Origin of the sequence: Arthrobacter sp. UNC362MFTsu5.1 (assembly GCF_000685965.1) — a bacterium.
Taxonomy (GTDB): domain Bacteria; phylum Actinomycetota; class Actinomycetes; order Actinomycetales; family Micrococcaceae; genus Arthrobacter.
In genome coordinates this window covers 1-112,987 of record NZ_JMLE01000009.1, presented here as the reverse complement: position 1 = coordinate 112,987, position 112,987 = coordinate 1, and the positions used below count along the sequence as shown (strand labels likewise).

Here is a 112,987-nt window from a genome sequence, read left to right as displayed (position 1 = left end):
GTCCCGGCGATCAGTTCGTACGCGGCCAGCCAGTGGGCCATCTTGGGGCGGTCGATGGAGCGCCAGTAGAGCTCCTCGATCCTGGCGCCGAGTTCCACCACGACGTCGGCAACTTCGTCCCAGTCGATGCTGAGCTTGCTGTCGGTCCAGTGCAGGACGCGGTGCTGGTGCATCCAGGCGAACAGCAGCTGTCCGCCGAGGCCGTCGTAGTTGCGTACGCGGCTGCCGGTGATGGCGAAGCGGAAAATCCGGTCGAAGATGACGGCGTACTGGACCAGCTTGGCGTGCCGGCGTGCTTCCGGGTCCGCCTCCTCGTCCTTTTCGATCTTCACCGATTCGCGGAAGGCCGTCAGGTCGCAGCGGAGTTCCTCCAGTGAGTACAGGAAGTACGGCATGCGCTGTTTGATCATGAAGGGATCGAAGGGGAGGTCGCCGCGCATGTGGGTGCGGTCGTGGATCAGGTCCCACATCACGAACGTTTCCTGGGTGAGCTTTTGGTTCTCCAGGAGCTCGGCGGCTTCGGCGGGGAGCTCCAGGCGGGTGATGTCGGCAGCAGCTCCGAGGACCCGGCGGAAGCGGGCTGCTTCCCGGTCCGCGAAGATGGCACCCCAGGTGAACGTCGGGGTTTCCCGGACCGCCACGGTTTCCGGGAACAGCACGGCCGAGTTGGTGTTGTAGCCGGGGGTGAAGTCCAGGAAGCGGATGGGAACGAAGAGCTTGTTGGAATACTCGCCCTCCTCGAGTCCGGCGATGAACTCCGGCCAGATGACCTCGATCAGGACTGCTTCCACAAGGCGGCTGCTGCTGCCGTTCTGGGTGTACATGGGGAAGACCACCAGGTGCTGCAGCCCGTCGATGCGGTGCTGCTGCGGCTGGAAGGCGAGCAGCGAGTCGAGGAAGTCCGGCACCCCGAAGCCGTTGGAGGCCCAGCGGCCGAAGTCGCTCACCAGGAGCTCGAGGTACCGGGAGTCGTGCGCAAAGGACGGAGCCAGCGCTTCCACGGCCGCGCAGATGGTGCCGACGTGCGCGGCAGCGGCTTCGTGGTCAGCGGCGTCCGGGACCGAGCCGTCCTGGGCCTGCAGGGCCTGGATTGCCGTCGCGGCAGCTTTGAGCCTCACCCACTCGGGGTGGTTTGCGGTGAGCGGAGCGTGTGCGGTGAGAGCGGTCGTGGTCATCGTCGGCGATCGCCTTTCTGGGTTGCTTGGAGCTTCTACGGCGAGCGTAGCAAGCAATCAGAGCTCCTAATGCAAAATTAGCCCGAGCATAAGAAAGACTGGTGCAAGTGGTTGAGCAGACCCGCCCCAGCCATAGCGGGGGCGGGTCCTTGCAGAGACGTCTGGCGGCGCTTACTTTTCGGCGTCGTCCGCTGAAACGAGCGTCAGCGAGACGGAGTTGATGCAGAAGCGTTGGTCCGTGGGTGTGCCGTAGCCCTCGCCCTCGAACACGTGGCCCAGGTGCGAATCGCAGCTTGCGCAGCGGACCTCCACACGGTCCATGCCCATGGTGCGGTCATGGATGTAGCGGACGGTTCCGTCTGCGAGCGGTGCCCAGAAGGACGGCCAGCCGCAGTGCGAATCGAACTTCTCATTGCTGGTAAACAGTTCGGCTCCGCAGGCGCGGCAGTTGTAGACACCTGCCGTGTGGGTATCCGTGTACTTGCCGGTGTAGGGGCGCTCGGTCCCCGCCTGCCGGAGCACCCGGTACTCCTCCGGTGTCAGCTCCTGCCGCCATTGCTCATCTGTCTTTTCAATCCGCGGAGTGCTGTTTTCCGCGGCGGATCCGTCGCCGGGAACCTGGACGGGCGCGACTTTTGGCTTGTTGCTAAAGATGCTCATGGTTTCAACAACGCTCAGGAGTCGCCGATAAATCCCGAACCGGCATACAGGTGCAGCACGGGAAGTCCCAGCTGGTCCTGGGCCTTGTTGGCCCAGTCGGTATGGAAGGTGTCCGCGATGGCATGGGGGCGTGTGATGACGACCGCCTGGCCGGCGCCGACTTCCTTGACCTTGGCCACCAGTCCTTGCACGGCCCCGCCCTCCACCACTTCGCCGGTGACGCCGCCGCCGATTCCGGCCAGCGCGTTAAGCGATACCGCCAGCGTTTCGGCGGCGGCAGCGCGTTCGGTGGCGGGATCCGGGGCATGGGAAGTCAGCTCCCGGAAAGCTTTGGCGACGTCCAGGAGGGACAGGTTTTCGAGGAAGTCCACCAGCAGGTGCCGTTCCGTGTTGGCCGGCACCAGCACCAGGAGGGGCGCGTCACCCCCGTCCACCAGGCGTTCGATGTTCACGCGGTCGTCCGCACCCAGCGGCTCTTCTGTCAAAATGACGATTGGATCGCTCATGACCCCAGCCTAGTCCCGGCCTGACCTTCCCGCACGGATTTCGTCCGGGCCTCCGGCCGCCGGCGGTGTGCCCGAATATGATCGGAGGGCCGGCAGCAGTAAGAATGGATCCATGGCATCAATTCCGGGGCTGCGCCCGGCCACTCCGACGAATCCGCCCCGTGCCTTGGACCGGGTCCAGGGCACCCCCGAGGCGGGCATGTCCGCCAGCGCCAAATGGGCCGTGGGCGGCGTAATCGCCGGAGGTGCCGCCGCGGGACTGCTGGGTGCAGGGTCCTCTGCCCTCGCCCTCTATTTCGCCCGGCGGGTCATCACGCCCGTGCGGGTCCGGGATGAGAACCAGGAAGTGCTGGCTGTCATCCGGGCCGCGGACGGACTCCAGGTCATCCTTGCCGCCACCGAAGACACCACGGTTGAGGGCACCTACGGGCTGATCTTCGACGGCGGCCGCGGGCACGCACGGATTGGCAGGATCCTTTCGTACTCACCCGCGGAACGCACCGTCCTGCGCGAGGTCGAAGCAGTCTATTCCGGCGACCTCACCACCGCCCGCCGCGGCTACTGGAGCGGGGCTTCCTACCCGGACCCGGCGTCCATCGGGCTGCCGGTCGAGGACGTTGAAGTCGACGTCGAGGGCGGTGTTGCGCCGGCGTGGCTGGTGCGCGCGCCGGCGCCGTCGGACATCTGGGCCATCATGGTCCACGGACGCGGTGCAAGCCGGCAGGAATGCCTACGGGCGCTCCGGCCGGCACAGGTTCTCGGCATGACCAGCCTGGTGATTTCCTACCGCAACGACGGCCTGGCGCCTTCGGCCCCGGACGGGCGCTACGGCCTCGGGTCCACCGAATGGCGCGACGTCGAGGCAGCCATCACTTTCGCCGTCGCCAACGGCGCCAGGGAAGTGGTGCTGTTTGGCTGGTCCATGGGCGGCGCGATCTGCCTGCAGACGGCCGACCTCTCACGGCACCACCACCTGATCCGGGCGATGGTGCTCGATGCGCCGGTCATCGACTGGGTGAACGTGCTGGCGCACCATGCGCAGCTGAACCGCATCCCGTCCGCCGTCGGGCGGTACGGGCAGCTGATGATGGGCCACCGCCTGGGCCGGCGGCTGACGGGACTGGCGGCGCCCGTGGACCTGAAATCGATGGACTGGGTCTCCCGCGCCGTGGAACTCAGGACTCCCACACTGATCCTGCACAGCGTTGACGACGAATATGTGCCCTACGGGCCATCGGCCACCATTGCAGAAAAAAACCCGGAGATGGTCACGTTCGAGTCGTTCCAGGACGCCCGCCATACCAAGGAGTGGAACGTCGATCCGGAGCGCTGGGAAGGCCTGGTCACCGCCTGGCTGCGGCGTCAGTTGGCCCCGCGGGCCAACCCGGGCTCCCGCCCCCGGAAGTCCGTGCCGTCCGGAACGGACGCTAATATGACAGACGCTAGCGGTCCGGAGTAGCTTTCGGGCCTGTGCCGATGCGGGCGGTGATGGCGCCGGTGAGCCGGACTAGGTGGTCCGGGTCCAGTTCGATGTCCAGCCCGCGCCGGCCGCCGGAGACCAGAATGCTTTCCTGGCCCAGGGCGCTCTCGTCCAGGACGGTGGGCGAGGGCTGGCGCTGCCCCAGCGGTGATATTCCGCCCAGTACGTACCCGGTCCTGCGCTGCGCCGTGGCAGGATCCGCCATGGCGGCCTTCTTGGCGCCCAGTGCAGCCGCGATTGCCTTCAGGTCCAGGTTGCCGTGCACCGGGACTATCCCCACCGCGAGCCTGCCGTCGACGTCCACCATGAGCGTCTTGAAGACTTTTGCGGGATCCACGCCCAGCACTTCCGCCGCTTCCATCCCGTAGCTGGCAGCCGAGGGATCGTGGCTGTACGGATGCAGCACGAAAGGAACGCCGGCCGCAGCAAGTGCTGCTGTAGCCGGCGTTCCCTGTGAAGCCTGTTTGCGCGCCATATGGTGCCCGGGCCTTCCGGCCTAGGCCTTCAGTGCGGCGGAGGCAGCCACCTTGCGCTTGATGCGTCCCAGCATGGCCGTCATTCCCCGCATCCGCAGGGGAGTGATGGCGCGGGTGAGCCCCAGCAACTCGGGCATGTCATCCGGCACCGAGAGGATCTCCGGCGCCGTGAGGCCGTTGAGTCCTTCATAGAGGACACCGGCGAATCCGCGGGTGGTGGGTGCTTCCGGCGGCGCCTTGAAGTACAGGCGCACACTGTCCGGGGAACCGGCGTCGTGCTTTTCCGTCTCAATGGTCAGGAACAGCGGCGACTGGCACTCAACTACCTGCTCTAGAAGCTCCGGGTGGTCCTTCAACCGGTCCGGAAGCTCGGGGAGACCCTGGGAGAACTCCAGTAGCAGTTGCAGCCGCTCGGGTTCGGTCAGGGCCTGGAAGTCGTCAACTATTTCCGCCAGCGCGGCGGGAAGGGCTTGGGTATTCATCAAGTCCAGTTTACGCCGGTACCGTGCCGCGTTCGGTTCCCTTGGTGATGGGCACGCGGACGGCGTTGCCCCATTCGGTCCAGGAACCGTCGTAGTTGCGCACGGTCTCGAAGCCCAGCAAGTACTTCAGGGCGAACCAGGTGTGGCTGGAACGCTCGCCGATGCGGCAGTATGCCACGACGTCGTCGCCCTCCTTGAGGCCGGCCTCGCCCAGGTACAGGGTCTCGAGCTCGGCCCGGTTGCGGTACGTGCCGTCGCCGGCTGCCGCGCGTGCCCAGGGGATCGAGGCGGCCGTGGGGATGTGGCCGCCGCGCAGGGCGCCTTCCTCAGGGTAGGCCGGCATGTGGGTGCGCTGGCCGCTGTATTCCTCGGGGGAGCGGACGTCGATCAGCGGCTTGCCGAAGTGCGCCAGCACGTCTTCCTTGAAGGCTCGGATGGGGGCATCGTTGCGCTCCACCTCCGGGTATTCGGCGGGGGAGGGGACGGTGACGTCGGTGGTCAGCTTGTGGCCTTCGGCGATCCATTTGTCTCGGCCGCCGTCAAGCAGGCGGACGTCTTCGTGGCCGAAGAGGGTGAAGACCCACAGGGCATAGGCGGCCCACCAGTTGGACTTGTCGCCGTAGATGACCACGGTGGAATCGCGGGAGATGCCCTTGGCGGCGGCCAGGGCGGCAAACGCTTTGCCGTCGACGTAGTCGCGGGTGACCTCATCGTTCAGGTCGGTGTGCCAGTCGATCTTGACGGCGCCCGGGATGTGGCCGGTTTCGTAGAGCAGGACATCCTCATCGGACTCCACCACTACGAGCTTGCCGTCGGCGACGGCGCCGTTTTCAATGGCCTCTGCGAGCCATTCGGTGGACACAAGGCGTTCCGGGTTCGCGTACTCGGCGAACTTTTCGTTCTGTTCAACGGGGTAGGACACAGGGATGGCCTTTCACTGAAACGGTCAGGGGACCCATGCCACCGGGAAGCGTCGCTGCGGCCGGGCCAGTTCCAACACTAGCCACGGGCCGGCACTTATGCGCCCCTGCGTTCACAGAGGGAAATATGGCCTTGGTCACGTGTGCGCACCGCGTAATGGGGCCGGTGCCCCATTGCCGGTATCCTTTCTGGGGACACGAGACCAGCAGAACGGACCACCTTGGTACAGATCGAACAGCTCTCCGCGCGGACACCGTCGGTTTCCGTGGATGAACTCCTCAAGGGTTTTTATCCCTCCCCGCGGTTCGGAGAGGTTTCCTTCGCAAGCTACCGGCCCGATCCGTCGCAGCCGAGCCAGTCCGGGGCGGTCACGGCGCTGCAGTCCTTCGCCACCGGCGTTGGCGCCAACGGAAGCTCCGGACTCTTCAAGAAGCTGTTTGGCAAGAAGGACAAGGACAGTTCCCGCGCCGGCATCTACCTGGACGGCGGTTTCGGCGTGGGCAAGACCCACCTGCTGGCCTCGCTGTGGCACGCGGCTCCCGGCCCCAAGGCCTTCGGCACCTTCGTCGAATACACCAACCTGGTGGGCGCGCTGTCCTTCCGCAAGACCGTTGAGGCGCTCAGCAGCTACAAGCTCGTGTGCATCGACGAGTTCGAACTCGACGACCCGGGGGACACCGTCCTGATGTCCCGCCTGATGCGCGAACTGGCCGATGCCGGCGTCAAACTGGCGGCGACGTCGAACACCCTTCCGGGTTCGCTGGGTGACGGACGGTTCGCCGCCGTCGATTTCCAGCGTGAAATCCAGGTGCTGGCAGACCAGTTCGACGTCGTCAGGATCGACGGCGAGGACTTCCGCCACCGCGGCCTCCCGGCAGCGCCGGCTCCGCTGAAGAACGCAGACCTGACGCACCACATGCAGGCGGAGTTCCATGGCAAGACGGTGGCCCGGGATGATTTCAAGACCCTCATCAACCACCTGGCGGGCGTCCACCCCAGCCGGTACCGGCAGCTCCTGGCCGGCATCGAGGGTGTTGTGTGGCGTGATGTGGAAACCATCACTGAGCAGGCAGTCGCCCTTCGGTTCGTGGTGCTCGCGGACCGGCTCTATGACAAGGACGTTCCGATCCTCGCCAGCGGGGTTCCGTTCGACCAGCTCTTTACCGAGGAAATGATGACCGGCGGCTACACCAAGAAGTACTTCCGTGCGGTGTCGCGTCTGACGGCCCTCGCCCGGGAAGGGCAAAACCACGAACCGTCATAGCCTTAAACGTTGCCCTTAAACGCTGCGCTTAAACGCCAAAGGTGCCGGCGCCGCCTCACGGCGGGACCGGCACCTCGCTGACGTTCCTGGGTTAGAGGCCCTGCTGCCGGGGTTCACCGGTTACAGGGGGCTCTCCGGCGACGGGAGGTTCTTCGACCGGAGCCGGGTGCGGCTTCGGGTCGACCTTGTCCACGAGGCCGGCTGCGCCTTTCTGGACGGTATCGATCTTATCGGCGTACTTTCCGCCGGTCTTTGAGTCGATGAAATCACCGGCTTTGCCGATGCCGTCCTTGATGGCCTGTTCATTGCCACCAACCAGTCGCTGAGCCTTGCCCTTTAGATCGTCAAGAATACCCACGGGCACCTCCCTTCTGTCGCGGAGCCAGATCGCTCCTCCGCTTTCGATCCTAGCCCGGGACCCCGGGTGTGCCAAGGGCACGCGCCGCGACCTGTCTAGGGTCCTGATGCCCTATTTGGGTGCCCACGACATTTTTGGCCCCGGAATCCGGGCAAGAAAAAAGCAGCTCCGGAGAGCTGCTTTGTGGTGGGCGATACTGGGATCGAACCAGTGACCTCTTCCGTGTCAGGGAAGCGCGCTACCGCTGCGCCAATCGCCCGCACCGGAAGGATCCGGAGTGGAATTGTAAATAACAGAGCGGACGACGAGATTCGAACTCGCGACATCCACCTTGGCAAGGTGGTGCTCTACCAGCTGAGCTACGTCCGCATTTAGTCCATGCCGGCTGGGCCGGTGGTACTGGATCAAGCAAGTTTCCTTGCTTTGGTGGGCGATACTGGGATCGAACCAGTGACCTCTTCCGTGTCAGGGAAGCGCGCTACCGCTGCGCCAATCGCCCAAATGTTCTCCGGGATGAACCGGATACCAAGGTTTTCACCGAGGTGGGTACGGGATTCGAACCCGTGTATACGGCTTTGCAGGCCGCTGCCTCGCCTCTCGGCCAACCCACCGTGTAAGCCAGGTTCCTGGGAACCTTTGCCATGACAGTGTCCTGCGAGCGGACGACGAGATTCGAACTCGCGACATCCACCTTGGCAAGGTGGTGCTCTACCAGCTGAGCTACGTCCGCATTATTGTCAGCATTTCCGTGCCGCATTCGGCATTTCCTCGCGTTCCAACGAGTAAGAACTCTATAGGAGGTTCGGGGAACTTACAAATCGGCGCCTTGTCCTCGGCGCCCGATGCCCTTTTTTCCTTGGAATCTAGGGGATAAAGCTAATGACAGCCGTGTAATTCGACGGTTCGTTTCGGCGTCGAGGGGCTCGATTTCCAAATGCCGCCAGGGTGGGCTAGCATTCAATGGCATTGGGGCGATTGGCGCAGTGGTAGCGCGCTTCGTTCACACCGAAGAGGTCACTGGTTCGAACCCAGTATCGCCCACCAATGAATGGCCCGTTCCGCTGAATCAGCGGGGCGGGCCATTTCGCTTTCCGGCCACGTCTCCTGCCGCCGGGTAATCCTGTCAGCCCTTCATGAAAGAGTGTTTGCATGACTGATCCACTCCTTGCCCACGCCACGGACTACGGGCGGATGTATGCACGCTCGACCTCCGAGTCGTTTTCCGTGCCGTCCATTACCACCGTCATCGGCCAGCAGCCGCACGGCCTCGACGGCTGGTTCGGGTACATGGGGGCAAACAGCTTGGCCAGCGATCCGCTGCTTCCCGGGATCCTGGGGAGCCCCGCAAAGGTCCGCCAGGCGGTCAGCCGCGCTGCCAAGGCAGCGGAAACCTACCGTGACGATGCTGCCCGGCGAGGCGACCGGGTGCACAACTACTGTGAACAGGTTGCGCTCAGGGCCCTCGGGCGGCCGCATCAGATGAAGGAAACGCGGGAGGCGCTGGCAGCCAACGGCGAGGAAGGCTTTGCGGCGCGGTTCGATGAGTGGTGGGAACTGTTTGGCGTGGAGCCCGTCGCACCCGAAGTCACCGTCTGGAATAAGACGGTGGGCTATGCGGGCACCCTGGACCTTGTAGCCAGGATCAACGGCAGGACCTGCATCATTGATTACAAGACCAAGGGCACATCCCGGGACGGCACGGTCAAGCCGCTGGACGACAAAGTGGTGATGCAGCTGGTGGCCGGAATGAAGGCCGAGGAAAGCCTTGTTGATCCTGTCGCCGGGGAGTGGGAGCCCTGGCAGCACGGCGAATCCCCGATCCTGCTGGCGGTCGCCATCGGGGAGACGGAGGTCCGGCCGATGCGTGCCAACCCGGAGGTGCTCAAGCACCATTGGTGGAAGTTCTGCGCCCTCCGGCGCGTCTGGGAGATGTCGGCTGACACCGTCAGCGCCGGAACAGCCCTGCTCCCGCTGGCGCCGCCGCCGTTGCCTGTGGCAGCGCCCGCACTGCAGGCTGTGCCCGGCAGGTAGCCGGCCAACTAAACTGGACTGGATCCCGTACAGCTCACCCAGCACCACCGAAGGACAGATTGCACATGGCCATTTTGAGTATCCGCATCATCGGCGACCCTGTGCTGCGCACAGTTGCCGATCCCGTGACGGAATTCGGGCCGGAACTCGCAAAGCTCGTCGCCGACATGACCGAAACCATGGAAGACGTGGACGGTGCAGGACTGGCCGCACCCCAGATCGGCGTCAGCAAGAGGGTCTTCACCTACCGGATCGGCGGAGTGGAAGGCCACATCATCAACCCGGTGCTGGAGAACAGCGACGACTTCCAGCCCGATGAAGTGGAAGGCTGCCTCTCCATACCTGGCCTCGGTTTCCCGGTCCGCCGGCACCGCGCCACCCGGGTTACCGGCGTCGACCTGCACGGAAACCCCGTCACGGTGGACGGCGAGGGCATGCTGGCCCGCTGCTTCCAGCACGAAACGGACCACCTGGACGGCATCCTGTTCACGGACAGGCTCGAGGGCGAAGACCGCAAGGCCGCCCTGCGTTCCATCCGCAACGCCAACTACGACGCCATTACCGAGCGGACGACGTCGAAGCGGGCCAAGACTGTCGGCTCCAGTTTTGGCGGCGGCAGCTTCGGCGGCGGCAGTTTCGGCGCCGCCGAGTGAGGGTCCTGTTCGCCGGGACGCCCGCTGTCGCGGTCCCCTCCCTGGACGCTTTGGTGCAGGCCGGCTTTGACGTCGTCGCCGTCCTGACCCGTCCGGACGCTCCGATCGGACGCAAACGCGTGCTCACGCCGTCGCCCGTTGCCGCCCGCGCCGCCGAACTCGGCATCGAGGTGATCCATGCGGCGAAGGTGGACGCGGACGTGACGGCAAGGATTGCCGCCACGGCACCGGATGCCGCGGCCATCGTCGCCTATGGCGGCCTCATTCCGCGCGCCGCGCTGGACGTTCCGCGGCACGGCTGGATCAACCTGCACTTCTCCCTGCTCCCCGCCTGGCGCGGCGCCGCGCCCGTGCAGCGCGCGGTCATTGCCGGCGACGACATCACCGGCGCCGTCACGTTCCTGCTCGAGGAGGGGCTGGACACCGGCCCGGTCTTCGGCACCCTGACCGAAGCTGTCCGTCCTGACGACACCTCCGGGGCACTCCTGGAACGGCTTTCCCATAGCGGCGCCGTGTTGCTCGCCCAGACTCTTTCGGCGATCGAGGCCGGACGGGCGGTTGCTGTTCCGCAGTCGGGGGACGTGTCCCTGGCGCCAAAACTGGGCATCGACGACGGCCGGATCGACTGGCACCAGCCCGCCCTTGCCATCGGGCGCCGGACCCGCGGGGTCACGCCCGAACCAGGGGCGTGGACCACACTGGAGGGGCAGCGGGTCAAACTCGACCCCGTTGTACTCAGGGCCGGGGCGCCGGCGCAGAAGCCGGGACAGGTGCTGCTCGACGGCAAGAGCGTTTTGGTGGGGACAGGTTCCCATCCCGTTGAGTTGACGCGGATCCAGCCTTCGGGCAAAAAGATGATGGCCGCCGCCGACTGGGCGCGCGGACAGGCAGCACTGGAAGGCGTGGTATTCGAATGAGTGAGTCCGGAACGGGCGGCAGCAGCCGCGGCAGGACCCCCCGTCAGGGGCGAACAGGCGGCGGCGGGCAATCCGGCGGATCCGGCAACAGCCGCAGCGGCAGCCAGCGGGATGCCCAGGGCAGGGAACGCAACCGTGGCCCCAAGCGGAACTTCACCGAGAATGCCCCTTCGCAGCGCACCCGGCGTGCCGACCCGGCCCGGCTGGTGGCGTTTGAAGTGCTGCGTGCGGTCGCGGCGGAAGACGCCTATGCCAACCTGGTCCTGCCGGCCCGGATCCGCCACCACGGCCTGGACAAGCGTGACGCCGGGTTTGCCACCGAGCTGAGCTACGGGGCGCTTCGCGGCCAGGGAACCTATGACGCCGTCCTGGCCCGCTGCGTCGACCGGCCGCTGGACCAGCTGGATCCGGCCATCCTGGACGCCCTTCGGATCGGCGCCCACCAGCTGCTGGCCATGCGCGTACCTGCCCACGCTGCCCTGGACCAGACCGTGGGACTGGCGCGCGCGGTCATCGGGGCCGGCCCGTCGGCCCTGATCAATGCCGTCCTGCGCAAAGTCTCAGCCCACACCCTGGACGAGTGGCTGGAGCTTCTCCTCAGCGACGAGCAGGACGAAACCCGGGTGGCGTCCATCCGCTACGCCCACCCCGAGTGGATTGTCCGCGCCCTGCGGCAGTCCCTGGTGGCACACGGACGCCCGGTCACCGAAATCAACGAACTCCTTGAGGCGGACAACGCCGCACCGGTGGTCAACCTCGTCGCCCTGCCCGGGCTGGGAAGCCTTGACGAAGCACTGGAAGGCGGAGCCACTGCCGGCGAGCTGGTGGAAGGCTCGGCCCTGTCCAGTGGCGGCGACCTCGGCCGGCTGGCATCGGTGCGGGAAGGCAGCACCAGGGTCCAGGACGTCGGCTCGCAGCTGGTTGCCCGCGCCATGGCAGCCGTGGACCTGGCGCCGGCTCCGGAGGCACAGTCCGCCGGCGAAGGCGGCGAGAAATGGCTGGACCTCTGCGCCGGACCGGGCGGCAAGGCGGCCCTGCTGGGTGCCCTCGCACGGCAGCAGGGTGCCACCCTGCTGGCCAACGAACCCGCCCCGCACCGTGCCAAGCTGGTACGGCAGGCCCTGGCCGCCGTCCCGCATGAGGTGTGGCATGTCCGCACCGGCGACGGCCGCGACGTAGGTACTGAAATGGCGGGTACCTTCGACCGCGTGCTCGTCGACGTTCCCTGCAGCGGACTCGGCGCCCTCCGGCGCAGGCCCGAATCGCGGTGGCGACGCACGCCCAAGGACCTCGCGGATCTGGGCCCGCTGCAGCGCGAACTGCTGAAGTCGGCACTGGACGCTGTCCGGCCCGGCGGCGTGGTGGCGTACGTGACCTGCTCGCCGCACCCCGCCGAGACCACCGCGGTCGTAACCGATGCGCTGCGCAAGCGCGACGACCTGGAACTGCTCGACGCCGGTGCTGCCCTGGACAAGGTGAGCCTGTCCGGCCACCTGGAGGCCGGCCATGACCTGACCGCCCAGCTGTGGCCGCATGTCCACCGCACGGACGCCATGTTCCTGGCACTCATCCACAAAAAACCCTGATCCCTCAGCCTTCAGTGAAAGGAGCCGACATGGCTCAGTGCTGCATCAACCCCAGCATTCTCTCCGCCGACTTCGTCAACCTTGAGGCAGAGCTGCGCAGAATCAGCAACGCGGATGCCGTCCACGTTGACGTCATGGACAACCACTTTGTGCCGAACCTGACCCTTGGCCTGCCCGTGGTGCAGCGCATCCAGGCCGTGAGTCCGGTGCCGCTGGACGCGCACCTGATGATCGCCGACGCCGACCGCTGGGCGCCCGCTTACGCGGACGCGGGACTCGCGTCAGTAACGTTCCATGTTGAAGCGTCGATCGCCCCCATCAAACTGGCCCGGGAACTGCGCGCGCGCGGGGCCAAGGCCGGAATGGCGCTGCGCCCCGGGACGCCGGTGGAGCCCTACCTGGACATGCTGTCGGAACTGGACCTCCTGCTGATCATGACCGTGGAACCCGGTTTTGGCGGCCAGTCCTTCCTCGACCTGACGCTCCCGAAGATCAGGCGTGCCCGCGCAGCGATCGACGGCTCCGGCACCGGGGTAGCGCTGCAGGTGGATGGAGGCATCACCGAGGAGACCATTGTCCGGGCAGCCGAAGCCGGCGCCAACGTGTTTGTTGCAGGCTCCGCGGTGTACGGCGCGGAGGACCCCGCGACGGCGATTGACCGCCTTCGGGCAGCCGGCTCGCGCCCGGTTTCAGCCGGCTCCGGCTCTGTTTCGCAATCATGACGGAGTCTGACGGGAATACACGGACCAGTCACTCAGTTGTGACAGAATAACAACACACACTACGTGCTCCGGGGTCGGTGTAAGTCCGAACCGGCGGTGACAGTCCGCGACCCGCGAGCCGGCACAGATCCTTTTGGGGAACTGGTCCGGCGGACGGTTGAACCGGTGAAATTCCGGTACCGACAGTTAAAGTCTGGATGAGAGAAGCACGTACAGCTGTTACTGCACTGCCCTTTCGGCGGTGCGGTATTGCGCTGTCGTATACCCCCGGAGCCAACTCGGTTTCGAGGGAAGGAACGACGAACGCTTTGACGCCGCAGACAACAGCGCCGCAGACTACGGACCAGTTCAGTGCTGCCGAGATCGACGCCATGGAGGCTGCCCTCGCCGCAGCGCTCCACGGTCCCCGCGGGGCAAACCCGCTCGTGGGCGCCGTCGTCATCGGATCCGATGGACGGCAACTGGTGACCGGTTACCACCGTGGCGCCGGTACGGCGCACGCGGAGGCCGATGCCATTGCCCAGGCCGGCATGAAGGGCATCGACCTGGCAGGATCCACCATGGTGGTCACCCTGGAGCCCTGCAACCACTGCGGACGGACCGGGCCATGCGCCCAGGCAATTATTGACGCCGGCATCGCTTCAGTGGTGTACGCCGTGGACGACCCCCACGATCCTGCCGCCGGCGGAGCCGCAACGCTGCGCGCCGCGGGCGTCCGCGTCCGTTCCGGCCTCTCCGCCCGCGCCGCCTACGAGCTGAACCGCCGCTGGTTTGAAGCCGTGTTCGGCCAGCGCCCCTTCGTCACCCTCCACATTGCCCAGACCCTGGACAGCCGCATCGCGGCGGCTGACGGCACCAGCCAGTGGATCTCCAGCCCCGAATCCCTCGCCGACAACCACGGACTCCGCAGCCGGGTTGATGCCATCCTGGTAGGCACGCAGACGCTCCTGGTGGACAACCCGCGGCTCACCGCCCGGGATTCGTCCGGCCGGCCGGCCGGCAGCCAGCCGCTGCGCGCCGTCATGGGCCTCCGGGGAATTCCCGACGACGCCGCCATCCACGGGGATGACGGCCGTGTGCTGCACCTGCCCACCCGGGACCCGCACGAAGCCCTGGCCCGGCTGTTCGCCGCCGGGGTCCGCCACGTCATGGTGGAAGGCGGGTCCAGCATCCTGAGCGCCTTCCTCGCCGCCGGACTCGTGGACGAACTGATCGTCTACCTCGCGCCCACCCTCCTCGGGTCCGGCACGGCAGCCCTCGGCGACCTCGGCATCAGCACCCTCGCAGAGGCCCAGGCCTGGGACTGGGACCAGGCATCAGGGGGAGCCGTTCAGACCCTCGGCCGGGACCTGCGGCTCCACCTCTTCCCGGGCGACACCGTAGCTGCGCACACAGTATCCGCGCATACCGAGCATGCGCCTGCCGAACAGGCAGCCGCCCCGGAACTGATTTCATCCCTCACCAGCTCACCCGAATCCTTACCGCACCGCACCGGCGCGGGCACCGCCACAGGAGGCAACTGATGTTTACCGGAATTATTGCCGAACAGGGCAGGGTCCTGTCCGTAGAACGCGACGGCGCCGTCAGTGCCACGGTGCGCCTCCATGCGCCCACCAGCACAGAGGGATTGGCCCTGGGAGGCTCGGTGGCCGTCAACGGAGTATGCCTGACCGCTACGGACATCGACGGCAAGGACTTCAGCGTCGACGTCATGGGTGAGACCCTGGTCCGCAGCACCATCGGCGAGCTGAAGGCGGGCGACACCGTCAACCTGGAGCGCTGCGTTCCTGCCGGCGGGCGCCTCGACGGACACGTTGTCCAGGGCCACGTGGACGGGGTGGGCGAGCTCCTCGAGCGCGAAGCACTGGGCAACTGGGACCGCCTGCGGTTCGGCGTGCCCGTGCGCCTTGCCCGCTACATCGCCGAAAAGGGCTCCATCGCCGTCGACGGCGTCTCCCTCACGGTCACTGCCGTCAGCGATGCGTCGGAACCTGCCCCGTGGTTCGAAGTGGGCCTCATTCCCACCACCCTGGCAGACACGGGCCTGGGGGCGAAGAAGTCCGGCAGCAAGGTGAACCTCGAAGTCGATGTCCTGGCCAAGTACACGGAACGGCTGCTCGCCTTTGCCGGGGGCGCCGCCACCGGCGCTGACGCCGCCGCTGCTGCAGCCGGAGCGGGGGAGTCCAAGTGAGCCAGCTCAAGAACACGCCCCGACCCGGTGCCACTGCGGATGTCCTGTCAGGCAACACGCTCCTTGACCCGATCGAGGACGCCGTCCGCGCCATGGCGGCCGGCCTTCCGGTGCTGGTGGTGGACAATGAGGACCGCGAAAATGAAGGCGACATCATTTTCGCTGCCCAGCACGCCACTCCCGAGCTGATGGGCTGGACCGTCCGCTACAGCTCCGGGGTCATCTGCGTACCGCTCGACGGAGCCCGGGCTGATGCCCTGCTCCTGCCGCCCATGGTCGAGGTCAACGAAGACTCCAAGGGCACGGCCTACACGGTGTCCTGCGATGCCGCCCTTGGCGTCAGCACGGGAATTTCCGCGACGGACCGTGCACTCACCGCCCGCGTACTGGCAGATCCCGCCAGCCGGCCGGAATCGATCACCCGTCCCGGGCATGTTTTCCCGCTGCGGGCCGTTAACGGTGGAGTGCGTGAACGCCCGGGCCACACCGAAGCGGCCGTGGACCTGTGCCGGCTTGCCGGCCTGGAGCCGGTGGGCGTGATCGCCGAGGTGGTGTACGACAACGGAGAAATGATGCGCCTGGACGGACTTCGCGGCTTCGCTGCTGAGCACGGGTGCCCGCTGATCTCGATCGAGGATCTGGTGGCATACCTGGAAACAGCAGAGCCGGGCGGACCGGTGGCAGCGCCGGCAGGGAACGAGGAGATGCGATGACGGCTTCAGAGGCACGAAAAGACGTTAAGGCGGGGCGCCGGCCGCACCCGGTCAGCGGCGGACCCGTGGTCCAGCTGCCCAGCGAATTCGGGGTCTTCGTGGCCCAGGCCTGGACCGACCTGGTGACAGGAATCGAGCACCTCGCCGTCAGTTCGCCCATTCCGCCCGTGGACGGCAAGGCGCCGCTGGTGCGGCTGCACTCGGAATGCCTCACCGGCGACGTTTTCGGTTCGTACCGCTGCGACTGCGGCGAACAGCTGGCGTACGCCCTTGAGAAGATCAGCGAGGAAGGCGGCACGCTGCTGTACCTGCGCGGACAGGAAGGCCGCGGCATCGGCCTTGCCAACAAGATCAAGGCGTACGCCCTGCAGGAAGCCGGCTTCGACACCGTTGAAGCCAACGAGCAGCTGGGCCTGCCTGTGGATGCCCGCTGCTACAACGCCGCCGCGCAGATCCTGGCCGAGCTCGGACTGCACGAAGTGCGCCTGCTGAGCAACAACCCGGACAAGCAGAACCGGCTGGCGGACGCCGGCGTCACCGTCGTCGAAATGGTTCCCACCGAGGTGCCCTCGCGCGAGCAGAACATCCGTTACCTGCAGACCAAAAAGGACCGGATGGACCACCGGCTCGTCCTGGACAGCCAGGACGCTGAACCGGTGGCCGCGTCGCCGTCGGCCGGCCAGGCGCCATACCAGCACGAACAAGACTGACTCAAGCACCAAGACCGATTTCAGCACCAAGACCGACCCCAAAAGAACGAACCAGGAGACTTTTAGATGAGTGGACACGGCGCGCCGGAGATTGACCTCACCACCCTTAACCCGGCGGAGACGTCGCAACTGAAGCTGGCCATCGTGGCCGCGAGCTGGCACACCCAGATCATGGACGGGCTGCTGGACGGCGCGCTCCGGGCCGCAAAGGACGCCGGAATCAGCGAGCCCACCGTCCTGCGGGTGCCGGGCAGCTTCGAGCTCCCCGTGGCAGCAGCCCGGCTCGCCAAGCACTTCGACGCCGTCGTGGCGCTCGGCGTCGTGATCCGCGGCGGAACACCGCACTTCGAGTACGTCTGCGAGGCGGCCACCATGGGACTGACCGACGTCAGCGTCAACACCGGCGTCCCGGTTGGCTTCGGCGTGCTCACCTGCGACACCGAGCAGCAGGGCCTGGACCGCGCGGGCCTGCCGGGCTCGAAGGAAGACAAGGGCCATGAGGCTGTCACCGCCGCGCTGGCCACTGCGGTGACCCTGAAGCAGTACAGCTAGCCGTTCCACTGCCTGCTCCGGACCTGTGCATTACCTCACATCGGCGCCGTCATGGAACGGCCCGACAGGCGGGGTCAGGCCCGGAGCAAGTAGGCTGGAGGGCGTGAAGAATTTCGAGACGCTGTTCGCAGAACTGAGTGAGAAGGCAGCCACCCGTCCGGCAGGCTCCCGCACCGTCGCAGAATTGGAGTCCGGAGTCCACGGCATCGGCAAGAAGGTCGTGGAGGAAGCCGCCGAAGTGTGGATGGCTGCCGAATACGAATCCGATGAGGCCGCCGCCGAGGAGATCTCCCAGCTCCTGTACCACCTGCAGGTTCTGATGCTCGCCAAAGGCCTGACCCTGGAAGACGTCTACAAGCATCTGTAGCCATGCTGAGCGTGGCCGATTGCCTGTAACCAAGACTTCCTAACCCCAGAAAGACCCCCATGCTGCGTGTTGCCGTCCCCAACAAGGGATCCCTGTCCGAAGCGGCTTCGGCCATGCTGTCCGAAGCCGGCTACCGCCAGCGCCGCGATACCCGCGAGCTGGTCATGGTGGACCCGGACAACGACATTGAATTCTTCTTCCTGCGCCCGCGGGACATCGCTGTTTACGTCGGACGCGGAACGCTCGACGTCGGCATCACCGGCCGCGACCTGCTCCTGGACGCCGAGGTGGAGGCTGAGGAACTGCTGCCCCTGGGCTTTGCCGCCTCAACGTTCCGCTTCGCCGGCCCGGTAGGCGACTTCAGCAAGGTCGAAGAGCTCGAAGGCAAACGCCTCGCCACAAGCTATGACGGCCTCCTGCGCGGCTACCTCGCCGAGCGCGGCGTCAACGCCAAGGTGGTCCGCCTGGACGGTGCCGTCGAATCGTCGGTGCGGCTCGGCGTCGCGGACGCGATTGCCGACGTCGTCGAAACCGGGAACACGCTCAAGGCCGCCGGAATGGAAATCTTCGGCGAACCGATCCTGAAGTCCGAGGCCGTGCTGATCCGCCGCACCGGCCAGGAAGGCTCCGCAAACGGCACGGCCAAGGAAATCGAAGTCCTGATCCGTCGCCTGCAGGGCGTGCTCGTAGCCCGGCAGTACGTCCTGATGGACTACGACATCCGCAAGGAACTCGTCGAGCAGGCTGCGGCCCTCACGCCGGGCCTGGAATCACCCACCGTCTCGCCGCTGCGTGATTCGGAGTGGGTTGCCGTCCGCTCGATGGTTCCCAAGAAGGAAACCAACAGGATCATGGACGAGCTCTACGACCTCGGTGCCCGGGCCATCCTGGTCAGCAGCATCCACGCCTGCCGGATCTGAGCCGGCCCGTCACAGTGCGGTCCGTTTCCAACGGACGGGCACCGCATCTCCCAACAGCGAATCACCAGGAGAAATCATGGCTGTAGCAGTGCGCGTAATTCCGTGCCTGGACGTTGACGCCGGCCGCGTGGTCAAAGGCATCAACTTCGAGGGCCTCCGGGACGCCGGCGACCCCGTGGAGCTTGCGCACCGCTACGACAACGGCGGGGCGGACGAACTGACGTTCCTGGATGTGACGGCCTCATCGGGAAACCGCGAGACCACCTTCGATGTGGTCCGCCGCACCGCCGAGGAAGTCTTCATCCCGCTCACCGTCGGCGGCGGCGTCCGCGGCGTGGCCGAGGTGGACAAGCTCCTGCGCTTCGGGGCGGACAAAGCGTCCATCAACACTGCCGCCGTCGCCCGGCCGGACGTCATCGACGAAATCACCCGGCACTTCGGGTCCCAGGTCCTGGTGCTGTCCCTGGATGCCCGGCGCACCCGCCCCGGTTCCGAGCCCACTGCGTCCGGCTTTGAAGTCACCACGCACGGCGGCCGGCAGGGTACCGGGATTGACGCCATCGAGTGGGCACGCGAAGCCGCGGACCGCGGCGTAGGCGAAATCCTGCTCAACTCCATCGATGCTGACGGCACCAAGGACGGCTTCGACATCGAACTCATCCGCCTGGTGCGTGCGGCGGTCAAGGTGCCGATCATCGCGTCCGGCGGTGCCGGCCGGCCCGATCACTTCCCGCCCGCCGTGGCGGCCGGTGCGGACGCCGTCCTGGCGGCGTCGATCTTCCACTTCGGGCCGGTGGACATGATTTCGCAGGTCAAGACGGCGATCCGCGAAGCAGGCTTCGAAGTCCGCTAGTCCCTACAGTCCGACTTCGGCTGACTGCAGGAGCGCGACGGCGTCCGGCTGGCCTTCGAACGTCACCAGCGCATGGCGGGTGCGGCCGTGGGCGTGCATCAGCAGTTCGCCCGGTTCGCCCACGATGGCCACCGATACGGGAGCACGTTTGGCCACATGCCGCGGACCGGAAGGACGCACCAGCACGATGCCCAGGTCCACGCCGCGGTACAGGATGGCTGCCCGCTTGACGAGTTCATCCCACAGGGCATCGGAGTATTCCTCGTCCAGTGCCCGGGGAGCCCACCGGTCCACGGCGCGCCGGACGTCCTCGGTGTGCACGAAGTACTCGATCAGGTTGGAGCTCTCGGCCAGGGCCCTGATCCTCAGCGGCGACAGGGCCGGGGGACCGGCACGGAAGGCGTTGACCAGCCGGGTGTAGTCCTCGGAGGTCTTGAGTTTGGCGGCCAGCTTCGCAGTGGCCTCGTCGGAGGCTCTTGCGAGGCTTTTGATAATGAGGCCGAGCCCCACACCGGCCTTGCGTTCGCGCAGGTAGAGGTGCGCGGCGAGGTCGCGTGTGCGCCAGCCCCTGCAGAGCGTGGGGGAGTCAGGACCGGCCGCCAGCAGGGTTTCGGCCAGGACTTCTCGGGACGGGTCGACGAAATGCATCACTTGTGAAACTAGCACGAGAGGCCGCGAGTTGCGCAGTGGAAGTGCCGCCGATTTTGACCCTGATCGTCACACTGCGGTGAGGCACTAGACTTGGTCTGATGTCTGAGCAGCCCGCCCCCGCCCCCGTGCCCGCCCTTCCCGCTGAAGTGGCGGACGCCCTCAAGCGCGACAGCGCAGGCCTCGTGGCCGCCGTCGTGCAGCAGTTCGACACCAACGAAGTGCTCATGCTGGGCTGGATGGACGACGAGGCGCTGCGCCGGACGATGACCACCGGGAGGGTGACCTTCTACTCCCGCTCCCGCCAGGAGTACTGGCGCAAGGGCGACACCTCCGGCCACGTGCAATGGGTGAAGTCCGTTGCGCTGGACTGCGACGGCGACGCCCTGCTGGTCCGCGTCGACCAGGTTGGCGCAGCCTGCCACACCGGCACGCGGACCTGCTTCGACGGCCGCGGGCTGGCCGTCGTTGCCGGTGACGCCAGCAGCGCAGGGACCGCCGGCTAGCACCGACCAGGCAGGTCTCCGGCGCAGGCGCCGGGCACCCCACCACACGATTCAGGCACCACTTAAGAACAGGCGGAAAACCATAGCCATGCAGGACCTTGGAATCATCAGCCCGGGCCTCGAGGAATTCCGGGAGCTCGCCAGCCACAGCCGTGTCATCCCGGTCCGGCTGAAGGTACTGGCCGACGCCGAGACGCCCATCGGGCTCTACCGCAAGTTGGCCAACGGCCAGCCCGGCACGTTCCTGATGGAGTCCGCGGCCGTGGGCGGCGCCTGGTCGCGCTATTCCTTCATCGGCGCCAAGTCGCGCGCCACCCTGACCACCAAGGACGGGCAGGCGCACTGGCTGGGCGAGCCGCCGGCCGGCGTGCCCGTGGACGGGAACCCGGTGGATGCCATCAGGGATACCGTCGAGGCCCTGCGCACCGACCGCTTCGACGGCCTGCCGCCGTTCACTTCGGGCCTGGTCGGTTTCCTCGGCTGGGAAACCGTGCGGCACTGGGAGAAACTCACCAGCCCGCCCGAAGACGACCTGGAACTGCCGGAACTGGCCCTGAACCTGGTCACCGACATGGCAGTGCACGACAACATGGACGGCACCGTCCTGCTCATCGCCAACGCCATCAACTTCGACAACAGCTCGGAGCGGGTGGACGAGGCATGGCACGACGCCGTGGCCAGGGTCAAGGCCCTCCTTGCCAAGGTCAGCACGCCCGTGGAACAGCCCATTTCCGTGCTGGAACCCGCCGCACTGGACTTTGCCTCCAGCGTCCAGGAACGCTGGAACGAGCCCGACTACCTCGCCGCCCTGGACCGCGGCAAGGAAGCCATCGTGGACGGCGAAGTGTTCCAGGTGGTCATTTCCCGCCGCTTCGAAATGGAGTGCGGCGCCGACCCGCTGGATGTCTACCGGGTGCTTCGGAACACCAACCCCAGCCCGTACATGTACATCTTCAGCCTCGAAGACGCCGCCGGCCGGCAGTACTCGATCGTCGGCTCCTCCCCGGAAGCCCTCGTGACCGTCACGGGCGAGGAAGTCATCACCCACCCGATTGCCGGCTCGCGTCCCCGGGGGAAGACCGTGGAAGCGGACAAGGCCTTCGCCGAGGAACTCCTGGCCGACCAGAAGGAACGCGCCGAACACCTCATGCTGGTGGACCTGTCTCGCAACGACCTCTCCAAGGTCTGCGTTGCGGGCACAGTGGACGTCACCCAGTTCATGGAGGTGGAGCGCTTCAGCCACATCATGCACCTGGTTTCCACCGTGGTGGGCAAGCTCGCCCCCGCGGCCAAGGCGTACGACGTCCTGAAGGCAACCTTCCCCGCAGGGACGCTGTCCGGGGCCCCCAAGCCTCGCGCACTGCGGCTCCTCGACGAATTGGAACCGCACCGCCGCGGCATCTACGGCGGCGTGGTGGGTTACCTCGACTTCGCCGGCGACATGGACATGGCCATCGCCATCCGTTCCGCGCTGCTCCGTGAAGGCCGGGCCTACGTCCAGGCCGGCGGCGGCATCGTCGCCGACTCGGTCAACCCGACCGAAGCCCTTGAGACGGTCAACAAGGCTGCCGCGCCGCTGCGCGCCGTGCACACGGCCGGGTCCCTGCACAACATCACGGCCGAGTCTGTGCCGGACGCGGCGGACGCTACCCGCATGGATGCCGCCAGCCCGGATGCCGCCGGTCCCGCTGTCGCCGGTCCCGCCGCGGCGGGCAGCTGATGGGTGTCATGGAAGACGGCATCACCGACGACGGTGTCACGGCTGGCAAGACCGGCCGGCCGGCAACCAAGCGCCCCGGCGCTCCGGTGTGGGCACGGAAGTCCACGCTGGTGCTGATCATTGCCGCCATGGCACTGGCGGTCTTCGGCACCACCACCCAGACATGGCTGACCGTGCATCTGGACCCGGCCCAGCTGGGCCAGGCCGTCAACAGCCAGGACGGCCTCCAGGTGCAGGGCAGCAAAGCAGCCACAACCGTCACCGCGCTGGCACTCGTGGCGTTGGCTGGCGGTCTTGCCGCCTCGATCGCGGGCCGGATTGCGCGCTGGATCATTACCGCGATCATCCTCCTGGCCTCCGTTGGCATCGTGACCGCCGCCGTTACGGTGATGGCAGACCCCCTCGCGGCCGCTCAGGGTTCGATCGCGGCTGCCACCGGCATTACCGGGAGCAGCGTCCAGGTGAGCGCTTCGGCCTTCCCTGCACTCGCCGTCGTCGCCGGTGTCCTGCTGGGGCTGGGAGCCTTGCTCATCATCCCGGCCGGACGCCACTGGAAGACGCGGACGAAATATGACGCCGCAGGGGCTGGCGCTGCCGGCACGCCGGAAGGTCCAGCGGACGAGATCGACAGCTGGGACAGGCTGTCGCGGGGCGACGATCCGACGTAGGCGGCCCGCTGCCGTCCAAGCCGCCGATGTCCAAGGCACCGCCAAAAAATGGCAGAATGTAAGCAGTATTCATCCTGAGGAGATTTCCATGAGCAAAGCCACTGTTTCCGCATCCAAAGCCGCTGCTGCCGAAAGCGTCTACACCGGCGTCGACCACAGCGCAGACCTCGGCCACGGCAACAGCCCGGCGGCATGGACGTGCGTGATCGTTATGCTGGTGGGCGCGCTCATCGCGGCCATCGCCTTCGTCATTGCCAGCACCCCGATCTTCATTGGCGGCGCCGCTGTAATGGTCATCGGCCTGCTGCTCGGCTGGATCATGCGCAAGGCCGGCTACGGCGTGGACGGCAGCAAGCTGAAGAACTCCGGCCACTAGCAGTGACTGTTCTCGACGACATCAATGCCGGTGCGCGTGAGGACATGGAGGCCCGCCGGCGCCTGGTGTCCCTTGCCGAACTGAAGGACCGTGCCGCGGCGGCAGCTCCCGCGCGCGATGCGTGGGCTGCCCTCGGCGGGGATTCCTCGCCACGGAACCAGCTGAAGGTCATCGCGGAAATCAAGCGGCGCAGCCCCTCCAAGGGCGATCTGGCGAGCATCGCCGATCCAGCTGACCTCGCGGTCCAGTACGCCGACGGCGGAGCTTCCGTCATCAGCGTGCTCACCGAACAGCGCCGGTTCAGCGGGTCGCTTGCCGACCTCGACGCCGTCCGAAAAGCCGTGGATGTTCCGTTGCTGCGCAAGGACTTCACGGTTGACGAATACCAGATCTGGGAAGCCCGTGCGCACGGCGCGGACCTGGTCCTGCTGATCGTTGCATCGCTGAGCGACGCCGAGCTTCGCGATTTCAGCCAGCTCACCCGCGAACTGGGCATGAACGCGCTGGTGGAGACGCACACGGCGGAAGAGATCGAGCGCGCCGTCGCGGCGGACGCCCGGATCATCGGCGTCAACGTCCGCAACCTCAAGACGCTCGACGTCGACCGCTCCGTGTTTGCCTCCCTCGCCGGCGGCATCCCTCCGGAAGCGGTCATTGTTGCCGAATCCGGAGTCCGCGGCGTGGACGACGTCAGGCATTACGCCGCGAGCGGCGCCAATGCCGTGCTGGTGGGCGAAGCGCTCGTGAGCGACGCCACCCCGCGTGAGCGGATTGCCGAATTTACCGCTGCAGGGGCGGAAGCCATCGCAGCACGGGTCTGATGACCGGGGCGCCGGCGGCAGCCTGCTGAAGCCGTGCGCCACCCGAAATTTCTTTATGAACAGTGGAACAGGATGGTGAGACCGATGGTCGACGCGCCAACAACCGGCTCTGATGAGGGCACCGCGGACGCATTTCTGCAAGGAGACCGGTCCCTGCGCCACGCGCCGGGCCCGTACTTCGGCTCCTACGGCGGGCGCTGGATGCCCGAATCCCTCATCGCGGCCCTGGACGAACTGGAAGACACCTTCGAGAAGGCCAAGGCCGACCCGGATTTCGTCGCCCAGATCAAGGACCTGAACAAGAACTACTCCGGCCGCCCGTCCCTGCTCACCGAGGCCAAGCGCTTCGCCGAGCACGCCGGGGGAGTGCGCGTGTTCCTCAAGCGCGAGGACCTCAACCACACCGGTTCGCACAAGATCAACAACGTGCTGGGCCAGGCCCTGCTCGCCAAGCGCATGGGCAAGACCCGCGTGATCGCCGAGACCGGAGCCGGCCAGCACGGCGTGGCCAGTGCGACGGCCGCTGCCCTGCTGGGCCTCGAGTGCGTGGTCTACATGGGCGCCGAGGACTGCCGGCGCCAGGCGTTGAACGTTGCGCGCATGGAGCTGCTGGGCGCCACGGTCATTCCGGTGACCAGTGGATCGCAGACCCTCAAGGACGCCATCAACGAGGCACTCCGTGACTGGGTGGCCAACGTTGACCACACCCACTACCTGCTCGGCACGGCCGCGGGTGCCCACCCGTTCCCGGCGATGGTGCGGTACTTCCACGAGGTCATCGGCGAGGAAGCCCGCGCCCAGATCCTGGAACAGGCCGGACGCCTTCCGGATGCGGTCTGCGCCTGCATCGGCGGCGGCTCCAACGCGATCGGCATTTTCCACGGCTTCCTGGACGATCCTTCCGTCCGGATCTACGGCTTTGAGGCCGGCGGCGACGGCGTGGACACCGGACGCCACGCAGCCACCATCACCCTGGGCAAGCCGGGCGTGCTCCACGGCGCACGCTCCTACCTGATGCAGGACGACGACGGACAGACCATCGAGTCGCACTCCATCTCGGCCGGCCTGGACTACCCGGGCGTCGGTCCGGAGCACGCCTACCTGGCGGACATCGGACGCGTCAGCTACGAGCCCATCACGGACGCCGAAGCCATGGACGCCTTCCGGGTCCTGTGCCGGACCGAGGGCATCATCCCGGCGATCGAATCTGCACATGCCCTGGCCGGCGCCATCAAGGTGGGCCAGCGCCTCGCAGCCGAAGCTGCTGCCGAAGGCCAGGCCGCGGACAGCAAGATCGTTATCGTGAACCTCTCCGGCCGCGGCGACAAGGACGTGGCCACGGCCGCTGAATGGTTCGACCTGCTGGACAAGGATTCCGTAGAGGCCGAGATCGGCAAAGAAGGGGAACAGCTGTGACCGGCGTTCAGGACATCACCAGCACCAGCAAGTCAGCAGCCGCCATTGACAAGGCACGCGCTGAAGGGCGCGCCGCCCTCATCGGCTACCTTCCCGCCGGCTACCCCAGCGTGGAGGAGACCATCGCGGCCGGCATCGCGCTGGCCGAGAACGGTGCCGACCTGATCGAGATCGGGATCCCGTACTCCGACCCCGTCATGGACGGCCAGGTCATCCAGGCCGCCACCACCGAGGCCCTTGCCAAGGGCTTCCACGTCCGCGAGGTCTTTGACGTGGTCCGCGGGATCACCAGCAAGACCGACGCCGCCGTCCTGGTGATGACCTACTGGAACCCGGTGGTCCGGATGGGCGTGGACGAATTCTCCCGCAGGCTCGCCGAAGCAGGGGGAGCAGGCCTGATCACCCCCGACCTGATTCCGGACGAAGCCTCCGAGTGGATGGCCGCCTCGGACAAGTACGGCCTGGACCGTGTGTTCCTCGTGGCGCCGTCGTCCTCGCCGGAGCGCATGAAGCGCACGGTGGATGCCAGCCGCGGCTTCGTGTACGCCGTGTCCATCATGGGCGTCACCGGGGCCCGGTCCTCCGTCAGCGATGCTGCGGAAGGCGTCGTGGCAGCAGCGCACGCTGCAGGGGCCGAGCGGGTGTGTGTAGGCCTTGGCGTCTCCAACGCCGGCCAGGTCCGCGAGATCGCGGCCTACGCTGACGGCGTGATCGTGGGTACGGCGCTCGTCGCCGCCATCCGCGACGGCGGCGTGGATGCAGTTGCCGCCCTGACCAAAGACCTCAGCACCGGCCTGACCAGGGAAGAAGCCTAAACAATGCAGACTGTCCTCCACGCGGCGGCCATGCTCCCCGCCAGTATTCCGAGCCCGGACTGGTCCGGGTTCGATATCCCGCTGCCGTGGGGGTCGCTGCGCATTCACGCGTACGCGCTGTGCATCCTGGCCGGAATCGTGGTTGGCCTGTGGCTGACGTCGGTCCGCTGGGCCAAGCGCGGCACTCCGGAGGGCAGCCTGTGGGACATCGCCATCTGGGCCATCCCGTTCGGCATCATCGGCGGCCGCCTCTACCATGTGTTCTCGTCCCCGGACGCCTACTTCGGGCCGGGCTTCGACGGAACCGGTGACCTGTCCCTGATCCCGCAGATCCAGCGCGGCGGCCTGGGGATCTGGGGAGCTGTCCTGCTCGGCGCGGTGGGCGCGTGGATAGGCTGCCGCCGTGCGGGCGTCAAGCTCACTGCCTTCCTGGACGCCGCCGCCCCCGGGCTGCTGCTGGCCCAGGCCGTGGGGCGCTGGGGAAACTACTTCAACCAGGAACTGTTCGGCGCGCCCACCACGCTTCCCTGGGGCCTCCAGATCGACGCCGACAACGCCAACTTCCCGGCAGGGATGCCGGCGGACACGCTCTTCCACCCGACGTTCCTCTATGAGTCCCTCTGGAACATCGCGGGCGTGGTGATCCTGCTGGCGCTGGACCGGAAGTTCAACTTCCGCCGCGGGCGGCTGTTCTGGCTCTATGCCATGTACTACACGCTGGGCCGGGTCTGGATCGAGGCCATGCGGATCGACGACGCAGAACAGATCAGCCTGTTCGGCATCACCACCCGCCTCAACGTGTGGACCAGCATCGTGGTGTTCCTCGTGGCGCTGATCGTGTTCGTGGTGCTGGGGCTCCGCAAGCGCGATGAGCCGGACACCGCGTACCTGCCCGGGCACGTCCCGGCCGACAAGGACAGCGACGCCGGCGTCCGTGAGGACGGTGAGTTGGCGACTGTTCCGGCGGACGGCAAAACCATCCGGCATGCGGACAAGAGTGTCTCAGATAGTGAGTCCCGTGGTAATCTCCCTGATAACCAAAGCGGTCCGGGGCACACTTCCGCCCCAACTGAAGCGGTGAAGGAACCAGCTGTCGGCACCACGCCCGCAAAGGGCGGGCAGGCAGCTGAAAACTCCGTTCACCAGGACTCCGGATCCGCGCCGGACACTGACCGCACCAAGTAGTCAGGGCCGGCAAACCGGGCAGCAGGGCTACCGCCCGCACCGCCCGTTCCCACAGCGTCGTGGCACCAGGGCCCCTTCCCGTCAGCACAGAGCTGCTGCCGGGTCAAGCCCAGGTCAGGGCCTGCGTAACTGTTAGTTCAGCAGGCCGGGCTGACCTACAATTTCCAGTAAGTAACACTTTGTTGTGCCCATCACACAGGCACCGCGAGTGGGGCCAACGTTGTCCCTTCCATACGCACGATCAGGAGGAAGGACGTCTCCCATGACCCAAACTCTTCACAGCCCCAGTTGGTCCGAGCCGAACCAGCCGGCCGCCGCCATGTCGCCGTTCAAACGGTTCGCGGCGCTGCCGGAGGCCAGTGGTCTCTACAACCCGGAGCAGGAGAAGGACGCCTGCGGCCTGGCCATCATCGCCACGCTCCGCGGTGAGCCGGGCTACGACATCGTCGATGCCGCCCTGACTGCGTTGCGCAACCTCGAGCACCGCGGTGCCGTGGGCGCCGACGAAGGAACGGGCGACGGCGCCGGGCTGCTCATGCAGATCCCGGACGAGTTCTTCCGCGCCGTTACCGAGTTCGAGCTTCCGGCGCCCGGGCAGTACGTGGCAGGTACGGCATTCCTGCCGGCCGAGCAGCGTGAAGCCGACGCCGCCAAGGCAGGCATCGAAGGCCTCGCAGCCGACGAAGGCCTCACCGTCCTGGGCTGGCGTGAAGTCCCGATCGTGGCCGACCTTGTCGGTGCCATGGCCCGGGCCTGCATGCCCTACTTCTCCCAGCCGTTCTTTGCCTCCAGCACCGGGGAAGTGCTGGAGCGCAACGAACTCGACTCCCGTGCCTGGCGCATCCGCAAGCGTGCCCAGAACAAGTTCGGCGTGTACTTCCCGTCGCTGTCCTCACGGACCATCGTCTACAAGGGCATGCTGACCACGGCCCAGCTGGAGCCGTTCTACCCGGACCTTTCGGACAAGCGCTTCAAGACCAAGCTCGCGATCGTCCACTCGCGCTTCTCCACCAACACGTTCCCGTCCTGGCCGCTGGCCCAGCCGTTCCGCACCATCGCCCACAACGGTGAAATCAACACCGTCAAGGGCAACCGGAACTGGATGCGTGCGCGCCAGTCCCAGCTGGCCAACCCGCTGCTGGGCGATTCCCCTGAAGAGCTGTACCCCATCTGCACGCCGGGCGCCTCCGACTCCGCGTCGTTCGATGAAGTGGCCGAGCTGCTCTGGCTCTCCGGACGCCCCATCACGCACTCGATCATGATGATGATCCCCGAGGCCTGGGAAAACCACGCCACGATGGATCCGGCCCGCAAGGCGTTTTACGAGTACCACTCCCTGCTGATGGAACCGTGGGACGGCCCCGCTGCCGTCTCCTTCACCGACGGCAGCCTGGTGGGCGCAACGCTTGACCGCAACGGCCTCCGCCCCGGCCGCTACTGGATCACCGAAGACGGCCTGGTGGTGTTCGCCTCCGAGGTGGGCGTCATCGACGTCGAACCTTCCAAGGTGGTCAAAAAGGGCCGCGTCTCGCCCGGCAAGATGTTCCTGGTGGACACCGAAGCCGGCCGGATCATCGACGATGAAGAGGTCAAGGCCGAAGTCGCCGCCGCCAACCCGTGGGCGGAGTGGGTCAAGGACAACCTGATCGACCTCGACGAGCTGCCGGAACGCGAGCACGTGGTGCACACGGCCGCGTCCGTGAACATCCGCCAGCGGACCTTCGGCTACACCACCGAGGAACTGAAGATCCTGCTGGGTCCGATGGCCCGCACCGGTGCCGAGCCCCTGGGTGCCATGGGTTCCGACACCCCGGTGGCCGTGCTGTCCAAGCGCCCGCGGCTCCTCTTCGACTACTTCGTGCAGTCCTTCGCGCAGGTGACCAACCCGCCGCTGGACGCCATCCGCGAAGAGCTGGTCACGTCGCTGATGTGCGCCATCGGCCCGAACGGCAACCTGCTGGACACCAAGCAGGTCCGGCAGCCGCAGGTTTCGCTTCCCTTCCCGGTGATCAACAACGACCAGCTCGCCAAGATCGCCAACATCGAAAGCCCGGACGGCGACAGGATCGCCATGAAGGTCCGCGGCCTGTACCGCCCCGAAGGCGGCGAAAACGCCCTGCGTGCCCGCCTGACCGAAATCTGCGAGCAGGTTTCCGGCGCCATCAACCGCGGCGTGCAGTATGTGGTGCTCTCGGACCGTGACTCGAACGCCCAGTGGGCGCCCATCCCGTCGCTGCTGCTGGTCAGCGCCGTGCACCACCACCTGCTGCGCAGCGCCAACCGGACCAAGACCGCCCTGGTGGTTGAAGCCGGCGACGTCCGCGAGACGCACCACGTGGCCGTCCTGATCGGCTACGGCGCCTCCGCCGTGAACCCGTACCTGGCCATGGAATCCGTGGAACAGCTCATCAGCACCGGTGATGTTGTTGGCGTGACTCCGCAGGACGGCGTCTACAACCTGATCAAGGGCCTCGGCAAGGGCGTCCTGAAGATCATGTCCAAGATGGGCATCTCCACGGTTGCCTCCTACACCGGGGCGCAGACGTTCGAAGCCCTTGGCCTCGGCCAGGAACTGGTGGACGAATTCTTTGCTGGCACCCACTCCCAGCTCGGCGGCGTCGGACTCGACGTCATCGCGGCTGAAGTGTCCGCCCGGCACCAGATGGCCTACCCGGAAGGCGGCATCGAGCAGCCGCACCGTCCGTTGCTCGGCGGCGGCGAGTACCAGTGGCGCCGCGACGGCGAACCGCACCTGTTCAACCCGGAGACGGTCTTCCGGCTGCAGCACGCCACGCGTGAACGCCGCTACGACATCTTCAAGTCCTACACCCGGGGTGTGGACGACCAGTCCGAGAACCTCATGACCCTCCGCGGCCTTTTGAAGTTCAAGACCGATGCCCGTCCGGCGGTGCCGCTTGAGGAAGTGGAGCCTGTCTCCAGCATCGTCAAGCGCTTCTCCACGGGCGCCATGAGCTACGGGTCCATCTCCAAGGAAGCCCACGAGACCCTGGCGATCGCCATGAACCGGCTGGGCGGCAAGTCCAACACCGGTGAAGGCGGCGAGGATGTGGACCGCCTGCTGGACCCCGAGCGCCGCTCGGCTGTGAAGCAGATCGCCTCGGGCCGCTTCGGCGTCACGAGCCTGTACCTGAGCAACGCCGACGACATCCAGATCAAGATGGCGCAGGGTGCCAAGCCCGGCGAAGGCGGCCAGCTGATGGCGCAGAAGGTGTACCCCTGGGTTGCCCGGACGCGCCACTCGACCCCCGGCGTCGGACTCATTTCCCCGCCCCCGCACCACGACATCTACTCGATCGAAGACCTTGCCCAGCTGATCTATGACGCGAAGCGCGCCAATCCTTCGGCCCGGGTGCACGTCAAGCTCGTTTCCGAGGTGGGCATCGGCACAGTTGCCGCCGGTGTCACCAAGGCCAAGGCCGACGTCGTACTGGTTTCCGGTCACGACGGCGGTACCGGCGCCTCGCCGCTGAACTCGCTCAAGCACGCCGGTGTTCCGTGGGAGCTGGGTCTCGCAGAGACCCAGCAGACCCTGATGCTCAACGGCCTGCGCGACCGCGTGGTGGTACAGGTAGACGGCCAGCTCAAGACCGGCCGCGACGTCGTGATCGCCGCGCTGCTCGGCGGCGAGGAATTCGGCTTCGCCACGGCACCGCTGGTGGTGGAAGGCTGCATCATGATGCGCGTCTGCCACCTGGACACCTGCCCGGTGGGCGTTGCGACGCAGAACCCCGAACTGCGGGCCCGCTTCAGCGGCAAGCCGGAGTTCGTGGTCAACTTCTTCGAGTTCCTGGCCGAGGAAGTCCGCGAAATCCTCGCGGAGCTCGGTTTCCGCAGCATCGAAGAGGCCATCGGCCACGCCGAAATGCTGGATACCCGTGAGGCGATCAACCATTGGAAGGCCGAAGGGCTGGACCTGGACCCGATCCTGCACGGACTCGAGTTCGACGACGACGCCCCGCTGCGCAACCTCACCGGCCAGAACCACGAGCTGGACAAGCACTTCGACCAGCGGCTCATCACCATGGCCGCCGAGGCGCTGACCGACCGCAGCCCGGTGAAGATCGCCGTGGACGTCATCAACACGGACCGCTCCGTGGGCACCATGCTGGGCCACGTCGTCACCAAGACGTTCAGCACGGATGTCCTGGCGACGGACACGATCGACATCACGCTGACCGGCACCGCCGGCCAGTCGCTGGGCGCCTTCCTGCCCGCCGGCATCACCCTGCGCATGTTCGGAGATTCGAACGACTACGTGGGCAAGGGCCTCTCCGGCGGCCGCATCATCGTCCGTCCGGACCGCACCAACGTGTTCCAGGCCGAGAGCAACGTCATTGCCGGCAACGTGATCGGCTACGGTGCCACCAGCGGCGAGATGTTCCTGCGCGGCCAGGTGGGCGAACGCTTCCTGGTCCGCAACTCCGGCGCCACCGCGGTGGTCGAAGGCATCGGCGACCACGGCTGCGAGTACATGACCGGCGGCCAGACGCTCATCCTCGGACGCACCGGCCGCAACTTCGGTGCGGGCATGTCCGGCGGAACGGCCTACGTGCTGGACCTGCGGACCACCCGCGTGAACAAGCAGGCGCTGGAATCCGGCGAACTGCAGCTGCGCGAACTGGACGCCGAGGACCGCGACATCGTCCACGGCCTGCTGGTCAAGCACGTCGAGGAAACCGAATCCCTGCACGCGCAGCGGCTGCTGGAGAACTTCGATGACACCGCAGCCCGCATTACTAAAGTCCTGCCGCGCGACTACGCGGCCGTATTGCAGACACGTCTCGACGCGATCGAAGAGGGCCTGGACCCCGATGGCGAAGAAGTATGGTCTCGAATCCTGGAGGTGACCGGTGGCTGACCCACGCGGATTTCTTAAAGTACGTCAGCGTGAAACCCAGCCGCGCCGTCCCGTTCCCGTCCGGATCATGGACTGGAAAGAAGTGTACGAGGCCCAGGAAAAGGGTGTCCTGAAGAGCCAGGCCGGCCGCTGCATGGACTGCGGCGTGCCGTTCTGCCACCAGGGCTGCCCGCTGGGCAACCTGATTCCCGAGTGGAACGACCTCGTGTGGCGGGACAAGGGCGAGGAAGCGATTGAGCGGCTGCACGCCACCAATAACTTCCCCGAATTCACCGGCCGGCTGTGCCCGGCTCCCTGCGAGGCGTCCTGCGTGCTGGGGATCAACCAGCCCGCCGTGACCATCAAGCAGGTCGAGGTCTCCATCATCGATGAAGCCTTCGACAACGGCTGGGTCAACCCGCTGCCGCCGACCCGCCTGACGGGCAAGACGGTCGCCGTCGTCGGTTCCGGCCCCGCCGGACTCGCCGTGGCGCAGCAGCTGACCCGCGTGGGCCACACTGTTGCCGTCTACGAGCGCGACGACAAGATCGGCGGCCTGCTGCGGTACGGCATCCCCGACTTCAAGATGGAGAAGGAACAGGTTGACCGCCGCCTCGAGCAGATGAAGGCCGAAGGCACCCGCTTCCGGACCGGAGTCGCCGTCGGTACCGACGTGACCTGGGAGCAGCTCCGCCGCCGGTACGATGCCGTGGTGGTTGCCACGGGCGCCACCGTGCCGCGCAACCTGCCCATCCCGGGCCGCGAGCTTGAAGGCGTGCACTACGCCATGGATTACCTTGTCCCGGCCAACCGCGTGGTGGCAGGGGAGCAGGTTGAAAACCAGATCCACGCCAAGGGCAAGCACGTGGTGATCCTGGGCGGCGGCGACACCGGTGCTGACTGCCTCGGTACCGCCCACCGCCACGGTGCCGCCTCCGTGACAACGCTGGCGATCGGCAAGCAGCCGTCCGTGGAGCGCATGCCGAACCAGCCCTGGCCCACGTTCCCCACCCTCTTTGAGGTTGCGAGTGCGCACGAAGAGGGCGGCGAGCGTACGTACCTGGCTTCCACGGTGGAGTTCGTCGGCGAAAACGGCAAGCTCACCGGCGTGAAGGTTGCCGAGACCGAGTTCGTGGACGGCAAGCGCCTCCCGAAGGCCGGCACCGAGCGGATCATTCCTGCGGACCTGGTGTTCCTGTCCCTGGGCTTCACCGGTGCGGAGCCTGCCGGCATCACCGAGCAGGTCCACGCCGAATTCGACGGGCGCGGCAACGTGGCCCGTGACGGTTACTACATGACCAACACCGAGGGTGTGTTCGTTGCCGGCGACGCCGGCCGCGGCCAGTCGCTTATTGTGTGGGCCATCGCCGAGGGCCGCGCCTGCGCGGCAGCGGTGGACAAGTTCCTGATGGGAACCACGATCCTGCCTGCCCCGGTTGCCCCGACCGACCGGGCGATCGCCGTTCTCTAGTCACAACTCTGCAGTCACAATCGGGGGACCACGGAAGTTCACCTGCGGTATAACTCCAATCCAGAAACACACCAATAGGGTAGGTATATGAGACGCGCAAAAATCGTGGCAACGTTCGGACCGGCTATTTCCAGCTTCGAGAACACCCTCGCAGTTGTTGAAGCCGGCGTGGATGTTGCCCGCATGAACATGAGCCACGGCGACTACTCGGTGCATGACGTGACGTACGAGAACGTCCGCAGGGCATCGAAGCAGCTCGGCAAGCCCGTAGCCGTCATGGCTGACCTCCAGGGCCCCAAGATCCGTCTTGGCCGCTTTGTTGACGGTCCGCACGAACTGGCTGTTGGCGACATCTTCACCATCACCACCGAAGACGTTCCCGGCACCAAGGACATCTGCTCCACCACGCTCAAGAGCCTGACCGACGACGTCAACGTCGGCGACGCCCTGCTGATCGACGACGGCAAGGTGGCCCTTCGGGCCATCGAGGTCGACGACGTCAAGGTGGTCGCCCAGGTGACCGTCGGCGGCTTCGTTTCCAACAACAAGGGCATCAACCTGCCCGGTGTTGCCGTCAACGTTCCCGCGCTGAGCGAAAAGGACGAGGACGATCTGCGCTGGGCCATGCGCCGCGGTGTGGACATGGTTGCCCTGTCCTTCGTCCGCGACGCCTCGGACATCAAGCGCGTCCACGAAATCATGGACGAAGAGGGACGCCGCGTTCCGGTCATCGCCAAGATCGAGAAGCCGCAGGCTGTCGACCAGCTGCACGAGATCATCGACGCGTTCGACGCCATCATGGTGGCCCGTGGCGACCTCGGCGTGGAGCTCCCGCTCGAAGAGGTGCCGATCGTCCAGAAGCGCGCCATCGAACTGGCCCGCCGCTGGGCGAAGCCCGTCATCGTGGCCACCCAGGTGCTCGAGTCCATGATCGACAACCCGCGCCCCACCCGTGCAGAGGCTTCGGACTGCGCCAACGCAGTGCTCGACGGCGCCGATGCAGTGATGCTCTCCGGCGAGACGAGCGTGGGCAAGTACCCGATCGAAACCGTCAAGGTCATGGCCCGGATCATCGAATCCACCGAGGTCCACGGCCTCGAGCGCGTCCCCCCGCTGGGCACCAAGCCCAAGACCCGCGGCGGCGCCATCACCCGTGCCGCCGTCGAAATCGCCGACCAGCTGGACGCAAAGTACATCTGTGCTTTCACCCAGTCCGGCGACTCCGCACGCCGCCTGTCCCGCCTGCGTCCGGTCAAGCCGGTCTTCGCGTTCACTCCGGTGGAGCACGTGTGGAACCAGCTTGCACTGACCTGGGGCATCCAGCCGGTCCTGGTTCCCATGGTGGACCACACCGACGAAATGACGGCCCAGGTGGACCGCAGCCTGCTGGAACTGAACCTTGTGGAGGACGGTGACCTGGTGGTTATCGCTGCCGGTTCACCTCCCGGAAAAGCCGGTTCGACCAACTCGCTGAAGGTGCACAAGGTGGGCGACCTCGCCGACTCCACCTTCGCTGGCGAAGCTACCAGCAACAAGGAAAAGCTCGGACCCTGGCCGGAAAAGAAGAAGAAGGCCTAGTACGTCACCTGCGTGCGGCGAAAGCCGCACGCAGAACAAAAGGGAGGATCTCCGCCGGTTGGCGGGGATCCTCCCTTTTTTGTCTTGATTTGTCTTAGACCCGCGGCCTACCGGTGGCAGGAGCCCGGCAGGCCGCCGTCGGGCGTTACCTACCGGGCTGCGGAGGTTAGTTGACCTGGTTGATGATGGTTTCGGCGACCTCGCGCATGCTGAGGCGGCGGTCCATGGAAGTCTTCTGGATCCAGCGGAAGGCCTCGGGTTCGGTGAGGCCCATCTTGGTGGTCAGGAGGCTCTTGGCGCGTTCTACGAGCTTGCGGGTGGCGAACTGCTCCTGGAGGTCGGAGACCTCGTTTTCGAGCGCCTTGATCTCCTCATGGCGGGACAGTGCAATCTCCAGTGCGGGGATCAGGTCCGCGGGCGTGAAGGGCTTGACCACGTAGGCCATGGCGCCGGCGTCGCGGGCACGCTCCACCAGTTCCTTCTGGCTGAAGGCCGTGAGGAGCACTACGGGGGCGATGCGGGCCTTCACGATTTTCTCGGCGGCCGAGATGCCGTCCATGACCGGCATCTTGACGTCCATCAGGACGAGGTCAGGCTTGAGTTCCTCGGCAAGCTGGACGGCCTTCTCGCCGTTGTCCGCTTCGCCGATGACGTCATAGCCCTCGCCACGGAGGATTTCGATGATGTCCAGGCGGATAAGGGTCTCGTCCTCGGCGACAATAACGCGGCGCGCCGGCTGGCTGTTGGGGTTTGACTCCGTCTGTTCTGACACGGGAACTCCTTGAAAGGTACGGCGGGAACTAGTCCATCTTAGTTGTGCCCGCTGTTGTACTTGGAACTGCTTGGGTTCGTTGCGGCTTCACTGGCGCGATTCTGGAATTCAGCCTATCTGCATGTAGAGTAATTTCGCGCACTGGAAGCGATCGCGTTGCTCACAACACAGCCGTGAGCCTAAGATTGTTACTCCCGTGTAATCCGCGCCCGAGTGGCGGAATTGGCAGACGCGCCGCACTCAAAATGCGGTATCGAAAGGTGTGTGGGTTCGAGTCCCACCTCGGGCACGCATAACCCCTCGTCAGAGGGGTTTTTGCTTTAACGTGTGGACATTGACCCTCTGACGTTGTCCGCGGTATGTTCCTGGCGCCTCGGTGGCCTATTCGGTTATGTGGGTGGCGGGATCAGGGTCCTGGCTTGTGGGCCCTCCGCCTGCTGGGACCTAGGGCTGTGTGTCGTACCTTCTTGCTGTTTATGGTGGCCAGTTGTTGGCCGTCACTCATTCATGGCCAGTTGTTGTGGTGACGACATGACGAAGGCGAATTCGTTCGACGATCTTCGGTAGTTATTTGCTGTCTGCGAACGAGGCGGGGTCCGCTCCGCGTGTGTTTGTCCGGCCAAAGGGGGTGTGCACATTGTGCACACCTTTGTGCACGGGCGCTTTCAACCTGCATTTTGGTCCCTCCCTCCTGGTGCTGCCTTCGCTACTTCATGACGTTCTCTGTTTCAGGCGACATGACTTTGCGGCTTGGATCGTCGGTGTCGTTGAACGTTCCGGGTTCAGCGGGAACGTCTTTGGGGATATCTGTGGCTGGCGTACAAGTCGTCGACAGAGTGCAGGTGTGTGGGATCCGGACTCTTCTTCCGGGGTCGGTCGTGGTTTGGTTGATCCGCCTGACTTTGGCGCCCCGAGCTGGCATCGGCCCCGTCCGCGGAGCACACGCAGGAGTGGAATGCCGATCCGGACGGCTGGGGCGCGGCGGTGGAGAGCTGGCTCCGGAACGTCCCGCCGTCGTCGTCCGTATCCTTTTGACAGCGGGTCAGGAGGCTTCGAGTCCCCGGGGCCGGAAGGCCCGGTCTTTGTGCATGTTCCAGCCGGCGACCATTCCGGAGCCGATCATGAGGTCGCTGAGCCTGGCCAGACGGTAGGCGGGGTCTGCTTCGAGGGCGAGTTGCAGGAACTGGTGGGCTTTGCTGCCGCGGCCTTCCCACCAGTTGACGAAGGCGATGGCGGTGAGGATGGGGGCCGAGTGTTTGGTGCTGCTGTGCGTGTACGCGTGGAGCAGCAGCTGCTGTGCCCATTCGACGCGCGACCATTGAGGGCCGCCCTTTGTTTGTGCCAGGAGAACCCGGTCCATCGGTTCGTCGATTCCGGGGATGTCGGCCATGAGCTGGTCGCGGATGGCCGGGGCCTGGAAGTTGGCAATCAGGTCGATGGTCTGGTCATCTTCGGGATAGGACATCGCCTCCAGCATGCCGTCCCAGAGTGTCCTGGCTTGTTCGAGGGCTTCGCCCGGGTTCATCCGGTGAATCGTCTTGACGCGGTCGTCGACGGCGTTCGCTGTGCGGTTCTCTTTTGTTGAGGCCGGCAGGGTGATGTGGTTTGTTGGTGCGATGGTGCTGCCGCGGTAGATGAATTCGGCGTTGATCTGGCTGGACTGGGTCGCCTTGAGGGGGAGTGTCAGTCCGTCCTGGGGGTCGCCGTCGTAGGGGGAGACGGTGTTGTCTCCGACGAGGAGTCCGTCGCGGATGGTCATTCCGCGTTCGGCCAGCGCGCAGGTCAGTGCTGCGATGGTTGCGGCGTGCGGTTTGGGCTGACCGGGTTTCTGGGGCTCTGAGGTGTAGACGGCGAAGAGGACGCTGGCGGCGCTGGCGTCGTGGGCGAGGTAGTCGGCCACGGTGCGGGCGTATCTGAGTCCGCCCTCGTGTGTGGGGAGGTCGACTCCGAGGGTTGCGCCGACGCGGTTGGCGTCCAGGGTGATGCAGACGAGGCTCTCATGTGGCCAGAACCCGAGGGTGTGCCCGACGAAGCTGAGGACGTCGGCTGGGGTTTTGATGGTGAGCGGTTCCATGATCCTTCTCCTTCAGCGACTGGCGGGCACCGGATGTGCCTGTCAGATTCCGGCCTCGTTCTGATACACGGAGTCACCGCTGGGTGTGAGGGTCCGGAGGGCAACTTGGGGAACCGGGAGCGATCCAGAGTTTCGCGAGGAAATAAGCGACGAGCGCCGAGCGAAACTCTGGATCGAGCCCGGCGCGTAGCGCCCTGGTTGCGTGGAGGACCCGCCCAGCGATGATGAGGATCAGAATGACAAACAGCGATGATGCTTCTGGTGGTTCATGGAGACGGGGAAGCGGGGCGGCATGACGCGAAAGGATTCTGCGCATGCCGGAACGGCTTTGCGTCGTGCAGGAGACAGCCTTTGCCGGAGTGAAAGGGGTGAGACGGATCGACCGACGCCACCCGCGGGGGATGTGTCGGTAGTGTCAGGTTGGGACCTGAGACCTTCTACGACCATTGTCAGAGATGCAGAGCCGGGGCTCTGTTCTGACAGCGATTCGGCTACGTGCCCGACGTCAGTTAGGGGTGTACTCCAACTAGGTTTGATCTTCCGGCGTGCAACGCCTCCGAGTGAGGCTGATCGTTGGGTGAGGAGGGCAGCCAACCCTGATTCTTCAGTCTTCTGGAGACTGAATGACGGTCGGTGGCGTGGCATCGCTCCCAATTACTACTTCTAATAGCCCAGGTGTTGCAACGGCCCTGGACGCCAAGCCGTCACAATGGCTCTGTTGTCGACCGTTACCGACACCCGCTGCGCGATCGTCCGCATTTGTGATGTCGCGGTCCTGTGCGTGGATACCCGGAGCGTGGACGTCATCGTCTTACGCGACGACATTGTGGGCGCCGTCGACCCGAAGATTTTCTTCACCGTGCCTTAGTAGAGCATCTATTCAGCCAGCAGGCGTTAGTGAGACAGCAGGGTCCAAAGACTGGATCTTTAAGCGTCCCGTTGCTCTTCGGGACTTGAGTGGTCCGTGACGCGGTTGATCCTTTCGGAGGGCCGTCAATAAACTGCCTGTTCCTCAGGGCGCACGTAAGGGCCGCTATAGAAATTACGACGAGGATATGGTCCAGGATCAGGGACGAGTCATGCTGCAGATCCTGACGGGCAGGTTAAATATTCGGCACGAATGGCATGTCGAACACGCCGAAGACGGCAGTGTCTACAAGCGCTGTCGACGCTGCAGCAAGGACGATGATGAACGCACCAGAGGAGGGGGCAACTTCAGCCATTGGGCAGGCGGGTGAAACGAGGGCAGCATCTGGTTCTGATCGGCGCCCAGTCTGCCTGCTCGGTGTACCAGGGGCAGGCTCCCGGCCGCCCGCGGTACCTTCGCCAGACTCGATGGCCTTGTAGCAGTGGACCAGGACTCCTCCGAGCTTGACTTCACGCTTCAGCGGCTTGCTAAGCCCAATGAGCTCCAGATAGTGGACGCCGTCAAGCATGCCTCGTTAGAACTGTGCCGATCGTTGACTCCCTGCCCTAAGGGCATTGGATCAGTGATCGTCCGTTGTCTCCGTCAGGTGAGCTTCGAGGACATCGCGGACCCTGGTCCACTCGTGCGGGCCGTAGCGGTCATTGTTGACGTGATGGAGCTCGGCCTCGCCGTTGAACATGCTGACGAAGTACTGCATACCCTGCCATGCGGGGAAAGCCTGGTCTTTGTCCTTCGACAGGTGTCGGCCGATCCTGCTCATGGCAGCTAAAATGCCGGTGGTACCGGCCCATTGCAGGGAGAAAGGTGTCCTCGTGAGGTCGGTCATCGTCCGGGCGATACTACGCGCCGTGACGCGGTCGCCGGCTATCTCGACGACGCGGGGTGCGTCCTCATCGAGGGCGACAAGCGCGACGACGCGAGCGACGTCGTCCTTGGTCGTGAAGTCGAGAATCTGGTCCGGTGAGGACCAGAACAGCACCCGGTGACGCTTGAACGAGATCATGGGCGCCTGCCCGGTGAGCATGTCGGCGAACGCCCCGTTCAGTACGGAAGTCACGCGAATTGGGGCGGCGTCCAGTTCGGCCGCGAGCTCGCGACGGAGCTCGAAGTTGCGGTTGCTGCCCGGGGTGATCCGGCGGTAATCCGCAGAGTAGTCGGACGGGATGAACCGTGCCACCCCTGCTTCGACGGCGGCCGCAAGGAGGGCGCGCTGCGCGTCGACGATGACTGGACGCGCACCGCTGATGGTCGAAATGACGGTTTCGACGCCGGACAGTGCTGAGGCGAGGCCGGCCCGATCCGTGTAGGCGACCTCGTGGACTTCCACGCGATCCTCCCTACCGTAAATGCCTTGGGCCGTCCCGCTTCCGGGGCGTGTCAGGACCCGGACGAGGGTGTCGCGGCGGAGGAGTTCGCCAACGACGCGGCGGCCGAGGTCTCCAGTGGCTCCGGCGACGAGGACGGTGATAGTAGTGATGATGTGCTCTTCTCGCTAGGGTTTGTCGGTGCGGCGCCGGCGGGAGAATTGGTGGGAGCGCCACCGGTTGCCCGAATGCAGGCGCGGTCTCGCACAGCGATGCCCGCAGCCGCCCCGAGTGGGCCAGGCCGACGCCATTCGAGCCTAGCCCTCATGCAGAAACAGTACTTGGCACCGGGAAGATGGCCGACCTTTAACTTCAAAAAGGCTCAACGGCTAGATGCCGAAATGGGAGCGGTGGCTTTCGCTGAGCGGTGGTTGACGGAATCTACGCTGAGCGCGTTGACTCATAGAAAACCTCCGCTTAGCGGGATATGTTGCCTCATTTGAAGACCTCCGCGTAGCGGTCTGGTTGTCGGTGGTGGCGTTCTTGGGCTATGCCCGTTTTCATGGAGCTAACGATGGCCCAGCGGCAGGCCGTGACGAAGAAGAAGGCGCTGGCATATCAGGGCGTGTCCCGGAAGGCGAAGTCCCGGATCCTTCATGAGCTGGTCGGGTTGACCGGGTGGCACCGCGATTATGCCCGGGCGGCCCTGCGGGATGCCCTGGTCCTGAAGATCGCCAGGCACCGGCCTGGCAGGACGCCGGTATACGGGCCTGAGCTGCTGCCGGCGCTGAGCAGGTGCTGGGGGTGCTCCGGGCCCCGGCAGGGAAGCTTCTGGCCTTGATGCTGCCCGTGCTGGGCCGCTGTTGCGCGCCGAGCGGGAGCTGGCAGGGGAACGGGCGAGGATGGTCCAGCGGGGACGGTCCCATACCAAGCCGGGCACGCTGCTGAAATCGCAGATCCCGATCCGCACCTGGGCAGAATGGGACGACGCGGTCGCGGGCTTCGTGGAGATCGACCTGGTCGGTCATGAGGGCGGCAACAACGCCGGCGAGTTCTGCTTCACCCTGACAGTGACCGACATTGCAACTTTGAATCGTGAGCGGGGCGGAGCGCCCTGGTTGCGTGGAGGACCCGCCCAGCGATGATCGGGATCAGAATGACAAACAGCGAAGTTGCTTCTGGTCGTTCATGGAAGTGGGGGAATGGAGCGGCATGACGCCTCCGTTCAGTTGGCGAAACCCAGAAGGCAAGGATGCAAATTTCCATCCCCAGCCTGAGCTGCAACTTTGAGGCCGACGTTGCGTTGTTCCGCGAGGCCGTCGAAATGACCCTGACCCAGGGGCGTGATTAGTGCGGGCTTCGTCTTCCGGAGCCACTGGGCACGGGTATCAGAAGCATCGCGGGGGAGTGACGTGCTCGTTGGTGGCCTTCTTCGCTGCTCACTGCCGCCGGAACTGATCCGAGCCGTAGACGTGCGGCGGTCTCCCGTGTCCTGGTGAGCGCAAACAGCGCCGCCGCAGAGAAGTACATGAGATGGAACGCCGGCGCGAACAAGTTGCCGGTGTCCTTCACCAGATCTGGCTGATAGGGGGAGTGGTTCAACCGAACGGGAAATGGCCACCTTGTGCGTCACTCTGACGCCGTCACAGCGCGCAGCCGTCGGAAGAGCTCAGACATCACCGCGCCCGTGAGCGCACGCGCTGGGCAGGAAGACCAGGAACAATGCAAGGTCCGGGGACCAGACGTCGCACACGTGCATCAAGGCGGACACCGGAATCAGCAAGGACGCGCGTAGCCCGTTCGTTCTCCACGATCGTCTGCGCGCCTCGCATCGGTGGAAACGTCTGCAGAACCCGCATCAGCCAATCCGTAACGGCAGGGCCTCAGGGCGCGCCAAAGCTGTGCGAGGACTTGATGGACGCCGCGAGGTCGGATCGGAAGAAGGCCAACACTTCCGCAGCGCCTGCCGCGTCGCTGGAGGATGTCGCGACAGCACCCGCGAAGACCGTGCTGATCGCGCAGTCGGCGGGGAGGACGCCGAGGATGCGCACGCCGGGCTGCCCCACCAACTCGCTGAGCTGCTGCAGGCCGAGATCGACCTCGCCCTCGGCGAGCAGGCGCGCCACGGGCACGCCTGGACGGGCCTGCACCAGCCGGTCGCGGACCTCATCGGTCATGCCCCAGTGGTCGATCATTCGCAACAGTTCGGTGCCGCTCGGACCGGTGGAGTATCCGATGCGGGATGCCGTGCGCAGGGCGCTGCGAAGCTCATCGGCATTCGCAAAGGCCGTGCCTTCGGAACATGTGGCTGCATCGGCGCTACGTGTGGGCACGCCTACGGCGACCTCCGACAGTACGATCGGGGCGATGGTTGCCGGATCGACGTGCCCCTCGGCAGCGAGGCGTTGGAGAGCGTCCTCGGCGAGGAACACAAGGTCGAACGGCTCGCCGGCGGTCACCCGCCGGGCGGCGTTCACTCCGCCTTCGGATTCGAGCTGCAGAAGCGGCAGCCCCGCCCCGGCTGCAGCTTCAGCGAGGTCGGCGAGAACTTGGCGGGTGGCCATCGACGAGATCGCCCTCATGCGGCATCCTCGAAAGTCTCGGCGTCTACTTCGGCAGCAGAGGCTGGCGCATATCGCGCGCCAGAGATGGTATCCGTGCCAATCAGCTCGCCGGCCCGCGTCAGCAGCGCGCCGTCGACAGTGATGTCGGCCGCCGCCATGTTCTCACGCAGGTGCGCGACGCTCGTTGTTCCCGGGATCGGCAGAACGTGATCTCCGCGGGAGCGCAGCCAGGCCAGCGCGAGCTGTGCTGGGGTGCAACCGGCCTCCGCAGCCAGCTGACGCCAGGAGGCCAGCAGCGCCGCATTCGCACCCCAGTGGTCGAGCTGGAAGCGCGGCATGCCGCGGCGGATGTCGTTCTGGGACAGCTCACCTGGGTCCTTGATTGCATCGGCGAGGAAACCCCTTGCGACCGGCGAAAACGCAACAAGAGTCACGCCGTCCTCGCGGGTGGCGTCCAGCATGCCAAGCTCGGCATTGCGACTCCACAACGAGTACTCGTTCTGCACGGCCGCGATAGGGGTGACTGCCTGCGCCTCGCGCAGTCGCGCGACCGACACCTCGGACAGGCCGATTGCGCCGATCTTGCCCGCGGCGACCATCTCGGCCAACGCCCCGACGCTATCGCCGATCGGCACTTTCTTGTCCCACCGGTGAAGGTAGTACAGATCGATGTAATCGACGCCAAGGCGGGTCAGCGAAGCATCGACCTGTGCGCGCAGCGTATCGGGACGTCCATCGATGACTTTCACGCCATCGACGGACGCCATCCCGCACTTACTCGCCAGGAAGACCTCATCGCGGCGCCCCGCGATCGCAGCACCTACAAGCTCTTCGTTGCGGCCGCCGCCATACAGTGTTGCCGTGTCGAGCATCCCGATGCCTTCATCGAGAGCGGCGCGCAGCATCGCCAGCCCCTCGTCACGGGAAGGGGGGACGCCGTACGCGTGGCTCAGCGACATACAGCCCAGACCGGTGGGTGGTAGCCTCACGCCAGCTGCTTCTCAAGCGAGCCGAGAACTCGGTAGCAGTCGATCACCTGGCGAAGCGACGAATTCGGCTCGCGTCCCTCGCGGATAGCAGAGATGAATTCACGATCCTGCAGCTCAATACCGTTCATGCTTACGGCGACATGCGACACGTCTATCGGCTCCTCACGGCCGTTGTAGAGATCGTCGTAACGCGCGATGTAAGTCTCGGTGTCGCCGATGTAGCGGAAGAACGTGCCGAACGGGCCGTTGTTGTTGAACGACAGCGACAGCGTACAGATCGCGCCCGACTCGCTCTTGAGCTGGATCGACATGTCCATCGCGATGCCGAGTTCGGGGTGGATCGGGCCCTGGACCGCGTTCGCCTGCACGATCTTGCCTGCCTGGTAGGCGAACAAGTCGACGGTGTGCGCGGCATGATGCCACAGCAGGTGGTCCGTCCAGGACCGGGCCTCGCCCTTCGCGTTCGTGTTGCTGCGGCGGAAGAAGTACGTCTGCACGTCCATTTGCTGCACGTTGAACTCGCCCGACGCGATCCGGTTATGTACCAACTGGTGCGAGGGGTTGAAGCGGCGGGTGTGGCCGACCATTGCGACGCGATTGGATGATTCAGCCGCCTCAAGCGCTGCCTCGGCATCCGCGAGCGAGTCGGCCAGCGGAATCTCGACCTGCACGTGCTTGCCGGCGGCGAGTACCGCCTGGGTCTGAGACGCGTGGAGCCCCGTGGGCGTCGCAAGGATCACTGCGTCGACGTCGTCGCGCTCGAGCACGGCGTCCAGGCCGACAACGGCGTTCTCGACGCCGTATTTCTCGGCAACTGCCCGGGTCGGTTCGGGCCGCGTGCCGCTGACGACGGTCACCTCGGCATCGGGGATGTTCATCAGGCCGTCGAGATGTTTCATGCCGAAGGCGCCTGCGGCGCCGACGACGGCCACACGGATCTTGTCAGTCATGGGGGCTCCTTAGTTGCGGATGCGGATGCGGTCAGTCGGTCGGGTTCGTGAGAACAAGGTGGCCGACGGCGGTGTTCGACGCCGGCACGTGGTAAAAGCGGTGGTTCACCTCGGGGCTCTCGCCTTGGAACTGATCATCCATCGCACCGCGCGCGATGAGCCAGTCGACCAGCTCGATGCCCTCGGAGCCGGCCTCGTCGACGTACTCCATGTGCTGCCATTCTGTCAGGCCTACGGGGTCGGCGATGAGGTGGTCAAGGAATGCGTTGTCCCACTCCTCGTTAATGAGGCCGGCGCGCGGGCCCTGCAGCTGGTGGCTCATGCCGCCGGTTCCCCAAATTTGCACATTGAGCGGCTCGCCGTCCCACTTGTCCAGCGCACGGCGGAGCGCACGCCCGAGTTCGTAGCAGCGACGTCCGGACGGCACCGGGTACTGCACCACGTTTACGGCGAGGGGGATGACCCTGACGGGCCATTCCTCGACATCGCCATACACGAGCGACAGCGGCACCGTAAGCCCGTGGTCCACGACCATCTCGTTGACGAGCGTGAGGTCGAAGTCATCCTGGATCACGGACTGGGCGATGTGTGCGGCCAACTCGGGATAGCCTTTGACGTCGGGCACAGGGCGGGGGCCATAGCCCTCGTCCGCGACCGGGTACTCCGCGCCGGTGCCCAGCACGAAGGTGGGGATGATCGACGAGTCGAACGCGGTGGCGTGGTCGTTGTAGACAAGGATCACGACGTCGGGGGTGTTCTCCTTGGCCCACTTGCGGGTCCACTCGTAGCCGCTGAACACCTTCTTCCAGTAGGGCTCCTCGGTCTTGCCGTGATCCATCGCCGCGCCGATCGCAGGCACGTGCGAGGTGAACAACGCAGACGTGTACTTCGCCGGCGCATCGGGGCGCATGACCTCGGACTTCTCGGCCGGCGCGGGAGGGGTCCATCCGTCGAGATCCTTCAGCCGCACACCCTCGGGGCGACGGCCACCGCCGATCATCATGTCGCGGTAGGCGGCCTCGCTCATGCCGGTCATCGAGCCAGCCATCTGCTGGAAGCTCAGGCCGTGCGTGGCGCCGATCTTGCTGAGGAAGTAGATGTTGCCGCCCTCGGCCATCATGGCGTTCAGGTCCATGTCGAGCACCGCCTGCCGCTGGGCGGGGCTCAGCGGCCACTCGTCGAGATAGGCCTCGCGGTCGGCGAGGTAGCGCTCGCGGTTCTCGGGCTTCATCAGCGACATCGAGAACTGGTTGAGGTGGTAACCCTTGCGGGCCATCTCAGCATCGAAAATGATGGTGCCGGGTACGTCTTTGTACGGTTTGTCGAGCGTCATGTCATACTCCTTCGGGCCAGTAGAGGCGGGCGGGATTGTCTACGAGCAGCTTGTGCTGCAGTTCGGGGGTCGGTGCGATGTGCGGGATGAAGTCGACCAGGAGCCCGTCGTCGGGCATGTGATCCTTCAGGTTCGGGTGCGGCCAATCGGTGCCCCAGAGCACGCGATCGGGGAACTCCTCGACGACGCGACGCGCGAACGGCACGACATCGGTGTACGCATTTTGCTCGCCGTCGAGCGCGCGCGGGCCGCTGCTCGAGAGTCGCTCGGGGCAGGAAACCTTGGTCCAGACGTTCGGGTTTTCCCGCATGAAGCGCAGGAACAGCTCGAACTCGGGACCGTTCGGGTCTTTGGTCACGTCGGGGCGACCCATGTGGTCGACGACGAGGTCGGTGGGGATCGCCGAGAAGAAGTTGTACAGCTCGGGCAGATCCTCGGCCTCGAAGTAGATGACCACGTGCCAGCCGAGCGGGGCGATCTTCGCGACAATCGCGTCGAGCGACTCGGTCGGCACCCGGTCGACCAGACGCTTTACGAAGTTGAAGCGCACGCCCCGGACGCCGGCGGCGTGCAACTCGGCGAGCTCCTCATCGGTCACGTCGCGGCGAACCGTGGCGACACCGCGGGCGCGACCCTCGCTGCGCTGCAGCGCGTCGACGAGGGCGCGGTTGTCGGCACCGTGGCAGGTGGCCTGCACGATCACGTTGCGCTCGAAGCCGAGGTGGTCGCGCAGCGCAAACAGCTGCTCAGCCGAGGCGTCGCACGGAGTGTACTTGCGCTCCGGCGCGTACGGGAACTGCTCACCCGGTCCGAAGACGTGGCAGTGCGCGTCCACCGCGCCTGCGGGCACGCGGAACGTCGGAGTCGAGGGCCCGTCGTACCAGTCGAGCCATCCGGGCGACTTTTCGAAGCCGCCGCTTGTGTCCCCGTGCGCCATAATGCTCATGCCTCCACGTACTCGAGGCCGGCCTTGGCCAGCGGCTCGCGCATGTTGTAGATATCGAGGCCCAGCACGCCGTCGCGGAACTGCTGACGCTTGGCCTCCTCGTTATCCTCGCGCTTCTGGCTGGCGTCTGCCACCGCTCCGACAAGCTCGCGCGGGACAACCACGACGCCGTCGACATCGGCCACGACCACGTCGCCAGGGTTCACCACGGCGTTCGCGACCACTACGGGGATATTCACCGATCCGAGGGTCGCCTTGACGGTGCCCTTCGAGTTGATCGCGCGAGAGAATACCGGGAAGTCCAGCCTCTCGAGGTCGGCGACGTCGCGCACGCCGCCGTCGATGACGAGGCCCTTGCAGCCGCGCGCGATGAGCGAAGTCGCGAGCAGCTCACCGAAGAAGCCGTCTTCACTCTCGGTGGTGCAGCCGGCGACGATCACGTCGCCTTCCTGCACCTGCTCGGCGGCGACGTGGAACATCCAGTTGTCACCAGGCTGCAGCAGCACCGTCACGGCCGGGCCGCATAGCTTAGCGCCGGTGTAGGCCGGCCTGATATAGGGGCGCAGGAGCCCGACTCGCCCCATCGCCTCGTGGATAGTGGCGACGCCGAACTGCGAAAGCCGTTTGACGTCCGCGGGATCCGGACGTTCGATGTTGGTGCGGACGATGCCGAGGTTGTTCAGTCGCATTTGATGGTCCTTTCAGAGTCCGCGCGCATTAAGGGCGCGGTCAAGCCGTGGGTAGACACGGCGGGCGTTGGCTTCGAACACCTGCGCGCGCTGCGCGTCGTTCAGGTTCGTGGTGGCGTCGACGTACCGCTTGGTGTCGTCGAAGTAGTGTCCGCTGCGCGGGTCGACGTCGCGGACGGCGCCGATCATCTCGCTCGCGAAGAGGATGTTGTCGGTCGGGACGACCTTGGTGAGAAGGTCGATGCCCGGCTGGTGGTACACGCAGGTGTCGAAGAACACGTTGTTCAGCAGGTGCTCCTCGATTTCGGGCTTGCCCAGCGCCATTGCGAGCCCACGGAAGCGCCCCCAGTGGTAGGGAACGGCGCCGCCGCCGTGAGGGATCACGAGCTTCAAATCGGGGAAGTCGCGGAACAGGTCGCCCTGGAGCAGTTGCATGAACGCGGTGGTGTCGGCGTTGAGGTAGTGCGCTCCGGTCGTGTGGAAGGCAGGGTTGCACGACGTGCTGACGTGCACCATCGCCGGGATCTCGTATTCGACGAGTTTCTCGTATATCGGGTACCACGAGCGATCGGTCAGCGGCGGGGACGTCCAGTTGCCGCCGGACGGGTCGGGGTTCAGGTTCACGGTGACAGCGCCGAGTTCCTCGACGGCGCGAGTAAGCTCGGCAACGCTCGTCGCGGGATCAGCACCGGGGGACTGAGGGAGCATCGCCCCCACCAGGAAGCGTTCGGGGTAGAGCTCGCTGACGCGGGCGCACAAGTCGTTGCAGATCCGGGCCCAGGTCTCGCTCACAGCGAGGTCTCCGATGTGGTGCGCCATGAACGAGGCACGAGGGCTGAAGACTGTGACGTCGCTGCCGCGCTCGTTCATGAGCTTGAGCTGGTTGGCCTCGATGGTCTCACGGACATCGTCATCGCTGATGCGCAGGGTCGCAGGGTCAGGAGCGTCCGCGCGTCCTTCAGTGAATGCGATCTGCAGATCACGCCAGGCTCCGAGCCGTGTTGGAGCTGTGGTGTAGTGGCCGTGGATGTCGATAATCACGCGTGTCGTCCTTGTCACTAAGTGTTAGCGGTGCGAGTAGCTGCACTTCGTTGGATCAGTGCTGCCCCAAATCGACTCTAGGGGTGTTCGCCACTGTGGTCCAATAGATATGCAAAGACAAAGCCATTGATATCATCTATGGCATGACGTTCACCGACCTCAACCAGCTCCGGACATTCGTCACGCTCTACGAGCTGCGCAGCGTCACGGGCGCCGCCAGGCGCCTACACGTGACACAGCCCACGGTCAGCTATTCCCTGAAGCGGCTCAGGGAGCGGTTCGGCGACGAGCTGTTCCGTCGCGAAGGGAACGACATGGTGCCGACCGCGAAGGCGACGCAGTTGTTTGGGCCCCTGCACAACGCCCTGGCACAGATAGACGCGACCGTCATGGGATCGGACGTGTTCGAACCGACCGGATTCAGCGGCGAACTCGTCCTCGGACTCACCTCGATCGGTGAACAGACGTTCCTCCCACCGATCATGACCGCCCTCGGGCGGGTCGGCGCCGATCCGCGGATACAGGTAGAACGGCTCGATTCGGACGAGGTTGAGAGCGCGCTAATCCGCGGCACCATCGATCTGGCACTTACCGTGTCGCGGATCGCCACACCGCGGCTGTGGAGGACGCACGTTCGTTCGGTCGAATACGTGGCGCTGTCGTCAGGGTCGCATCCACTGCCAGGGACCGGGCCTGACATGTTCGAGGGGAGGCGCTTTGTGCGGGTTTCCGCCCGTGGCGGGCATGTCTATCCCGTTCAGGCGCTGACCGAACACGACTTGATGTCCCAGGTCGTGCTGACCATGGAGGAATACGGCACCGTGCCTGCCGTGCTCGAGGCGACAGATCTGGTCGTCCTGCTGCCTCGACATGTAGCGGGGGTGTTCTGCGGCTGGTTCCCCCGCCTTCGCATCGCCGAGCTGCCCTGGCCCGCGCAGAGCACACCGGTGGAGTTGTATACGCGGCGCGAGGCCAGCCTCTCGCAGGCGCAGCGATGGTTCCGCTCGCTGGTGCTTGATGCGGTTGCGGCGGATGAATACAGGTCGTAGTCGCTACACTCTGCGGGCGTCTCAAGCTTGGACGGCCCCCTCATGCCGCATCGGTTCGGCCGTAGAGGTCGGTGGGGACGGTGCGACCCGGCGTCGCCACTCGCTCTTGAGAATCGGTTGGATCTTAGGCCAACTCATCGACGCTGCGCGGGCAGAGCAAGTCAGGGCTCCCAATGCCGAGAGCTCAAGCGGAGACTAGCGTTTCGTCCTGTTCCAGCTGGCCTTACCCGGAGCGAACGGGCTACGCACGTGGATCGACCACGACGAGTGCGGGTGGATCGTCAGAATCGCGTGCTCCCACCAGGCGCGGGCTTCGTCTGAGAGCTCCGGTAGCACCGCATCCTTGTCGGCGTCGTCTTCCGGGCGGGGACGCAGCGCCTTCCAGACCAGCTGCACCTCGGGCGCCCCGGTCGGGATCCCGTCGACGTCGATCACGGCACGATCCCACGGCAGCTGCAGGCGTGGGTCTCGACGGTAGACCCAGACGCGATCCGTGCCGTCCTCGACGTCGATCTGCAGTACCCATGCGCCCGTCGCGTCGTCGTGGATACGGACCGGCTGCAGATCGGCATCCATATCGGCCTTTGCCCAGGGGATCACGTCGTCGCCGGACGGAACCCAAGCGCTAAACGGCGCCGGAATGTCATGCACCAGCCGGGGCAGGTCGGCAGCCGTCGTGCTGACATCGGTATTGTGGTGCTCGCGAATGCTCGTGCCGAGCCAGTGGTCGAGTGCCACCCCTCCGGACAGCCACCAACGCGCCGAAGAGGGTCCAAGCAGCTTCGCCACGACTCGTGGGGGCAGGGGTTCCCAGCGCGTCGCGAGGGTGGGTGCGGATGATGCCATGAACCAAGGCTACCCGTGCGCGGCGGTGGTTTGTCGAAATGGCAATGGGATCGCCCCCCGGTGGTACGTCTTCCACTGGCCCAATAACACCCCGGCCGAACGGGCCAAGCTCACCGAAGTGGAGATCAAGGGTCCGAGTTCGGATCCTGTGATGTACTGGTTCGCTGCGAGTCGAGTATTCGGACGTTGGAGCCTAGCGGGGAGCCCAAACCCGAAATGGCACCACTGACCGCAACCACGAACCCATGCACATGTAGTAGACGCAGGAAAATCGACGCAGATCCATGCGCGGTCCCGCCGCTGGCCGACAGAAACCTCCTCGGCAGGTAACGAATGCCCTTCAGGCCCTCCCCCTGCCATCTTCAGACGCCGATAACCGGCCATATTTTCGACGGCCAGTTGAGGGATACGCCGGTAGTGTCAGGGTTGAATCCGAGACTACTCCAGCCATTGTCAGAACAGCAGAATCGGGCCCAATTCTGACGCCTAGTACACCCCAACCTGACGTCAGTTAGGTGTGTATTCCAACTTTGTTTGATCTTCCGGCGGGCAACGCCTCCGAGGGAGGCTGATCGTTGGGTGAGGAGGGCAGCCAGCCCTGATTCTTCAGTCTTCTCGAGACTGAATGACGGTCGGTGGCGTGGCTCGCTCGCACCTCTCGGCGCCCATCTTAGTGCTGGGCATCAATTGCCTCCCCAGGCAGCGATGGCGCGCTCGACATAAGTCGAGACGCTGGAGCGTATGTCGGTTCCGGGGTTGAGGAGCCACTGTAGACCGATGCCGTCCATCATGGCGGTGAGTAGCCGTACCTCGACCTCGATCTGCGCAGGGGAGAGGGGGGCGATATCCCCGGCCTCGACGGCTTCGCGCAAATGCGCGGCGAGGGTAGCCAGATTCGTGGCGTAGCGCTGGGTGATGAATGCGTGACCGGGGTGGGCCGGGTTGGACGCCTCGGCTGCGATGGTCGTGAATAGCTCGAGCAGCCCGCGGTAGTTCTGGTGGGCGGCCATGACATCTGGCAGCCGCCGGAAGTAGTCCAGTCCGCTGACGTCGGTGAGACCGTTCTCTACGGTCCGCCGGTCCCATTCCTCCAGCACGGCTGTAAGCAGGCCTTCCTTGCTGCCGAAGTGCTGGATCAGCGTTGCGTGGTTGACCCCTGCCTGCTCGGCGATGGTGCGGATGGAGCCGCCGGCGAAACCGTATTCGCCGAAGACGTCCATGGCGATGCCGACGAGCTGCTCGCGCCGGCGGATCCCTGTCCGGTAGGGGCCCCGTGTTCTGGTCTGCGCGCTTTCTTGCATGTCACTACTTTCTCATGACCATTGCCGAAATATAACCATTCGGTTAGTGTTTAAGTTCGAACACGCCCGTAGCCGCACGGGACGTCCCGACTGACCGCTGCACGTGTCAGCCCAGTCGCGAAGACTCGCAGATGGGAATCCTTGAGATGAAGTACTCCGTTCTCGGCCCGACCGGCGTGCGTGTGTCCCGCATCTGCGTGGGCACTGCGACCTTCGGCGTGGCACCGAGCGCACACGAAGCTGATGGAGTCGTGGGAGCAGCCCTGGATCTGGGCATCAACTTCTTCGACACCGCTGACGTGTACGGTTCGACCCCGACGTTCGACCGGCCCGGGGCCCCGCCCGCCTCAGAGCGCGAGTCCGCCGAGGAGATCCTCGGCCGTTCCCTAGCCGGCCGGCGGGATGAGGTGGTGCTGGCCACGAAGTCGGGGGAGCGGAGGTTCGATCCGGATGCCGGTCTTTCGCGCCGGTACATCATTCAGCAGGTCGAGCAGAGCCTGCGTCGGCTGCGTACTGACCGTATCGACCTCTATTACGCGCATTTCCCGGATCCGAACACGCCGCTGGAGCAGACACTTGCCGTCTACGACGATCTGATCCGTCAGGGGAAGCTGCGTTACGTCTCGCTGTCCAACTATCCGGCGTGGCAGGTGACCGAGTCGCTGTGGATCGCCGATGACCGTCGGCTGGTGTCCGCTCCCGTGGCCGCGCAGGTGATGTACAGCCTCCTGGACCGAAGCGCCGAGAAAGAGTTGACCGCCGCGTGCGTGCGGTTCGGTCTGTCGATCATTCCGTATGCGCCGCTGCACGGTGGCCTGTTGGCCGACCTGTCGGTCCTGGACCGTGAGATCGCCGGGGGCAAGCGCTACGGCGGCCCCGGCTTTACTGCGTCCGAGATCGCGGTCGCCCGCATGCTCGACCGGCTGGCCCGCGAGTGGGGACTGGGGATGCAGCAGGTCTCGCTGGCCTGGCTGCTGTCCCGTCCGGCTGTGGCATCGGTGATCGTGGGAGCCGAGACCGTCGAGGAACTCCGCGCCAACGCCGCCGCAGCAGATGTCGAGCTCACCCAGGAACAGCTGGATGCGGTCTCGGCGCTGACTGCCGGGACCAGGCCCTGACCGGAAGATACGAGGAACTCTGATGAAGTACTCACTCCTTGGCCAGACCGGTGTCAGGGTCTCGCGGATTGCGCTGGGCACCGCCACCTTCGGGGTCGCCCCGAGCGCGGACGACGCCGACCGGGTCGTCGGTGCTGCGCTGGATCTTGGCATCAACTTCGTCGATACGGCCGACGTGTACGGCAACATGCCCGTATTCGACCGGCCTGGAGCCAAACCTGCCGCGGAGCGCGAACCTGCCGAGCAGATCCTCGGGCGTGCCCTGCGCGGACGCCGTGACAAGGTGGTGATCGCCACCAAGTCCAACGGCATCGTCGGGCTCGGGGTCAATGACCGGGGGCTGTCACGCCGGCACATCATCACCCAGGTCGAGGAGAGTCTGCGTCGCATGCAGACCGACTACATCGATCTCTACTACGCCCACGACATCGACCCGGACACCCAGCCGGAGCAGACGCTGGCGGTCTACGACGACCTGGTCCGGCAAGGCAAGATCCGGTACGTCGGGCTATGCAACCATCCGGCTTGGCAGGTCACCCGCGCGCTGTGGATCGCTGATGACCGCCGTCTGCAGGCTCCCGTCGCCACACAGGTGAAGTACAACCTCATCGACCGGGCCGCCGAGCGGGAGCTCGCACCGGCGTGCGAGCAGTTCGGCCTGTCGATCATTCCCTACGCCCCGCTGCATGGCGGACTTCTCGCCGACCTGGCGGTCCTGGACCGTGAAGTCTCCGGCGACGAACGATTCGGCGCACCGGGGTTCACCGCGGCGGAGATCTCCTTGGCCCGCGAGGTGGATCGACTCAGCCGCGAATGGAGCTTGCGCCCGTACCAGGTAGCCCTGGCCTGGCTGCTGTCCCGCCCCGCCGTCGCCTCGGTGATCGTGGGGCCGGAGACTGTCGATGAGCTTCGCGCGAACGCCACCGCCGCGGACCTCGTGCTCGCGCCGGCCCAGTTGGATGCCCTGACGGCTTTGGCTATCGAACCACCGGCCTTCCACCATCGCGCCGGGGACGGGCCGCTCAAGCCGACCACCGCAGATTCGATCGTCTAATCCGACATTTCTTCGAACCTTTCATGACCACCAAACAGTAAGGAACCAACCATGTCCCGCGCCGATCAGAGCACCGCCGACTTCCTCACCGAATACTTCGCAGTCATGGAGAAGAAGGATTACGCACGTCTCGCCGGCTACTACGCCGACGACATCACCCTCACCTTCGCCAACGCACCGACCGTCAAGGGCAAGGATGTCGTGCTGGCGCAGATGGCTGCGATCGGCGGCAAGGTTGAATCTCTTGCCCACCCGTTGATCAACGTCTGGCAGGAAGAAAACGGCGTGGTCGTATTTGAGATCGACAGCGCCTGGCGGTTCCTGGACGGCGTCGAAGTAACAATCAGGGCATGCTCGATCTTCACCATGAATAACGGGAAGTTCACCGATCAGCGCATCTACGTCGACAACAGCCCCATCAACTCCTACCTGGGGGGCACCGGGAGTCACTGACATGAAACACGGTCAGGAAGCAGTCCTCGAGTACGTCCGTGCGCAGGTTTCGGGTGTGGTCTTGGAATCTGGCCCCTGATCCGTTCCTGGGCGTTGTTGTCACGGAGAAGGTCACACTGCTTGGCATCATTATTGATGGTCCACAATGGCGCCAGCCCCGGGGACGTTTCCCGCCTTCTGTGACAGGTTATCTGCTGCATTCATCTGCCGTAAGTCTTACCGAGGTGTAGGTTGAGCAATTTATGAATTCTGTAACTTGGTCGGGCTGCTTTGTCGCTTCCGTATCGTGACGGGCGCGAGCCCGGGGCGTATGATTCGGTTCTCGGAACGCCGCAAGCAGTCAGAAGGTGGAAACAATGGAGCTTGACGAGGTCGTCGGCCGGTTTCATCAAACGATGAATGCGTTCGCTAAAGGAGACCCGGAACCCGCGAAGGCCATTTTCTCCCACGGCGAGGATGGGTCGCTTGCGAATCCCTGGGGTCCTCCGGTCGTGGGCTGGGATCGGGTGTCCAAGGCCCTCGATTCAGCCGCTGCCCGGTTCGAGGATGGACGTGTCACTGCTGTGGATTCCCTCACGAGGCACGTCACTTCCGATCTCGCCGTCTTCCTCGATATAGAACATTGGCAAGCCAAGCTTGGAGGAGGCGACGAAGTATCGCAGTTTGATTTGCGTGTAACGAGCGTCTACCGCCCCGAGGGTGACACGTGGGCACTGGTGCATCGCCATGCCGACCCTGTCATCACAGCGCGCCCCCCGGACGCTGTCCTATAGCGCACCGGACTCATGCCGTCCGTTCCACTCGTGGGCTCAAAAGGGGATCAGACCTGCTGGCTCCGTATTCTGGAGGTCAAGCCATCGGCGCATGATGCCGTGACTCCATGGACTGAACGACTTTTATCTGGGCAGCTGACTTGTTCGTCGAAGTGTTGTTTCGATTCCTTGAATCCGCCTCTCGCGGGGGTAGGGGGGGAGTCGTCCGGTTGAGCAGCCAACAACCAGAGGCATCAGAGTCCGCGTTCGCCGCGCCCGCGATGAATCCGACGACTCCGGCGCCGGGCCCGAACACGGTCCGCCTCATGGCGAGACCCAGCATAACGGCAGCCCCAGCGAGCAGGAGGCTGACAGCGTGCGTGCCACCTGCATAGAGGGAGACCACTAGAGCGGCGAGAGCCGGATCCTCCAAAGCGATGCCGAAGACGGGAAAGACCAATCTCCCGTGCACTATAAGCAGGACGAAGTTGACCGGAATGACAGCCGCGAATACGCCGCAGCCGAAGTCCACCCACGGCCTGTCGGGTCCTCTGAGGCCGCGATACAACGCAATCACAGCCGGGACCAGCAGGACAGTGGCCGCGAAAAACGTCTCATCGACCCAGACCAGCGTCAACTCGTGCGAGGAGCGCCAGACTTGAATTTCCTGGCCTGTGGAGGGAGGGTCGCCGGCGATCGATTCAAGGACTGACTTGGCTAGGAACATTGCTCCGGCGAGCAAGAGGGAGAAGCCGCCGAACCGGTGGTCTGTCAGGGCCCGTTTGTCATGCATGCTAAACCTGACTATCGGGTATCCATGACGCGGACGCCGCGCGGTCAGGCTGCAGGCGGGTGTCATGCTCCGGTGCACACTGAACGCGGCCCAATGTTCCCTGCCTCTCAGAGAGTCTTCCCGTCGGCGCGAAATTTACTGGCCCATCTTTCAGCGTAGCGAGGGCCGCTGGACGCCTGAAGGGACATAAGTCCTGACCTGGGTGGCGACCGGCAAATGTCTCTGTTCCTCAAGCGTTGCACTTCGGCTAGAAGAATTTGTCGAGCACGGTCCTGATGCCAGGAGCAGCTCCATTTTCGGCCCCCAGACGGGCTATTGCGCTAAAGAACCCAGCCATGGTTGCGCGCCGAAAAGCGCGGGCCTTGTCGCCCTCGACTTCGGCCGGGATGGAGGCCCTGACCTTGACAAAGCCGGCGTCGCCCTGCAAACGCCATCTGTGTAACGCAGGCAGTCAGCCCCTGCCCAACGGGTCCTGCTCAAGAAACACGGAACTCCGCTTTAGGCTGTCCTTGGCCGTGCGAAAATATCCACCGTGACGCCTGGCTGGCAGGCAAGTCGCAGGACTGTAAGGAAGCATGATGACTCAAGCAAAGGGGCGTCGGGCCAGGGCGGGATCTATGCCGGTTGACCCGAGCAGATTCGTCCTCATCGACCGGCCAAGTAACTCATCGCTCCGGCGAGCGGTAATCGTGGGATGGCTCCTCTCGATAGGAGCGGGAGCCACCATTGCATCCTGTGCCGTGCTCCCGTTCAACCCGGAGGTGCAGAGCCTCTACCTGATTGCTGCCATCATCGGCGCTGCCGTGGGCAGCGTTATTTATGTACGGACGAACCTGCGCGACGGGAGGCGCCGGCGCGAAGACTTTGTCCGGTCAGGCGGCGACCCGACCGATATGAGCGACATGATGTTCGGCATGATGCGCGGGAAACGGTCCGAGGAAGGCAAATGGGTAGTCCCCGAGCAAGGTTCCGGCGACTATCAGGGCATCTAACTTCCACGCAGGGGAGGCCTTTTGGGACGGGGACTTACCGGGACCGAGAATCGAAGTCGAGGTAACCATGGATATGAAACCGGAAGTCGGCCAACCCGATGCGGGACCCTGGCAAGCCCAGTCATTGAAAGGCTTGGTGCGGCGGTTACTGCCGGCAGCAGGACAACGTCCGGACCGCCCCTGGATTGTAGCGGTAGATGGAAGGAGCGGGTCAGGCAAGACGACCCTGGTCGATCGTCTACTGGCTCAAGTGCCCGACTCAGCTGCTGTGCACACGGACGATGTAGCGTGGCATCTCTCCTTTTTTGACTGGGCCGATGAACTCCGTGCCGGTGTCCTCGAACCCCTTCTCAAAGGCGAGGCAATTTATTACCGTCCGCCGGGCTGGGTGGCCCGGGAACGTCCAGGTGCCATAGCTCTACCCGCCGGGCGTCCCGTGGTGTGGGTTGAAGGGAGCGGGTCATCACGCCAAGCGCTCTCCGACCTCATTGACCGTTCCATCTGGGTGCAGTGCGACAACCTTGAAGCCCGGCGTCGCCTCCTGGCACGTGATGGCCAGGAAGAAGGAGACCTGCACAGGGAGTGGGAAGAACAGGAAATTCCCTTCCTTCTCGAAGACCGGCCCTGGGAGCGCGCTACAGTGATCGTGGCCGGAAGGCCGACCCTGCAGCACGATCCGAAAACCCAAGTAGTAACCGCTCAGCCGACACCAGCATGCACGGAGATCACCTAACCCACTGCCAACTCCGCCCTCCACTCAAGTGGCCAGGGGCCGCGCATTAGGCAGGGCAGTGGCGTGACCTCGGAGGTGCAGTGCGTAGAGGGGAACGATGAGCGCACCCTCGTGCTCGAACTGTCTGGCGGGAACACGCAGGTGGTCGTCGCCGAACCGGCGGCGTGAAAGGACGGTGCGCGCCGGATCGCAGGACAAGTGCTGACGGAGCAGGAACGGGTGGATCTGTTAGGAGCTCGGCCGTACTCCCCGGCATGCCGCGATTAGCCGCAGGGTCATTGGCCTTTCGGGGCACCCCGAAGACTCCGAGACCGCCCTCGTCGACGAAGGCCTAGACGTGGCAGAGCCGGACCGATGGGCCATCGCCAGATGGCTTAAGAAGATGTCCCCCCAGCCCGGCCTTGGGGGCGGCCGGGTTTGGCGGGACGGTTCACCCCTTATCAGAGCGCACTCTCGCTTTGTGCGGGACCCGGGCCGGCGCTCAGCAGCTGGGGGAACGGTTAGCAGGCAACGAATACGGCAGCTTCCGGACACTAAGGGCATGCCGAACAGATCGTCTATGCCGGCGGCGCGGTATTGACCTGCAGCTTGGTCAGGCCGGGCTGTGAGCATGACGAGAGGGCAGCGCTGGATTCCTGATACGGCGGCCCACTTCCCGCCCATCAAAATCGGGCGACTCGTAATCAAGTGATCACGTCGGGACGGGGGTCGCCCACTGGCACCAGCTGGTGGGCCAGCGTTCACCGTGTACCGGAGGCCAGCAATGGGCACTGCTACACTCTGCTCATGATCGGGCTTCCCTTCGCGGGAGACGGGGTGGTGCACGCCGCCGTGTTAGGGCTGGGAATCCGTGCAGCCCTGCTGTTCCATGCATATGAGAAGCTCCGGCGCGGCTTGTCCGACCCGCGGCTGTGGCCCATTGCCGGTTTCGCTGTCGCCTTTGGGGCCATCCGCTCCAGGGTCCTCAAGTGGGATGTTTCCCGGCAGGTCTCCTCGGCGGACTGGTGGGGCAACGGCGACCGCAGCATCCTCACGGGCCTGGTGGGTGCGTGCGGTGTCCATTTGGGTAAACGGCTGACAGGCTACCGTGAATCCATAGGGGATTTGCTTCCTCCGGCGGTCGCCTTGGCGATGGTCCTCGGACGGGTCGGCTGTCTCCTCACGGAACTGCCTGGCACTCCGACCGGGGGAGCATGGGGGATAGCGCGCACTCCCGGGCAGGCTGCGACGGTGGGCGGACCGCCCGGGGTAGGATTCCAGCCGTCCATTGCCTATGAAATTGTGTTCCACATGGCCGCGTTCGAGCTGATGTGGCGATTTCGTGACCGCCTGCCCCGTCCTGGCGACCTCTTCATCTGCTACGTGACTTCCTACGCCTTCTTCCGGTTCGGTGTCGAATTCGTCTGCGGCAACGAGGTGCTCTGGCTGGGGATGAGCCGTCCGCAGTGGTTCCTTCTGGGGATTTTCCTCGTGCTGTTCTGGCGGATGCCGCGGGTCTTCGGGAAATCACTCCGCCCCAAGTTGGAAGGAAGAGTGGCATGAGCGATGACAACCCCGAAGAGGCTTGGAGCCCACTGCCACCGCCCCGAGAAGAGGAACCGCCCCCGGAACCGAGACGTGGCTCCATACTGCTCGGAATCTTGTTGGGGACTACTGCCCTTTATGCCCTATATTTCGGGACAACCAGGGGCATCGCTCCGGATGAGGGCTATAAGACCTTCCTCGCCGGGCCTGCAGCGTTAATACCAATCGGCGCCTATCTGGCGATAGCCGGTGCCCTGGCAATCCGGCCACGCACCTCCCGATGGGGTGCGGGGCTGTTGATTGGTCTGGGAGTCTTCATTCTGCTCGGCGGCGGCATCTGTGTCATGGCCCTCTCGCAGATGAGTAGGAGGATATGAATCCGTCACCGTACTTTTCCCGGTAGGCGCTGCCCGGCACCGGCCAGCCGCTGCGCGGTGACCGCATCCACAGGTCTGTCACTGCGTTTTGCCCCCGCTGCCACGAGACCAACCCGCCGCTCGCCCAGGCGCGGCGCCTGTCCGGGGTACTGCTCATCCGGGATGATCGCGTGTGGCTCGAACGCGGCTGCCCCGACCACGGCCTGGTGCGCACCCTCTACGACGAATCGCCGGAAATCCTGCGCTACCTGGAGCAATGGCAGGCGCCCACCAAACAGCCTGCATCCTGCTGCAGGACATCATCGAGCACTGCAATCTGCGCTGCCCCAGTTCCGGGGCCCACATGTTGAAGGCAACCATATCGCTCGGTTGCCCGTTGCCGGCTTGGCCGCACCCACGACGGCTGCCGGATTACAGTGCCGGAGAAGGCCCCGTCACCGTGCGGTTAACCGGACAGGTTCTATGGGAGTTCGACGGTCGCGCAAACGAGCCTAAATCCGGCCATGAAGTGCCCCGGCACTCTGCCCGGATCAGGGACCGGCTGGAAGACACTTCTTTGGTTGTTTCACTCTGGAAGGAGATAGTGCTTTTCCGGTGGTCCGCAGACACATCGTGCCTTTCGTATCCGAGGTGATCGTTCATTTCCGCTTTCAGTGCGGTCTCCGGAACGTTCTTCGTGAGCCGGTTCAACAGCCCGTCAGTGCCGGCGAAGTCGGTGCTCTGCTCCCTGGGCCAGGACCTTGCGCTAGCTCTTGCTGATACACGTCAGTCGCCATGGGATCCAAGGTGTCGCCCATGATCAGTTCTCCCCTCCAAGCAACGCCCGGCGTGTCAGGCCACCTTGGATCCACCGCTATTCAGGCAGTCCTAGCCAGCTAGACCCACCAGAACATCAGGGCCCACCACGCGGCGTTGTTAGTGGCGTCCTTCGGTTCTTCCTTCGGTGTTGTTGCCGTGCTGTCTCGTGTTGTCTCCGTCTTCTTCGAGGCCGGCGCTTGTTTTGGGAACAGCTTCCTGGTCGCCAGGTAGAGTCCGGTGACCATGACTGCAAAGCCGGTCAGGCCGATGGTGAGGTTGGCCACGGGGTTCGGGAGTGCGAGTCCGAAGAGTAGAAGGGTGATGCCGGCAACCGTCGTGAGTACTCCGCCGACGATGAGGCGGATGGAAGAGGTGGGGCCCGGGGCGGTTTCTATTGTGTGGGCAAATTGGGGGTCGTCTTCCTTGAATTGTTTCTCCAGTTGCTCCAGCATTTGTTGTTCTCGTTCAGTGAGTGCCATCAGGCGGTCCTGCCCTGGGCGCGTGTCGGGGCTGTGGATGACTTTCCAAGGGCGTGGGACCGTGGGGCGGCGAGCCGGCGACTACGGGTTCTGTTTGATTGGCGGTTAGTCATGGGGGTCTTCTCTCTCGCGTTCTTCGTGTTCTGTGCGGCCAGGTCGGGATAGCTGATGTAGCGGGGGATTTTCCCGGTACCGGGAGCGGGGGTTGGAGGGGTTTACGCTGATGGCTGTTGGGCTGGTCGGCCGTAGGTCTCCAGGAGGCGGAGCCATATCTCGCTCACTGTTGGGTAGGCGGGGACAGCGTGCCAGAGCCGGTTCAGAGGGACCTCGGAAACGATGGCGATGGTTGCTGCGTGCAGCAGTTCGCTGACATCGGGGCCTACGAAGGTCATGCCGAGGATGACCTTTCGTGCTTCATCGACGACCATTCGGGCGGTGCCCTTGTAGCCCTCGGCGTGTAACCCGGCACCGGCGACGTGGCCGATTTCGTAGTCGACAACCCGTATGTCGTAACCGGCTCTAGCCGCCGCCTGGGCAGTAAGACCTACGGAGGCGATCTCGGGGTCTGTGAATGTGACCTGTGGTACCGCGGCATGGTCAGCTGTTGCCACGTGGCGTCCCCAGGGGGCGTCCATCACGTCCGCCCCGGTTGCCCTCGCGGCGGTGACGTCCCCGGCCGCGCGTGCCTGGTATTTTCCTTGGTGGGTGAGCAGCGCGCGGTTTGTCACATCGCCGGCGGCGTACAGCCAGTCAAGGCCGGGAACCTGCAGGGTGTCATCGGTTTCTATCCAGTCGCCTGGTTTGAGACCAACGGTGTCGAGGCCGATATCCCGGGTGTTTGGTGTGCGTCCGGTTGCGATGAGCACTTCCTGGGCTGTGATGGTCTGGCCGTCACTGGTTTCGATGGTGACGCCGGTGCTGCCGCGGTGGACGCTGCTGGTTTTGGTATCGAGGAGCAGAGTCACTCCCTGCTCACGGAGGGCCGCGGCAACCAGTTCTCCAGCGAACGGTTCCATGCCGGAAAGGAGACCGCTGCGGGCAATCAGGGTCACTGTGGTCCCGAACCCCGCGAAAGCTGTCGCGATTTCCGTCGCGACTACGCCGCCGCCGATGATGGCGAGGCTTGCCGGGACCGTTTTGATGCTGGTGGCTTCCCTGCTGGTCCAGGGCCGGGCGGCGTCCAGTCCCTCGATGTCCGGTAGGAATGCGGCTGAACCCGTGGCCACGGCGACGGCGTGCCGGGCGGTGAGTTCCGTCGTCGAGCCGTCCGCGGCGGTGACGGTGACCTTTTTGGTGCCGGTGATCCGGCCATGCCCGCGGATCAGCCCAATCCCGGCGCTGTTGAGCCATTGGACCTGTCCGGCGTCGGACCAGTTGCTGGTGTAGTAGTCCCGCCGTGCCAGCACAGCTTCGACGTTCAGCTGTCCGGTAATGGCTTCGGCCGCGCCGGGAAGCTGCCGGGCTGCGCGCAGTGCCTGAGCGGAACGCAGCAGTGCCTTTGAGGGCATGCAGGCCCAGTAGGAGCACTCTCCGCCGACGAGTTCGTTCTCTACGATGAGGGCGGTGAGGCCGCCCTGGACGGCGCGGTCGGCGATGTTTTCACCGACTGCACCTCCGCCGAGGATGATCAGGTCGTACTCTGCGGTACTGGCCGCGCTCATCGTCCGGGCGCCCGGGTGAGGACTTCCTGAAGGAACCAGCCGTTGCCGTCCGGGTCGCTGAAGGAGGCGAAGGAGCCGTAGTCGGCCCGGTCGGGGGAGGGGCCGCTGACGCGGTTTCGTCCGCCGGGCCTGTGGAAGAGCCCGTCGGCGTCGTGCCAGACTTCGCTGATGTCGATCCCGCGGGTGTGCAGGTCTGCCTGCGCGGCGATGATGTCTTTCACGATCAGGTGAAGGTTCTGGACCGAGCCTGGTGTTGAGTCGGTGACGCCTGTGCCGAAGATGATCGACATCTCCGAGCCCGGAGGGGTGAGTTGGATGATTCGCAGTTCGTCGCTGATGTTGAAGTCGGCGTCGAGGCGGAAACCGGCCTTCTCGTAGAAGTCTTTGGCCCGGTCGACGTCTGTGACGGGGAGGACGAGGACTTCGAGCTTGAGCTCCAGGGCGGTGGTTCCTGCGGCCTGCGCTTGGGCTGTTGTGGCTTGCGTGCTGCCGTTTCCGCCGGGCCCGTTGAGGCTGTAGCCGGCGTCGGCCAGTGTCCGGGTCATGTGGTCCGCGTACCAGCTGGGCCATTCGGCGTCGTGGACGCCGCCGAGGATGTCGGCTTCGTAGACGCCGTGGTCGGTGGCGGCGTGGTCGAGGGCGTTCTTCAGGATTTCCGTGGCGGGGATGGACATTTGGTGCTCCTTGGTGGGTTGTTGTCTTGCGGGTGGGTGGGTGTCAGTTGGCGGGTCGGAGGTCGTGGAGGTCCAGGAGGATGGCGGCGAAGCTGTGGATGGCGTTGTTGTCCTTGTCGCGGAGCAGGACCCGGCGGCGGGTGGGAGCTGTCAGCCCCTGGAAGTCTTTGTGCTCGGAGGTGTAATGGGCGACTTCCGCCCAGCCATTGACTTCGACGTCGTAGTCCATCCGCCGCTGCAGTCCGGTTTCGGAGTCGAAGTAGTAGGTCTGGACTGTGCTGTGGCTGTGGATGGAGTCCGGGAAGGTCACCTCGAGCCGCCGCCACGTCTCGCCGTCTTCGTCCCAGGGATCGATTTCACGGGTCTGGACTCCGGGGAGCGTGAAGAGCAACGGTTCTGCGAGATAGGTCCAGGTGGCGTAGGAAATGAAGTAGCCCATCTGGGTCGGTGACCACTGGGTGTCGCCCTGGTAGTCGGCCATGCTGCGGCGGGGCTCCGAAAGGCTGTCCACAACTGTGCCCGCACCATCGGTGATGGTGACCAGGTCCCGGACGGCGTCAAAGTGCAGGGTCCGTCCTGGCCCGAAGGGCGTGATGCTGATCCGCTGCCGGGCGAGGTCCGCTGTCACGGTTACATCACCGAGCAGGTCCGGCTGGCCTTTGAAGGGCCAGAAGACGCCGTGGACGCGGACCTTCGCCGAGACACTTGGGGCTCCTTCCCAGGGCTGTGCGCTGCCGTGCTTGGCCAAGACAAATTCAAGGAGGTCGTTCATGGTCTTCTCTTTCGTGGTTTTTCTGCGTGACGTAGTGCTGGAGGGGGAGGGGCAGCTGGGATCAAGTCGAGGTCGACGTGTGCTGCCAGCCGCCCGGACACCGGTATCAGAGTGGGATCCGGGGAAAGGGCGGTGTTAGTGGGCGTCGAGTTTGGAGAACAGGCCGGTGAAGGTTCCGCCGGCGGCCGAGAGTTTTTCGAAGAATGCGCCGGCTTGAGGTGTGGCGACGGCCCGGGAGGCTGATTCGTAGTTGGGGAAGTAGAGGTCCAAAGTCCGGTGCGCCGGTGTTGGTGTGCAATCCTCCTTGGGCCAGACTTTGGCCGACTCGACCCGGATTAGTTCCGGCAGGTCCTTGGCCAGGGTCAGGAGTGCGGGGACGTGGTGCTCGAAGCTTTCCGGCGTCTTGGGGTTGTTGATGATGAGGGTGATTTTTGTCTGCATTCTTTTGTCCTGGTGGTTGGGAGTGGGTTGGAAAAAGGAGGGGTTAGTTCTTTGCGAGGAATGCCAGGACTTCAGCGGCGAATTCGTGCGGGTACTGGAAGAGGAATCCGTGGTTGGCGTTCGGGTAGATGCTGAGTTCGGCGTGGGGGATGTGGCCGGCCAGAAGATAGGAGTTGGGGGTGGGCACCATGAGGTCGTTGTCGCCGTTTGCCACAAGGGTGGGGGCTTTGATGGAGGCCAGACGGGTCAGTTTGGCTGGATCCTGGATGCCCCATTCGATGATCGCGGCGGCTTGTGCGTCCCGGGCTGCCAGGGAAACGTCGGCGTCCCGGCCCTCGGTACGGGTAAAGATGCGGCTGATGAATTCTTCGCCCCTGACTCTGCTTTCGGTCGATGAGTTGAAGAAGAGGAAGTGGATGTCGCCGGCGTCCTGCACATCCTTCAGGGCGTGTGCCCTTGGTTCATCTGTCCAGCCGTGCATGTCGCGTCCGCCTTCGGGGCCGGTGCCGGCGAGGATGATGCGGCGGACCAGGTGTGGGCGCTGCAGGGCGACCTCCTGGGCCACGAAGCCGCCGATGGAGAAGCCAAACAGGTCGACCTCGTCCAGGCCGAGGGCGTCGATGAAGCTCAGCGCATCGCGGCCGAACTCCTTGAACGTGGCAGGTGTCGCGCCATTGGAGAGTGCCACTCCGCTGGCATCGAACAGGATGACTTCCCGCTCGGCGGCGATGCTGTCAACAAGAGCAGGATCCCAGCTGTCGAGATTGCCGCGGAAATGCTGGAAAAACACGATGGGTGTGGTTCCGGTTTTGCCGAAGCGGCGGTAAGCGTACGTTGTAGCGTTGCTTCCCCTGATGGCGAGGTTGGGGGTTGTGTACTGGGACATGGAAGAGCCTTTCGAATTTGCAGTAGACCGGTCGTCTAGTGATGGAGCAGAAAGTGTGGTGAAAGGGGAGGAAAAGAGCTTGGCGTCAGGGTGGGGCCTGCGCCTAGGCCAGGATGTCGGAATAGACGGTTTCCAGGAACCCGTCGAGCGGCGTCCGTGAACGGGTCAGTTTGGAGCGTGCGACGGCGCCTTCGAAGCTGGCGATGATGAAGCCGGCGAGCCGCTGCGGATCGCTGCGATTGGCGATCTCCCCTTCAGTTTGTGCTGCAGCGATGGCCGCCGCAAGCTTGTCTGTCCAGAGTTCCAGGGACTGTTCGACTACCGCTGTGACGGCCGCGCTCTGGGATGGCATTTCGTTGGAGAAGTTGCCCAATAGGCAGCCTCGCTGGAAGTTCTCGGCTTCCGCCATTTTGGTGATGTAGGACAGATGTGCCCGGATCCTTCCCAGGGGAGATGCCTGCGCCGTCTCGAGCAGCTCATACTTGATGGTTGCCTCGTAGAGCCGCACAGTTTCAACAGCGAGGGCTTCTTTGCTTTCGAAAAAGTGATAGAAGGAGCCCTTGGGAACTCCGGCCGCTCTGGTGATGTCCAGGACGCCGGTTGCCGAATAGCCGTTTGCGTGGAAGAGATCCAGTGCGGTGCTGGCAATTCGTTCCTTGGTGTCCGTGCTCATCTCTTGTCCTTTGCTCGGGGTGATTACTCGAGAATAGACCGGTCGTCTAGTAAATGCAATACCCCTCCTGAAGATTTGCAAGGATTGGGCCTGGTGAAACAGATGAGGACCGGATGGGCCGGGGGCGGGTCGGATCTACTTCCCGGCATGTTTCCTTTGGGGGCATTGGCCCCGGCGGATTCCTAGGTGTTCTGCCCGGCGTCCTGCGGGTGGACCTTTTGCCCCCGCCCGGTGGGCAAATGAGCCAGATTCCAGTCAGCCGCGAGAATTGGGTGATGCCTGCTCCCGGCTCGCGAGGTCGTGGATGAGTGGCGGAAGGAGTTGCCCTTGTTCCGCTTTGCAGGTTTCGTCCGCGAAGACTGCTGCAGCCGCGGTGGCTTCGTCGATTCATCGAACCTGTTCCGGAAGCTTAGGGGAGTGCGGCACAGGGCCGCCGGGCTAATCCGCGTCGCGTGCTGCGCGGCCCGGGCCCCGCCCGCGGCCCGCCTTTGTCCCCGCGGGCCGTGGGCGGGCACGCAGGGCTGATCTTTGGACCACCTGATGCAGCGCCCGTGCGTGTCTAAAGCCGGGGTCTCCGGCCTGTGCAGAGCAGCGGAATAAGCCTGACTGTCTGCCGGCCCCCTGCCCGCTGTCGCTGCAGGTGTTGACGGCTGATGTGATGGGCGATACAGTTCATCGGGAGTTATACGAATAACTCACAAATTATCTAAGGCCCAGGGAGGTACCCATGGCTGGATCGCGGCCGAAGTCTGGACCGACGATGCATGATGTCGCGGCTGCTGCCGGGGTTTCGCAGGCGACAGTGTCGTTGGTGTTGAATTCGGCTTCCGGGTCGCGCTTCTCCGAGGACACCCGCCGGCGGGTTCGCGAGGCTGTGGATCGGCTGGGGTACCGCACCAACGCACACGCCAAGGTTCTCCGCGACGGGGTGGCCGGCATGATCGGCTTCATTGGCGACACCGTAGCCACCACTCCCTTCGCTGGGGCCATTATCGAAGGGGCGCAGCAGCGGGCCTGGGAAGACGGGCTCCTCCTGCTGGCAGTGAACACTGGCGGCGACAAGGAGCTCGAGGCCGCATCCCTGGATGCCATGCTTTCCTACAAGGTAGCCGGGGTGGTTTACGCCGCCATGTATCACCGGGTGCTGGATGTCCCGGAGGCTCTGGCGGGTGTGAAGTCGGTGGTGCTGAACTCCCAGGACCGGGCGGGGCGATTCCCGAGCGTCGCCCCCGACGAAGTAAAGGGCGGTTACGCAGCAACTCGCCGGCTGCTGGCGGCCGGGCATTCCAAAATCGGGCTGATCAACATCGAGACCTTGGAAAGCGGGCTGCCTGCTGCTGTCGGCCGTTATGAGGGCTACGCCAAGGCCCTTCGGGAGTCGGGCCTGGACGTGGACCCGGATCTGGTGCGCTTCGGTGGGGGCGGCGAGGAAGACGGGTACCGGTACGCGATGGAGCTGCTGACCGGTACCAAGCAGCCAACCGCAATTTTCTGCGCCAACGACCGTGGCGCCTGGGGCGCCTATCAAGCGGTTTCGGATTTAGGTCTGTCCATCCCTCGGGACGTCTCTATTGTGGGTTTCGATAATCAGGCAACGCTGGCACCATTCCTGAGGCCGGGCCTGACCACGTTTGAGCTGCCATTCGTCGCCATGGGCCGGCGCGCGGTGGAACTTATTCTCCAGGACGCGGAACCCGATGGCCGGGTCGAGCTAATGGACTGCCCTCTGATTGAACGTAACTCAGTGACCCATCCTAAGGAGATGCCATGAGCCGCACCATCCCGGCCCGACGCGGGCGTCCGTCCGCGGCATTGTCGCCGCAACGAAAAATTTCTGTTTCGCTTCGTCTGAAGAGGATTTTTCGGGCGTGGCAGTTATACGTATTACTAGCCCCGTCCCTCATCTATATCGCGGTTTTCAAATACTGGCCGATGTACGGCGTGCAGATCGCCTTCAAGAACTACAGCCCCGCTGCCGGGTTCACGGACAGCCCTTGGGTGGGTCTGACGCACTTCGTCCGGTTCGTGAATTCGTACCAGTTCGGCCAGGTTCTCGGAAACACGCTGTGGATTGCGGTACTTGGCCTGCTGGTGGCTTTTCCGATCCCGATCATCCTGGCGTTGCTGGTAAACCAGCTCCAGAGTGAGAGGTTCAAGAAGTTCACCCAGACGGTGCTCTATTCCCCGGCATTCATCTCCACCGTGGTGGTGGTGGGCATCATGTTCGTGGTCCTGTCCCCGAGGTCGGGGCTGCTGAACAACGCCATCCAGTTGGCCGGCGGCGAGCCGATCTTCTTTATGGGTTCCGCGGAGTGGTTCCGTCCCATCTACGTCATCTCCGACGTCTGGCAGAACGCCGGATTCTCCATGATCGTGTATCTGGCTGCCCTGGCGGCCATCGATCCTGCGCTGCACGACGCGGCAAAGGTCGACGGCGCCTCGAAGCTGCAACGCGTCCGGCATATCGACTTACCGGGCATCATGCCGGTGGTAACGATCCTGTTCATCCTTGCCATCGGAAACCTGCTCAACGTCGGATTCGAGAAGGCACTGCTGATGCAGACCCCGCTGAACCTCTCGAGCTCGGAGATCATCCAGACCTACGTCTATCACGCGGGTCTGCAGCAGGCCCAGTTCAGCTATTCGGCCGCCATCGGCCTGTTCAACTCCATCCTCAACCTGGCGCTGCTGCTCTTCTTCAACACGGTGGCGCGCCGGGCCAACCAAGCGACCCTGTGGTGATGCCAAAATGTCCCTGACAACCAACCCCCGTACTACCGGCAGCCCCGCACGGGCCGTCATCCAACACCGCCCCCGGCAGACGCTGAGGGACAAGTATGGAGACCGTGTCTTCAACGTCACCGCCACGGCAGTGCTGCTGCTGTCGATCCTGGCCGTGGTCTACCCTCTTTACTTCATCGTCATCGCCTCGGTCAGCGATCCTAACGCTATCTACGAGGGCAAGGTCTGGCTGTTTCCCTCGGGCGTGACGCTTGAGGGATACCAGCGGATATTCGCGGACAGCCGGATCTGGAACGGCCTGGGCAACACCCTCATCTACACCGTCCTGGGGACCGTCATCAGCGTGACCACGATCCTGTGCGGCGCCTATGCACTGTCCCGCAAGGACATGCCGGGTCGGAAAATCCTGATGCTTCTGTTCGTCATCACCATGTTTTTCGACGGCGGCCTCATCACCAAGTACCTGGTCGTTCGGGACCTGGGCATGCTGAATACCGTCTGGGCCGTGGTCCTTCCCGGTGCGGTCGGGGTCTGGAACCTGATCATCGCCCGCTCCTTCTTTGAACACACCATCCCGAATGAACTCCGTGAAGCGGCCCAGATGGACGGCGCCACGGACTTCAAGTTTTTCTTCAAGATGGTCCTGCCGCTGTCCAAGCCCCTGATCATGCTCATGGTCATGGTTCATGTCGTGGCCCAGTGGAACTCGTTTTTCGACGCCCTGATTTTCCTTAATGATGACTCCAAATACCCGCTGCAGCTTGTGCTGCGCAACATCTTGATCCAATCCGATGTTTCATCCACCGGCACCACCGGGGGAGACATCCAGTCCTATGCGGCAGCGCAAAGGATCGCGGAGCTCACCAAGTACGCCATGATCGTCGTCTCGAGCCTGCCGCTGATGATTGCCCTGCCATTCATGCAGAAGCACTTCACCAAGGGCGCCATGATCGGCGCCGTCAAATAGGGACCCTCCCCTCGCACCACCGGTCCCCGGGCACCTGCCGAGGGCCGGCAAAACACACCTCAGAAAAGGAATGACCATGGCAATCAGCCGAAAATACGCCGTCGTTGGCGCCCTGCTGGCCGGAACGATGACATTCACCGCCTGTTCCGGCGGCCAGTCCGGCTCTCCGGAGGTCAAAGACGCCTCCGCTGACTTCGGATTCCAGGCAACAGGCTTCCCGATCGTCAGCAAACCGCTGACCCTGAAATTCTCGGGAACCAAGACGGCCCTTGCACCGGACTACAACACCATGACCGTGGTGAAGAACTGGGAAAAGGACACCAACATCCATGTCGACTGGCAGAATCTGCCCGAGACCGTGTTCAAGGAAAAGAAGAACCTTATCCTGGCCAGCGGGGACCTTCCGGATGCGTTCTTCAACACGGGCCTGACGGACGCAGAAATCGCCACGTACTCCGCGAGCGGCACCTTGATTCCGCTGGAGAACCTGATTGAGAAAAACGCGCCCAATCTCTCCAAGCTCCTGGCGGCCCGTCCAGACATCAAGGCAGCCATCACCTCCTCGGACGGGCACATCTACTCCCTGCCCTCCATTGAGGAGCTCGGCCTCGTCCAGTTTCCCAACGAAATCGCCATTAACACCGCATGGCTGAAAAAGCTCAACATTCCCATGCCCAAGAACATCGCTGAATTCCACGACGCCCTGCTGGCGTTCAAAACCCAGGACGCATCCGGGACCGGCAAGACTATCCCGCTGAGCTTCATGCCCGGTTCCTGGTGCGGCGACATCGTGGACCTGATCGCCGCCCTCGGCGGAGTCCCGGACAACATGGACCACCGCATCGTCCAGGATGACAAGGTCATCTTCACCCCCACGCAGGACGGCTACAAAAAAGCCATCCAAACACTGCACCAGTGGTACCAGGAAGGCCTGATCGACCCCGAGTCCTTCTCCCAGGACGACAAGGCCTACCTGGCCAAGGGCAAGGCCGCCACGGAAAACCTTGGCTCCTTCGTCTGGTGGGAAGTCCCCGAAATGGTCGGCGCGGACCGCGCCAACAATTACTCCCTGGTCCCGGTCCTCGAAGGCGTGGACGGCAAACGGATCGCCAGCCAGTCCAACAACCAGGAGATCGCCCGCGGAGCCTTCGCCATTACCGGGAACAACAAATACCCGGCTGCGACCATGCGCTGGGCCGACAACCTCTATGACCCCATCCAGTCCGCCCAGGCCAACTGGGGACCGATCGGTGAAACCCTGCAGAAGGACGCCAGCGGGCTGCTGACCCAGATGCCGGCGCCGGCCGGAACCAGCGAAGGCGAGCGCCGACAGAAAGTCGCCCCCGGCGGACCGAAGGCCAACACCGCGGAGAACTTCACAACCGTCGTCGCTCCCGAGCCGCGCGCCGCGGAACGCCAGAAGACGGTCAACGAAAACTACAAGCCCTTCGCCGGCAACGACGGCTACCCCTCGGTGGCACTGTCCACCGAGGAACTCCAGCAGATCACCAGCATCGAGACCGACACCACCTCCCTGGTCAAGCAGAACATCGCCAAGTGGATCGTATCCGGAGGCATCGAGCAGGAATGGGACGGTTACGTCACCCAGCTCAAGAACATCGGAGTCGAGAAAATGATCGAGGTCTACCAGCAGGCCTACGACCGCTACAAGAAGAACTCCTAGCCACCGACACGGCGGGGCAGGCCGGTTCATCACGCGCCGGCCTGCCCTGCCGTCCGGAACCCCGCACCGGGAAATTCCCAAACGCACCAGCACAGAATCGAGATCCGACCCTCATGACTGCCGTGACCGCCACAACGGCCGATACCTTCCGGCCCGCCCTGCACTATGCAGCCCGGAATACCTGGCTCAACGACCCCAACGGCCTGATCCACCATGAGGGCGTCTACCACCTCTATTATCAGAACAACCCGCGGGACAACGTCTGGGGAAACATGTCCTGGGGTCACGCCACCTCAACGGACCTGTTGACCTGGACTGAGCACCCGGTAGCCATCGCCTGCGACGAATTTGAAGACATCTTTTCCGGCAGCATCGTCTTCGACCGGCACAACACCAGCGGCTTTGGCACCGGATCAACGGCTCCGCTGGTCGCCGTCTACACCAGCGCCTACAAGACCCCTTCCGCGCTCCACGGCGTCCAGGCCCAGTCCCTGGCCTACAGCCTGGACGGTGGCTACACCTGGACCAAGCACCCCGGCAATCCCGTACTGAACCGTGGGTCAGCCGACTTCCGCGACCCCAAGGTCATCCGCTACGAATCCGACGCCGGAAGCTACTGGGTCATGGCGGCCGTGGAAGCCCAGGATTTCGAAGTCGTCTTCTACAAATCCCACGACCTCAAGTACTGGGAACTGCTGAGCAGCTTCGGCCCGGCCAACGCCACCGGCGGGGTCTGGGAATGCCCGGACCTCTTCCCGCTGCCTGTCGACGGTGACCCGGAAAACCTCAAGTGGGTCCTGACAGTAAACCTCAATCCCGGCGGCCCCAACGACGGCTCGGCCGGACAGTACTTCGTCGGGGACTTCGACGGGACCACGTTCACCTCAGACACCACAGTCACCGACGGCCTGCAGGACCCGGACCGCCTCGCCGAGTACCAGTGGCTCGACTGGGGCAGGGACTACTACGCCGCCGTTTCATTCAGCGACGTTCCCGACGGCCGAAGGCTCATGATCGGCTGGATGAACAACTGGCAGTACGCCAACGAGATCCCCACCTCACCATGGCGCAGTCCGATGTCCCTGGTCCGTGAAGTGTCTCTGCACAGCGTCGAGGGGAGCTGGCGGCTGGCCCAGCTGGCCGCCGGGGAGCTGGCTCCACGCGCCGGGCAGAGTCCGTCATTCAGCCTCGCGGCAGTCGAAATATCCGAGGGGCAGCGGGTCCTGGACGGCGCGGCCGGCAGCGTCCAACGCATCGAGTTCACCGCTACACCGGGAACGGCCGAGGAATTCGGGCTGATTGTCCGCGGCGAGGGAGCACAGGGAACCCGCATCGGCATTCGTCCCGCGGAAGCGCTCATCGTTGTCGACCGCAGGGAGTCCGGACACACGGACTTCCACGAATCTTTCGCGTCCATCGACGCTGCCCCGATCCGGGCGACAGACGGTGGCTATGAAATCACCGTCTACGTGGACCGCTGCTCCGTCGAGGTTTTCGCCCAGGGAGGCCGGATCACCCTGACCGAGTTGATCTTCCCGGCCGCCACCAGCACCCAGGTCTCGCTCTACGCCAGCGGGGGCACAGCAACTCTCACTAGCCTGAATGTAACCCAATACGCATAACGGTCCCCAGCCTGCCGTGGAAGCGGCAACCGCCGCCGCGGCCTGCGCGGCCGGCAGCATGAACGCGCCACCTCCTTGCCCGAACCCGGCAGCACACCGCCTGAAGAAAGACCTGACATGCACTATCTCGAGTCCGGCGGCCCGTCCCGGCCGCTCCTGGACGTCGTCGTTGTCGGCGAAGCCCTCATCGACGTCGTCACCTCGCCCGAGGGGACCAGCGAGTACCCTGGCGGGTCACCCGCCAACGTTGCCTATGGGCTTGGCCGGCTCGGCATCAACACCGGTCTGCTGACCGCCATCGGCGACGACGAACGCGGCGCCGCCATCGAACGGCACCTGCACAGTGCCGGTGTGACGCTCCTGCCCGGCTCATACTCCTTGGGAAGAACCGCCTCGGCGACCGCGACGATCGCCCCGGACGGGTCCGCCAGCTACGACTTCGACATTACCTGGGCCCTGGAACCGGTCGCCCCCGCCTATGTCCCGAAGGTTCTTCACACCGGTTCGATCGCCACCTTCCTGGCACCGGGCGCGGACGCGGTCAAATCCCTCCTGCAGCAGAGCCGGCATGAGTGCACAATCACCTATGACCCCAACATCAGACCCGCCCTGCTCGGCAGCCACGCCGAGGCCATATCGATCTTCGAAGACCTGGTTCAGCTGACCGACGTCGTCAAACTCAGCGATGAGGACGCCCGTTGGCTCTACCCGAGGAAGGACCTGGATGGCACCGCAGAGCACCTCCTCGGGCTCGGCGCCCAGCTGGCAGTCATCACCCAAGGTTCACAGGGTTCACTCCTGGCCACCGCCGCGACACAGCTGAATATCCCATCAGTGACATCCGGGGTCGCTGACACGATCGGCGCCGGCGACTCATACATGGCAGCCCTGATCCTAGGACTTATCACCCGCGGCACCGACGGTCTAGCCCCCGCCGTCCTGGAGCAGCTGGGACGCACAGCCTCCGTGGCCGCCGCCATCACCGTGCGCCGCCCGGGCGCCAATCCGCCGACCTTGGAGGAACTCAGGAACCATTTGCAGCCGGCTTCCTAGCCTGGGTCACAAGTCCATCCTTCAGACAATTCAAAAATCCGCGGGCGCTGCCTCCGGCCCGGAAGCCGCCGCCAGCGTCTGTCTCCGAAAGGCACTACGAGCATGGAATACCGCAAACTTGGCTCCTCCGGCATGTACATAAGCGAACTGGCTTATGGGAACTGGGTCACCCACGGCGAGCAGATAGAACAAGACGCGGCCACTGCCTGCGTCCGTCAGGCGCTTGACCTTGGCATTACCACCTTCGACACCGCCGACGCCTACGCAGGCAACCGCGCGGAGATGACGCTCGGTGAAGCGTTGGCCGATGTGCGGCGCGAAAGCGTCGAGATCTTCACCAAGGTGTATTTCCCCACCGGCGACGGCCGGAATGACCGCGGGCTGTCCCGCAAGCACATCATGGAATCCATCAACGGCTCCCTGAAGCGGCTGCAAACCGACTACGTGGACCTCTACCAGGCCCACCGCTACGACTACGAGACACCGCTGGAAGAGACAATGCAGGCCTTCGCCGACATCGTCCGGGCCGGAAAGGCTCTTTACATCGGCGTCTCCGAATGGACGGTGGACGAAATCCGCGCCAGCGCCGCCCTCGCCCGGGACCTTGGCATTCACCTCATCTCCAACCAGCCCCAGTACTCCCTTCTCTGGCGGGTCATCGAAAAAGAAGTCGTGCCCGCCTGCGAGGAACTGGGTCTGGGACAGATCTGCTGGTCACCCATGGCCCAAGGCGTGCTGACCGGAAAATACGTTCCCGGCCAGGCAGCCCCCGCAGCATCGCGCTTCACAGGAGAGGACGGCAAACTTAAGTCAGACAATCGCTACCTGACCGAGGACATTCTCACCCGCGTCCAGCAGCTCAAACCGCTCGCCGCGGACGCCGGCCTGTCAATGCCGGCACTGGCCGTCGCCTGGGTACTGCAGAACCCAAACGTATCGGCGGCCATCGTCGGCGCCTCCCGCCCTGACCAGCTCATAGACACCGCCACCGCAGCGGGAGTGAAACTTGACCCGGCCCTCCTGGCGCAGGTCGATGACATCATGGATCCCGTCGTTGAACGGGATCCCGCCAAAGTGGAATCCTTCACAACTCGTCCGTGAAACGAAACAAGTCCCCATCGTCGAGGATGTGGCAGACGGTCGTGATGGACACATTCTGCTGCATCTGCACGTTTGCGACGCGTCTTAGCTTCATTTTCATAACGACTTCGCGTGTATGGGCAGGCGCCCTTGATGATGGCGATCCCCGGGGGTTTCGCCAGGTCTGGGTGCACAGAGACTCCCGTTTGGAGCCCAGCATGGCGATGACTGGGACCGGACAGGGATATGCCAGAGCCTGCAGCGGACGGCAGCGTGCCCGATTCCCTGGAGATGGCGCATAAGGGGGTTGAGGCCCGCACGGTCCAAGCCACGCCGTCGTTGACGGACTGGGCGACATGACCAGTTCCGGCTGTCACGAACTTCTCTACTTTTCCGTCGCCTTCCTGTGGACACCCGGGGGGGGTGGTCCGGATTTGGTCGCGTCCAGCATGCCGTCCAGCGAGCTCTGGCTTCCTTCGGTCGTCGAAGACGAATTCGGGGTGATCTGACTGGGCTGGTCGCCCTAACGAGCACTACCGCCGTCGACGTGAGGCCGGCGACTGGCACGCGGCCGCCCAACGGAATCGCCTTAACCGCTTCCTGGGCCAGCTCTACCACTGCCTCCAGCCCCGGATGCACTTCGACGAGGCCGGAGCCTTCGTGCATAAGATAGCCGGCTCCACTGGATCGGTGCCGGCCAGCTAGAAGGGAATGGACAGTTCCCTGATGTGAATTCGGCGGCTCCGCGTTTGATGAGCGCCCGGGCGTAGATTAGGTCCGTGGCTAAAAACAGCGCTTTCGGAGAGTACCTGCAGGCGCGCCGAAAGCTTGTCCGGCCGGAAGACGTCGAACTGCGCAGCTACGGGCGGCGCCGGGTTCCTGGTCTTCGGCGTGAAGAGGTTGCCGGCATCGCGGGCATCAGCGTGGATTACTATGTGCGCCTGGAGCAGGGGAAAGACCACCACCCATCCCCGCAAATACTCGACGCTCTCGCACGCGCCCTGCGCCTGGACCCGCCCTCAACCATCCATCTGCACCGGCTCGCGCGACCGGTCCTGCAGGTCGCGGCCAGTCCCGCGCCGGCCGGGGTGGCGGAAGGCTTGTCGTATTTGCTGGTCACGTTGGCCCATGTTCCTGCCTTTGTTCAGGACCGCTTCATGAACGTCCTCGCTGCCAATCCGCTGGCCGTTGCCCTGTCCCCGAGAAACGAACCGGGCACGAACGTGCTGCGGGCAGCATTCTTGGATCCCGCCGAACGGGAGCTCTACAAGGACTGGGAACACGTCATGGAAGACGCGACCGCGGGACTCCGCGCAGCTGTGGGGGAGCGCATCAACGACCCGCAACTCGAGGCGCTGGTCGTCGAGCTATCAGAGCGCAGCGCCTACTTCCTCCAGCTTTGGGGGCGCCACGATGTCCGCCCCAAGGTGGCGGGCAAGCGTCTGCTGCATCACCCGGTGGTGGGCGAACTCGAGCTCTTCCACGAAAAACTGGCTGTCACCGGAACGGACGGTCACCTCTTGGTCATTCACCACGCCGAGCCCGGCAGTGCCTCCGAACGGGCGCTGGAGCGCCTGGCCCGGACACTCCCGGCCTGACCTGAACCCTCCACTAACGGCGGCTCTGAATCACCCCCCGATGGTAGCCCCGGCATTCATATGAATCACAGGGTTCTGGCTGCCTGATTCCGGCGGCAGCACACTGAATCTCGGAGCTTCCCAAGACCCCCTCCGTCCTTCAGTTTTGCAGCCGAAGGACTCCGGGCGGCTCCTATGAAAAACGCTTCCCGACCTGCCGAAAGAAGACCAACCTCATGGCAAGAATCACCACCGGTTTCGGATTCAGCTCCACCACCTCCGATGTCACCGAGGGCATCGACTTCACCGGAAAGCGCGTCATCGTCACTGGCGGCGCTTCCGGCATCGGAATCGAAACAGCCCGCGCGTTCGCCAACATCGGTGCCGAGGTCACCTTGGCGGTGCGCAACGTCGAGGCCGCAACGCCAATAGCGCAGGAATTGCGCGAGTCAACAGGTAACAACAGCATCTTCCTGGGCAGGATGGACCTCGCCGACCTGTCCACCATCACCGAATTCGCCGACGAGTGGACCGGCCCGCTGCACGTGCTGGTCAACAACGCCGGCATCATGGCACTGCCCGAACTCGAGCGAACCCCGGAGGGCTGGGAAATGCAGTTCGCCACGAACCATCTGGGCCACTTTGCCCTCGCCCAGGCCCTGCACGGAGCCCTCGCCGAGGCAGGGAACGCCCGTATCGTGTCCCTAAGCTCCAGCGGACACCTGTTCTCCCCGGTCATGTTCGATGACCCGCACTTCAACTTCGTCGCCTATGACGCCTTTGTCGCCTACGGGCAGTCCAAGACCGCGTCAACCCTGTTCGCAGTAGGCGTGACCGCCCGCTGGGCCAAGGACGGCATCACCTCCAACGCCGTCATGCCCGGGGCCATCGCCACCAAACTCCAGCGCCATACCGGAGGGCTGCGGACCCCCGTCGAACGCCAGAAGACCCCCCAGCAGGGTGCGGCGACCACCTTGTATGTGGCGACTTCCCCGGAGCTGGAGGGTATCGGCGGACGCTACTTTGAGGACGTCAACGAGGCCCGCATCGTGGACCGCCGCGGCCCCGACTACACCGGAGTGGCACCCTATGCGCTCGATCCGGCCAACGCCGAGCGGCTCTGGGACCTCTCGACCGAACTCCTTGCCCGGGAGACGGTGTGAAAACCATCAAATCCTCCACGCTGAAAGACAATGACATGACCGGCAGCACCGCCACACCCGAGGCAACACCAACCACATTAGCGATCACCCCGGGCGCTGCCTCGGAGCTGAGTGTCGGCTGGGTCGGCCTCGGAGACCAAGGTGCCCCCATGGCACGGGCCATCGCCGAGGCAGGCTTCGAACTGAACGTATGGGCCAGGCGCTGGCGACGGTCCAGCCCGTCTTGGAGGCGTTCTCCAAGAAGGTCTCCCACATGGGCGCCGCCGGGTCGGGGCAGACCGGAAAACTCATCAACAACGCCCTGCTGATGATGAACCAGAAGAACGTCCAGGACATCCTCGCCTTGGCAAGCAAACTGGACCTTGACCTCGGAGCCCTGACGGACCTGCTGCTCTCCGGAACCGGCCGCAGCTTCGCCCTCGAGGCACTTACCGGTGCCGTTACCACCACCAACGCCGACCACCTCAACGTCCTGCAGATCATCGACATGGACCTCTTCGCCGAGGCCATGACAAGCCTCGGCCAGGACATCGCCGCCATCGACGACTACGCACGGGCCGGCGCCAGCGGCCTGCCCTTCGCCGCCCACTTGATCGCCAGGGTGCCTCACCCCTAGCCGAAGAGCGCAACGAACGAGGAAAACGTGGGTGCCTCAACGACCACCAAAAATCCAAGCCAGCTCATTCGACTTGACGTCTAAAGACCGTGAGATGTCTTTTCTGAGGGAAGAACTGAGACCGGCCCCACGGGTCCGGCCTCAGCCCTTAGAACGGTCATCGCCTCGCTCGGGCTGTTAAAGCTCCTCGGACGATTTCCGTCGTGACGACTCCGGAGGATTGGCCGGCCGCCGCCCCGCGATGACCCGACCGCTGATTGGGAGACGCGACGTGATCGCCGGATAAGGACACTACGGCGCGGTTATCTGCCGGGCTCCAACCCATCCGACAGGCTGGGGGCTGTTTTGGTGCACCTATGGCCCGGTATTGACGCCGGCAACGCCCATCATCACTGCGTCGTGATCGACGCCTACGGAAACCGTGTGCCCTCACAAAGAATCCCCAACGATGAGGCAGCCCTGCTCGAGCTCATCGCGAACGTCCTGAAACTGGGTGACGGAGAGGAGGCCCAGTTTGCCGGCCGCGTCAGCGGGGTATCAGCAGGCTGATTTGTGTCCTGATGTCCTGTACCAGTGCTTCAATTTCCAATCCAGCGTTCACACTTGCGGCCATGCTGACAAACATGATCGCCGAGATGATGCGCGCCGTCGTCGCGGCGTCACCCACGCCGCCCAGTTCGTCCCGGTCCAGTATGGCGGCAATGGCCTCCTCGGTTTGCCCAACGATGGATAGTGCTGCGCTGTGGTGTGGCTCCGTAGGGTCGCCGAAGACCATTTCCCGCAGGTAGAAGCGTCCGTTGTCGATCTGGGTTCGGTTGCACTCCACGATCGGCCGCACGACGGCCATCACCGCACCCAGGGCATCCCGGATGGTTTCAGCATCCGCCCGGCCCCGCTGGAGAGCTTCGGCGTAGTTGGCGTTCTGAACGAGGAGGAGGAGTTCTCCCTTGGTTTTGGCGTAGAGAAAAAGGGTTCCGGTGCCGATGTCGGCTTTGTCGGCGATCTGCTGGGTGGTGACGTCCTCGACCCCGTATTCGGCGAACAGCTCCGTGGCTGCGGCCGTGATGCGGTCCAGCTTCTCCTGCTTGTTCCGCTCGCGCCGTCCGGGCGGCTGGGATGTGACAGGCATGTGGGTTCCTCTGGACGTAAACTGACTGGACTCAATAATGAGTATATCGAAGCTGCGGAGACCGGGCCCTCCGGTCGGCGCCCCTACTCTTTGTAGTGGGGGAGGATCCGGCCACTCTTGACGTACGTCAGTGCTGCTTCAACGTCATAGGCATGGATGGCAGAGACCACTGGCTTCAGTTGATGCGAGAGGTTGCGGACGGTAGGGCTGCTAAGGAATGCGGCGCGGGCTGCCGGTTCGGCGAATCCCAGGATGATTGATGCGTGGAAGCGTTGGTCCGCCGGGTTGTCGTGGGCGACGCGGGGTGTGTCCCACATCTTTTTAATCCATGGCATGAATGACTGGGTGCGCAGTTCCTTTAGCATCCCAGTATCAGCCAGGGCAGGAACAAGTTCCTTTTTCACGGCCCGCCGGAATTCACCTGGGCGGACACCGGGGCGGCGGCGGAGGTAGATGACCGTGCGAGCCCCGACAGTCTCTGCCGGGGACGCGACGTCATACCAGCGTGAAGTGTTCGGCGGGCCGGCGTAGAGAAGGGTGCGGCGGAATACGTTGACTTCGTCCTTGTAGGCCAGGGCGGTTTGCTTGCGCCCCTTGAGCGGCGAAAGCGCGGATTGGAAAGTGACTTCCGCGATGCCGTCGATCTTCCGCTCTGCAGGGATGGCGGTCTCCACGCCTGTGGTTGCGGGCCATAGGCCGGGGTTGTGTTCGGCGAGGTGGATCTGCCGGTACTCCTCCAGCCCTGGTGTGGCGGCGATGATGCCCGAGTGCGGGCCCTTCCAGTAGTCCATGCCGGTTTGGCGCGCCTGCTCGGTGCGCACCCAGAGCAGGACGGAGGACGTGAAGTGCTTTGTCACCTGCGGTTGGGCTGTTGCCGGTGGGGTGCCCATGGGTGCCTTCCTATCGCGAGCGTTGTGGTCAGGGGGCGAGGAATTCGACGACGGCGGGTGCGAACGTGGCGTGGTACTGGAAGATACCACCGTGGCCGGAGTCGGGGTAGATGATCAATTCGGATCCCTTGATGCGGTGATGCAGGTCCTCAGAGAGCACGGAAGGCACCATGCGGTCGTTGTCGCCATTGGCGATCAGTGCGGGCTGAGTGAGGATGGACAGGTCCGACGGGGCCGAACGGCCGAACTTCTGGATTGCCTTCAGCTGCGTCTGAAATGCCCGGGTGCTGATTGGCTTGTCACGGTTCTCGGTTCGTTCCTGCAGGCGTTTGATGAAGGCTTTCGCGGCGGGTTTGCCGGTGGCGTTCCGGTTGAAGAACAGGAATTCCTTGGGGTCGGACCGGGTCAGGGTTGCCCGGAGGATGTCCCGGTAGGTGGTGCCGACGACCTTGTCGATGTCCTTACCTCCGCGCGGACCGGTTCCGGTCAGCACGAGCTTGCGGACAAGATCGGGATGTTTGATGACCAGGTCCTGGGCGACCATGCCGCCCAGGGAGAAGGAGAAGACATCAATCGTGTCGAACCCGAGGGCCTGGATGAAGGTGTAGGCGTCGTCGGCCATTGCTTCGATACTGTCGGGAACTTGTCCAGTGGAAGCGCCGACGCCGGGCTGGTCGAAGGTGATGACGTGGCGGTTCCTGGCAATGGGGTCGATGATACGGGGGTCCCAGTTATCGAGGGTGGCTGCCAGGTGCACGAAGAACACGACGGGGATCCCGCCCTTCGGCCCAAGCTCGCGATAGGCGTAGCTGACGCCTCCGGCGGTAATGGTGCTGGCAGGTGCCTTCGCGTACGAGGTGACGACTGGCTCGTTTGGGGCGTCGATGTTGTCCATGACGGTTGTTCTCCTGTGTTCTCTGCGTGAAGAGCGGGTATCGGCGGGTCAGCCGGTGACGGTGAGCACTGCTTTGCCCCGGAAGCCCCCTGCGGCCAGGGATTGCAGTGCCTCTGGAGCCTGGCCGAAGGTGAAGACCTTCCCTACGACGGGGCGTAGCACGCCGGCGTCAACCAGGGCGCTGATTTGACGTAGTTGGTCGCCGCTGGCCCTCATGAAGAGAAACTCGTAGCTGACGCCGAGCTTCCTGGCTTGCTTCCTGATCTTGCTGCTGAGCCCTGTGATCACAAGGCGTAGCAGGGGGTTGAGGCCTGCTGTGCGGGCGAAGGCCGGATCGGGCGGGCCGGCGATTCCAATCGCCTTCCCACCGGGCTTGAGGATGCGCAGTGATTTCTGCAGGTTTTGCCCTCCGAGGCTGTCGAGCACCAGATCGTATCCGCCCAGGAGTTGCTCGAAGTCCTGGGTGCGGTAGTCGATGACGACGTCGGCGCCGAGGTCCCGTACGAACCCGGCGTTGGAGCTGCTGGCGGTGGTTGCGACGGTCGCGCCGAGATGCTTGGCGAGCTGGATGGCGATGGAACCGACTCCGCCTGCGCCGGCATGAATGAGAACTTTCTGCCCTGGACGCACGTTGCCCTGCTCGACGAGGGCCTGCCATGCGGTAAGGGCTACCAGTGGCAGCGATCCGGCCTCCTCCATGGTGGCCGATTCGGGCTTGAGCGCAAGGTCTTCCTCCGCAATGGCAACGCGTTCAGCGAACGTGCCGATGCGGTCCTGGTTCGGACGGGCATAGACCTCATCCCCGGGCTTGAACCCCTTCACCTTTTCCCCGACGCTCAGCACGGTGCCGGCTACGTCGTTGCCGAGGACCAACTGGAGCTTGTAGGGAAGGATCTGCTTGAACTCGCCCAGGCGGATCTTCTCGTCCAGCTGGTTCAGGCCGGCAGCGTGCACCTGCACCAGCGCGTCCCGCTCGCCGACGGTCGGTTCAGCAACCTCGGCTTCGCGCAGCGGTTCCTTGTACTTGGTGATAACGAATGCCCGCATGCCGCGATGCTCCTTCTAATTAAAGTGACTTTAGTCAATTATGACTATACTCAGTTAATTGGTAAGCGTCAATGAAAAGTGCCGTGATGATGGGTTGACCCCATCACCACGGCACGGCAGCTGTTGCTAAGACTTGCTGGGCGCAAGTTGGGGGTAGAGCGCCTCGATGGGGGCGCTGAGTCCGGCCTTGAGCTGCACGGACGTCTCGTCGGCGAGAACTTCGTACTCGCCGGCTTCGAGGGCATCAAATACCGTGGTGACCAGATCGGCCGGGTCCATCTTGGGGTCGGTGGCATGCGCCGCCATCGCCGTGTCGACGTAGCCGACATGGACTCCCACCACGTGTACTCCTTCGGCGGCGAGCTCCAGGCGCAGCGAGTTCGTGGCCGACCAGAGGGCCGCTTTGGTGGCACTGTAAATGCCGCCGACGGCGTACCAGCTCATTGCGGAGTGGATGTCGATGATTGCGGATGTGTCCTTGGCTGACAGGATCGGCGCGAACGCGCGGGCGAGGAAGAGCGGGCCGAGGAAGTTTGTCTCGACGCTGGTCCGGATTTCCGCGTCGGTGTGGGAAAGGATGCCGGGGGTTGCAACGGATGCTCCAGCGTTGTTGATCAACACTGTGACGTCGCCCGCAGCCTCGACGGCGGCCCGTATTGAGGCCGGGTCTGTGATATCGAGGGTCAGTGGGACGATGCGTTCGTCCTCCCAGGTGCGGGGGGTGCGGGCGGTGGCGTAAACCTTGCTGGCGCCGCGTGCGAGGGCTGTGTGGACGAAGTGGGTTCCGATGCCGCCGTTTGCGCCGGTGACGAGGACGACTGCTCCATTGAGTGAGTGCATTTCACGAACTTTCTTGTGCTGATTTCCATCCACGCCGGTCGGCCCGGGTGGTGTGGTGCGGGATTAGGCGTGGGCAAGGGCCGGGTAGTCGGTGTATCCGGTTGCCCCGCCGCCGTAGAGGGTGTTGGGATCCAGCTCGTTGAGCGGGGCGTTTGCGCGCAGGCGCTCAACGATGTCGGGATTGGCCAGTGCGAAACGGCCCAGTGGGGCCACGTCCGCAAGGCCGGCCGCGACGTCGTCGGCTATCTGCTCGCGGTTGCGTCCGTAGCGGACGACGAGCACCGCCGTCGGCCAAATGTTCCTGAGGGATCGGAGCAGTTCGTCGTCGCCTACATGGTGAAGGTGCAGGTATGCCAGGTTCAGGGTCGCGAGCTCGGCTACCAGGTGCCGGTACTGGGCGTGCACCCTCTCGGTGTCGCCCTCGTTGATGCCACCCAGTGGCATGGCGGGGGAGAGGCGGATACCCACCCTGTCTGCGCCGATTTCATCGGCCAGGGCCTGGGCGAGTTCGATCACGAACCTCGACCGGTTTTCTATTGATCCGCCGTACGCGTCGGTGCGGTGGTTTGCGTTGGGGGAGAGGAACTGGTGCAGGAGATAACCGTTCGCTCCATGGATTTCAACTCCGTCGGCGCCGGCTGCGATGGCCGATGCCGCCGCGTGGCGGAAGTCAGCCACGGTGTTCTGGATATCCTCCGTGCTGAGCTCTCGTGGTGTCGGCGTTTTCTGGGGTCCGGTCGGCGTGAGAATATCCTGGTCTGCGGAGATCGCCGAGGGCGCCACGGGCTGACGGTGATGAGGAGTGTTGTCCGGGTGGGACATGCGGCCCGCGTGCATGAGTTGGATGAACACCGCCCCGCCGCGGGCGTGAACTGCTTCGGTGACGCTTCGCCAGCCCTCGACATGCTCGGGTGTGTAGATCCCCGGTGTGTTGGCATAGCCCTGTCCGTCTGCCGACGGCTGGGTGCCCTCGGTGATGATCAATCCCAAGGAGGCGCGCTGCCCGTAGTACTCGGCCGCTAAGTCGCCCGGCGCGCCATCAGGGCTGGAGCGGTTTCTCGTCATGGGTGCCAGCGCCAGCCGATGGGATAGGTCAAGGCGGCCAAGAGTAAGTGGTTGCCACAGGGCGGAAAGGGTCACGGGATAGTCCTTTGCGTTCGATGTATCAGAGCATCACCGCCGTCCAGCCGTAGTTCGGCCGCCGTGGACGCTAAGACCTGCTAATGCGTCCGCACGTTGGTGACTACACTCATAACTGAGTGTGCTCAGGATATATTCCCATGAGAATCAGAAGGGCAAGAAGCGATCGGTTAGAGGCTTGGTTCTGTCCTTTTTGTATGTCGTGGGTCCAAAGAATCTGCGGGAAAGCTACCTGGGCTCCAGGGTCAGCAGCCGCAAGACTTGCGAACGATGAGATCGGTGGTGAGGAGCTCGATCCCGCCTCCCGGATCTTCCGGTGACAGGGCGGCTGCAAGAACCCTCTCTGCGATCCGATCGATGGGCTGCCGCACTGTGGTCAGCTGGGGCCAGCTGAATTCCGATTCAGATGTTCCATCGAACGAAACAATGGCAATATCCTCCGGTATGGACAGGTTGGCTTCGTGAATGGCGCGAAGAGCGCCCACCGCCAGTAGGTCGGAGCTGGCGAAGATCGCTGTCGGCGGCTTTGGCAACGCCAGCAGCCGGCGGGTCGCTTCGTACCCGCCCTGACGCGTGAAGTCGGTGAGCTCGGCCGGCCCCTCAGGCAGGCCCGCCTCGTTGAGGGCCTTCTTCCAGCCATTGTGTCGCGGGTCTGCGCGTGAAGGGTCAATGTCCCTACCCACCAATATGCCGATATCCCGATGCCCGTGTCCGATCAGGTGCTGGACGCCCAGGGCGGCGCCCTGTTCAAAGTCTGTACTGATGATCGGTATGCCGTGCACGATGCTGGACTGGTCGATGAGCACACGGCGAATGCCTTGGACCTGCATGGCGGCGACTTCACTGGGTGGCAGAACTGTCGCGAGGATGATCGCGTCAACCTGCCGGGATACGAGATTGACTGTGTTTTGCCGCTCGGTCTCCGCGTCGGTGCGGGAGTTCGCGGTCAGGAGGGCATAACCGCGGGTGGCCGCCGCCTGCGCGATAGTGTCCGTCAGCTCGGCGAAGTACGGGTTGGTGCTGTCCGGGACGATGATCCCCAGAAGCCGGGCGGAGCCCATGGTCAGGGCGCGGGCAGTTGCGTTCGGCTGGTACTGAAGCACCTTGATGGCCTCCCGCACGCGCTCTGCTGTTGCCTTCGCCACCGGTTTGGGGCCGCCGTTGATCACATAACTGACGACGGCGGTACTGACGCCCGCGTAGCGGGCGACGTCAGTTCGCGTGACTTTCCCGGAACCCGCCTGTGTCTGCACACTTGCCATCGAGAACACCTTTCACCTCATTGTTGAACTCAGTCTACCCGGGTGGACTTCCTTAAATGCACATACTTGCTCTAATTTTCGGCACCTAGGTCACCTCTTGCACGATTGAGTCTACCCGCGTAGACTCGCATTGTGCCGCTGAGAAGTGACCCTCCTCACGCCCCCGCCTGACGATATCCAGGCATCGAAACGCTTCCATAAGTTCCACATTTCCAAGAGGAATCAATGATGATGACCATTCCAAAGTCCCGTCGCACGGCGGGGATCATTGCGGCCGCAGCTGCCGTTTCCGTAGCAGCCCTGTCACTGACCGGCTGCGGCGGACCGGACACCGGCAACGCCGGCCCATCCGTCGAAGCGGGATCCGGCGAAGGCACCATAAACGTCTGGGCCGTTGATGGTCAGGCAGCCGAGAATGACGCGTTGAAGAAGATCATCTCCAACTTCGAAACGTCCCAGAACAAGATCAAAGTGAACCTCAAACTCTTCCCCTCGGACCAGTACACCAAAGCAGTCAACTCGGCAGCCCCCGGCGACCTGCCGGATGTACTCGACTTCGACGGCCCTACACTGGCCAGCTTCGTCTATAACGGCAAGATGGCACCCCTGAAGGGCTCCGTCTCCGGGGAAACGCTGTCCAACCAGACGGACTCCATCAAGGCGCAGAACACTGTGGACGGCGCCGTGTATGGCGTGGGCATGATGAACGCGGGTCTGGCCCTGTGGGGCAACAAGAAACTCCTGGATTCTGCAGGTGTCACGTATCCGACCACTCCGGAAGAAGCCTGGACGGCTGAGGAGTTCACCGGGGTCCTGGATAAGCTCGCGGCCGTCGTCCCCGGGGGAAAACCGCTGGACCTGTCCGAACAGTATGGCTTCGCTGGAGAGTGGGGAACGTGCTGTTCTGCCGGGCCGGTCATCTGGTCCGGTGGTGGCACGATGCTCAAGGACAACAAGGCCGTCGGAGCTTTGGACTCCGACGCCAACGTCAAATCGCTGACGACGCTCGCGTCCTGGAAGAAGTACACCGATCCGAACGCTGACGGCCTGGCATTCCCGAACGGGCGGGTTGCGCTGAGCTGGGTGGGGCATTGGACCTACCCGACCTACAAAGCCCTTGGCAGCGATTTGGTGTCCATTCCCTTGCCCAACTTCGGGAAAGGAACCAAAACCGCCTCCGGTACCTTCGCATGGGGCATGGGCGCCACCAGCAAGAACGGCACCGCCTCCGGGAAGTTCCTTGACTTCCTGATGTCCGACGAAAGCGTACGCATCTACACCGACGCAAACGGGGCCCCGCCGGCGACCAAAACGGCACTGTCAGCTTCAAGCCTTTACGGCCCCGGCAAGCAGTTGCAGCTGCTTGGCGACCAGCTGAGCAAGGCGTGCGGACCCGAAGAACAGATCACCGAGACGTGTGTCAGCGTCACACGGCCCGTGACCGCCGGTTACCCCATCGTGACGGATCAGGTCGGCAAAGCAGAGGCCGCCATCTACTCAGGCAAGGACGCCAAGGAAGCCCTGAGTGCCGCAGCCCGCGCCATCGACCAGAACTTCGCCGACAACGACGGATACAGGAAATAGACCTCCGCAGCAGTCCGTGCCGCCCCAGCGAGGGGCGGCACGGACCGCCGGACTCGCTCCCAGCGAAAGCCTTCATCATGACCACTCAAACGCAAAAGATCCCGTCCCCCGCAGCGGCCCCGGCCAAGCGACAGTCATCGGCCATTCTGACCGGGCACCGGTTCGCGGGCCCGCTGTTCGCCAGCCCGGCACTGATCGGCCTTGCCATCTTCCTGGTGGCACCGTTCGTGCTCGCAGTCGTACTGTCCTTTTACCGGGTGCAGCTCAACAGCCCACGGCCCGCACGGTTCATAGGATTCGAACAGTACACACGCCTGTTCACCGATCCTGACCTGTCCGCAGCCTTCGGCCAGGCACTGCTGAACAACTTCACCTTCGCCCTCATTGTTGTTCCCGTACAAACGGTTCTGGCCTTGGGCCTGGCTGTACTGGTCAACCGCAAGCTGCGCGGGATGGTGGTCTTCAGGACGTTCATCTTCATGCCCTTGGTCTTCCCGCTGGCCCTTACCGCGGTGATCTGGCGGCTTATCTACTCCCGCGGAGATGAAGGCCTCCTGAACGCCATCCTGGGGCTCTTCAGCGGGGGCGCTTTGTCCAGCCACGACTGGCTCGGCAGTCCCTCCACGGCACTTGGTTCCATCATTGTCATGTCGATCTGGCAAAGCGTGAGTTTCCAAATGATCATTGTCCTGGCCGCCCTGCAGAGCGTTCCCACCGAACTTTACGAAGCCGCATCGCTGGACCGGGCCAACAAATGGCAGCAGTTCATCAACGTCACTGTTCCCGGCATCCGGAACACCCTGATCTTCGTTGCGCTCATAACGACCATCTTTTCGTTCAGGCTGTTCGACCAGGTGTACCTGCTGAGCCGCTCCGGCAGCGTTGACCGTGGTTCCACCGAGACCGTCATGACGCAAATCATCAACACAGGGTTCGACAACAACAACGTGGGCCAGGCCGCTGCCATGACTGTCATTTTCATGCTGATCATTACCGTGATCGCAATCATCCAACGCGCCGCCGTGCGCCAGCGAGGAGGGGTCTGATGACGATGGCCAAAACCATGGAGCCAACCCGGCGATCCAGCAGCATGAAACGCACCCGTCGCTGGCAAACAGCACTCCATTACCTGATCCTGACCGTTGTCGCGCTGTTCTTTTTCCTGCCCGTCTACTACCTGATTGTTGGCAGCTTCCGGCCATCCTCGGAGGTTCTGAGCGGACTGAGCGGCTTCGTCCCAACCAACCTGTCCTTCGACAACTACGCCGGCGTTTTCGACCACCTCAATTCAGATGCCACCGGCTACTTCGGCCAGTTCGCCCTGGTATCGATCATCGTCACCACAGCCGTGGTTGCCGGCAGCCTGATCGTGAATTCCATGGCGGCCTATTCGTTCGCGAGGATGAAATGGCGCGGCAAGAAGGTGCTGTTCCTGCTGGTGATCATCCTGACGATCATCCCGTTCGAAGCCGTCGCTCTTCCCTTGTACTACATGTTTTCGGGGCAGCGGGACACTGTCGTCATCCAGGCGATCCCGTTCATAGCCAACGCGTTCTCGATCTTCCTCTTCTACACGTTCTTCCTGGACGTCCCAGGCGAAATCGAAGAGGCCGCGAGGCTCGATGGGGCCGGGCCGTTCAGGACGTTCTTCCAAGTCATCGTCCCCATCACCAAGCCGGCATTCGCCACAGTGGCCATCCTGACCTTCCTGGCTCAGTGGGGATCCTACCTGTGGCCAGTCCTGATGGTCTCAGACCCGACCGCCCGGCCACTGCCGTTGGCCATCAGCATCTTCCAGAACCAGCAGCCTCCCGAATGGGGCCAAGTGCTTGCCTTCGGCACGATGTTCATCGTCCCGGTCCTGGCGGTCTTCCTGATCTTCCAGCGCTGGTTCGTCGCCAGTATCAGCAGCTCCGCCATCAAGGGCTGACGCTCTGCGTCGACCCAACCGGCCCACCTCAACGAAAAGAATAGGTGCACTACTTTGGCCTTCAGCCTCAAAGACTCATGGGTATGGGACTTCTGGATCGCCGACGACGGCGACACGTTCCACATGTACTACCTCCACGCCCCCAAGAGCCTGGGAGACCCGGCCCTGCGGCACCGCAATGCCCGGATCGGGCACGCCACCTCACAGGACCTGATCACGTGGGAACCCCACGGCGTGGTCCTGCAGCCGGATGATCCGGAGGCGTTCGACGCAACCTCTACCTGGACGGGCAGCGTGGTCCAGGGCCCGGACGGGATGTGGCGGATGTTCTACACCGGCGCGCGCTTTTATGACACCCACAACATCGAGGCCATCGGTGTTGCAACGTCCCCGGACCTTTACACCTGGACCAAGCAACCCGCCGTCGTGCTTGAACCTGACCGCCGCTGGTACGAACGATACGGTGACAGCAGCTGGCCGGAAGAAGCATGGCGGGACCCCTGGGTGTTCGCCGACCCGGACGGCGAGGGCTGGCACATGCTCATCACCGCCCGCGCGAATGAGGGTGGGGACGATGACCGCGGCGTCATCGGCCACGCAGTATCACCCGACCTCTCATCCTGGGAAGTCAGGCCACCCCTCAGCCAGCCAGGCTCCGGATTCGGACACCTCGAGGTCCCCCAAACCGTAGTGCTGGACGGCAGGACCCTTTTAGTGTTCTCGTGCGGCGTGGATACGCTTTCCGCCAAGAAAGCCGCAGGGTTCGACGGCGGCGGCATCTGGAGCCTCGAAACCCACCATCTCAGTGGTCCCTTCGACGTCGCATCCGCCGCCGTAGTCACCACGGCACCGCTCTATAGCGGAAAACTCGTCCAGGACAGGTCCGGCCAATGGCTCATGATGGCCTGCCATGACGCCAACAGCGATGGCACGTTCGACGGCCTGGTGTCCGACCCCGTGCCGGTCCATTGGGATCCCGCACGCGGAAGCCTGACCACCGCTGCAACACCCAGGAACTCATGAGGACTTCAATGCCGACCCGCAACCCAGGTGCGATCCTGCACCTGGCAGCAGGTGGAGTGTCGGTGGTACTCGACGCCACGAACAGGCAATTACCGGCAATTGTGCACTGGGGAGGGCAACTGCCCGTGCTGACTGCCGAAGAAGCCAGAACAATGGTAGGAGCCAGCACTCCCGTCACGGGTTCCAGCACCATCGACGTCCCACCCCGGCCCGGCCTCCTGCCCGGACAGGACTCAGGCTGGATGGGGCGCCCAGGACTACGTGGATCCTTCGACGGCATTGGGTGGTCACCGAAATTCCAGGTCCACACTGTGGCCCTAAACGGCGCACCAGTGACCGGGTTCGCATCCGCCGGAGCAGGTCGGGTGCTGGTCGGCGCAATCGACGACGCACAACGGCTGCGCCTTGACCTGACATTGGACCTGCTTCCCGGCGGGCTGATGCGCAGCCGGGCGAAACTGACCAACCTGCACGAAAAAACGTACGCGGTCGACGATGTCTCCCTGGCCTTCCCGATTCCTGCTGAGGCAACGGAATTATTGGATTTCGCGGGAAGCCACAACTGTGAACGGGTTCCGCAGCGCGGAACCCTGCGCACAGGGACGCACCTCCGTGAGAATCGAAAGGGCCGGACCGGCTCTGACAGTGCCTTCATACTGCACGCCGGAACTCCTGGATTCGGATTCGGCAACGGCGAAGTCTGGGCCGTCCACACGGCATGGAGCGGAAACCACCACCATTTCGCCGAACGCTTTTTCGGCGATCAGCTGCTCGGCGGCGGAGAACTGCTCCTTCCCGGCGAAGTCCGGCTGGGCCTCGGTGATACCTATCAGAGCCCCTGGGTTTACGCCTCCTACGGGACGGGTCTTGACGCCATCGCCAAACGTTTCCATGCCCATGTGCGGAGCCGCATTTCTCCGGTCTCCGCAGATCGCCCCGTGACCCTGAACGTGTGGGAAGCCGTCTACTTCGACCACGAAGAAGAAAAACTCATCGACCTGGCGGAACGTGCTGCTGCCGCCGGCGTTGAGCGCTACGTGCTCGACGACGGCTGGTTCGGTTCGCGACGCGACGACACCTCAGGGTTGGGGGACTGGGTTGTCTCTCCGGATGTGTGGCCGGCCGGACTGCACCCGCTGGTGGACCGCGTCCACGAACTGGGGATGCAGTTCGGGCTATGGTTCGAACCCGAGATGGTCAACCCGGACAGCGATGTGGCCCGCGACCATCCGGAATGGATCATGGCGGCCCGCTCCGACTGGCCCGTTGAATCGCGCAGCCAGCAGGTCCTCAACCTCGGAATCCCCGAGGCGTACGAGCACGTCAAGACGCAGATCCTCGCGCTCCTGTCCGAATACAAGCTGGACTACATCAAATGGGACCACAACCGGGACCTCATCGAGGCCGGAAACCAGCTGGAGGGCGGACGTCCAGGTGTGCACCGGCAGACCCTGGAGTTCTATGCGCTGCTTGAGGAAATCCGTTCGGAGCATCCAGGGCTGGAAATTGAGTCATGCTCTTCCGGCGGAGCCCGCGTGGACCTCGGCGTTCTGGAGCACACTGACAGAGTCTGGGTGTCGGACAACATCGACCCCCACGACCGGCAGGCAATGCTCCGCTGGACCACGCAGCTGCTGCCGCCCGAATACTTGGGATCACACATTGCATCAGGCCGTTCCCACACCACTGGTCGCCAGCACGACCTCGCGTTCCGCGCAGGCACCGCCGTCTTCGGCCACCTCGGTGTCGAATGGGACCTCACCACCGCCACCGACAAGGAAATCGACAGCCTGCGCCGGTGGATCTCCTTCTACAAACAAGAACGCGGCTTGCTGCTCAGCGGGGACGTGATCCGCATGGACGGTCCCGATTCCAAAGTGGTGGTGCACGGCGTCGTCAGTCCTGATCGCTCCGAAGCGATCTTCGCGCAAGCGGCCCTGGACAGCCTTTACCCGGACCCTGCCGGGCGCCTCCGCTTCCGGGGACTTGACGCTGAGGCGAGGTACCACGTGGCACCAGTCTTTACCGGGCCCACACCATCCGGACTGGCCCCGCCGGAATGGTGGGGCCAGCCGAAGGCCGCCGGCGTGCACATTGAACGGACGTCCCTGCGGGCAGCCGTCCAGAATGGCGTCAGTTTCCCGGGCGCCGTGTTCGCAGGCAGTTCGCTGGAAAAGGTTGGTGTCGCGTCGCCCAGAATTCACCCCGATCAGGTGGTTCTGTACCGGCTTTCCAAAGTCGCCTAAGCCAGTCACTCACGGAAGTGCGACGGCGGCACTCACCTGAGTGCCGCCGTCGAAGCGCGCCACGCGTGCCGAACAGCGGCGCGTGGTCGAGGACGCCGGTGATGGAGCTAAGCGGCGAGATTGGCGTGTCGACAATGGTCACTTTGGGCCTCGGACTGGGTCGTACATGGGTCGGATCGGGCGCGGATTCCGCATGGATCCGGGAGTTCCCAGTGTTTGCAGGGGGAATGCAGTTCGAGTCCCACCTCGGGCACGCATAACCCCTCGTCAGAGGGGTTTTGCTTCAAAATTGTCAGCATCTGGCCCGGCACGCTGCGGGAATTTCGGTCTGGGCCGGCGTTAGGTTTGAGTATGAAATCAATCGTGTACCGTGCCACTGGCGATCCGTCTGTTCTCGAGCTCGTCGACCGCGAGATCCGCGACCCGGGGCGTGGGGAGGTGCGCGTAAGGGTCGTGGTGTCCGCCGTGAACCCCACCGACTGGAAGTCGCGTCGCGGCGCCAAACCGGGTGAGCCTTTGCCCTTCGCGGAGGTCGTGCCGAACCAAGACGGCGCCGGCGTAGTGGACGCCGTCGGACCCGGCGTCGAACGTTTCCACGTCGGTGACCGGGTTTGGCTGGCCCTGGCCGCCTACCAGCGTGCCGACGGCGGGACAGCCCAGGAATTCGCCGTCCTGCCGGCCGAGAGGGTCTTTCCGCTGCCGGAGAACGCCGGGTTCGACGTCGGCGCGAGCCTGGGCGTTCCCGCGATCACCGCCCATCGGGCCCTGACCATCGCCGAGGACGGCCCGCGGCGGCTGCACCCGGGAGCCTTGGACGGCAAAGTGGTTCTGGTCGCGGGAGGGGCCGGCGCCGTGGGCCATGCGGCGATCCAGCTCGCCAAGTGGGCCGGCGCCGTTGTGATCACGACCGTGAGCGGACCGGCGAAGGCTGTGCTGGTCACGGCTGCCGGCGCCGATCACGTCATCAATTACCGGGAAGCCGACGCGGCCGCGGAAATCCGCCGGATCGCTCCCGACGGAGTTGACCAGATCGTGGAGGTGGCACCTGCGCAGAACGCGGATCTCGACCTGGCAGTGATCCGCAATCGCGGCTCCGTCGCCGTCTACGCCAACAACGGCGGCGACTCGATGAGCCTGGACGTCCGCAGGCATTTCAGCCTCAACGTCCGCTACCAGTTCGTGCTGCTCTACACCGTAGGCATGGCGGCGGTGCAAGCCGCCGCCGAGGATATCAATGCGGCCGTCGCCGACGGCGCCCTTCCGGTGGGCGAGGCCGCAGGCCTGCCGCTGCATCGCTTTGACCTGGCTGACACGGCTGCGGCCCACGCGGCGGTGGAAGAGAGCATCGTCGGCAAGGTGCTGATCGACGTGTCAGCGGGCTAGCCGATCGCTCATCTTTCGCCTCGGCGGGATCATCAGGCCGAGCAGCCAAGGGCGCTCGATCTGGCAGAACCCTGTGCTGAACCGACTGCCCTTTGGTGTCTCGACGTCTATGACGAGCGCGTTGTCCGAGACGCGCCCTGTCTCCAAGCGGGCCTCGCCGGCACCGTCATTGTCGGCGTGTATGTTGGCCTCACTATTGCAGGGATTGAGAGGGCGGCGCACATTGAACATTACTGACCTGGCTGCGTCGGATGTCGGACGGAAAATACGCATCGTGGGTTTCGGGGGTGGATTTGAAATCCACGGTATCTTGGAACGGGTCACTTATGAATGGACCGTGCCTCACCCTGAGCAGTGGGGGTCCTCGCCGGAGATAGCGTCAGTCGGTTTAACTGTTAGCGGGTGGGAAGCGACCCTACCCCCGACAACGACCTGTGAACTCCTGACGGCTAAGGTGACCGACGGTCGGACTACGGAATAGCAACGTAAAGAGAGGGGCCCGATCCAGCAATGATTCGGGGCCCTCGGCCGCTTGGAAAATGGATGGAGGCCCCGCGGCGGCGGGACCTTCATCGTCATCAGCGCTGACGCTGGATTCGGAGAGTAGCACGGTCAGTTGAACTAAAAACTGCTAAAAACATGGTGCAGACGACTCCTGACATGTCGTGCGGACGACTGCAGACAGGGCAGACGGCGGGCCAATTCTGCTGATCGCTGCAGATGGGCGCACCATCGAAAAGCCCCCGATCCGGACGCAATGCGTCAGTTGGGTGCGTCCGCAAGCACACCAGGTGCGGCTGATCCGGTTGCTTGCTGCGCGAGCCGCGGGCTGAATCAGGGGTAGCGTCCCCAGGGCCTAATTTTCAGCATTGTCAAATGCGCTGCCGGCTCTTAGCATGACACCCTGGGGAACCCGTCGAGAGTATCTCTATATGAATCAGGGGTTTCGAATGAAGAAGCCAAGAGGGCGAACTGTTGTTCCGGCCGGATACGTGCCGTACTCGTCCGGGGTTGGCGTGAGCTAAGCCAGCGGTACAGCAATGCATTCTCAAAAACCTCCCAGCCCAGTGACGTGATCGCGCCGGGGAATGGTCTATTCGTTTGGCGCCTTGCTGACTAAAGGGAAACAGCCTGGGAGCCACATCGCCAAAGCTGACATGTCTTCGGAAGTTCCCGCCAGGGCATTGCCAAGAGATCAGAGATCCACAGTGAAAAACCCAGCAAAACGGATTGGCCTACTGTTTAGCCTGGTTGTCACCCTCTTGCTGACCGTGGGTGCGGCCCCAGCTGCTGCCAAACCAGAGTCGTGTTTTATATTTCAGTACATTGCCCAGCAGCATGTCCACGGCGGGTGCTGGGCAGGAACCGGAGAATTCAAGATCTGGGCTCAGTGCCATGAACGCTGGGGTCACGTTCATCGCGAGAGCGCTTGGGTCGCAGCCGGATTCCCGAACGCTGCTGATGTGAGGTGCGCGGGAAGTCTTTACCGCTACGGCATGGTCAAACGGAACTAATTAGCTTCGGACCGTTCTTTTCGCGCCACCTGAAAACTCCTAACCAGGCGGGCTTGCGATTAAGAACGCGGTGGCGGCCGGATTGCGGCGAAGATGCGATCGCATCAGACCGCCCATTGTGGGCACACGTCAGGCGACGTCGGGAGGAGACCACCCGACGTCGCCTGAGGTGCGGCATGTTGTGTGTCAGAGTTCGCTCGGTGCTCCGGGGTCGCCGACGGCGGGGTCGATTCCGTATTTTTCGAGGACCTTCTTAATAGTGCCGTTTTCGCGGAGCTTCTTGATGTCCTCGTCCAGCGCCTTGCCGAGCGAGTCGTTGTCCAAAGCCGACGGAAGCATGACTTGGCCGACCGCAGCAAATTGAGGGACATTGGCATTCGGCTTCACATCCACCACGGTTGCACCCTCGATGGGGGCATCTTTGAATCGGTAAGTGGCGGAAGCAGAGGACGCCACCAGGGCGTCGATACGGCCTGCTTTGAGGTCGCCGTAGATGGATTCGTCGTCCTGGTAGATTTTGAACTTGTCCCCGAGCCACTTTTGCATGCTGGCGTTCCAGAGGTTGCCGGCCACCGAGCCGATCGTCTTGCCCTCAAGATCGTCGCTTGTGAGGCCCTTCGTGGAGACGATTGCCTGCGGGTCGCTCCATAGGGGTGTGCTCATGTAGACAATCTTGGTCCTCTCCTTAGTGCGGAGCCAGTTTCCCGATCCGATGTCGACGCGCTTTGACTGTACGGAGGGGATCACCGCTCCCGCACCGCCCGAGGTGCTCACGGTGACTTTCAGGCACTCGAGTTTGGCGATCTCGTTGATCAGGTCCCCTTCCATGCCGGTGACGCTGTCGCCGCTCAGGATGGTGGCAGGAGCATAGTCGTAGCTGGCGACTGTGAGTTCGCCCTGGGTAAGGGTCTTGAGATCCTTGTGCGCCGGGGTGCAGCCGCCCGAGCCGCTTACGGCTTCGCTGCCACCGCAAGCGCTCAGGGATAGGACGAGCAGGCCGGCGGCGGTACCTGCGGAAAGCGCGCGCACGAGTGTACGACGAGATCGTGACATGGTTTCTCTTTCTTTGATGGGGTGCTGGGGCTTTGATGGGGTGCTGGGGCAAACCCCGGGATGATGTAACGGAACGGGTCAGTTGCGTTGCAGGTGGCGGCCGAGTCGCTGTTCCAAGAGCCTCACAAGGCCGAGGAACACGAGCGTCAAGGATCCGTAAATCACTGCGGTCAAGGTGTAGACGCTGAGGTATTCGAACGTGATGGAGCCAATTTCGAATGCCTTGGACATCAATTCGGGCACCGCGATGACAAAGGCGAGTGCACTGCCCTGAAATACCAGGACTGCGAGACCGGCCAACGGCGGGGTGGAAATCCGCAGTGCCTGCGGCAGGATGATGAACCGGAATCCCGTCCAGCCGCGGAGCCCTGAGGTGAGGGCCGCTTCTTTTTGTCCCAAGGGCACTGCGGCAAGTCCGGCGCGGAAGTATTCCGAGGCGTATGCGCCGGTATTCCAGGTCAACGCGATAATCGCGGTGGTCAGGGATGTCAGGGTGATGCCGGCATCCGGAAGGCTGAAGTACAAGAGGTACAACAGCACAAGGGCCGGCAAGCCCCGTCCAATCTCAACGAAGAAGAAGGAGATCCACTGCAGGGGTGCGAGTTTCGCCGCTGCCATCACGGCGAACAGGAGGCCGAGGGGGAATCCGAAGAGCAGCGAGAGTCCGGTCAGCTGGAGGCTGACAAACAGACCCGGTGTGAGGTTGGGCAACCAGCCGAGCCATTGCGTGAGGATGTCCATTACGCCACTCCGATCTTCCTGCGCAGCGTGAGGTCGACACGTCGGGCCACGAGGGCGACGACGAGGCTGATCACGATGTAGAGCGCCCCGGCAACGACGAAGGAAAGCAGGCCTTCGTGCGTCTGCTTCGCGCTTTGCTGGGCGTAGTAGGTGATCTCACGCACTCCGATGGTTGACGCCAGGGCGGAGTCTTTGAGGAGCCCGATGCCGTACGTGGCGATCGCGGGCAGCGCGACACGGAAGGCCTGCGGTGTGATGATGTGTGCCACTGTGGTGACCGGGCTCAGCCCGAGGGCGTGGGCAGCTTCCCGTTGGCCGTCGGGGATGCTGAGCAGTCCTGAGCGGTAGATCTCGGCCATGAATGCCGAGGCGATGATGGAGAAACCTATTATCGCGGCCTGGATGGTTGACAGCCGCAGCGAGTACTGGGGCAGGCCGAAGTAGATCAGGAACAGCCAGGTGATCGGCGGGATGACGCGGACGAAGTTGATGTAGAGGGTGGCAATGGTGCGGATGATCGCGATGGGTGAGCGGGCGGCGCCGACGAGCACCAGGCCGATGACGCCTCCGATCAGGAGTGAGGCGCCGGTTACGTAGAGCGTGAGTCCGACGCCTTGGGCAATCGAGGTCAGGAGTTGGGTAATCATCGCCGTCTCACCTGTCCAGCACGGCCTTGAGGAACTGCCGGGTGCGTTCGTTTTGCGGGTCCGACATCACCTGCTCGCTGGGTCCGATTTCGAGGACGCCGCCGTTGCCCATCACCATGATGCGGTTCGAGACGTCGCGGGCGAAGTGCATTTCGTGGGTAACCACTAGCATGGTCATGCCCTCGTCTGCGAGGTCCCGCATGACGGCGAGTACCTCCAGGCCGATCTCGGGATCCAGGGCGGAGGTTGGTTCGTCGAAGAGCATGACCTTGGGTGAGAGTGCCAGAGCCCGGGCGATGGCGATGCGTTGCTGTTGCCCTCCCGAGAGCCGGGCCGGGTACGCCATGGCCTTTTCAGGAAGTCCAACCCGCTTGAGCAACTTGTTGGCAACCTCCTCCGCCTGTTCTTTGCTTGAGCCCAGCACCTTTCGCTGGGGCAGGGTGATGTTCTCCATCACGGTCAGGTGAGGGAAGAGATTGAAGCTTTGGAACACCATTCCGGTGACTCGCCGGAGGTGGTCCAGGCTCGCCTTGTCCGGCAATTTTCCGCCGGCAACAACGTGGGCTCCGCCAATCGCGATCGTGCCTTCGCTGGGGGTTTCCAAGTAGTTCAGGCATCGTAAGAACGTGCTCTTGCCGGCGCCTGATGGGCCGATGATCGAGACTACTTCGCCTTCGGCCATAGAGAGATTTACATCCGACAAGACCTGGACGACTCCATATCGCTTGCCAAGCCCGGACACCTCGACCGTGCCGGAGAGCGCGGTTGGGGGAGCTTTTGTGCCAAAACTTAAGCCCATTTTTGGTTCCTTCGATTAACTGACGCATACAACCCGCACTCATGGACGGAGCGTTGATGTGAACTGGGCCGCAGGTGCTTGTGGCCCTAGTCACACCTAAAGCATACATCCTTGTATGATTAAGGCAATAGCTTTTACGATGATTGCGCGGTCGTACCTGTTGTTACGCCGGTGAGGATGTCGTGGCTGACGCGTCTGGCCTCCGAATACGCCCCATGCGTACCGGCCGTCTCGGAGGAGTAGTCGCCTGCAAAATGCAGCGTGCTGGCAACCGGAGCCTGGAGCAGCGGAAGAGCGGCGGCCCGGGTCGGTGTCAGCAACGAGAAGCAGTGCTGCCACGACTGGATGCTGGCCCCGAGGATGTGCCCCCGTAGTTGCGGTGCCACAGTCAGGAATTCCTCGATCCACTGTTCCAGGACGCCTGAGGTGGGGTCGTTGGCTTCCGGGATGTATCCGGCCGAATTGCCGTAGCAGACAAATTGGGCCTTTCCGTCCTTGCGTCCCGGCCTCGGATTGATTACCACGTCGAACATTCGCCCGGCGGTTGCGATGAACGACCAATCGTCAATGCCGGCCAGTTCCGGTGCGCTGATGTCCACAACAACGCCAAGCTCGGTGGAGCCGGGTGTCTGCACGGACTCCAGGGCCTGGCTCTTCCATTCCGGCAGCCGGACCATTCCGGCAATCCGTGGGGCAGGAACCGCCATAATCACGTGCCTCGCGGTCACATCCTGGGTTTCGATGGCGGGCCCCGAGCCTTCATCAGGCCCGGCCGCAGAGATTCTTGCGCTCCACAGTCCATCAACATCCTGGTGAATGAAGTCCACGCGGTGATGCATTCGCACCTCGGTGCTTTGCAGGGCGTTGGCTAGTGCGGCGGGAATGGCCTGCATGCCCTTCAGGCAGACCATCCGGTTCTTCTTCTCCCGCACCAGATAACTGGCAAAGTACCTTAAAGCGTAGGTCGCGCTTAGTTCTGAAGGATGAGCTACCGAGCCGCCCCGGATTGCTGCGGTGAGAATTTCCTGGACGTTTTGGGGTAGATCGCTGATTCGCGACTGGGCGGATTCTTCGCCAAAGCCCGGCGTGGCCGGACGAAGTTGTCCATCCACAGTGTTCGCGTAGTACTCCGAACTCGCCCGCTCGATGAACGCCCGGAGGCCGTTTCGCGACTCCTCGTCGAGCGGGAGTCGCTCAACCAGGTCATCGTGGTCGGTCGCTACGATGGTTGTGCCGTTGGTGTGGATCCCAAATGTCGTCGGTTCGAAGGGTTCCAGGGCTACGCCCAGTTCCACTGCCAACTCATGCGAAGCCGTGCCGGTGTACACGAACATGGCACCCATGTTGACCGGTTCCCCGTTGATGTCCACGGTCTTTGCACGCCCGCCAAGCCGGCCTGTTTCCTCCAGGATGATCACTTTCTGGCCTGCACGCTCAAGGTTGTAAGCGGCGGCCAGCCCGGCGGGGCCTCCACCAATGATGGCGACATCGTACATTTGCTCTCCTTTGGGAGTTGGTTGGGGTGCGGTCCGGGTGATCGATAGGACCCTTCGGTCTCCATGATTGGTCGCACCTTCGATGATGGGAATACCAACGCGGGGAAGTGGTGCAGTATTGAGTCTTTGAGTCAGGCCATGGGCCTAGACTTGCCGCATGGGAAGTGCAAGCGATCGCGCCGAACTCAAACGTGCCGTTTTGACGGCGCCACTCTGGATGCAATCAACCAAAAGTTCCAGTCGCCATGTTGCTGAAGCTGTCGGCCTGAGCCAATCGTTCGTGGCGCGGACCTGGCAGGAGTTCATGACGCCCGACCAAACAACCAAGTCGATTAGTGCCATGCTGGCGGAGCGGCAGATGGTGTTGGTTGGATTCGCCGTGGGACCGTCGGGCTCCTGCCTCGTCCTGAGTCCCTCCCGCGCGTCGCGTGCACGGTACCCGGCCGGTCTGTCAGCCAGCAGCAAGAGACGACTGCGGGCGGTGCTGGCTGCGGATCTGCTTCTGGGTGTCCCCCCGGATCGTGAAACCACGGGCCACAGCCAGGACCTTTGGATGTCGCTGGAATCCGCAGGGCATAGCCTTACCGAAGCCATTATTCTGGTGAGCGGCAGTTTTGCAGTACCCGCCGGCGCGAGGCCGGCAGCGCACCTGGCCGATGCGTGGCAATGGCAGAGGCTGCTAGCTGCCCTTGACCTCCTGCCGGAAGTGCCATCCGGGACGCTGTTGGCGGACCTGGAGGCGCGCATCCGCCGGTGGTTCCAAGGTGGGCGGACACCCTTCGCATGGACGGTTGATCGCAAAGAGTCCACCTCTATGGGTTCAAGTTCGGCCGAAGTCCTGCGGGCCGGGAATTTATTGGCCGAGGGTATTCTTTCGGTAATTCGCCAGGGGCTTGTCGACGGAACCTTCTCCGGCGAGAGCGAAATTTCGATGGGGGAATTGGGCCGTTTCCTGGGCGCACCCGTGCGGGACATTCGAGCTGCTGTTCGCGCGCTCACCGAGGATGGGTTGGTTACCGCCGCCAGGTCAGATTCCGTGGTGGTGCGAGTTCCTTCCCTTGATGACGTCGCGGAGACCTACATGGCCCGGCGTGCTTTGGGAGCGATCGTAGTTCGGGCGGCCAGTCGTTGGAGTCCCGAAGGGCGCTCCCGAGTCAGGAATCACCTGGATGAGCTGGGCGATTGTGCTCGGCGCAACGATATAACCCGGGCCCATTACCTGGATATGGATTTCCAAATCGCACTGTTTGAGGCATCAGGCCTGAACCGAATACCGGCAATGTTGGAGACGCTTACTAAGCAGGCATTCATGAACTTTGCAGTCCTCGGGGCACGATACGCATTTTCACCACAAACAATCCTTGAACAAAACACGGAAATCTTTGAATCGATCGATGCGGCGGATCTTCGAGGAGCCACCTTGAGTTGGCAGAACAAAATGGATGACAGCCTCAACTACATGGCCCAGCACATCGCCGCCATGAATGCTGTGAATCAGGGCAAAGGACTGAACCGAAGCTAACCCCTCGGGGAATTTCGCCCGTCATGGCGCTGGGCAAACGCGCCGAGGTCGTGGTCGATCACTCCATAACGGGCCTCTCGTGCCGCGAGTTCTGCCTCCGTTTCCACCACATGTTCCCGTTGCAGTTGAACGGCAGGCTGGAGCGCGGGCTCCGTGGGCCTTGCGGCGAATCCGAACGATGTTCTCCGCCGCCACTGCACTGCCCGTGTAGAGGACCAGCGTCTCAGGGCCGAGTCCCCCTTCGTGCACATGTCCCAAGGCCATGTCCGTTGTTCCTCGGCCACCGCACCGCAGCCGGCCCGGCGCTCACAAAGCGGGAACACGAGAATGCGGGTCTTGTCGCCGAGGTTGCAGCAACACGGACATCGCCGCCGAGCTTGTGGTCTCGCCACGCACGGCCGACGGCCATGTCGAGGGCATCCTTGCGAAGCTGGGTTTCACGTCGCGCACGCAGATAGCGGTCTGGCTCGCCGGCCAGACCGGGCCGGGACTAGTGGCTGCTCTCTGACCTGGCTCCTTGTAGCGGATTTCGGCTGTGACGCCCGGCAGCCCAAGGGGGCGGGAGCGCCGAAGTCGATGTAGGTGCCCACTGCCAGACCTCCCGTCCGCGAAGACCCCGTTGAGGCTGGAAGAGATGGCGTCAGCTCCGGTGAAGGGCCGCGTCCAGGGTGTACATGTCACGCACCTTCTTCCGGCCGCATGGTCAACCTAAGATGCTGCTCAATCAAGAATTCCATCTCGCTTCGGCTATGGCGCTCCGCAGCGCGGGCTGCAACATCCCCGTCCCGGCCCTTGATCGCCTCGACGATCGCCATATGCTGTTTGACCAGTTCGTCCGCGCTGCCCGAGTGATCCGGCATGCCCCACCATAGCGTCATAAGTTCGGCCTCAAGTTGGAGCGCCGCCGAGGTCAATCTGCTGGATTGCGCGGCGATACTGATGGCGACGTGAAACCGACTGTCCATGCGACGCCGGGCCCGTTCCTCCACGGTATTACTGTGGTGACCTACCAAGGCTTCCAAATGTTCAACATTCTGAGGATCTGCCCGTCTTGCGGCTAGTCGGGCAGACATTGCCGCGATGGCCGCACCGAGGTCCCCGAGGTCCCGGAGCGATTCCGTGCTTGTTTTTCTGAGCTTGTGCTGCAACTGACTGTCGGAAAGTTCTACTTGGCGGCGGATAACGCTCCCGCCGCTGCGGCCGCGGCTGGTTTCGATGAGGCCCTTGGCCCGGAGGGCGGCCAGGGACTGGCGAAGGGTGATCGGCGAGATGCCCAGTTCTCCGGCAAGGACGGATTCCGTTGGCAGCCGATCACCCTCGGTCAGAATGCCCATCAAGATTGCAGTCTCGATCTGGTAGGACACTTGTTCTGCGCGGCCCAGCCCTTCCGGTTCGCTGCCGCGCAACAGCAAGAGCAGGTCCAAAGCGCGAGTGGAGATAGCCATACTTTGCATCTAGGGGAACCGTCCTGCCACTCATCAACGGGAGCGGGCCGCAAGCACGCTTTCCTATTACATTGAATTTTTACATATTCAAAGTTGTTTCGTAAGCACCCAGCCCAGCTACTCGGACCAAACGTTTTCCTCACATAGGAAATGGGGTTTCGTGTGTCGACGACGCACGCTTGCGGTCCTCGGGTGGGCACAAACTGGTTTAGATGAGGCCTTCTGCGGGGGCTTTTGACGGCCGCGGCCGGACTCAAGAATGATGAGGGCCGTCGCTACCTCAAGTGACAGGCCATCAACGTGATACAGCCTGCGGAGCCGTGGCCTTAAGTCCCTTAGAACAGCGGCCAGGGTACCGCCGGCATCTCACCGCTCGGAGCCGGAAACCGCCCTGCCCGGCGCAACCGGGCGCAGCGCGCGGCGAGCGATGCAATTTCTTCGGCGCTGAGCAAGTCCGCCAGTTTTTGGCCCAGCCCACCGTGGAGTCCTTCACTGACACGATCGATGCCCTCGCGTTCCTCAGGGGTGAGGGCGTCTCCTATCCATCCCCACAGCACCGTGCGCAGCTTGTGGTCACGGTGAAAGGTGAGCCCATGGTCCACGCCGTGCCGGTGTCCGTCCGCCATGGCAAGAATGTGATCGCCCTTGCGGTCGGCGTTGTTGACCACCATGTCGAACACCGCCATGCGCCTGAGCGCCGGCGAGTCTTCGTGAACGAGGGCGACCATCCGTCCGGTCTCATCACGTCCCTCGAGGACTTGCTTCCAGCCCGTCTCCGGCACCTGGTCCGCCGCGACCAGGTTCACCGCGCTTTGGGCGGGGTCTTGCTCCTGCCAGAGCTGCACCATTCCTTCGCCCAGGGGACCATCGCGCAGCCAGGTGCGCGGCACGACGTCCCAGCCGAAGGCCTGCGAGACCAGGTAGGCGGCCACCTCCCGGTGAGCCAGGGCGCCGTGGGGAAAATCCCACAGCGGACTTTCGCCAGCTATCGGCTTATAGACGACCATCACGTCGCCGATGTTCCCCAAAAAGGTGGCGTTTGACGCCGTCGTGATGCGGCCGGTGAGCGTCAGCTCGGCGGTCACGAGGTCCGGCGCCGGCATCAGACCTCGGGAAAGGTGCAGGTGTGTCCGTCGGCGTCTATGGGGTAACCGCAGAGCGGGCACGCCGGACGCCCTGCGCCCACAATCTCCCGGGTCCGCTTGGCGAATGCGCGGGCCGTGCCGACCGGCATTCGCACCAGCAGCATTTCGGGCTCGTCAGCGCCGTCATCATTTAGCGATTCGTCGTTGTCATCGGCATCGACATCGGTGATGGGGTAGGCCTCTATTACGACCTGGGCAGTGGTTGGGTCCCAACCTAGGCTTATGGCGCCGGTACGGAACTGCTCCTGAACGGCCTCGAGCTGGTCATTGTCGACAAGTTCAATGGGAGTGCTTGTGGGAACGCTGAAGGGGTTGCCCTCGACCGTGATGAGCTGGTCGAGAATTTCGTCGATCTTCTCTGCGAGCAGGGCCGACTGCTGCTTCTCCAGGGCAATACTCACGATTTGCTTACCGGCGCGCACCTGCAGGTAGAACGTGCGCGCCCCCGGAAGGCCAATGGTGCCGACGACGACCCGATCAGGCCAGGCAAACTCGTGAACACGTGTAGGCATGTCAGTATTCTAGGCACATAAGGTTCATGGCGCCTTCTGTCCTGCACCGCCGCCCACCGGCGCATCGCCAGAGTGGATGCCTGTCGACAGCCACGACAGATCACCCGCGTCGGTGTTGGTCGCGTAGACGCTCGGCCGACTAGCGCCGTAGCTCACGATCGATACGGAAGCTGGGCCCACGTGAATTCGCTGGAACAGGTCAAGGTGCATGCCGAGCGCGTCGGCGAGGATTGACTTGATGATGTCGCCGTGACTCACCGCGACCCACACAGCCCCCGGCCCGTACTCGGCTTCGAACGCTGCATCGTGGCGTCGAATCGCTGCCACAGCCCGAGCCTGCATCGCGGCCATGGATTCACCGCCGGGAAAGACGACGGCGGACGGTTGCGACTGCACAACCGGCCACAAATCCTCGGTCGCGAGATCACTGAGCGTGCGGCCTTGCCACTGGCCGTAATCGCACTCGGTGAGATCGAGATCGACCGGCGCGTACGGCGTGCCTGCCTGGCGGTCGAGGATGAGTTGGGCGGTCTGCTGACAACGCTCAAGAGGGCTCGACACCACCCCGACCACGGGCACGGCCGCGAGCCGGTCCCCGGTCAGAGCCGCCTGTTCGAGCCCGATCTGGTCCAGGCTGACGCCGACGGCCCGCCCGGCCAGCAGTCCAGAGGCATTGGCTGTGGTGCGGCCGTGCCGCACGAGAATAACTGTCGCCATGCACCCAGCCTAACCACAGGCTCGATGGGTGTGTGAACCGTACCGGGGCGCCCGTCGAACAGGGAAATGTTCACGTGAGGGCCCCTCGGCGGGCGACATGAGCGGTTCCGGCTGGGGAGGTGTTCTCTGCTTTTCAGTCGCTTCCCTGTGGCCTTCACGATGTGGTCAGGGTCAGCTCCCGTCCTGCATGCCTTCCTGGGTTTCCGTTCCTTGCAGTGGCTCTGGGCGGCCCTCTGTGTGGCATGGCCCTTTGTCATTTTCAGGGCGTTGATAGGCAAGTCAAGACTTGCCTATAGTGGTTCCATGGTCGATGTCTTCCGAGCTCTCGACGATGAGACAAGACGTCTCGTCCTCGATGAACTTCTAGCGCACGACGGCCAAACCCTGTTCGAGATTTGTTCCGCGCTCACGATGGGGCACGGCATCAGCCTCACGCGACAGGCGATCTCGCAACACCTAGGCGTGCTCGAGTCGGCCGGCCTCGTGGTGACGGAGAGGCGAGGACGTTCCAAGTTCCACTACTTCAACCCAGGGCCACTCGCCGAGATCAGGGAGCGATGGCCCACCAGAAAGAGGACCGAAAAATGAAAATTGCCCTAACGAGCCTATTCGTCGACGATCAGCGAGCAGCCCTTGCCTTCTACACCGAGGTGCTCGGCTTCACGAAGCGCCATGACATCCCCCTCGGTGACAACTTCTGGCTCACCGTCGTGTCGCCCGACTCGCCTGACGGTCCGGAGCTGCTTCTGGAGCCCTCGAGCCACCCTGCCGTGAAGCCTTATCGGGATGCCCTTGTCGAAGACGGCATCCCACTCGCTCAATTCGCCGTCGACGACATCGAGGCCGAGCACGCCAGGCTGACCAGCAAGGGCGTGGTGTTCACACAGCCACCGACTGACATCGGCACCGCTGTTGTGGCCGTCTTTGATGACACCTGCGGCAACCTCATCCAGCTCATCGAAATGAAGCCGGCCACCTGATCTGATCGCGGAGCTGTCGCCAGCACGCGAATCTCCTTGGACCGCCCGGCACATCATGAGCAAGCGGACCACCGGCCCAAGCGGCTCCGGAGCTGACGGGGGCATCAGGAGAAGGTCAATGGCATAGTTGTTCCATCCGAAACGGAAGGCGGCCCGGTGTCCTATCCATTCCAGCTGACCTTTGACTGCCATGACATCGAGACAATGGCGCGGTTTTGGACGGTGGCCCTCAGCTATGACCTCCAGGAACCGCCGGAAGGATTTTCGAGCTGGGCGGAATTTGCCACGAACCAAGGCATCCCGGAGGAGCTGTGGCGTGTTGCTCTCGTCGACCCTGCCGGCAAAGGCCCCCGCCTGTTCTTTCAGCCGGTTCCCGAAGGAAAAAGGCGAAGAACCGGGTACATCTGGACATCAGCGTCAGCCAGGGCGGCGGGTCACAGTGGGAGGGACGCCGACTTGCCCTCGCCCACGCCGATCGCTGTGTGGAGGCACGCTGACGGACTCGACGCGGCAATGAGGAAGAACGTTAGAGGCAAGGAACGCTGGTTCAGGCTCGCCTTGGTCGAGCGGTTGCTTGCGGGCGAGTCCGCCCCGTTTCTGGCAGTGCAGGCCGCTTTGGCCCGCGGGGTCGAATAGCGCCGTCGGCTTTCCGGGCGGGCCAGCTGTCGAAAGTGCTGGCCGCGGCACCGCGTGCAGTGTCAGGATGGGAGACACGACAGACGCGCAGGCCAGAGGAGGCTCGTGGATGACTGAGGAAACGACAGCCGCACCCGAAACGGGATACGCGTCGGTGAACGGGCTCCGGATGTACTACGAGCTGCACGGCGACGGCGGCACGCCCCTGTTGCTCCTGCACGGCGGGCTCTTCGACATCGAGCTGCAGTTCGGCGCGCTGATCCCGAGCCTGTCAGCCGGGCGCCGCGTGATCGCGACGGATTTCCAAGGGCACGGACGCACCAACGACACCGACCGGCCGCTGGGCACTGCCGATCTGGCATCCGATGTCATCGGGCTTCTTGAGCACCTCGGGGTCGGGAACGTCGACGTGTTCGGTTTCAGCGTCGGCGGTGCGGTCGCGCTTGATCTTGCCATCCGCCACCCGGGACTCGTTCGCAAGCTCATCGTGTCGTCGGTGTCGTTCCGGCCAGAGGGTGACCGTGGCGGCAACGCCGAAGCGGTTGCGGAGCTGACGGTGGACATGATCGCGGGAACCCCGATGGAGAAACGCTACCTCGCCGTGTCGCCGCATCCCGACCGCCAGCACCTGCAGGGTCTGCTCGACAAACTCGCACGCTACGGCGCGGGGGAGAGTGGATGGAGCGACGACGAAATCCGCGGAATCGCGGCCCCGACACTCTTTACGGTCGGCGACTGCGACATGGTTAAGCTCGAGCACGCGGTGAAGTTCCTCCAACTGCGCGGGGGAGACGTGAACGGGGACTTCGAGGGCGTGCCTGCATCGCAGCATGCGGTGTTCCCTGGCACAACCCATTTCTTCGGGCTCGCCCGGACTGAACTCGTGCGCGACGTCGTGATCACTTTCCTCGATGCACCCGCGCCAACCGGCTGGGCCGATCGGTGAGGGCTGCGCCACGAACGTTGGCAGAGTCTCCGCACCCCGCCCGGACTGCCTCTTAGGAGGGGCGGCCCACCTTCGACACCCGCCAAGAGCTCCTTCCGAGGCCCGCGACCTGGGACATATGGTCGCAGCGCTGGAAGGGCCAGTGCCCGAGCCGGATCAGCCGGCCACGGATTGGCGGCCAACCAGGGGGCAGGCGAAGTCAGATCTACGTCGGGCTCCGGGGAACCTCCGGGAATCAGCGCCGGCGGACCCACAACATTTGTCAGCGGTCCCGCGTGCTGTGCTCGGCGGGTGTGCTGTCCCGTGCGTTCCCGAGGCGTCCTAGGGTCTTCGCAAGTCAGCACATACAAATGGCAAGGGGAATATATCTCCTTTCCATTTTCAGAATACAGCGCGCCGGGGGGCTTGCCGCAAGGCCCCTCACATCGACGAAAATGGTTGGCCGCGGCAAGAAAATCTTGCGGAAATGCGGACTGCATTGGGCCGTTCAGCGCGGGAAAATGATTTGGGGTTTATATGTTCGACGTGATCATTAGCGGCGGCGGGCCGACAGGGATGATGCTGGCCAGCGAGCTGCGACTCCACGACGTGGACGTGCTCGTGCTGGAGAAGGATGCGGAGCCAGGAACCGCCGTCCGTTCGCTCGGCCTGCATCCGCGCAGCATCGAGATCATGGACCAGCGCGGGCTACTGGAAAGGTTCCTCGCACACGGGCAGCAGTATCCCGGTGTTGGCGGCTTTGCCGCGATCGACAAACCCCGAACGGCGAACCTGGACACAGCACACGCTTATGTCCTCGGCATCCCCCAGCCGGTCACCGACCGCCTGCTGGCCGAGCGCGCCGGCGAGCTCGGCGCCCAGATCCGCCGCGGCTGCGAGGTGACGGGTGTTGAACAGGACAGGGACGGGGTGAACGTCGGGCTCGGCGACGGCACACAGTTGCGCTCACGCTGGCTGGTCGGGTGCGACGGCGGACGCAGCCTGGTGCGCAGAATACTCGGCATCGGCTTCCCCGGCGAGCCCGCCAAGACCGAGTGGCTCCTCGGCGAGGTGGAGGTGACCACGCCGCCGGACGAGCTCGCGGAGGTGGCGGGCGAGGTACGAAAGACCCACAAGGGGTTCGGCATCGGCCCCACCGCAAACGGCCTGTACCGAGCCGTCGTGCCGGCGGCGACGGTGGCCGAGGACCGTTCGGTCCCGCCCACACTGGAAGAGTTCCGGACGCAGCTGCGGGCGTATGCGGGAACCGACTTCGGCGCCCACTCACCACGCTCGCTGTCCAGGTTCAGCGACGCCACCCGGCTTGCCGAACGATATCGAGTGGGCCGGGTCCTACTCGCTGGCGACGCAGCGCACATCCACCCGCCCTTGGGAGGGCAGGGTCTGAACCTCGGCATCCAGGACGCCTTCAACCTCGGATGGAAACTCGCTGCCGAGGACAACGGGTGGGCACCGGAAGGGCTGCTGGACAGCTACTACACCGAGCGTCACCCCGTCGCCGAAGACGTGCTGACCATCACCCGCGCCCAAAGCGAGCTGCTCTCCACCGAACCCGGCCCGCAGGCTGTGCGCCGGCTGCTGACCGAGCTGATGGACTTCGAGGACGTCCGCCAATTCCTGGCCGAGAAGATCACCGCGATCGGGATCCGCTACAACTTCGGTGAAGGGCCCGAGATGCTCGGCAAACGGCTGCGCGACATCCCGCTCTCACGGGGCCGTCTCTACGAGCTGACCCGCGAAGGCCGCGGGCTCCTACTGGACCAGACCGGAAAACTCTCCGTGACGGGATGGACGGACCGGATCGACCACGTCGCGGACGTCAGCGGAGAACTGGACGCACCCGCGGTCCTGCTCCGACCGGACGGCCACGTCGCCTGGATCGGCGAAGACCAGAACGACCTGCTCCACCACCTGCCGACATGGTTCGGAGCCCCCTCGGAGGACGCAGGGAGGATGTCGCCGGGAGGATGAGGTGCACTAACCGCCAGCGAAGGGCGGCAGCACGTCCACCACATCTCCCGCACTAAGCGCCGCACCGCGGTCCCGCAGTGCGACCTCGTTCCGTAAGAACGTGCTCCGGGTGATGACCTCAGCCAGCGAAAGAGCGGGGCCAGCCGCTCCCGCCATTCCGCGGTCGACGGTCAGCATGACTGCGATGAGTCCGTCCAGGGTGGTGCCGTCGGGAACATCGAGGTGTTCCTCTTCGACGCCTGCCGCTGCGCAGGCGGCGGCAAAATATCGAACGAGCATTCGTCTTATCCTCCGATGGCGCTCATGCTGCGGTCAGGCTGCACAAAGTCTTCAGTTCCAAGACCAGCGTGGTCCATGCCGTGCGCTCGCGGCTTCTTCCACATGGCATCCTGCCAAAGGTGCATGAGTTCGTCGTCCTCCGCACCAGCCCGCAGGAGCGCCAGGATGTCGAACTTCTCCCGTGAAAACAGACAGCTCATGATCTTTCCCTCAGCCGTGACGCGGGTACGCCGGCAGTCCGAACAAAAGGGTTCGCTGACTGAGGCAATGATCCCTACGGTTCCCAGAACAGTTCCGGACGCTTCGCCGGTAGCCGCGTGCCGTCGTCGTACTTCAAACCGTTCGGCCGGCGCGCCGTCCCGCTGGCGGCGATCCCGTTCCAGGACAAACTCTGCGGACAGCAGGGCGCGTATCTCAGGGGCCGTGATCATCCCGTGCTCAGTCCAGCCGCGTTGCGCGTCCAGCGGCATTTGTTCGATGAAGCGCAGCTCAATGTCTCGCTGCAAGGCCCACTCCAACAACTCCGGGGCTTCCTGGTCGTTGACACCGCGCATCAGCACTGCGTTGATCTTGACCGGTCCAAGGCCCGCAGCGCGGGCTGCCTCGACGCCGGCGAGCACTTTACCGAGGAACGGGCGCCGGGTCAGTTGGCTGAAAACCTCCTCATGCAGGGAGTCTAGGGAAACATTGACCCGGGTAAGCCCGGCCTCCTTGAGCGCCTCCGCCTTCTTATCGAGCCCGACGCCGTTGGTGGTCATGGAGATGGGGAGCTCGGGATGACGCGCCCGAAGTGTGGCGATGACCTCGACGAGGTCCGGTCTGACCAGAGGCTCTCCTCCAGTGATTCGGAGTTCCCTCACACCCAGTCGCTCGACGCCGATGCCCACGATTCTCTCGATCTCACCTGCTGTCATGACGGCTTCCTTCGGCAGCCATTGCATGCCATCCGCCGGCATGCAGTAGGTGCACCGGAGGTTGCATTTGTCTGTCACGGACAGCCGCATGTCGGTTGCTTGGCGGCCAAAACGGTCCAGCAACTTCGAAGGCAGTCCGGCCGGCCGTGATGTAGGCGCGGGCCCCTGGCTATTGTTCCTGGCCAGGCGCAGTACTGGGATGCCCAGTTGAATGGTCATGGGTATATGGCTGATGCGGTGTGGCCGGTGCAGCCGCCGTCAGCGGGAACCGAGGTCGCTGTCAATATACGAGCCGGGGCGGTTGTCGTTGTCGTGGCGGCAGTTGCAGCCCCCATCCAGCTGCAGCCGAACGGTCACTGGACTTGAGGACTGCAACTGGATATCCACAAACTCCTTCCCGTGGCTGCTGATCCGGAGAGTCTGTTCTTGGTCGTGGAGCTGGGACATGTAGATAACCTTTGCTGTGCGTTGGAGGTGGGTGTGCCCGGGTGGCACGGGCCAGGAAGCCGCGTGCCACCCGGCGGTTGGGACTGGTGGTGGTTTTAGTTGTTGTTGGGGTTTGTGTGGCGGGTCTGGACGGTGGGGATGCTGCCGGTGTGGGTGCCGCCTTGGTGGGAGTCGGGGTCCGGGCAGGTGTCGGCGCAGTCGTGTTTTGTGACGAGGTCGAATTGGATGCCGCCGTGTTGTTCTACGCCGGTGCGTATGGCGCGTTCGACGACGGATGTGGCCAGGCGTCGTCGGAGGGAGAGGGGGTCGCGTCGGAGGTCTTTGGTGAGGGCGAAGCAGAGCAGGAGCATGACGATGATGAAGGGTAGTGCTGCGACGATGGTGATGCGTTGGAGGCCGGCCAGGGCTTCGGAGGGTTCGTCGCCGCCGGCGAGCAGCATGACTGCTGCCACGGCGCCGGTGAGGGTGCCCCAGAAGATCACTACTCCGCGGCGGGGGTGTTCGGCGCCGTTGGAGCTAAGTGATCCCATCACGATGGATGCGGCGTCGGCGCCGGTGATGAAGAAGATTGCTACCAGGATCATGGCCAGCACGATGACGGCGGCGGTGAGCCAGCCGGGCATGCCAAGGTTTTTGACCAGGTCGAAGAGTGCGCCGTCGAAGTTCACGGACGGGACGCCGTTGACTGTTGTTACCAGTCCGGGGGTGCCTGTTTTATCGGCTTCCTGTTGGACGTGGAAAGCGGCTCCGCCGAAGATGCCGAACCAGATGACGCTGACGACGCT

110 protein-coding genes, 7 tRNA genes, 1 pseudogene and 1 riboswitch (1 of these 119 cut by a window edge) are annotated in these 112,987 nt (G+C 64.1%); of the genes and pseudogenes, 66 read left to right on the top strand and 52 right to left on the bottom strand.

Annotated elements, in window-relative coordinates; translation table 11 throughout:
• The 3 genes from BS38_RS24950 to BS38_RS0110775 form a co-directional block, all read right to left on the bottom strand.
• A protein-coding gene (locus BS38_RS24950) for a DUF6421 family protein (protein ID WP_043438365.1) crosses the window boundary here: on the bottom strand, nt 1–1,175 show its 5' portion. 229 nt of this gene lie to the left of the window's left edge; only the first 1,175 of its 1,404 coding nucleotides appear in the window; it begins with the start codon at nt 1,173–1,175; the stop codon falls past the left edge of the window.
• A gap of 171 nt (nt 1,176–1,346) precedes the next feature.
• Nucleotides 1,347–1,835, bottom strand: a complete 489-nt coding sequence (msrB, locus tag BS38_RS0110780; protein WP_028270802.1) for a peptide-methionine (R)-S-oxide reductase MsrB — start codon at nt 1,833–1,835, stop codon at nt 1,347–1,349.
• Between the two features lie 14 nt (nt 1,836–1,849).
• Nucleotides 1,850–2,341: a hypothetical protein gene (locus BS38_RS0110775; RefSeq protein ID WP_028270801.1), complete on the bottom strand. Its 492-nt coding sequence runs from the start codon at nt 2,339–2,341 to the stop codon at nt 1,850–1,852.
• 199 nt (nt 2,342–2,540) lie between these two features.
• Between BS38_RS0110775 and BS38_RS24945 the strand changes: the two genes are divergently transcribed.
• Complete coding sequence (locus BS38_RS24945; protein ID WP_051628854.1) at nt 2,541–3,800, top strand: alpha/beta hydrolase family protein; 1,260 nt, start codon at nt 2,541–2,543, stop codon at nt 3,798–3,800.
• Here BS38_RS24945 and ybaK read toward each other — a convergent pair.
• From ybaK to BS38_RS0110755, 3 genes are read right to left on the bottom strand one after another with little or no spacing between them, the layout of a single operon-like run.
• Nucleotides 3,784–4,296 carry a Cys-tRNA(Pro) deacylase gene (ybaK, locus tag BS38_RS0110765; protein WP_028270800.1) on the bottom strand — a complete coding sequence of 171 codons (513 nt, stop codon included), beginning with the start codon at nt 4,294–4,296 and terminating at the stop codon, nt 3,784–3,786. The two genes, BS38_RS24945 and ybaK, sit on opposite strands and share 17 nt — an antisense overlap.
• 21 nt (nt 4,297–4,317) lie before the next feature.
• Nucleotides 4,318–4,779 carry a SufE family protein gene (locus tag BS38_RS0110760; protein ID WP_028270799.1) on the bottom strand — a complete coding sequence of 154 codons (462 nt, stop codon included), beginning with the start codon at nt 4,777–4,779 and terminating at the stop codon, nt 4,318–4,320.
• Nucleotides 4,780–4,789: 10 nt separating this feature from the next.
• Complete coding sequence (locus tag BS38_RS0110755; RefSeq protein WP_028270798.1) at nt 4,790–5,701, bottom strand: sulfurtransferase; 912 nt, start codon at nt 5,699–5,701, stop codon at nt 4,790–4,792.
• Between the two features lie 219 nt (nt 5,702–5,920).
• Here BS38_RS0110755 and zapE point away from each other — a divergent pair, with 219 nt between their 5' ends.
• On the top strand, nt 5,921–6,964 hold the full coding sequence (gene zapE / locus BS38_RS0110750) for a cell division protein ZapE (protein ID WP_028270797.1): 1,044 nt from the start codon (nt 5,921–5,923) through the stop codon (nt 6,962–6,964).
• Nucleotides 6,965–7,055: 91 nt separating this feature from the next.
• On the opposite strand, the gene BS38_RS0110745 is transcribed toward zapE, so the two are convergent.
• From BS38_RS0110745 to BS38_RS0110720, 6 genes are all read right to left on the bottom strand, one after another.
• Nucleotides 7,056–7,322, bottom strand: coding sequence for an antitoxin (locus tag BS38_RS0110745; RefSeq protein ID WP_028270796.1), 267 nt, complete (start codon nt 7,320–7,322; stop codon nt 7,056–7,058).
• A 184-nt stretch (nt 7,323–7,506) separates the two neighbouring features.
• A tRNA-Val gene (locus BS38_RS0110740) sits at nt 7,507–7,581 on the bottom strand.
• Between the two features lie 37 nt (nt 7,582–7,618).
• Nucleotides 7,619–7,691, bottom strand: a tRNA-Gly gene (locus BS38_RS0110735).
• Between the two features lie 55 nt (nt 7,692–7,746).
• A tRNA-Val gene (locus tag BS38_RS0110730) sits at nt 7,747–7,821 on the bottom strand.
• A 41-nt stretch (nt 7,822–7,862) separates the two neighbouring features.
• Nucleotides 7,863–7,933: transfer RNA gene (locus tag BS38_RS0110725), tRNA-Cys, on the bottom strand.
• Nucleotides 7,934–7,979: 46 nt separating this feature from the next.
• Nucleotides 7,980–8,052 (bottom strand) — tRNA-Gly (locus BS38_RS0110720).
• A 239-nt stretch (nt 8,053–8,291) separates the two neighbouring features.
• On the opposite strand from BS38_RS0110720, the gene BS38_RS0110715 reads away from it, so the two are divergent.
• The 14 genes from BS38_RS0110715 to hisF all read left to right on the top strand — a co-directional run bounded on the left by BS38_RS0110715 (nt 8,292) and on the right by hisF (nt 19,537).
• A tRNA-Val gene (locus tag BS38_RS0110715) sits at nt 8,292–8,366 on the top strand.
• Between the two features lie 105 nt (nt 8,367–8,471).
• Nucleotides 8,472–9,353 carry a hypothetical protein gene (locus BS38_RS0110710; protein ID WP_028270795.1) on the top strand — a complete coding sequence of 294 codons (882 nt, stop codon included), beginning with the start codon at nt 8,472–8,474 and terminating at the stop codon, nt 9,351–9,353.
• A gap of 65 nt (nt 9,354–9,418) precedes the next feature.
• Entirely contained in the window at nt 9,419–10,006 is a 588-nt protein-coding gene (gene def / locus BS38_RS0110705; protein WP_028270794.1) for a peptide deformylase, read from the top strand.
• On the top strand, nt 10,003–10,923 hold the full coding sequence (gene fmt, locus BS38_RS0110700; protein WP_028270793.1) for a methionyl-tRNA formyltransferase: 921 nt from the start codon (nt 10,003–10,005) through the stop codon (nt 10,921–10,923). The genes def and fmt overlap by 4 nt, the downstream gene beginning before the upstream one ends.
• Nucleotides 10,920–12,509, top strand: a complete 1,590-nt coding sequence (locus tag BS38_RS0110695) for an RsmB/NOP family class I SAM-dependent RNA methyltransferase (RefSeq protein ID WP_028270792.1) — start codon at nt 10,920–10,922, stop codon at nt 12,507–12,509. Before fmt ends, BS38_RS0110695 begins: the two co-directional genes overlap by 4 nt.
• Nucleotides 12,510–12,538: 29 nt before the next feature.
• Nucleotides 12,539–13,231, top strand: a complete 693-nt coding sequence (gene rpe, locus BS38_RS0110690; RefSeq protein ID WP_028270791.1) for a ribulose-phosphate 3-epimerase — start codon at nt 12,539–12,541, stop codon at nt 13,229–13,231.
• Between the two features lie 60 nt (nt 13,232–13,291).
• Nucleotides 13,292–13,444: riboswitch (FMN riboswitch) on the top strand.
• 158 nt (nt 13,445–13,602) lie between these two features.
• Nucleotides 13,603–14,754 carry a bifunctional diaminohydroxyphosphoribosylaminopyrimidine deaminase/5-amino-6-(5-phosphoribosylamino)uracil reductase RibD gene (gene ribD / locus BS38_RS0110685; protein WP_051628853.1) on the top strand — a complete coding sequence of 384 codons (1,152 nt, stop codon included), beginning with the start codon at nt 13,603–13,605 and terminating at the stop codon, nt 14,752–14,754.
• The gene (locus tag BS38_RS0110680) at nt 14,754–15,422 is read left to right on the top strand and encodes a riboflavin synthase (protein ID WP_028270789.1); all 669 of its coding nucleotides are present in this window, start codon (nt 14,754–14,756) and stop codon (nt 15,420–15,422) included. The genes ribD and BS38_RS0110680 overlap by 1 nt, the downstream gene beginning before the upstream one ends.
• A 44-nt stretch (nt 15,423–15,466) precedes the next feature.
• A complete protein-coding gene (ribB, locus tag BS38_RS24940) occupies nt 15,467–16,135 on the top strand; it encodes a 3,4-dihydroxy-2-butanone-4-phosphate synthase (RefSeq protein WP_156037110.1) in 669 nt (222 codons plus the stop codon).
• Nucleotides 16,132–16,845 carry a GTP cyclohydrolase II gene (ribA, locus tag BS38_RS0110670; protein ID WP_028270787.1) on the top strand — a complete coding sequence of 238 codons (714 nt, stop codon included), beginning with the start codon at nt 16,132–16,134 and terminating at the stop codon, nt 16,843–16,845. The genes ribB and ribA overlap by 4 nt, the downstream gene beginning before the upstream one ends.
• A gap of 66 nt (nt 16,846–16,911) precedes the next feature.
• Nucleotides 16,912–17,397, top strand: a complete 486-nt coding sequence (gene ribH, locus BS38_RS0110665; protein ID WP_011691538.1) for a 6,7-dimethyl-8-ribityllumazine synthase — start codon at nt 16,912–16,914, stop codon at nt 17,395–17,397.
• 103 nt (nt 17,398–17,500) lie between these two features.
• Nucleotides 17,501–17,764, top strand: coding sequence for a phosphoribosyl-ATP diphosphatase (locus tag BS38_RS0110660; protein WP_028270786.1), 264 nt, complete (start codon nt 17,501–17,503; stop codon nt 17,762–17,764).
• A gap of 59 nt (nt 17,765–17,823) precedes the next feature.
• On the top strand, nt 17,824–18,684 hold the full coding sequence (gene hisG, locus BS38_RS0110655) for an ATP phosphoribosyltransferase (RefSeq protein ID WP_028270785.1): 861 nt from the start codon (nt 17,824–17,826) through the stop codon (nt 18,682–18,684).
• Between the two features lie 76 nt (nt 18,685–18,760).
• Complete coding sequence (gene hisF, locus BS38_RS0110650) at nt 18,761–19,537, top strand: imidazole glycerol phosphate synthase subunit HisF (RefSeq protein ID WP_028270784.1); 777 nt, start codon at nt 18,761–18,763, stop codon at nt 19,535–19,537.
• 3 nt (nt 19,538–19,540) lie between these two features.
• Here hisF and BS38_RS0110645 read toward each other — a convergent pair whose 3' ends face one another.
• Nucleotides 19,541–20,185 (bottom strand): TIGR03085 family metal-binding protein, encoded by a 645-nt coding sequence (locus BS38_RS0110645; protein ID WP_028270783.1) that lies wholly within the window; start codon nt 20,183–20,185, stop codon nt 19,541–19,543.
• Between the two features lie 101 nt (nt 20,186–20,286).
• On the opposite strand from BS38_RS0110645, the gene hisI reads away from it, so the two are divergent.
• The 11 genes from hisI (at nt 20,287) to pyk (ending at nt 35,599) form a co-directional block, all read left to right on the top strand.
• Nucleotides 20,287–20,691: a phosphoribosyl-AMP cyclohydrolase gene (gene hisI / locus BS38_RS0110640; protein ID WP_028270782.1), complete on the top strand. Its 405-nt coding sequence runs from the start codon at nt 20,287–20,289 to the stop codon at nt 20,689–20,691.
• An 88-nt stretch (nt 20,692–20,779) separates the two neighbouring features.
• The gene (locus BS38_RS24935) at nt 20,780–22,411 is read left to right on the top strand and encodes an anthranilate synthase component I (protein WP_051628846.1); all 1,632 of its coding nucleotides are present in this window, start codon (nt 20,780–20,782) and stop codon (nt 22,409–22,411) included.
• A complete protein-coding gene (locus tag BS38_RS0110630) occupies nt 22,411–23,079 on the top strand; it encodes a Trp biosynthesis-associated membrane protein (RefSeq protein ID WP_442853342.1) in 669 nt (222 codons plus the stop codon). The genes BS38_RS24935 and BS38_RS0110630 overlap by 1 nt, the downstream gene beginning before the upstream one ends.
• An 88-nt stretch (nt 23,080–23,167) precedes the next feature.
• The gene (locus BS38_RS0110625; RefSeq protein WP_028270780.1) at nt 23,168–23,455 is read left to right on the top strand and encodes an HGxxPAAW family protein; all 288 of its coding nucleotides are present in this window, start codon (nt 23,168–23,170) and stop codon (nt 23,453–23,455) included.
• Nucleotides 23,456–23,457: 2 nt separating this feature from the next.
• The gene (trpC, locus tag BS38_RS0110620) at nt 23,458–24,276 is read left to right on the top strand and encodes an indole-3-glycerol phosphate synthase TrpC (RefSeq protein WP_028270779.1); all 819 of its coding nucleotides are present in this window, start codon (nt 23,458–23,460) and stop codon (nt 24,274–24,276) included.
• Between the two features lie 84 nt (nt 24,277–24,360).
• Nucleotides 24,361–25,692, top strand: coding sequence for a tryptophan synthase subunit beta (gene trpB, locus BS38_RS0110615; protein WP_028270778.1), 1,332 nt, complete (start codon nt 24,361–24,363; stop codon nt 25,690–25,692).
• Entirely contained in the window at nt 25,689–26,507 is an 819-nt protein-coding gene (trpA, locus tag BS38_RS0110610) for a tryptophan synthase subunit alpha (RefSeq protein ID WP_028270777.1), read from the top strand. The genes trpB and trpA overlap by 4 nt, the downstream gene beginning before the upstream one ends.
• A gap of 3 nt (nt 26,508–26,510) precedes the next feature.
• Complete coding sequence (gene lgt / locus BS38_RS0110605) at nt 26,511–27,692, top strand: prolipoprotein diacylglyceryl transferase (RefSeq protein WP_028270776.1); 1,182 nt, start codon at nt 26,511–26,513, stop codon at nt 27,690–27,692.
• Nucleotides 27,693–27,954: 262 nt separating this feature from the next.
• A complete protein-coding gene (gene gltB, locus BS38_RS0110600) occupies nt 27,955–32,571 on the top strand; it encodes a glutamate synthase large subunit (protein ID WP_028270775.1) in 4,617 nt (1,538 codons plus the stop codon).
• On the top strand, nt 32,564–34,021 hold the full coding sequence (locus BS38_RS0110595) for a glutamate synthase subunit beta (RefSeq protein WP_028270774.1): 1,458 nt from the start codon (nt 32,564–32,566) through the stop codon (nt 34,019–34,021). Before gltB ends, BS38_RS0110595 begins: the two co-directional genes overlap by 8 nt.
• 87 nt (nt 34,022–34,108) lie before the next feature.
• Complete coding sequence (pyk, locus tag BS38_RS0110590; RefSeq protein ID WP_028270773.1) at nt 34,109–35,599, top strand: pyruvate kinase; 1,491 nt, start codon at nt 34,109–34,111, stop codon at nt 35,597–35,599.
• A gap of 166 nt (nt 35,600–35,765) precedes the next feature.
• On the opposite strand, the gene BS38_RS0110585 is transcribed toward pyk, so the two are convergent.
• A complete protein-coding gene (locus BS38_RS0110585) occupies nt 35,766–36,371 on the bottom strand; it encodes an ANTAR domain-containing response regulator (protein ID WP_028270772.1) in 606 nt (201 codons plus the stop codon).
• Nucleotides 36,372–36,578: 207 nt separating this feature from the next.
• Between BS38_RS0110585 and BS38_RS0110580 the strand changes: the two genes are divergently transcribed.
• Nucleotides 36,579–36,660: transfer RNA gene (locus tag BS38_RS0110580), tRNA-Leu, on the top strand.
• A gap of 753 nt (nt 36,661–37,413) precedes the next feature.
• Here BS38_RS0110580 and BS38_RS24930 read toward each other — a convergent pair.
• On the bottom strand, nt 37,414–38,445 hold the full coding sequence (locus BS38_RS24930) for a DUF4192 family protein (RefSeq protein ID WP_051628845.1): 1,032 nt from the start codon (nt 38,443–38,445) through the stop codon (nt 37,414–37,416).
• Nucleotides 38,446–39,163: 718 nt separating this feature from the next.
• Between BS38_RS24930 and BS38_RS27080 the strand changes: the two genes are divergently transcribed.
• A complete protein-coding gene (locus tag BS38_RS27080) occupies nt 39,164–39,313 on the top strand; it encodes a hypothetical protein (RefSeq protein WP_156037106.1) in 150 nt (49 codons plus the stop codon).
• Nucleotides 39,314–39,932: 619 nt separating this feature from the next.
• On the opposite strand, the gene BS38_RS0110560 is transcribed toward BS38_RS27080, so the two are convergent.
• Nucleotides 39,933–40,841: an NmrA family NAD(P)-binding protein gene (locus BS38_RS0110560; protein WP_331280050.1), complete on the bottom strand. Its 909-nt coding sequence runs from the start codon at nt 40,839–40,841 to the stop codon at nt 39,933–39,935.
• Between the two features lie 410 nt (nt 40,842–41,251).
• Between BS38_RS0110560 and BS38_RS27390 the strand changes: the two genes are divergently transcribed.
• Together BS38_RS27390 and BS38_RS27385 are read left to right on the top strand one after the other, a co-directional pair.
• Entirely contained in the window at nt 41,252–41,518 is a 267-nt protein-coding gene (locus BS38_RS27390) for a hypothetical protein (RefSeq protein ID WP_028270769.1), read from the top strand.
• 61 nt (nt 41,519–41,579) lie between these two features.
• Nucleotides 41,580–41,822, top strand: a complete 243-nt coding sequence (locus BS38_RS27385) for a hypothetical protein (RefSeq protein ID WP_028270768.1) — start codon at nt 41,580–41,582, stop codon at nt 41,820–41,822.
• A gap of 738 nt (nt 41,823–42,560) precedes the next feature.
• Here BS38_RS27385 and BS38_RS0110540 read toward each other — a convergent pair.
• Genes BS38_RS0110540 through BS38_RS0110510 form a run of 7 tightly spaced genes read right to left on the bottom strand, consistent with a single transcriptional unit; the run spans nt 42,561 to nt 49,189 of the window.
• On the bottom strand, nt 42,561–43,259 hold the full coding sequence (locus tag BS38_RS0110540; protein ID WP_028270767.1) for a substrate-binding domain-containing protein: 699 nt from the start codon (nt 43,257–43,259) through the stop codon (nt 42,561–42,563).
• Entirely contained in the window at nt 43,256–44,200 is a 945-nt protein-coding gene (locus BS38_RS0110535) for an aldo/keto reductase (protein ID WP_051628844.1), read from the bottom strand. Before BS38_RS0110535 ends, BS38_RS0110540 begins: the two co-directional genes overlap by 4 nt.
• 26 nt (nt 44,201–44,226) lie before the next feature.
• Nucleotides 44,227–45,180 (bottom strand): Gfo/Idh/MocA family oxidoreductase, encoded by a 954-nt coding sequence (locus BS38_RS0110530; RefSeq protein WP_197024932.1) that lies wholly within the window; start codon nt 45,178–45,180, stop codon nt 44,227–44,229.
• 31 nt (nt 45,181–45,211) lie between these two features.
• Nucleotides 45,212–46,513, bottom strand: coding sequence for a protocatechuate 4,5-dioxygenase subunit alpha/beta (locus BS38_RS0110525; RefSeq protein WP_028270764.1), 1,302 nt, complete (start codon nt 46,511–46,513; stop codon nt 45,212–45,214).
• Nucleotide 46,514: 1 nt separating this feature from the next.
• The gene (locus BS38_RS0110520; RefSeq protein ID WP_231511207.1) at nt 46,515–47,459 is read right to left on the bottom strand and encodes an amidohydrolase family protein; all 945 of its coding nucleotides are present in this window, start codon (nt 47,457–47,459) and stop codon (nt 46,515–46,517) included.
• Nucleotides 47,456–48,148, bottom strand: a complete 693-nt coding sequence (gene ligK / locus BS38_RS0110515) for a 4-carboxy-4-hydroxy-2-oxoadipate aldolase/oxaloacetate decarboxylase (protein WP_043438357.1) — start codon at nt 48,146–48,148, stop codon at nt 47,456–47,458. Before ligK ends, BS38_RS0110520 begins: the two co-directional genes overlap by 4 nt.
• A 12-nt stretch (nt 48,149–48,160) precedes the next feature.
• Nucleotides 48,161–49,189, bottom strand: coding sequence for an amidohydrolase family protein (locus BS38_RS0110510; protein WP_028270761.1), 1,029 nt, complete (start codon nt 49,187–49,189; stop codon nt 48,161–48,163).
• A gap of 143 nt (nt 49,190–49,332) precedes the next feature.
• Here BS38_RS0110510 and BS38_RS0110505 point away from each other — a divergent pair, with 143 nt between their 5' ends.
• Complete coding sequence (locus BS38_RS0110505) at nt 49,333–50,238, top strand: LysR family transcriptional regulator (RefSeq protein WP_028270760.1); 906 nt, start codon at nt 49,333–49,335, stop codon at nt 50,236–50,238.
• A gap of 195 nt (nt 50,239–50,433) precedes the next feature.
• On the opposite strand, the gene BS38_RS0110500 is transcribed toward BS38_RS0110505, so the two are convergent.
• Both BS38_RS0110500 and BS38_RS0110495 read right to left on the bottom strand, forming a co-directional pair.
• Complete coding sequence (locus tag BS38_RS0110500; RefSeq protein WP_028270759.1) at nt 50,434–51,084, bottom strand: nucleotidyltransferase domain-containing protein; 651 nt, start codon at nt 51,082–51,084, stop codon at nt 50,434–50,436.
• A 683-nt stretch (nt 51,085–51,767) separates the two neighbouring features.
• Nucleotides 51,768–52,385 (bottom strand): TetR/AcrR family transcriptional regulator, encoded by a 618-nt coding sequence (locus BS38_RS0110495; protein ID WP_028270758.1) that lies wholly within the window; start codon nt 52,383–52,385, stop codon nt 51,768–51,770.
• 131 nt (nt 52,386–52,516) lie between these two features.
• Here BS38_RS0110495 and BS38_RS0110490 point away from each other — a divergent pair, with 131 nt between their 5' ends.
• The 4 genes from BS38_RS0110490 to BS38_RS0110475 all read left to right on the top strand — a co-directional run bounded on the left by BS38_RS0110490 (nt 52,517) and on the right by BS38_RS0110475 (nt 55,783).
• Nucleotides 52,517–53,503 (top strand): aldo/keto reductase, encoded by a 987-nt coding sequence (locus BS38_RS0110490; RefSeq protein ID WP_081818873.1) that lies wholly within the window; start codon nt 52,517–52,519, stop codon nt 53,501–53,503.
• A 22-nt stretch (nt 53,504–53,525) separates the two neighbouring features.
• Nucleotides 53,526–54,557 carry an aldo/keto reductase gene (locus tag BS38_RS0110485; RefSeq protein ID WP_028270756.1) on the top strand — a complete coding sequence of 344 codons (1,032 nt, stop codon included), beginning with the start codon at nt 53,526–53,528 and terminating at the stop codon, nt 54,555–54,557.
• A gap of 51 nt (nt 54,558–54,608) precedes the next feature.
• A complete protein-coding gene (locus tag BS38_RS0110480) occupies nt 54,609–55,010 on the top strand; it encodes a nuclear transport factor 2 family protein (RefSeq protein WP_028270755.1) in 402 nt (133 codons plus the stop codon).
• A 356-nt stretch (nt 55,011–55,366) separates the two neighbouring features.
• Nucleotides 55,367–55,783: a YybH family protein gene (locus BS38_RS0110475; RefSeq protein WP_043438354.1), complete on the top strand. Its 417-nt coding sequence runs from the start codon at nt 55,367–55,369 to the stop codon at nt 55,781–55,783.
• A gap of 76 nt (nt 55,784–55,859) precedes the next feature.
• Here BS38_RS0110475 and BS38_RS0110470 read toward each other — a convergent pair whose 3' ends face one another.
• On the bottom strand, nt 55,860–56,555 hold the full coding sequence (locus BS38_RS0110470; protein ID WP_028270753.1) for a hypothetical protein: 696 nt from the start codon (nt 56,553–56,555) through the stop codon (nt 55,860–55,862).
• Nucleotides 56,556–57,133: 578 nt separating this feature from the next.
• On the opposite strand from BS38_RS0110470, the gene BS38_RS26700 reads away from it, so the two are divergent.
• The 4 genes from BS38_RS26700 to BS38_RS27955 all read left to right on the top strand — a co-directional run bounded on the left by BS38_RS26700 (nt 57,134) and on the right by BS38_RS27955 (nt 60,531).
• Entirely contained in the window at nt 57,134–57,547 is a 414-nt protein-coding gene (locus BS38_RS26700; RefSeq protein WP_081818875.1) for a hypothetical protein, read from the top strand.
• Between the two features lie 1,519 nt (nt 57,548–59,066).
• Complete coding sequence (locus tag BS38_RS0110445) at nt 59,067–59,822, top strand: prolipoprotein diacylglyceryl transferase family protein (RefSeq protein WP_028270750.1); 756 nt, start codon at nt 59,067–59,069, stop codon at nt 59,820–59,822.
• Nucleotides 59,819–60,181 (top strand): hypothetical protein, encoded by a 363-nt coding sequence (locus tag BS38_RS0110440; RefSeq protein ID WP_028270749.1) that lies wholly within the window; start codon nt 59,819–59,821, stop codon nt 60,179–60,181. Before BS38_RS0110445 ends, BS38_RS0110440 begins: the two co-directional genes overlap by 4 nt.
• Nucleotides 60,182–60,210: 29 nt before the next feature.
• On the top strand, nt 60,211–60,531 hold the full coding sequence (locus BS38_RS27955; RefSeq protein ID WP_442853344.1) for a hypothetical protein: 321 nt from the start codon (nt 60,211–60,213) through the stop codon (nt 60,529–60,531).
• 525 nt (nt 60,532–61,056) lie between these two features.
• Here BS38_RS27955 and BS38_RS26435 read toward each other — a convergent pair.
• From BS38_RS26435 to BS38_RS0110400, 7 genes are all read right to left on the bottom strand, one after another.
• Nucleotides 61,057–61,458 (bottom strand): DUF3040 domain-containing protein, encoded by a 402-nt coding sequence (locus BS38_RS26435; RefSeq protein ID WP_081818872.1) that lies wholly within the window; start codon nt 61,456–61,458, stop codon nt 61,057–61,059.
• A 215-nt stretch (nt 61,459–61,673) separates the two neighbouring features.
• On the bottom strand, nt 61,674–63,119 hold the full coding sequence (locus BS38_RS0110425) for a dihydrolipoyl dehydrogenase family protein (protein WP_028270747.1): 1,446 nt from the start codon (nt 63,117–63,119) through the stop codon (nt 61,674–61,676).
• A complete protein-coding gene (locus BS38_RS0110420; protein WP_331280049.1) occupies nt 63,116–63,793 on the bottom strand; it encodes a VOC family protein in 678 nt (225 codons plus the stop codon). Before BS38_RS0110420 ends, BS38_RS0110425 begins: the two co-directional genes overlap by 4 nt.
• 43 nt (nt 63,794–63,836) lie before the next feature.
• Nucleotides 63,837–64,565, bottom strand: a complete 729-nt coding sequence (locus BS38_RS0110415; protein ID WP_028270745.1) for a hypothetical protein — start codon at nt 64,563–64,565, stop codon at nt 63,837–63,839.
• 135 nt (nt 64,566–64,700) lie between these two features.
• A complete protein-coding gene (locus BS38_RS0110410) occupies nt 64,701–65,006 on the bottom strand; it encodes a hypothetical protein (RefSeq protein WP_028270744.1) in 306 nt (101 codons plus the stop codon).
• A 43-nt stretch (nt 65,007–65,049) separates the two neighbouring features.
• Nucleotides 65,050–65,892 carry an alpha/beta fold hydrolase gene (locus BS38_RS0110405; RefSeq protein WP_028270743.1) on the bottom strand — a complete coding sequence of 281 codons (843 nt, stop codon included), beginning with the start codon at nt 65,890–65,892 and terminating at the stop codon, nt 65,050–65,052.
• A gap of 103 nt (nt 65,893–65,995) precedes the next feature.
• Nucleotides 65,996–66,565, bottom strand: coding sequence for a TetR/AcrR family transcriptional regulator (locus tag BS38_RS0110400; protein ID WP_028270742.1), 570 nt, complete (start codon nt 66,563–66,565; stop codon nt 65,996–65,998).
• Between the two features lie 727 nt (nt 66,566–67,292).
• On the opposite strand from BS38_RS0110400, the gene BS38_RS0110395 reads away from it, so the two are divergent.
• The 13 genes and pseudogenes from BS38_RS0110395 to BS38_RS27075 all read left to right on the top strand — a co-directional run bounded on the left by BS38_RS0110395 (nt 67,293) and on the right by BS38_RS27075 (nt 79,618).
• Nucleotides 67,293–68,336 carry a LacI family DNA-binding transcriptional regulator gene (locus BS38_RS0110395; protein ID WP_028270741.1) on the top strand — a complete coding sequence of 348 codons (1,044 nt, stop codon included), beginning with the start codon at nt 67,293–67,295 and terminating at the stop codon, nt 68,334–68,336.
• 161 nt (nt 68,337–68,497) lie between these two features.
• Entirely contained in the window at nt 68,498–69,307 is an 810-nt protein-coding gene (locus BS38_RS0110390) for an ABC transporter permease (protein ID WP_197024931.1), read from the top strand.
• Between the two features lie 7 nt (nt 69,308–69,314).
• Complete coding sequence (locus BS38_RS0110385) at nt 69,315–70,274, top strand: carbohydrate ABC transporter permease (protein ID WP_081818871.1); 960 nt, start codon at nt 69,315–69,317, stop codon at nt 70,272–70,274.
• Between the two features lie 76 nt (nt 70,275–70,350).
• Nucleotides 70,351–71,958, top strand: a complete 1,608-nt coding sequence (locus BS38_RS0110380; RefSeq protein WP_028270738.1) for an ABC transporter substrate-binding protein — start codon at nt 70,351–70,353, stop codon at nt 71,956–71,958.
• 113 nt (nt 71,959–72,071) lie between these two features.
• Entirely contained in the window at nt 72,072–73,580 is a 1,509-nt protein-coding gene (locus BS38_RS0110375) for a glycoside hydrolase family 32 protein (protein ID WP_028270737.1), read from the top strand.
• Nucleotides 73,581–73,697: 117 nt separating this feature from the next.
• Nucleotides 73,698–74,633 carry a carbohydrate kinase family protein gene (locus BS38_RS0110370; protein WP_028270736.1) on the top strand — a complete coding sequence of 312 codons (936 nt, stop codon included), beginning with the start codon at nt 73,698–73,700 and terminating at the stop codon, nt 74,631–74,633.
• Nucleotides 74,634–74,735: 102 nt separating this feature from the next.
• The gene (locus BS38_RS0110365; protein WP_028270735.1) at nt 74,736–75,734 is read left to right on the top strand and encodes an aldo/keto reductase family protein; all 999 of its coding nucleotides are present in this window, start codon (nt 74,736–74,738) and stop codon (nt 75,732–75,734) included.
• A 504-nt stretch (nt 75,735–76,238) separates the two neighbouring features.
• Nucleotides 76,239–76,418, top strand: a pseudogene (locus tag BS38_RS26685) (hypothetical protein); the annotation flags it as partial.
• A 74-nt stretch (nt 76,419–76,492) separates the two neighbouring features.
• Nucleotides 76,493–77,311 carry a helix-turn-helix domain-containing protein gene (locus tag BS38_RS24915; RefSeq protein WP_043438351.1) on the top strand — a complete coding sequence of 273 codons (819 nt, stop codon included), beginning with the start codon at nt 76,493–76,495 and terminating at the stop codon, nt 77,309–77,311.
• Between the two features lie 215 nt (nt 77,312–77,526).
• On the top strand, nt 77,527–78,453 hold the full coding sequence (locus tag BS38_RS0110345; protein ID WP_028270734.1) for an SDR family NAD(P)-dependent oxidoreductase: 927 nt from the start codon (nt 77,527–77,529) through the stop codon (nt 78,451–78,453).
• A 35-nt stretch (nt 78,454–78,488) separates the two neighbouring features.
• Nucleotides 78,489–78,761, top strand: a complete 273-nt coding sequence (locus BS38_RS27950) for an NAD(P)-binding domain-containing protein (protein WP_442853343.1) — start codon at nt 78,489–78,491, stop codon at nt 78,759–78,761.
• Nucleotides 78,644–79,069, top strand: coding sequence for an NAD-binding protein (locus BS38_RS0110340; RefSeq protein WP_028270733.1), 426 nt, complete (start codon nt 78,644–78,646; stop codon nt 79,067–79,069). Before BS38_RS27950 ends, BS38_RS0110340 begins: the two co-directional genes overlap by 118 nt.
• Nucleotides 79,070–79,417: 348 nt before the next feature.
• Nucleotides 79,418–79,618, top strand: coding sequence for an IS110 family transposase (locus BS38_RS27075; RefSeq protein ID WP_231511206.1), 201 nt, complete (start codon nt 79,418–79,420; stop codon nt 79,616–79,618).
• On the opposite strand, the gene BS38_RS0110330 is transcribed toward BS38_RS27075, so the two are convergent.
• The 7 genes from BS38_RS0110330 to BS38_RS0110300 all read right to left on the bottom strand — a co-directional run bounded on the left by BS38_RS0110330 (nt 79,596) and on the right by BS38_RS0110300 (nt 86,272).
• Nucleotides 79,596–80,198: a TetR/AcrR family transcriptional regulator gene (locus tag BS38_RS0110330; protein ID WP_028270732.1), complete on the bottom strand. Its 603-nt coding sequence runs from the start codon at nt 80,196–80,198 to the stop codon at nt 79,596–79,598. The two genes, BS38_RS27075 and BS38_RS0110330, sit on opposite strands and share 23 nt — an antisense overlap.
• A gap of 83 nt (nt 80,199–80,281) precedes the next feature.
• A complete protein-coding gene (locus BS38_RS0110325) occupies nt 80,282–81,088 on the bottom strand; it encodes a hypothetical protein (protein WP_051628839.1) in 807 nt (268 codons plus the stop codon).
• 28 nt (nt 81,089–81,116) lie between these two features.
• Nucleotides 81,117–81,983, bottom strand: a complete 867-nt coding sequence (locus tag BS38_RS0110320; RefSeq protein WP_028270730.1) for an alpha/beta fold hydrolase — start codon at nt 81,981–81,983, stop codon at nt 81,117–81,119.
• 48 nt (nt 81,984–82,031) lie between these two features.
• Nucleotides 82,032–83,030, bottom strand: coding sequence for an NADP-dependent oxidoreductase (locus BS38_RS0110315; protein ID WP_028270729.1), 999 nt, complete (start codon nt 83,028–83,030; stop codon nt 82,032–82,034).
• Nucleotides 83,031–83,156: 126 nt separating this feature from the next.
• Nucleotides 83,157–83,870, bottom strand: coding sequence for an SDR family oxidoreductase (locus BS38_RS0110310; protein ID WP_028270728.1), 714 nt, complete (start codon nt 83,868–83,870; stop codon nt 83,157–83,159).
• 63 nt (nt 83,871–83,933) lie between these two features.
• Entirely contained in the window at nt 83,934–85,010 is a 1,077-nt protein-coding gene (locus BS38_RS0110305) for an alkene reductase (protein WP_028270727.1), read from the bottom strand.
• A gap of 245 nt (nt 85,011–85,255) precedes the next feature.
• Nucleotides 85,256–86,272 carry a LacI family DNA-binding transcriptional regulator gene (locus tag BS38_RS0110300; RefSeq protein WP_028270726.1) on the bottom strand — a complete coding sequence of 339 codons (1,017 nt, stop codon included), beginning with the start codon at nt 86,270–86,272 and terminating at the stop codon, nt 85,256–85,258.
• A gap of 228 nt (nt 86,273–86,500) precedes the next feature.
• Here BS38_RS0110300 and BS38_RS0110295 point away from each other — a divergent pair, with 228 nt between their 5' ends.
• The 6 genes from BS38_RS0110295 (at nt 86,501) to BS38_RS0110265 (ending at nt 94,438) form a co-directional block, all read left to right on the top strand.
• Nucleotides 86,501–87,856 (top strand): extracellular solute-binding protein, encoded by a 1,356-nt coding sequence (locus BS38_RS0110295; RefSeq protein WP_028270725.1) that lies wholly within the window; start codon nt 86,501–86,503, stop codon nt 87,854–87,856.
• Nucleotides 87,857–87,933: 77 nt separating this feature from the next.
• Entirely contained in the window at nt 87,934–88,902 is a 969-nt protein-coding gene (locus BS38_RS0110290; protein ID WP_028270724.1) for a carbohydrate ABC transporter permease, read from the top strand.
• On the top strand, nt 88,902–89,786 hold the full coding sequence (locus BS38_RS0110285) for a carbohydrate ABC transporter permease (protein WP_028270723.1): 885 nt from the start codon (nt 88,902–88,904) through the stop codon (nt 89,784–89,786). Before BS38_RS0110290 ends, BS38_RS0110285 begins: the two co-directional genes overlap by 1 nt.
• Nucleotides 89,787–89,840: 54 nt before the next feature.
• Entirely contained in the window at nt 89,841–90,809 is a 969-nt protein-coding gene (locus BS38_RS0110280; protein ID WP_028270722.1) for a family 43 glycosylhydrolase, read from the top strand.
• A gap of 8 nt (nt 90,810–90,817) precedes the next feature.
• The gene (locus BS38_RS0110275) at nt 90,818–93,055 is read left to right on the top strand and encodes an alpha-galactosidase (RefSeq protein WP_028270721.1); all 2,238 of its coding nucleotides are present in this window, start codon (nt 90,818–90,820) and stop codon (nt 93,053–93,055) included.
• Between the two features lie 351 nt (nt 93,056–93,406).
• Entirely contained in the window at nt 93,407–94,438 is a 1,032-nt protein-coding gene (locus tag BS38_RS0110265; protein WP_028270720.1) for an NADPH:quinone reductase, read from the top strand.
• A gap of 1,700 nt (nt 94,439–96,138) precedes the next feature.
• Here BS38_RS0110265 and BS38_RS0110255 read toward each other — a convergent pair.
• The 5 genes from BS38_RS0110255 to BS38_RS0110235 all read right to left on the bottom strand — a co-directional run bounded on the left by BS38_RS0110255 (nt 96,139) and on the right by BS38_RS0110235 (nt 100,688).
• Nucleotides 96,139–97,005: a substrate-binding periplasmic protein gene (locus BS38_RS0110255; RefSeq protein WP_081818869.1), complete on the bottom strand. Its 867-nt coding sequence runs from the start codon at nt 97,003–97,005 to the stop codon at nt 96,139–96,141.
• A 78-nt stretch (nt 97,006–97,083) separates the two neighbouring features.
• Complete coding sequence (locus BS38_RS0110250; protein ID WP_028270717.1) at nt 97,084–97,746, bottom strand: amino acid ABC transporter permease; 663 nt, start codon at nt 97,744–97,746, stop codon at nt 97,084–97,086.
• Nucleotides 97,746–98,393 (bottom strand): amino acid ABC transporter permease, encoded by a 648-nt coding sequence (locus BS38_RS0110245; protein WP_028270716.1) that lies wholly within the window; start codon nt 98,391–98,393, stop codon nt 97,746–97,748. Before BS38_RS0110245 ends, BS38_RS0110250 begins: the two co-directional genes overlap by 1 nt.
• Nucleotides 98,394–98,400: 7 nt before the next feature.
• Complete coding sequence (locus tag BS38_RS0110240; RefSeq protein ID WP_081818868.1) at nt 98,401–99,192, bottom strand: amino acid ABC transporter ATP-binding protein; 792 nt, start codon at nt 99,190–99,192, stop codon at nt 98,401–98,403.
• A gap of 134 nt (nt 99,193–99,326) precedes the next feature.
• On the bottom strand, nt 99,327–100,688 hold the full coding sequence (locus tag BS38_RS0110235; protein ID WP_028270714.1) for a flavin monoamine oxidase family protein: 1,362 nt from the start codon (nt 100,686–100,688) through the stop codon (nt 99,327–99,329).
• 157 nt (nt 100,689–100,845) lie between these two features.
• Between BS38_RS0110235 and BS38_RS0110230 the strand changes: the two genes are divergently transcribed.
• Nucleotides 100,846–102,210 (top strand): GntR family transcriptional regulator, encoded by a 1,365-nt coding sequence (locus tag BS38_RS0110230; protein WP_081818867.1) that lies wholly within the window; start codon nt 100,846–100,848, stop codon nt 102,208–102,210.
• Between the two features lie 262 nt (nt 102,211–102,472).
• Nucleotides 102,473–102,718, top strand: coding sequence for a response regulator transcription factor (locus BS38_RS27820; protein WP_197024929.1), 246 nt, complete (start codon nt 102,473–102,475; stop codon nt 102,716–102,718).
• A 169-nt stretch (nt 102,719–102,887) separates the two neighbouring features.
• Here BS38_RS27820 and BS38_RS24910 read toward each other — a convergent pair whose 3' ends face one another.
• The 4 genes from BS38_RS24910 to BS38_RS0110210 form a co-directional block, all read right to left on the bottom strand.
• Complete coding sequence (locus BS38_RS24910; RefSeq protein WP_197024928.1) at nt 102,888–103,655, bottom strand: FadR/GntR family transcriptional regulator; 768 nt, start codon at nt 103,653–103,655, stop codon at nt 102,888–102,890.
• Nucleotides 103,656–103,990: 335 nt separating this feature from the next.
• Nucleotides 103,991–104,758: an SCO1664 family protein gene (locus BS38_RS0110220; protein ID WP_028270712.1), complete on the bottom strand. Its 768-nt coding sequence runs from the start codon at nt 104,756–104,758 to the stop codon at nt 103,991–103,993.
• Complete coding sequence (locus BS38_RS0110215) at nt 104,758–105,312, bottom strand: DUF3090 domain-containing protein (protein ID WP_028270711.1); 555 nt, start codon at nt 105,310–105,312, stop codon at nt 104,758–104,760. The genes BS38_RS0110220 and BS38_RS0110215 overlap by 1 nt, the downstream gene beginning before the upstream one ends.
• 24 nt (nt 105,313–105,336) lie before the next feature.
• Nucleotides 105,337–106,029, bottom strand: coding sequence for an MSMEG_4193 family putative phosphomutase (locus tag BS38_RS0110210; RefSeq protein WP_028270710.1), 693 nt, complete (start codon nt 106,027–106,029; stop codon nt 105,337–105,339).
• A 303-nt stretch (nt 106,030–106,332) separates the two neighbouring features.
• Between BS38_RS0110210 and BS38_RS0110205 the strand changes: the two genes are divergently transcribed.
• The 5 genes from BS38_RS0110205 to rox all read left to right on the top strand — a co-directional run bounded on the left by BS38_RS0110205 (nt 106,333) and on the right by rox (nt 110,562).
• On the top strand, nt 106,333–106,617 hold the full coding sequence (locus tag BS38_RS0110205) for an ArsR/SmtB family transcription factor (protein WP_028270709.1): 285 nt from the start codon (nt 106,333–106,335) through the stop codon (nt 106,615–106,617).
• Entirely contained in the window at nt 106,614–107,009 is a 396-nt protein-coding gene (locus tag BS38_RS0110200) for a VOC family protein (protein ID WP_028270708.1), read from the top strand. The genes BS38_RS0110205 and BS38_RS0110200 overlap by 4 nt, the downstream gene beginning before the upstream one ends.
• A 156-nt stretch (nt 107,010–107,165) precedes the next feature.
• The gene (locus BS38_RS27945; protein WP_051628836.1) at nt 107,166–107,645 is read left to right on the top strand and encodes a VOC family protein; all 480 of its coding nucleotides are present in this window, start codon (nt 107,166–107,168) and stop codon (nt 107,643–107,645) included.
• 109 nt (nt 107,646–107,754) lie between these two features.
• Nucleotides 107,755–108,591 carry an alpha/beta fold hydrolase gene (locus tag BS38_RS0110185; RefSeq protein ID WP_028270707.1) on the top strand — a complete coding sequence of 279 codons (837 nt, stop codon included), beginning with the start codon at nt 107,755–107,757 and terminating at the stop codon, nt 108,589–108,591.
• Nucleotides 108,592–109,107: 516 nt separating this feature from the next.
• Nucleotides 109,108–110,562: a rifampin monooxygenase gene (gene rox / locus BS38_RS0110180; RefSeq protein WP_028270706.1), complete on the top strand. Its 1,455-nt coding sequence runs from the start codon at nt 109,108–109,110 to the stop codon at nt 110,560–110,562.
• 6 nt (nt 110,563–110,568) lie between these two features.
• On the opposite strand, the gene BS38_RS0110175 is transcribed toward rox, so the two are convergent.
• The 3 genes from BS38_RS0110175 to BS38_RS0110160 all read right to left on the bottom strand — a co-directional run.
• The gene (locus tag BS38_RS0110175; RefSeq protein WP_028270705.1) at nt 110,569–110,841 is read right to left on the bottom strand and encodes a MoaD/ThiS family protein; all 273 of its coding nucleotides are present in this window, start codon (nt 110,839–110,841) and stop codon (nt 110,569–110,571) included.
• Between the two features lie 5 nt (nt 110,842–110,846).
• Entirely contained in the window at nt 110,847–111,974 is a 1,128-nt protein-coding gene (gene moaA / locus BS38_RS0110170) for a GTP 3',8-cyclase MoaA (RefSeq protein ID WP_028270704.1), read from the bottom strand.
• Nucleotides 111,975–112,297: 323 nt separating this feature from the next.
• A partial coding sequence (locus tag BS38_RS0110160; protein WP_028270702.1) for a BCCT family transporter occupies nt 112,298–112,987 on the bottom strand: 690 nt, incomplete at its 5' end.

Bases quoted from the DNA above. Each gene is read 5' to 3' on its own strand.
- rox (WP_028270706.1), top strand. From the start codon at position 109,108: ATGTTCGACGTGATCATTAGCGGCGGCGGGCCGACAGGGATGATGCTG.
- BS38_RS0110485 (WP_028270756.1), top strand. From the start codon at position 53,526: ATGAAGTACTCACTCCTTGGCCAGACCGGTGTCAGGGTCTCGCGGATT.
- BS38_RS0110630 (WP_442853342.1), top strand. From the start codon at position 22,411: ATGGGTGTCATGGAAGACGGCATCACCGACGACGGTGTCACGGCTGGC.
- BS38_RS0110310 (WP_028270728.1), bottom strand. From the start codon at position 83,870: ATGCACTCACTCAATGGAGCAGTCGTCCTCGTCACCGGCGCAAACGGC.
- BS38_RS0110390 (WP_197024931.1), top strand. From the start codon at position 68,498: ATGTACGGCGTGCAGATCGCCTTCAAGAACTACAGCCCCGCTGCCGGG.
- BS38_RS24910 (WP_197024928.1), bottom strand. From the start codon at position 103,655: ATGGCTATCTCCACTCGCGCTTTGGACCTGCTCTTGCTGTTGCGCGGC.
- BS38_RS0110330 (WP_028270732.1), bottom strand. From the start codon at position 80,198: ATGCCTGTCACATCCCAGCCGCCCGGACGGCGCGAGCGGAACAAGCAG.
- BS38_RS0110425 (WP_028270747.1), bottom strand. From the start codon at position 63,119: ATGAGCGCGGCCAGTACCGCAGAGTACGACCTGATCATCCTCGGCGGA.
- BS38_RS0110530 (WP_197024932.1), bottom strand. From the start codon at position 45,180: ATGACTGACAAGATCCGTGTGGCCGTCGTCGGCGCCGCAGGCGCCTTC.
- BS38_RS0110410 (WP_028270744.1), bottom strand. From the start codon at position 65,006: ATGCAGACAAAAATCACCCTCATCATCAACAACCCCAAGACGCCGGAA.
- hisI (WP_028270782.1), top strand. From the start codon at position 20,287: ATGTCTGAGCAGCCCGCCCCCGCCCCCGTGCCCGCCCTTCCCGCTGAA.
- BS38_RS0110300 (WP_028270726.1), bottom strand. From the start codon at position 86,272: ATGGCAAGTGTGCAGACACAGGCGGGTTCCGGGAAAGTCACGCGAACT.
- def (WP_028270794.1), top strand. From the start codon at position 9,419: ATGGCCATTTTGAGTATCCGCATCATCGGCGACCCTGTGCTGCGCACA.
- BS38_RS0110775 (WP_028270801.1), bottom strand. From the start codon at position 2,341: ATGAGCGATCCAATCGTCATTTTGACAGAAGAGCCGCTGGGTGCGGAC.
- pyk (WP_028270773.1), top strand. From the start codon at position 34,109: ATGAGACGCGCAAAAATCGTGGCAACGTTCGGACCGGCTATTTCCAGC.
- BS38_RS26435 (WP_081818872.1), bottom strand. From the start codon at position 61,458: ATGGCACTCACTGAACGAGAACAACAAATGCTGGAGCAACTGGAGAAA.
- BS38_RS0110320 (WP_028270730.1), bottom strand. From the start codon at position 81,983: ATGGACAACATCGACGCCCCAAACGAGCCAGTCGTCACCTCGTACGCG.
- BS38_RS0110540 (WP_028270767.1), bottom strand. From the start codon at position 43,259: ATGAGGGCGATCTCGTCGATGGCCACCCGCCAAGTTCTCGCCGACCTC.
- BS38_RS0110265 (WP_028270720.1), top strand. From the start codon at position 93,407: ATGAAATCAATCGTGTACCGTGCCACTGGCGATCCGTCTGTTCTCGAG.
- trpB (WP_028270778.1), top strand. From the start codon at position 24,361: ATGGTCGACGCGCCAACAACCGGCTCTGATGAGGGCACCGCGGACGCA.
- BS38_RS0110400 (WP_028270742.1), bottom strand. From the start codon at position 66,565: ATGAGCACGGACACCAAGGAACGAATTGCCAGCACCGCACTGGATCTC.
- BS38_RS24930 (WP_051628845.1), bottom strand. From the start codon at position 38,445: ATGGAACCGCTCACCATCAAAACCCCAGCCGACGTCCTCAGCTTCGTC.
- BS38_RS27950 (WP_442853343.1), top strand. From the start codon at position 78,489: ATGACCGGCAGCACCGCCACACCCGAGGCAACACCAACCACATTAGCG.
- BS38_RS0110235 (WP_028270714.1), bottom strand. From the start codon at position 100,688: ATGTACGATGTCGCCATCATTGGTGGAGGCCCCGCCGGGCTGGCCGCC.
- ribA (WP_028270787.1), top strand. From the start codon at position 16,132: ATGACGGCTTCAGAGGCACGAAAAGACGTTAAGGCGGGGCGCCGGCCG.
- BS38_RS0110500 (WP_028270759.1), bottom strand. From the start codon at position 51,084: ATGGCATCATCCGCACCCACCCTCGCGACGCGCTGGGAACCCCTGCCC.
- BS38_RS0110295 (WP_028270725.1), top strand. From the start codon at position 86,501: ATGATGACCATTCCAAAGTCCCGTCGCACGGCGGGGATCATTGCGGCC.
- ybaK (WP_028270800.1), bottom strand. From the start codon at position 4,296: ATGGCGCGCAAACAGGCTTCACAGGGAACGCCGGCTACAGCAGCACTT.
- BS38_RS27390 (WP_028270769.1), top strand. From the start codon at position 41,252: ATGGCCCAGCGGCAGGCCGTGACGAAGAAGAAGGCGCTGGCATATCAG.
- BS38_RS0110365 (WP_028270735.1), top strand. From the start codon at position 74,736: ATGGAATACCGCAAACTTGGCTCCTCCGGCATGTACATAAGCGAACTG.
- BS38_RS0110370 (WP_028270736.1), top strand. From the start codon at position 73,698: ATGCACTATCTCGAGTCCGGCGGCCCGTCCCGGCCGCTCCTGGACGTC.
- BS38_RS24935 (WP_051628846.1), top strand. From the start codon at position 20,780: ATGCAGGACCTTGGAATCATCAGCCCGGGCCTCGAGGAATTCCGGGAG.
- BS38_RS0110395 (WP_028270741.1), top strand. From the start codon at position 67,293: ATGGCTGGATCGCGGCCGAAGTCTGGACCGACGATGCATGATGTCGCG.
- BS38_RS0110695 (WP_028270792.1), top strand. From the start codon at position 10,920: ATGAGTGAGTCCGGAACGGGCGGCAGCAGCCGCGGCAGGACCCCCCGT.
- BS38_RS0110290 (WP_028270724.1), top strand. From the start codon at position 87,934: ATGACCACTCAAACGCAAAAGATCCCGTCCCCCGCAGCGGCCCCGGCC.
- BS38_RS27385 (WP_028270768.1), top strand. From the start codon at position 41,580: ATGGTCCAGCGGGGACGGTCCCATACCAAGCCGGGCACGCTGCTGAAA.
- rpe (WP_028270791.1), top strand. From the start codon at position 12,539: ATGGCTCAGTGCTGCATCAACCCCAGCATTCTCTCCGCCGACTTCGTC.
- ribH (WP_011691538.1), top strand. From the start codon at position 16,912: ATGAGTGGACACGGCGCGCCGGAGATTGACCTCACCACCCTTAACCCG.
- BS38_RS0110215 (WP_028270711.1), bottom strand. From the start codon at position 105,312: ATGCCTACACGTGTTCACGAGTTTGCCTGGCCTGATCGGGTCGTCGTC.
- BS38_RS0110680 (WP_028270789.1), top strand. From the start codon at position 14,754: ATGTTTACCGGAATTATTGCCGAACAGGGCAGGGTCCTGTCCGTAGAA.
- BS38_RS0110185 (WP_028270707.1), top strand. From the start codon at position 107,755: ATGACTGAGGAAACGACAGCCGCACCCGAAACGGGATACGCGTCGGTG.
- BS38_RS0110420 (WP_331280049.1), bottom strand. From the start codon at position 63,793: ATGTCCATCCCCGCCACGGAAATCCTGAAGAACGCCCTCGACCACGCC.
- moaA (WP_028270704.1), bottom strand. From the start codon at position 111,974: ATGACCATTCAACTGGGCATCCCAGTACTGCGCCTGGCCAGGAACAAT.
- BS38_RS0110520 (WP_231511207.1), bottom strand. From the start codon at position 47,459: ATGAGCATTATGGCGCACGGGGACACAAGCGGCGGCTTCGAAAAGTCG.
- BS38_RS0110535 (WP_051628844.1), bottom strand. From the start codon at position 44,200: ATGTCGCTGAGCCACGCGTACGGCGTCCCCCCTTCCCGTGACGAGGGG.
- BS38_RS0110760 (WP_028270799.1), bottom strand. From the start codon at position 4,779: ATGAATACCCAAGCCCTTCCCGCCGCGCTGGCGGAAATAGTTGACGAC.
- BS38_RS0110340 (WP_028270733.1), top strand. From the start codon at position 78,644: ATGGGCCAGGCGCTGGCGACGGTCCAGCCCGTCTTGGAGGCGTTCTCC.
- BS38_RS0110220 (WP_028270712.1), bottom strand. From the start codon at position 104,758: ATGCCGGCGCCGGACCTCGTGACCGCCGAGCTGACGCTCACCGGCCGC.
- BS38_RS0110625 (WP_028270780.1), top strand. From the start codon at position 23,168: ATGAGCAAAGCCACTGTTTCCGCATCCAAAGCCGCTGCTGCCGAAAGC.
- BS38_RS27820 (WP_197024929.1), top strand. From the start codon at position 102,473: ATGTCCGTTGTTCCTCGGCCACCGCACCGCAGCCGGCCCGGCGCTCAC.
- BS38_RS26700 (WP_081818875.1), top strand. From the start codon at position 57,134: ATGACTCAAGCAAAGGGGCGTCGGGCCAGGGCGGGATCTATGCCGGTT.
- BS38_RS0110505 (WP_028270760.1), top strand. From the start codon at position 49,333: ATGACGTTCACCGACCTCAACCAGCTCCGGACATTCGTCACGCTCTAC.
- BS38_RS0110230 (WP_081818867.1), top strand. From the start codon at position 100,846: ATGGGAAGTGCAAGCGATCGCGCCGAACTCAAACGTGCCGTTTTGACG.
- BS38_RS0110210 (WP_028270710.1), bottom strand. From the start codon at position 106,029: ATGGCGACAGTTATTCTCGTGCGGCACGGCCGCACCACAGCCAATGCC.
- BS38_RS0110475 (WP_043438354.1), top strand. From the start codon at position 55,367: ATGGAGCTTGACGAGGTCGTCGGCCGGTTTCATCAAACGATGAATGCG.
- BS38_RS0110245 (WP_028270716.1), bottom strand. From the start codon at position 98,393: ATGATTACCCAACTCCTGACCTCGATTGCCCAAGGCGTCGGACTCACG.
- BS38_RS0110315 (WP_028270729.1), bottom strand. From the start codon at position 83,030: ATGCGGGCATTCGTTATCACCAAGTACAAGGAACCGCTGCGCGAAGCC.
- BS38_RS0110240 (WP_081818868.1), bottom strand. From the start codon at position 99,192: ATGGGCTTAAGTTTTGGCACAAAAGCTCCCCCAACCGCGCTCTCCGGC.
- BS38_RS0110470 (WP_028270753.1), bottom strand. From the start codon at position 56,555: ATGCATGACAAACGGGCCCTGACAGACCACCGGTTCGGCGGCTTCTCC.
- BS38_RS0110255 (WP_081818869.1), bottom strand. From the start codon at position 97,005: ATGTCACGATCTCGTCGTACACTCGTGCGCGCGCTTTCCGCAGGTACC.
- BS38_RS0110405 (WP_028270743.1), bottom strand. From the start codon at position 65,892: ATGTCCCAGTACACAACCCCCAACCTCGCCATCAGGGGAAGCAACGCT.
- BS38_RS0110200 (WP_028270708.1), top strand. From the start codon at position 106,614: ATGAAAATTGCCCTAACGAGCCTATTCGTCGACGATCAGCGAGCAGCC.
- BS38_RS0110175 (WP_028270705.1), bottom strand. From the start codon at position 110,841: ATGCTCGTTCGATATTTTGCCGCCGCCTGCGCAGCGGCAGGCGTCGAA.
- hisF (WP_028270784.1), top strand. From the start codon at position 18,761: ATGGCTGTAGCAGTGCGCGTAATTCCGTGCCTGGACGTTGACGCCGGC.
- BS38_RS0110205 (WP_028270709.1), top strand. From the start codon at position 106,333: ATGGTCGATGTCTTCCGAGCTCTCGACGATGAGACAAGACGTCTCGTC.
- lgt (WP_028270776.1), top strand. From the start codon at position 26,511: ATGCAGACTGTCCTCCACGCGGCGGCCATGCTCCCCGCCAGTATTCCG.
- BS38_RS24945 (WP_051628854.1), top strand. From the start codon at position 2,541: ATGTCCGCCAGCGCCAAATGGGCCGTGGGCGGCGTAATCGCCGGAGGT.
- BS38_RS0110285 (WP_028270723.1), top strand. From the start codon at position 88,902: ATGACGATGGCCAAAACCATGGAGCCAACCCGGCGATCCAGCAGCATG.
- BS38_RS0110375 (WP_028270737.1), top strand. From the start codon at position 72,072: ATGACTGCCGTGACCGCCACAACGGCCGATACCTTCCGGCCCGCCCTG.
- BS38_RS0110495 (WP_028270758.1), bottom strand. From the start codon at position 52,385: ATGCAAGAAAGCGCGCAGACCAGAACACGGGGCCCCTACCGGACAGGG.
- BS38_RS0110645 (WP_028270783.1), bottom strand. From the start codon at position 20,185: ATGCATTTCGTCGACCCGTCCCGAGAAGTCCTGGCCGAAACCCTGCTG.
- ribD (WP_051628853.1), top strand. From the start codon at position 13,603: ATGGAGGCTGCCCTCGCCGCAGCGCTCCACGGTCCCCGCGGGGCAAAC.
- BS38_RS0110385 (WP_081818871.1), top strand. From the start codon at position 69,315: ATGTCCCTGACAACCAACCCCCGTACTACCGGCAGCCCCGCACGGGCC.
- BS38_RS0110525 (WP_028270764.1), bottom strand. From the start codon at position 46,513: ATGACGCTCGACAAACCGTACAAAGACGTACCCGGCACCATCATTTTC.
- BS38_RS0110275 (WP_028270721.1), top strand. From the start codon at position 90,818: ATGCCGACCCGCAACCCAGGTGCGATCCTGCACCTGGCAGCAGGTGGA.
- BS38_RS0110445 (WP_028270750.1), top strand. From the start codon at position 59,067: ATGATCGGGCTTCCCTTCGCGGGAGACGGGGTGGTGCACGCCGCCGTG.
- BS38_RS0110440 (WP_028270749.1), top strand. From the start codon at position 59,819: ATGAGCGATGACAACCCCGAAGAGGCTTGGAGCCCACTGCCACCGCCC.
- hisG (WP_028270785.1), top strand. From the start codon at position 17,824: ATGCTGCGTGTTGCCGTCCCCAACAAGGGATCCCTGTCCGAAGCGGCT.
- BS38_RS0110250 (WP_028270717.1), bottom strand. From the start codon at position 97,746: ATGGACATCCTCACGCAATGGCTCGGCTGGTTGCCCAACCTCACACCG.
- BS38_RS0110380 (WP_028270738.1), top strand. From the start codon at position 70,351: ATGGCAATCAGCCGAAAATACGCCGTCGTTGGCGCCCTGCTGGCCGGA.
- BS38_RS0110480 (WP_028270755.1), top strand. From the start codon at position 54,609: ATGTCCCGCGCCGATCAGAGCACCGCCGACTTCCTCACCGAATACTTC.
- gltB (WP_028270775.1), top strand. From the start codon at position 27,955: ATGACCCAAACTCTTCACAGCCCCAGTTGGTCCGAGCCGAACCAGCCG.
- BS38_RS0110415 (WP_028270745.1), bottom strand. From the start codon at position 64,565: ATGAACGACCTCCTTGAATTTGTCTTGGCCAAGCACGGCAGCGCACAG.
- msrB (WP_028270802.1), bottom strand. From the start codon at position 1,835: ATGAGCATCTTTAGCAACAAGCCAAAAGTCGCGCCCGTCCAGGTTCCC.
- BS38_RS0110490 (WP_081818873.1), top strand. From the start codon at position 52,517: ATGGGAATCCTTGAGATGAAGTACTCCGTTCTCGGCCCGACCGGCGTG.
- BS38_RS0110345 (WP_028270734.1), top strand. From the start codon at position 77,527: ATGGCAAGAATCACCACCGGTTTCGGATTCAGCTCCACCACCTCCGAT.
- BS38_RS0110325 (WP_051628839.1), bottom strand. From the start codon at position 81,088: ATGGGCACCCCACCGGCAACAGCCCAACCGCAGGTGACAAAGCACTTC.
- BS38_RS0110710 (WP_028270795.1), top strand. From the start codon at position 8,472: ATGACTGATCCACTCCTTGCCCACGCCACGGACTACGGGCGGATGTAT.
- ligK (WP_043438357.1), bottom strand. From the start codon at position 48,148: ATGCGACTGAACAACCTCGGCATCGTCCGCACCAACATCGAACGTCCG.